At 74.1% G+C, this 112,310-nt stretch carries 96 protein-coding genes and 6 pseudogenes (2 of these 102 cut by a window edge); 54 read left to right on the top strand and 48 right to left on the bottom strand.

What is annotated here, in order from left to right; all coding sequences use genetic code 11:
- From AC2RP6_RS33350 to AC2RP6_RS33315, 8 genes are all read right to left on the bottom strand, one after another.
- Positions 1 to 220: the 5' portion of a 4'-phosphopantetheinyl transferase family protein gene (locus AC2RP6_RS33350; protein ID WP_486449557.1), read on the bottom strand. It extends 425 nt beyond the left edge of the window; the window shows 220 of its 645 coding nt (coding positions 1–220); its start codon is at positions 218 to 220; the stop codon falls past the left edge of the window.
- The gene (locus tag AC2RP6_RS33345; RefSeq protein ID WP_486449556.1) at positions 220 to 4,158 is read right to left on the bottom strand and encodes an amino acid adenylation domain-containing protein; all 3,939 of its coding nucleotides are present in this window, start codon (positions 4,156 to 4,158) and stop codon (positions 220 to 222) included. Before AC2RP6_RS33345 ends, AC2RP6_RS33350 begins: the two co-directional genes overlap by 1 nt.
- A 15-nt stretch (positions 4,159 to 4,173) precedes the next feature.
- A complete protein-coding gene (locus AC2RP6_RS33340) occupies positions 4,174 to 5,388 on the bottom strand; it encodes a cytochrome P450 (RefSeq protein ID WP_486449555.1) in 1,215 nt (404 codons plus the stop codon).
- Between the two features lies 1 nt (position 5,389).
- On the bottom strand, positions 5,390 to 5,593 hold the full coding sequence (locus AC2RP6_RS33335) for an MbtH family protein (RefSeq protein ID WP_076043097.1): 204 nt from the start codon (positions 5,591 to 5,593) through the stop codon (positions 5,390 to 5,392).
- Between the two features lie 16 nt (positions 5,594 to 5,609).
- Positions 5,610 to 6,353, bottom strand: a complete 744-nt coding sequence (locus tag AC2RP6_RS33330; protein WP_486449554.1) for a thioesterase II family protein — start codon at positions 6,351 to 6,353, stop codon at positions 5,610 to 5,612.
- Positions 6,354 to 6,356: 3 nt separating this feature from the next.
- A complete protein-coding gene (locus AC2RP6_RS33325) occupies positions 6,357 to 8,198 on the bottom strand; it encodes a non-ribosomal peptide synthetase (RefSeq protein WP_486449553.1) in 1,842 nt (613 codons plus the stop codon).
- The gene (locus AC2RP6_RS33320) at positions 8,195 to 9,706 is read right to left on the bottom strand and encodes an aldehyde dehydrogenase family protein (protein WP_486450538.1); all 1,512 of its coding nucleotides are present in this window, start codon (positions 9,704 to 9,706) and stop codon (positions 8,195 to 8,197) included. Before AC2RP6_RS33320 ends, AC2RP6_RS33325 begins: the two co-directional genes overlap by 4 nt.
- Before the next feature lie 127 nt (positions 9,707 to 9,833).
- Entirely contained in the window at positions 9,834 to 10,832 is a 999-nt protein-coding gene (locus AC2RP6_RS33315; RefSeq protein ID WP_486449552.1) for an AfsR/SARP family transcriptional regulator, read from the bottom strand.
- A gap of 176 nt (positions 10,833 to 11,008) precedes the next feature.
- Here AC2RP6_RS33315 and AC2RP6_RS33310 point away from each other — a divergent pair, with 176 nt between their 5' ends.
- The 3 genes from AC2RP6_RS33310 (at position 11,009) to AC2RP6_RS33300 (ending at position 14,579) form a co-directional block, all read left to right on the top strand.
- Positions 11,009 to 12,610, top strand: coding sequence for a tryptophan halogenase family protein (locus tag AC2RP6_RS33310; RefSeq protein WP_486449551.1), 1,602 nt, complete (start codon positions 11,009 to 11,011; stop codon positions 12,608 to 12,610).
- 84 nt (positions 12,611 to 12,694) lie between these two features.
- Positions 12,695 to 13,315: a flavin reductase family protein gene (locus AC2RP6_RS33305; RefSeq protein WP_486449550.1), complete on the top strand. Its 621-nt coding sequence runs from the start codon at positions 12,695 to 12,697 to the stop codon at positions 13,313 to 13,315.
- Entirely contained in the window at positions 13,302 to 14,579 is a 1,278-nt protein-coding gene (locus AC2RP6_RS33300) for a cation:proton antiporter (RefSeq protein ID WP_486449549.1), read from the top strand. Before AC2RP6_RS33305 ends, AC2RP6_RS33300 begins: the two co-directional genes overlap by 14 nt.
- A 35-nt stretch (positions 14,580 to 14,614) precedes the next feature.
- On the opposite strand, the gene AC2RP6_RS33295 is transcribed toward AC2RP6_RS33300, so the two are convergent.
- Genes AC2RP6_RS33295 through AC2RP6_RS33280 form a run of 4 tightly spaced genes read right to left on the bottom strand, consistent with a single transcriptional unit; the run spans position 14,615 to position 17,761 of the window.
- Positions 14,615 to 15,124 (bottom strand): GNAT family N-acetyltransferase, encoded by a 510-nt coding sequence (locus AC2RP6_RS33295; protein ID WP_486449548.1) that lies wholly within the window; start codon positions 15,122 to 15,124, stop codon positions 14,615 to 14,617.
- Between the two features lie 41 nt (positions 15,125 to 15,165).
- Complete coding sequence (locus tag AC2RP6_RS33290) at positions 15,166 to 15,591, bottom strand: universal stress protein (RefSeq protein WP_486449547.1); 426 nt, start codon at positions 15,589 to 15,591, stop codon at positions 15,166 to 15,168.
- A gap of 16 nt (positions 15,592 to 15,607) precedes the next feature.
- Entirely contained in the window at positions 15,608 to 17,116 is a 1,509-nt protein-coding gene (locus AC2RP6_RS33285) for an APC family permease (RefSeq protein ID WP_486449546.1), read from the bottom strand.
- A gap of 51 nt (positions 17,117 to 17,167) precedes the next feature.
- Positions 17,168 to 17,761 (bottom strand): histidine phosphatase family protein, encoded by a 594-nt coding sequence (locus tag AC2RP6_RS33280; protein WP_486449545.1) that lies wholly within the window; start codon positions 17,759 to 17,761, stop codon positions 17,168 to 17,170.
- Positions 17,762 to 17,785: 24 nt separating this feature from the next.
- Here AC2RP6_RS33280 and AC2RP6_RS33275 point away from each other — a divergent pair, with 24 nt between their 5' ends.
- The 5 genes from AC2RP6_RS33275 (at position 17,786) to AC2RP6_RS33255 (ending at position 22,402) form a co-directional block, all read left to right on the top strand.
- Complete coding sequence (locus AC2RP6_RS33275; protein WP_486449544.1) at positions 17,786 to 18,589, top strand: YoaK family protein; 804 nt, start codon at positions 17,786 to 17,788, stop codon at positions 18,587 to 18,589.
- Positions 18,590 to 18,614: 25 nt separating this feature from the next.
- A complete protein-coding gene (locus AC2RP6_RS33270; protein ID WP_030027502.1) occupies positions 18,615 to 19,094 on the top strand; it encodes an Lrp/AsnC family transcriptional regulator in 480 nt (159 codons plus the stop codon).
- A gap of 45 nt (positions 19,095 to 19,139) precedes the next feature.
- Complete coding sequence (locus tag AC2RP6_RS33265) at positions 19,140 to 19,826, top strand: HAD family hydrolase (RefSeq protein ID WP_486449543.1); 687 nt, start codon at positions 19,140 to 19,142, stop codon at positions 19,824 to 19,826.
- Positions 19,827 to 19,895: 69 nt separating this feature from the next.
- Positions 19,896 to 21,263 (top strand): cytochrome P450, encoded by a 1,368-nt coding sequence (locus tag AC2RP6_RS33260; protein ID WP_486449542.1) that lies wholly within the window; start codon positions 19,896 to 19,898, stop codon positions 21,261 to 21,263.
- 56 nt (positions 21,264 to 21,319) lie between these two features.
- Positions 21,320 to 22,402: an FAD-dependent oxidoreductase gene (locus tag AC2RP6_RS33255; RefSeq protein WP_486450537.1), complete on the top strand. Its 1,083-nt coding sequence runs from the start codon at positions 21,320 to 21,322 to the stop codon at positions 22,400 to 22,402.
- Between the two features lie 27 nt (positions 22,403 to 22,429).
- On the opposite strand, the gene mltG is transcribed toward AC2RP6_RS33255, so the two are convergent.
- Both mltG and AC2RP6_RS33245 read right to left on the bottom strand, forming a co-directional pair.
- Positions 22,430 to 23,272 (bottom strand): endolytic transglycosylase MltG, encoded by an 843-nt coding sequence (mltG, locus tag AC2RP6_RS33250; RefSeq protein WP_486449541.1) that lies wholly within the window; start codon positions 23,270 to 23,272, stop codon positions 22,430 to 22,432.
- A 63-nt stretch (positions 23,273 to 23,335) separates the two neighbouring features.
- Positions 23,336 to 25,198, bottom strand: coding sequence for an ABC transporter ATP-binding protein (locus AC2RP6_RS33245; protein WP_486449540.1), 1,863 nt, complete (start codon positions 25,196 to 25,198; stop codon positions 23,336 to 23,338).
- A 133-nt stretch (positions 25,199 to 25,331) separates the two neighbouring features.
- On the opposite strand from AC2RP6_RS33245, the gene AC2RP6_RS33240 reads away from it, so the two are divergent.
- The 4 genes from AC2RP6_RS33240 (at position 25,332) to AC2RP6_RS33225 (ending at position 32,602) form a co-directional block, all read left to right on the top strand.
- Entirely contained in the window at positions 25,332 to 25,784 is a 453-nt protein-coding gene (locus tag AC2RP6_RS33240; protein ID WP_486449539.1) for a MarR family winged helix-turn-helix transcriptional regulator, read from the top strand.
- 40 nt (positions 25,785 to 25,824) lie between these two features.
- Positions 25,825 to 28,758, top strand: coding sequence for an FAD-binding and (Fe-S)-binding domain-containing protein (locus tag AC2RP6_RS33235; RefSeq protein WP_486449538.1), 2,934 nt, complete (start codon positions 25,825 to 25,827; stop codon positions 28,756 to 28,758).
- Positions 28,759 to 28,919: 161 nt separating this feature from the next.
- On the top strand, positions 28,920 to 30,824 hold the full coding sequence (locus AC2RP6_RS33230; protein ID WP_486449537.1) for an ABC transporter ATP-binding protein: 1,905 nt from the start codon (positions 28,920 to 28,922) through the stop codon (positions 30,822 to 30,824).
- A complete protein-coding gene (locus tag AC2RP6_RS33225) occupies positions 30,821 to 32,602 on the top strand; it encodes an ABC transporter ATP-binding protein (RefSeq protein WP_486449536.1) in 1,782 nt (593 codons plus the stop codon). The genes AC2RP6_RS33230 and AC2RP6_RS33225 overlap by 4 nt, the downstream gene beginning before the upstream one ends.
- A gap of 101 nt (positions 32,603 to 32,703) precedes the next feature.
- On the opposite strand, the gene AC2RP6_RS33220 is transcribed toward AC2RP6_RS33225, so the two are convergent.
- Entirely contained in the window at positions 32,704 to 33,495 is a 792-nt protein-coding gene (locus AC2RP6_RS33220) for a metal-dependent hydrolase (RefSeq protein ID WP_486449535.1), read from the bottom strand.
- A gap of 82 nt (positions 33,496 to 33,577) precedes the next feature.
- Here AC2RP6_RS33220 and AC2RP6_RS33215 point away from each other — a divergent pair, with 82 nt between their 5' ends.
- From AC2RP6_RS33215 to AC2RP6_RS33205, 3 genes are read left to right on the top strand one after another with little or no spacing between them, the layout of a single operon-like run.
- Positions 33,578 to 36,160 (top strand): DEAD/DEAH box helicase, encoded by a 2,583-nt coding sequence (locus AC2RP6_RS33215; RefSeq protein ID WP_486449534.1) that lies wholly within the window; start codon positions 33,578 to 33,580, stop codon positions 36,158 to 36,160.
- Between the two features lie 52 nt (positions 36,161 to 36,212).
- Positions 36,213 to 37,136 carry an acyl-CoA thioesterase gene (locus AC2RP6_RS33210; RefSeq protein ID WP_486449533.1) on the top strand — a complete coding sequence of 308 codons (924 nt, stop codon included), beginning with the start codon at positions 36,213 to 36,215 and terminating at the stop codon, positions 37,134 to 37,136.
- A gap of 8 nt (positions 37,137 to 37,144) precedes the next feature.
- Complete coding sequence (locus AC2RP6_RS33205) at positions 37,145 to 37,546, top strand: YchJ family protein (RefSeq protein WP_486449532.1); 402 nt, start codon at positions 37,145 to 37,147, stop codon at positions 37,544 to 37,546.
- Here AC2RP6_RS33205 and AC2RP6_RS33200 read toward each other — a convergent pair.
- Positions 37,510 to 38,358, bottom strand: a complete 849-nt coding sequence (locus AC2RP6_RS33200; RefSeq protein ID WP_486449531.1) for a DUF6397 family protein — start codon at positions 38,356 to 38,358, stop codon at positions 37,510 to 37,512. The two genes, AC2RP6_RS33205 and AC2RP6_RS33200, sit on opposite strands and share 37 nt — an antisense overlap.
- Before the next feature lie 115 nt (positions 38,359 to 38,473).
- A complete protein-coding gene (locus AC2RP6_RS33195) occupies positions 38,474 to 38,872 on the bottom strand; it encodes a roadblock/LC7 domain-containing protein (protein WP_030657457.1) in 399 nt (132 codons plus the stop codon).
- A 106-nt stretch (positions 38,873 to 38,978) separates the two neighbouring features.
- Between AC2RP6_RS33195 and AC2RP6_RS33190 the strand changes: the two genes are divergently transcribed.
- Positions 38,979 to 39,416, top strand: a complete 438-nt coding sequence (locus AC2RP6_RS33190; protein ID WP_486449530.1) for a PPOX class F420-dependent oxidoreductase — start codon at positions 38,979 to 38,981, stop codon at positions 39,414 to 39,416.
- A gap of 23 nt (positions 39,417 to 39,439) precedes the next feature.
- Here AC2RP6_RS33190 and AC2RP6_RS33185 read toward each other — a convergent pair whose 3' ends face one another.
- The 5 genes from AC2RP6_RS33185 to AC2RP6_RS33165 all read right to left on the bottom strand — a co-directional run bounded on the left by AC2RP6_RS33185 (position 39,440) and on the right by AC2RP6_RS33165 (position 44,617).
- Positions 39,440 to 40,168 carry a GTP-binding protein gene (locus AC2RP6_RS33185; protein ID WP_486449529.1) on the bottom strand — a complete coding sequence of 243 codons (729 nt, stop codon included), beginning with the start codon at positions 40,166 to 40,168 and terminating at the stop codon, positions 39,440 to 39,442.
- Entirely contained in the window at positions 40,168 to 40,551 is a 384-nt protein-coding gene (locus tag AC2RP6_RS33180) for a DUF742 domain-containing protein (protein WP_486449528.1), read from the bottom strand. The genes AC2RP6_RS33185 and AC2RP6_RS33180 overlap by 1 nt, the downstream gene beginning before the upstream one ends.
- Positions 40,552 to 40,567: 16 nt before the next feature.
- A complete protein-coding gene (locus AC2RP6_RS33175; RefSeq protein WP_486449527.1) occupies positions 40,568 to 41,011 on the bottom strand; it encodes a roadblock/LC7 domain-containing protein in 444 nt (147 codons plus the stop codon).
- A complete protein-coding gene (locus tag AC2RP6_RS33170; protein WP_486449526.1) occupies positions 41,011 to 43,686 on the bottom strand; it encodes a sensor histidine kinase in 2,676 nt (891 codons plus the stop codon). The genes AC2RP6_RS33175 and AC2RP6_RS33170 overlap by 1 nt, the downstream gene beginning before the upstream one ends.
- 151 nt (positions 43,687 to 43,837) lie before the next feature.
- On the bottom strand, positions 43,838 to 44,617 hold the full coding sequence (locus AC2RP6_RS33165; protein ID WP_486450536.1) for an MHYT domain-containing protein: 780 nt from the start codon (positions 44,615 to 44,617) through the stop codon (positions 43,838 to 43,840).
- 177 nt (positions 44,618 to 44,794) lie between these two features.
- Between AC2RP6_RS33165 and AC2RP6_RS33160 the strand changes: the two genes are divergently transcribed.
- The gene (locus tag AC2RP6_RS33160; RefSeq protein ID WP_486449525.1) at positions 44,795 to 45,394 is read left to right on the top strand and encodes a class I SAM-dependent methyltransferase; all 600 of its coding nucleotides are present in this window, start codon (positions 44,795 to 44,797) and stop codon (positions 45,392 to 45,394) included.
- Between the two features lie 15 nt (positions 45,395 to 45,409).
- Here the strand turns inward: AC2RP6_RS33160 and AC2RP6_RS33155 are convergent, their stop codons facing one another.
- A complete protein-coding gene (locus tag AC2RP6_RS33155) occupies positions 45,410 to 46,324 on the bottom strand; it encodes an oxygenase MpaB family protein (RefSeq protein WP_486449524.1) in 915 nt (304 codons plus the stop codon).
- A gap of 136 nt (positions 46,325 to 46,460) precedes the next feature.
- On the opposite strand from AC2RP6_RS33155, the gene AC2RP6_RS33150 reads away from it, so the two are divergent.
- From AC2RP6_RS33150 to AC2RP6_RS33140, 3 genes and pseudogenes are all read left to right on the top strand, one after another.
- Entirely contained in the window at positions 46,461 to 47,240 is a 780-nt protein-coding gene (locus AC2RP6_RS33150; RefSeq protein WP_486449523.1) for a hypothetical protein, read from the top strand.
- Between the two features lie 114 nt (positions 47,241 to 47,354).
- Positions 47,355 to 47,474: pseudogene (locus AC2RP6_RS33145) on the top strand (hypothetical protein); the annotation flags it as partial.
- 426 nt (positions 47,475 to 47,900) lie between these two features.
- On the top strand, positions 47,901 to 48,632 hold the full coding sequence (locus tag AC2RP6_RS33140; RefSeq protein ID WP_486449522.1) for a polyprenyl synthetase family protein: 732 nt from the start codon (positions 47,901 to 47,903) through the stop codon (positions 48,630 to 48,632).
- A gap of 221 nt (positions 48,633 to 48,853) precedes the next feature.
- Here the strand turns inward: AC2RP6_RS33140 and AC2RP6_RS33135 are convergent, their stop codons facing one another.
- Positions 48,854 to 49,036 carry a hypothetical protein gene (locus AC2RP6_RS33135; RefSeq protein WP_030818787.1) on the bottom strand — a complete coding sequence of 61 codons (183 nt, stop codon included), beginning with the start codon at positions 49,034 to 49,036 and terminating at the stop codon, positions 48,854 to 48,856.
- A 182-nt stretch (positions 49,037 to 49,218) separates the two neighbouring features.
- Here AC2RP6_RS33135 and AC2RP6_RS33130 point away from each other — a divergent pair.
- The 4 genes and pseudogenes from AC2RP6_RS33130 (at position 49,219) to exaC (ending at position 56,601) form a co-directional block, all read left to right on the top strand.
- Positions 49,219 to 52,172: pseudogene (locus AC2RP6_RS33130) on the top strand (DEAD/DEAH box helicase).
- Complete coding sequence (locus AC2RP6_RS33125) at positions 52,169 to 53,563, top strand: SWIM zinc finger family protein (RefSeq protein WP_486449521.1); 1,395 nt, start codon at positions 52,169 to 52,171, stop codon at positions 53,561 to 53,563. Before AC2RP6_RS33130 ends, AC2RP6_RS33125 begins: the two are co-directional and overlap by 4 nt.
- A gap of 150 nt (positions 53,564 to 53,713) precedes the next feature.
- Positions 53,714 to 55,024 (top strand): helix-turn-helix domain-containing protein, encoded by a 1,311-nt coding sequence (locus tag AC2RP6_RS33120; RefSeq protein WP_486449520.1) that lies wholly within the window; start codon positions 53,714 to 53,716, stop codon positions 55,022 to 55,024.
- Between the two features lie 53 nt (positions 55,025 to 55,077).
- Complete coding sequence (gene exaC / locus AC2RP6_RS33115) at positions 55,078 to 56,601, top strand: acetaldehyde dehydrogenase ExaC (RefSeq protein WP_486449519.1); 1,524 nt, start codon at positions 55,078 to 55,080, stop codon at positions 56,599 to 56,601.
- 84 nt (positions 56,602 to 56,685) lie between these two features.
- Here exaC and AC2RP6_RS33110 read toward each other — a convergent pair whose 3' ends face one another.
- Positions 56,686 to 57,804 (bottom strand): fatty acid desaturase family protein, encoded by a 1,119-nt coding sequence (locus AC2RP6_RS33110; RefSeq protein WP_486449518.1) that lies wholly within the window; start codon positions 57,802 to 57,804, stop codon positions 56,686 to 56,688.
- 7 nt (positions 57,805 to 57,811) lie between these two features.
- A complete protein-coding gene (locus AC2RP6_RS33105) occupies positions 57,812 to 58,867 on the bottom strand; it encodes a ferredoxin reductase (RefSeq protein WP_486449517.1) in 1,056 nt (351 codons plus the stop codon).
- An 86-nt stretch (positions 58,868 to 58,953) separates the two neighbouring features.
- Here AC2RP6_RS33105 and AC2RP6_RS33100 point away from each other — a divergent pair, with 86 nt between their 5' ends.
- The 4 genes from AC2RP6_RS33100 (at position 58,954) to AC2RP6_RS33085 (ending at position 62,430) form a co-directional block, all read left to right on the top strand.
- Positions 58,954 to 60,126, top strand: a complete 1,173-nt coding sequence (locus AC2RP6_RS33100) for a PucR family transcriptional regulator (RefSeq protein WP_486449516.1) — start codon at positions 58,954 to 58,956, stop codon at positions 60,124 to 60,126.
- Positions 60,127 to 60,162: 36 nt separating this feature from the next.
- Positions 60,163 to 60,570, top strand: coding sequence for an FKBP-type peptidyl-prolyl cis-trans isomerase (locus tag AC2RP6_RS33095; RefSeq protein ID WP_486449515.1), 408 nt, complete (start codon positions 60,163 to 60,165; stop codon positions 60,568 to 60,570).
- A 256-nt stretch (positions 60,571 to 60,826) separates the two neighbouring features.
- Positions 60,827 to 62,026, top strand: a complete 1,200-nt coding sequence (locus tag AC2RP6_RS33090; RefSeq protein WP_486449514.1) for a molybdopterin-dependent oxidoreductase — start codon at positions 60,827 to 60,829, stop codon at positions 62,024 to 62,026.
- The gene (locus AC2RP6_RS33085; protein WP_486449513.1) at positions 62,023 to 62,430 is read left to right on the top strand and encodes a hypothetical protein; all 408 of its coding nucleotides are present in this window, start codon (positions 62,023 to 62,025) and stop codon (positions 62,428 to 62,430) included. The genes AC2RP6_RS33090 and AC2RP6_RS33085 overlap by 4 nt, the downstream gene beginning before the upstream one ends.
- On the opposite strand, the gene AC2RP6_RS33080 is transcribed toward AC2RP6_RS33085, so the two are convergent.
- The 3 genes from AC2RP6_RS33080 to AC2RP6_RS33070 are packed head-to-tail and all read right to left on the bottom strand — an operon-like array spanning position 62,366 to position 64,424.
- Positions 62,366 to 63,082, bottom strand: a complete 717-nt coding sequence (locus AC2RP6_RS33080; protein ID WP_486449512.1) for a class I SAM-dependent methyltransferase — start codon at positions 63,080 to 63,082, stop codon at positions 62,366 to 62,368. The two genes, AC2RP6_RS33085 and AC2RP6_RS33080, sit on opposite strands and share 65 nt — an antisense overlap.
- On the bottom strand, positions 63,079 to 63,708 hold the full coding sequence (locus AC2RP6_RS33075; RefSeq protein WP_486449511.1) for a TIGR04282 family arsenosugar biosynthesis glycosyltransferase: 630 nt from the start codon (positions 63,706 to 63,708) through the stop codon (positions 63,079 to 63,081). The genes AC2RP6_RS33080 and AC2RP6_RS33075 overlap by 4 nt, the downstream gene beginning before the upstream one ends.
- Positions 63,705 to 64,424 carry a glycosyltransferase family 2 protein gene (locus AC2RP6_RS33070; protein ID WP_486449510.1) on the bottom strand — a complete coding sequence of 240 codons (720 nt, stop codon included), beginning with the start codon at positions 64,422 to 64,424 and terminating at the stop codon, positions 63,705 to 63,707. Before AC2RP6_RS33070 ends, AC2RP6_RS33075 begins: the two co-directional genes overlap by 4 nt.
- Before the next feature lie 125 nt (positions 64,425 to 64,549).
- Here AC2RP6_RS33070 and AC2RP6_RS33065 point away from each other — a divergent pair, with 125 nt between their 5' ends.
- Together AC2RP6_RS33065 and AC2RP6_RS33060 are read left to right on the top strand one after the other, a co-directional pair.
- Entirely contained in the window at positions 64,550 to 65,317 is a 768-nt protein-coding gene (locus AC2RP6_RS33065) for a response regulator transcription factor (protein ID WP_486449509.1), read from the top strand.
- Positions 65,314 to 66,421, top strand: a pseudogene (locus tag AC2RP6_RS33060) (sensor histidine kinase). The gene AC2RP6_RS33065 and the pseudogene AC2RP6_RS33060 overlap by 4 nt, the downstream one beginning before the upstream one ends.
- Positions 66,422 to 66,487: 66 nt before the next feature.
- Here the strand turns inward: AC2RP6_RS33060 and AC2RP6_RS33055 are convergent.
- The 5 genes from AC2RP6_RS33055 to AC2RP6_RS33035 form a co-directional block, all read right to left on the bottom strand.
- Positions 66,488 to 67,561, bottom strand: coding sequence for an NAD-dependent epimerase/dehydratase family protein (locus AC2RP6_RS33055; protein WP_486449508.1), 1,074 nt, complete (start codon positions 67,559 to 67,561; stop codon positions 66,488 to 66,490).
- 63 nt (positions 67,562 to 67,624) lie between these two features.
- The gene (locus AC2RP6_RS33050) at positions 67,625 to 69,385 is read right to left on the bottom strand and encodes a methyltransferase (protein ID WP_486449507.1); all 1,761 of its coding nucleotides are present in this window, start codon (positions 69,383 to 69,385) and stop codon (positions 67,625 to 67,627) included.
- 108 nt (positions 69,386 to 69,493) lie between these two features.
- Positions 69,494 to 70,705 carry a 4-hydroxybenzoate 3-monooxygenase gene (locus AC2RP6_RS33045; RefSeq protein WP_486449506.1) on the bottom strand — a complete coding sequence of 404 codons (1,212 nt, stop codon included), beginning with the start codon at positions 70,703 to 70,705 and terminating at the stop codon, positions 69,494 to 69,496.
- Between the two features lie 105 nt (positions 70,706 to 70,810).
- On the bottom strand, positions 70,811 to 72,430 hold the full coding sequence (locus AC2RP6_RS33040; RefSeq protein WP_486449505.1) for an alpha/beta fold hydrolase: 1,620 nt from the start codon (positions 72,428 to 72,430) through the stop codon (positions 70,811 to 70,813).
- Positions 72,427 to 74,025, bottom strand: a complete 1,599-nt coding sequence (locus AC2RP6_RS33035; RefSeq protein ID WP_486449504.1) for an alpha/beta fold hydrolase — start codon at positions 74,023 to 74,025, stop codon at positions 72,427 to 72,429. The genes AC2RP6_RS33040 and AC2RP6_RS33035 overlap by 4 nt, the downstream gene beginning before the upstream one ends.
- A gap of 89 nt (positions 74,026 to 74,114) precedes the next feature.
- Here AC2RP6_RS33035 and AC2RP6_RS33030 point away from each other — a divergent pair, with 89 nt between their 5' ends.
- The 3 genes from AC2RP6_RS33030 (at position 74,115) to AC2RP6_RS33020 (ending at position 77,320) form a co-directional block, all read left to right on the top strand.
- On the top strand, positions 74,115 to 74,444 hold the full coding sequence (locus AC2RP6_RS33030; protein WP_486449503.1) for a hypothetical protein: 330 nt from the start codon (positions 74,115 to 74,117) through the stop codon (positions 74,442 to 74,444).
- 5 nt (positions 74,445 to 74,449) lie between these two features.
- Positions 74,450 to 75,472 (top strand): polyphosphate kinase 2 family protein, encoded by a 1,023-nt coding sequence (locus tag AC2RP6_RS33025; protein ID WP_486449502.1) that lies wholly within the window; start codon positions 74,450 to 74,452, stop codon positions 75,470 to 75,472.
- A gap of 105 nt (positions 75,473 to 75,577) precedes the next feature.
- Entirely contained in the window at positions 75,578 to 77,320 is a 1,743-nt protein-coding gene (locus AC2RP6_RS33020) for a SulP family inorganic anion transporter (RefSeq protein WP_486449501.1), read from the top strand.
- 64 nt (positions 77,321 to 77,384) lie between these two features.
- Here the strand turns inward: AC2RP6_RS33020 and AC2RP6_RS33015 are convergent, their stop codons facing one another.
- From AC2RP6_RS33015 to AC2RP6_RS33005, 3 genes are all read right to left on the bottom strand, one after another.
- Positions 77,385 to 78,584: a S8 family peptidase gene (locus tag AC2RP6_RS33015; RefSeq protein ID WP_486449500.1), complete on the bottom strand. Its 1,200-nt coding sequence runs from the start codon at positions 78,582 to 78,584 to the stop codon at positions 77,385 to 77,387.
- A gap of 277 nt (positions 78,585 to 78,861) precedes the next feature.
- Entirely contained in the window at positions 78,862 to 79,497 is a 636-nt protein-coding gene (locus AC2RP6_RS33010; RefSeq protein WP_486449499.1) for a VOC family protein, read from the bottom strand.
- A 10-nt stretch (positions 79,498 to 79,507) separates the two neighbouring features.
- Positions 79,508 to 80,971 (bottom strand): FAD-dependent monooxygenase, encoded by a 1,464-nt coding sequence (locus AC2RP6_RS33005; protein ID WP_486449498.1) that lies wholly within the window; start codon positions 80,969 to 80,971, stop codon positions 79,508 to 79,510.
- 69 nt (positions 80,972 to 81,040) lie between these two features.
- On the opposite strand from AC2RP6_RS33005, the gene AC2RP6_RS33000 reads away from it, so the two are divergent.
- A complete protein-coding gene (locus AC2RP6_RS33000) occupies positions 81,041 to 81,691 on the top strand; it encodes a TetR/AcrR family transcriptional regulator C-terminal domain-containing protein (RefSeq protein WP_486449497.1) in 651 nt (216 codons plus the stop codon).
- Between the two features lie 171 nt (positions 81,692 to 81,862).
- On the opposite strand, the gene gdhA is transcribed toward AC2RP6_RS33000, so the two are convergent.
- The 3 genes and pseudogenes from gdhA to AC2RP6_RS32985 all read right to left on the bottom strand — a co-directional run.
- Positions 81,863 to 83,218 (bottom strand): NADP-specific glutamate dehydrogenase, encoded by a 1,356-nt coding sequence (gene gdhA / locus AC2RP6_RS32995; RefSeq protein ID WP_486449496.1) that lies wholly within the window; start codon positions 83,216 to 83,218, stop codon positions 81,863 to 81,865.
- Between the two features lie 160 nt (positions 83,219 to 83,378).
- Positions 83,379 to 84,023, bottom strand: coding sequence for a dihydrofolate reductase family protein (locus AC2RP6_RS32990; RefSeq protein WP_486449495.1), 645 nt, complete (start codon positions 84,021 to 84,023; stop codon positions 83,379 to 83,381).
- A gap of 191 nt (positions 84,024 to 84,214) precedes the next feature.
- Positions 84,215 to 84,709 (bottom strand): annotated as a pseudogene (locus AC2RP6_RS32985) (exonuclease/endonuclease/phosphatase family protein); the annotation flags it as partial.
- A gap of 8 nt (positions 84,710 to 84,717) precedes the next feature.
- Between AC2RP6_RS32985 and AC2RP6_RS32980 the strand changes: the two are divergent.
- Both AC2RP6_RS32980 and AC2RP6_RS32975 read left to right on the top strand, forming a co-directional pair.
- Positions 84,718 to 84,990 (top strand): annotated as a pseudogene (locus AC2RP6_RS32980) (UTRA domain-containing protein); the annotation flags it as partial.
- Positions 84,991 to 85,066: 76 nt separating this feature from the next.
- Positions 85,067 to 86,122 (top strand): FUSC family protein, encoded by a 1,056-nt coding sequence (locus AC2RP6_RS32975; RefSeq protein ID WP_486449494.1) that lies wholly within the window; start codon positions 85,067 to 85,069, stop codon positions 86,120 to 86,122.
- On the opposite strand, the gene AC2RP6_RS32970 is transcribed toward AC2RP6_RS32975, so the two are convergent.
- Positions 86,094 to 87,353, bottom strand: a complete 1,260-nt coding sequence (locus AC2RP6_RS32970) for an MFS transporter (protein ID WP_486449493.1) — start codon at positions 87,351 to 87,353, stop codon at positions 86,094 to 86,096. The genes AC2RP6_RS32975 and AC2RP6_RS32970 overlap by 29 nt on opposite strands.
- A gap of 419 nt (positions 87,354 to 87,772) precedes the next feature.
- Positions 87,773 to 88,354, bottom strand: a complete 582-nt coding sequence (locus AC2RP6_RS32965) for a TetR/AcrR family transcriptional regulator (RefSeq protein ID WP_486449492.1) — start codon at positions 88,352 to 88,354, stop codon at positions 87,773 to 87,775.
- 338 nt (positions 88,355 to 88,692) lie between these two features.
- Between AC2RP6_RS32965 and AC2RP6_RS32960 the strand changes: the two genes are divergently transcribed.
- The 11 genes and pseudogenes from AC2RP6_RS32960 to AC2RP6_RS32910 all read left to right on the top strand — a co-directional run bounded on the left by AC2RP6_RS32960 (position 88,693) and on the right by AC2RP6_RS32910 (position 98,561).
- On the top strand, positions 88,693 to 89,850 hold the full coding sequence (locus tag AC2RP6_RS32960; protein ID WP_486449491.1) for an agmatine deiminase family protein: 1,158 nt from the start codon (positions 88,693 to 88,695) through the stop codon (positions 89,848 to 89,850).
- 70 nt (positions 89,851 to 89,920) lie between these two features.
- A complete protein-coding gene (locus AC2RP6_RS32955) occupies positions 89,921 to 90,364 on the top strand; it encodes a VOC family protein (protein ID WP_486449490.1) in 444 nt (147 codons plus the stop codon).
- A 378-nt stretch (positions 90,365 to 90,742) separates the two neighbouring features.
- On the top strand, positions 90,743 to 91,603 hold the full coding sequence (locus AC2RP6_RS32950) for a CAP domain-containing protein (protein ID WP_486449489.1): 861 nt from the start codon (positions 90,743 to 90,745) through the stop codon (positions 91,601 to 91,603).
- A 202-nt stretch (positions 91,604 to 91,805) separates the two neighbouring features.
- Positions 91,806 to 92,363, top strand: a complete 558-nt coding sequence (locus AC2RP6_RS32945) for a hypothetical protein (RefSeq protein WP_486449488.1) — start codon at positions 91,806 to 91,808, stop codon at positions 92,361 to 92,363.
- Positions 92,364 to 92,671: 308 nt separating this feature from the next.
- The gene (locus AC2RP6_RS32940) at positions 92,672 to 93,463 is read left to right on the top strand and encodes a thioredoxin family protein (RefSeq protein WP_486449487.1); all 792 of its coding nucleotides are present in this window, start codon (positions 92,672 to 92,674) and stop codon (positions 93,461 to 93,463) included.
- Positions 93,460 to 94,074 carry a TlpA family protein disulfide reductase gene (locus AC2RP6_RS32935; RefSeq protein ID WP_486450535.1) on the top strand — a complete coding sequence of 205 codons (615 nt, stop codon included), beginning with the start codon at positions 93,460 to 93,462 and terminating at the stop codon, positions 94,072 to 94,074. The genes AC2RP6_RS32940 and AC2RP6_RS32935 overlap by 4 nt, the downstream gene beginning before the upstream one ends.
- On the top strand, positions 94,071 to 94,853 hold the full coding sequence (locus AC2RP6_RS32930; RefSeq protein WP_486449486.1) for a cytochrome c biogenesis CcdA family protein: 783 nt from the start codon (positions 94,071 to 94,073) through the stop codon (positions 94,851 to 94,853). Before AC2RP6_RS32935 ends, AC2RP6_RS32930 begins: the two co-directional genes overlap by 4 nt.
- An 85-nt stretch (positions 94,854 to 94,938) precedes the next feature.
- Positions 94,939 to 95,535, top strand: a complete 597-nt coding sequence (locus AC2RP6_RS32925) for a hypothetical protein (RefSeq protein ID WP_486449485.1) — start codon at positions 94,939 to 94,941, stop codon at positions 95,533 to 95,535.
- 265 nt (positions 95,536 to 95,800) lie between these two features.
- Positions 95,801 to 96,394 carry an HPP family protein gene (locus tag AC2RP6_RS32920; protein ID WP_486449484.1) on the top strand — a complete coding sequence of 198 codons (594 nt, stop codon included), beginning with the start codon at positions 95,801 to 95,803 and terminating at the stop codon, positions 96,392 to 96,394.
- A gap of 31 nt (positions 96,395 to 96,425) precedes the next feature.
- Positions 96,426 to 97,148 carry a response regulator transcription factor gene (locus AC2RP6_RS32915; RefSeq protein WP_486449483.1) on the top strand — a complete coding sequence of 241 codons (723 nt, stop codon included), beginning with the start codon at positions 96,426 to 96,428 and terminating at the stop codon, positions 97,146 to 97,148.
- Positions 97,145 to 98,561: pseudogene (locus AC2RP6_RS32910) on the top strand (HAMP domain-containing sensor histidine kinase). Before AC2RP6_RS32915 ends, AC2RP6_RS32910 begins: the two are co-directional and overlap by 4 nt.
- 4 nt (positions 98,562 to 98,565) lie before the next feature.
- Here the strand turns inward: AC2RP6_RS32910 and AC2RP6_RS32905 are convergent.
- Positions 98,566 to 99,030 carry a MarR family winged helix-turn-helix transcriptional regulator gene (locus tag AC2RP6_RS32905; protein WP_486449482.1) on the bottom strand — a complete coding sequence of 155 codons (465 nt, stop codon included), beginning with the start codon at positions 99,028 to 99,030 and terminating at the stop codon, positions 98,566 to 98,568.
- An 86-nt stretch (positions 99,031 to 99,116) separates the two neighbouring features.
- Between AC2RP6_RS32905 and AC2RP6_RS32900 the strand changes: the two genes are divergently transcribed.
- Complete coding sequence (locus tag AC2RP6_RS32900) at positions 99,117 to 100,004, top strand: SDR family NAD(P)-dependent oxidoreductase (RefSeq protein ID WP_486449481.1); 888 nt, start codon at positions 99,117 to 99,119, stop codon at positions 100,002 to 100,004.
- A gap of 514 nt (positions 100,005 to 100,518) precedes the next feature.
- Complete coding sequence (locus AC2RP6_RS32895) at positions 100,519 to 101,286, top strand: NPP1 family protein (protein ID WP_486449480.1); 768 nt, start codon at positions 100,519 to 100,521, stop codon at positions 101,284 to 101,286.
- 49 nt (positions 101,287 to 101,335) lie between these two features.
- Here the strand turns inward: AC2RP6_RS32895 and AC2RP6_RS32890 are convergent, their stop codons facing one another.
- Both AC2RP6_RS32890 and AC2RP6_RS32885 read right to left on the bottom strand, forming a co-directional pair.
- Positions 101,336 to 103,402 carry a SpoIIE family protein phosphatase gene (locus tag AC2RP6_RS32890; protein WP_486450534.1) on the bottom strand — a complete coding sequence of 689 codons (2,067 nt, stop codon included), beginning with the start codon at positions 103,400 to 103,402 and terminating at the stop codon, positions 101,336 to 101,338.
- Between the two features lie 173 nt (positions 103,403 to 103,575).
- A complete protein-coding gene (locus AC2RP6_RS32885; RefSeq protein WP_486450533.1) occupies positions 103,576 to 104,145 on the bottom strand; it encodes a type 1 glutamine amidotransferase domain-containing protein in 570 nt (189 codons plus the stop codon).
- A 189-nt stretch (positions 104,146 to 104,334) separates the two neighbouring features.
- Between AC2RP6_RS32885 and galT the strand changes: the two genes are divergently transcribed.
- Together galT and galK are read left to right on the top strand one after the other, a co-directional pair.
- A complete protein-coding gene (galT, locus tag AC2RP6_RS32880) occupies positions 104,335 to 105,363 on the top strand; it encodes a galactose-1-phosphate uridylyltransferase (protein WP_486449479.1) in 1,029 nt (342 codons plus the stop codon).
- Positions 105,360 to 106,535, top strand: a complete 1,176-nt coding sequence (gene galK / locus AC2RP6_RS32875) for a galactokinase (RefSeq protein WP_486449478.1) — start codon at positions 105,360 to 105,362, stop codon at positions 106,533 to 106,535. Before galT ends, galK begins: the two co-directional genes overlap by 4 nt.
- A 176-nt stretch (positions 106,536 to 106,711) precedes the next feature.
- On the opposite strand, the gene AC2RP6_RS32870 is transcribed toward galK, so the two are convergent.
- The gene (locus AC2RP6_RS32870) at positions 106,712 to 107,947 is read right to left on the bottom strand and encodes a molybdopterin molybdotransferase MoeA (protein WP_486449477.1); all 1,236 of its coding nucleotides are present in this window, start codon (positions 107,945 to 107,947) and stop codon (positions 106,712 to 106,714) included.
- Between the two features lie 338 nt (positions 107,948 to 108,285).
- On the opposite strand from AC2RP6_RS32870, the gene AC2RP6_RS32865 reads away from it, so the two are divergent.
- Positions 108,286 to 108,471, top strand: coding sequence for a hypothetical protein (locus tag AC2RP6_RS32865; protein ID WP_486449476.1), 186 nt, complete (start codon positions 108,286 to 108,288; stop codon positions 108,469 to 108,471).
- Here the strand turns inward: AC2RP6_RS32865 and AC2RP6_RS32860 are convergent.
- Positions 108,458 to 109,702 (bottom strand): MFS transporter, encoded by a 1,245-nt coding sequence (locus AC2RP6_RS32860; RefSeq protein WP_486449475.1) that lies wholly within the window; start codon positions 109,700 to 109,702, stop codon positions 108,458 to 108,460. The genes AC2RP6_RS32865 and AC2RP6_RS32860 overlap by 14 nt on opposite strands.
- A 99-nt stretch (positions 109,703 to 109,801) precedes the next feature.
- Between AC2RP6_RS32860 and AC2RP6_RS32855 the strand changes: the two genes are divergently transcribed.
- A complete protein-coding gene (locus AC2RP6_RS32855) occupies positions 109,802 to 110,887 on the top strand; it encodes a DUF5937 family protein (RefSeq protein WP_486449474.1) in 1,086 nt (361 codons plus the stop codon).
- Positions 110,888 to 110,929: 42 nt separating this feature from the next.
- Here the strand turns inward: AC2RP6_RS32855 and AC2RP6_RS32850 are convergent, their stop codons facing one another.
- On the bottom strand, positions 110,930 to 111,184 hold the full coding sequence (locus tag AC2RP6_RS32850) for a hypothetical protein (RefSeq protein WP_486449473.1): 255 nt from the start codon (positions 111,182 to 111,184) through the stop codon (positions 110,930 to 110,932).
- 244 nt (positions 111,185 to 111,428) lie between these two features.
- On the opposite strand from AC2RP6_RS32850, the gene AC2RP6_RS32845 reads away from it, so the two are divergent.
- Positions 111,429 to 112,310, top strand: partial view of a SpoIIE family protein phosphatase gene (locus tag AC2RP6_RS32845; RefSeq protein ID WP_486449472.1) — the beginning only. The gene runs 1,560 nt beyond the window's last position; the window shows 882 of its 2,442 coding nt (coding positions 1–882); its start codon is at positions 111,429 to 111,431; its stop codon lies off the right edge, out of view.

Raw genomic sequence — 112,310 nt, 5'->3', positions numbered from 1 at the left:
AACCGCAGCCCTGAACGACGGTGAGGCCCTGCGCCGGGCGGCCCAGGAGCCGCCCGGCGCAGAGCCGGACCAGTGCGTGCGCCGCCAGGAAGTCGTCCCGGTCGGCGGCCGACCGGAGGGCGCCGGCGCGGTCCAGTTCGGTACGGGTCAGCAGTTCCCGTACGTCACCGGCCGCCGCCAGCACCGCTCCGGTCGGCCCGGCCAGTGCGAGACCGGCCATCAGCGCCTGCGGCGCAGCACCGCGTAGTAGCCGGGCAGCCGCAGGGCGTCGGAGTCCGACCGGGGGTCGATGGCGTGCAGTTCCATCGCCTCGTCCTCGACGATCTCCCAGCCCTCGGCGCCGAACGCCTCGGCCAGCTCGGGCCGCGTGAAGCGGTGCGAGTGCCGGACGCCGGCCGCCTCCAGCGGGCCGACCAGGTCCTCGGCGCGGCCGCGCTTGCCGCCGACGAAGCCCAGGTACCCGAAGGAGTTGCTGGAGTAGTCGGGCTCGTGCACGATCAGCGTTCCCTCGTCGCCCAGCAGCCGGTCGGCGACCGCGGCGAGCCGGGCCCGGGCCTCGGTGTCCAGGACGTGGAAGACGCCGCGGACGAAGATGTTGTAGGGCCCCTCCCCCAGGACCGCGGCCTGTTCGGCGTCGGTCATGTCGATCGCCAGGTAGTCGACGTTCGCCACGCCCTCCGCCTCGCGCTTGGCGTGGTCGATGGCGCTGGCCGACACGTCGACGCCGATGACCGACGGGTAGTGCGGGGCGAGTTCGCGGCTGTAGCGGCCGTTGCCGCAGCCGAGGTCGATGAGCGGCAGGTCCGCGTTGAAGTGGCGCTGCGCCTGGTCGAGGAGCCACTGGAACTCCTCGCCGCTGTCGGCGTCCCAGATGACGTCGCCGCCGCGTCCGGTGCGGCTGATGCCCGCCCAGTAGCGCTCCCAGGCGTCGCCCGTGTCGCGCTCCTCGGCCTTGCCCGTCCCGGCGCCCTCCTCGCCGGGCGGCGGGGAGTACCGCTCCCAGACCTCGTCCCCGCCGAGGGCCTCCAGCAGGGCCGTGAACTCCTCGAACATGGAGTCGATGAGACCGTCGGGGTAGACGGCGGGCAGGAAGTCCCAGTTGAAGGTGAGTCCTTCGGGCTTCTCGAAGACCTGGAAGTCCAGGGAGACCTGGGGGGTCTGGGAGATGCCGTAGACCGGGGCGCCCAGTTCGGTCTCCTCGTACTGCGGCGGGTGGCCGGCCAGGCTGGTCATGACCACGGGCATGGCCGGGGCGAGGGATCCGCGCAGCTTGGTGAGCTCGCGCAGGACCTGTACGCCGCTGAAGTAGCGGTGTTCGAGGTCGGCCCAGAGGCGGCGCTGGACGGCCTGGGCGCGTCCGGCGAAGGTGGAGTCCTGCTGTTCGACGGCGAGCAGCAGGGTGGTGGTGGTGTCCGCGAGCAGTGCGTTGACCTGCGGGTGCAGCGGGAGCCGGTTGAAGAGCGGGAAGTTGATGGTGAACCGGGCCTGGCCGGAGGCCTTGCCGAGGATCTCGGCGTAGGCGGCGGCCAGCACCCCGGAGGGCGTGACCTCGCGGGCGTGCGCCCGCTCCTGGATCCGGGTCCACAGCTCCGGGGGGACGACGTGGCTGCGGCGCTCGAAGCGGACCGGCAGTTCGGGGGCGTCGGCCGGCCGCCCGGGCAGTTCGGGGGCGGGCGGGAGGGTGGCGAGGCGGTCGCGCCAGTACCACTCGGAGCGGCGGTAGATCTCGCTGTCGCGCAGCGAGTTGCCGACGGCGAGCACGTAGTCGCGGAAGGTCAGCTCCAGCGGGGCGAGTTCGGCGTCGGGCTCGACGTAGTAGGTGACGAGGTCGGGGACGAGGACCTGGAAGTAGCTCCAGGCGTCGGCGACGAGGAAGTCCAGCGAGAGGTGGATCCGGGCCCGGCCGCCGCCGAGCAGGCTGATCCGTACGTCGAACAGCGGCCAGGCGTCGGCGTCGAGGACCTGGTGGGACAGCGTTTCGCGCAGGGCGGCCAGTTCGGCGGTGCGGGCCTGCTCGTCCAGGCCGCCGAAGTCGGTGACGGGGATCTCGTACGCCGGGATCTCCTCGAGGACCTGCTGGGTGCCGTCGGGCAGCACGCGGGTGCGCAGGGCGTCGTGACGCTCGACGAGCCGGCGCCAGGCCCTCTCGAAGCGGGGGACGTCGAGCTTCTCGCTCTCCCACTCGAAGTAGCCGTGGCAGCCGACGTTGCCGAGCTCGACCAGTCCGCCGCGGCCGATCCACAGCGCCTGCTGGCTCTCGGTCAGCGGGAACGGCTCGAACCGTGCGGCCGGGTCGGGGACGATTGCCGGCAGTCCGCCGAAGGAGCCCCGGCCGCCGGCGCGTTCGGTGGTGACGAGGGTGGCGAGCTCGGCGACGGTGGGGCAGGTGGAGAGGTCGGAGAGGCTGAGCTCGACCCCGTAGCGGCGGCGGATCTCGTCGATGAGCTGGAAGGCGAGCAGCGAATGCCCGCCCAGCTCGAAGAAGTTGTCGTGGATGCCGACGCCGTCGGTGCGGAAGGCCTCGGCCCACAGGCGGCTGAGGGCGTCCTCGACCTCGTTGCGCGGTGCCTCGTAACCGGCGCCGATGCCGTCGCGGCCCTCCGGGGGCTCGGGCAGGCTGCGCCGGTCGACCTTGCCGTTGGGCAGCCGCGGGAGGGAGGGCAGCACCACGACGGAGGCCGGGACCATGTAGTACGGCAGCGTACGGGCGACGTCGGCGCGCACCGCGGCCGGGTCGGGCTCGGCCCCGCCGGCCGGGGAGACGTAGGCGACGAGCCGCTTGTCGCCGGGGCCGCGTTCCTGCGTGACGACGACGGCCTCGGCGATGCCGTCGAGGCGTGCGATGTGCGTCTCGACCTCGCCGAGTTCGACGCGGAAGCCGCGGATCTTGACCTGGGAGTCGGACCGGCCGAGGAGCTCGACGGCGCCGTCCTCGCGGCGGCGGGCGAGGTCGCCCGTGTCGTAGAGCACCGGGTGCGGGTCGTCGGGCAGGAAGTTGGGGAGGAACGTGGCGGCGGTGAGCTCGGGGCGGCCGTGGTAGCCGGCGGCGACCCCGGCTCCGGAGACGTGCAGCCGGCCGACCTCGCCCTCGGGGACCGGGCGGCCGTCCTCGTCGAGGAGGTGGACGCGGAGGTTGGCGATGGGCACGCCGACCGGGACCTGGCGGGTGGCGCGGACCTCCTCGGAGGTGGCCTGGCTGGTGAAGTCGGTGCCGGCGCCGAGGTCGAGGCAGGACAGGACGTTGGTGGTCTCGGTGGTGCCGTAGGTCATCACCACGCGGAAGGGGGTGTCGACGGGCGGCCAGCTGTGGACGCGCTCGGCCGTGGTCACCAGGATCCGCAGCGCCGTGTCCGCGGGCCACTCCAGGCCCCACACGGGCTCGGCGAGCGCGGCCACCAGCATGGTGTGGGTGATGCCCTCGCCGGCCAGCCAGTCGCGGATCTGCTCGGGGGTCTGTGCCCGGCCCGCCTCGGGAATGTGGATCGCGGCGCCGGCCGGCAGGTAGGCGAGCCATTCCATGATCTGGACGGCGAAGCCGGGGGTGGACATCCAGGAGGCGCGGTCGCCGGGGCGGACGCCGTAGGCGCGGGCGGTCCAGTGGACGAGGTTGGTGAGCGCGCCGTGCCGTTCCAGGACGGCCTTGGGGGTGCCGGTGGAGCCGGAGGTGTAGATGAGGTGGCTGACGGTGTCGGGGCCGGTGACGGAAGCGGGCGCGGTGTCCGGCATGCCCTGTCCGGCGGTGGCGACCTCGGCCCGCGGGACGTCCTGCGGTATCCGGCGGCCGAGTTCGTCCGGGGTGAGCACGAGCAGCGGGCCCGCGTCGGCGATCATCGCGGCGAGCCGGTCGTCGGGGTTGACCGGATCCAGGGCGACGATCGCGGCGCCCGTCTTGAGGATCGCCAGGGAGCCGAGGACGTACTCGGCGCTGCGCGGGTAGCAGAGCCCGATCCGGGTTCCGGGCGCGGCTCCGCGGACGATCAGCGCGTGCGCGAGACGGTTGGTGGCGGCCTCCAGTTCGGCGTACGTCCAGGTGCGCCCGCCCTGCGCGAGGGCGGTGGCCGTGGGGGTGCGGGCGGCCTGTGCGGCGAGGAGTTCCGGATACCCGGTCGCGGGGAACGCGGCGTCCGAGCGGTTGAAGTCGACGAGTGCGGTGGTCACAGTACGGGCCCTTTCTTACTTCGCGAAGGCTCGGCTGCGCAGCAGCCGCACGGGGAGACTGTTGATCCCCCAGGTGAAGTTGGACGAGTTGAAGGTGGCGGGGCCGGTCAGTTCGAACCCGTCCAGCACGGCGAGCATCTCGGTGAGCAGGGCGCCGAGTTCGAAGCGGGCGAGGCGGGCGCCGAGGCAGAGGTGGCGGCCGTGGCCGAAGGCGACGTGCCGGTTGGGGCGGCGGTCGACCCGGAAGGAGTGCGGGTCGGCGAAGACGTCCTCGTCCCGGTTGGCCGAGACGTTCCACAGCGTGACGCGGGCGCCCGCGGCGACGGGGATCCCGTTGATCTCGGTGTCGTGGGCGGCGGTGCGCAGGGCGTGCACGCCGGGTGTGGTCCAGCGCAGGATCTCCTCGACCGCGGGGGCGATGCCGTCCGGGCCGAGGCCGCGCAGCAGCCGCCACTGGTCGGGATGTTCGGCGAACATGTGGACGGCGCCGGCCGCCGAGTAGCGGGTGGTCTCGTTGGCGCCGGACAGGACGCCGTTGAGGTTGAAGACGATCTCGTGGTCGCTGAGCGGCCGTTCGCTGCCGTCGCCCTCGTCGACGAGGGTGTCGTGGGCGATCTGGCTGACCAGGTCGTCGCCGGGGCGGGCCCGGCGTTCGGCGAGCAGCTCGATGAAGTAGAGGAAGATCTCCGAGTGGGCGTTGCTGCGGACCGTCTCGTCCGGGGAGTCGAAGGCGTCGGTGGTCAGGGCGCCGATCCACGCCCAGTCGGCGCGCGGGATGCCGAGGATGGCACAGACCACCCGGTTGGGCAGCTGCTTGGCCAGGTCGATGAAGTCCAGTTCGTCGCGTTCGGCGGCCTCGGTGACCAGTTCGCCGACGACCTTCTCGACGAGGGCCTCCAGGCGCGGCATCTGCTGCGGGCCGAAGGCCTGTCCGAGAGCCCGCTTGAGGCGGGTGTGGTGCGGGACGTCGGAGACGATGAGCATGCGCTGGGCGACGGCGGCGACGGCGGCCGGGTCACTGCCCAGCCGCATGCCCCGGCCCGAGGTGAAGGTGTCGCTGTCGGCGTAGACCTTCATGATGTCGCGGTGCCGGGTGAGCGCCCAGAAGCCGCCGTCGTCGCTGCCCGCTTCGGGGTGCCAGTGGACGGGCGAGTTGGCGCGCAGCCAGGTGAACGTCGGCCAGAAGTCGTTGCGGCCGAAGGGGCCCGGGTCGAGCAGGTCGATCTCCATCTCAGGCTCCTCGCAGGCTGAGCGGGCGGATGTCGGGCCAATGGGCGTCGACGAAGGCGGCGCATTCGTCCTCGGTGCCGTCGAAGCCGGCCGGCGTCCAGCCGTCGGGCGTCTCGCGCGTGGCGGGGTACAGCGCGTACTGCCCCTCGTGGTTCACGAGGACCTGGTGGGTGGTGGGCACGGTGTCCTCCGGGCTCGGGCCGATGGGTGCGGGCGGGCTGTCAGGCGGTCGGGGCGAGGGGTGCGCCCTCGCCCCGCAGCAGGGTGCTCAGGTGGTCCAGTACGGGCTGGGGGCGGCGCAGTACGGCGTGGTGGCCGCCGGTGGTGGTGTGCCGGGTGAAGGCGGAGGTGGTGACCGCCGCCCAGCCGTCCAGGTCGGCCGCGCTGACGGTCTCGTCGCCGTCGGCGCCCCAGGCGTGCACGGGCACGGAGAGCGGGGTGCCCGGCTGGTGGACGTAGCTCAGGGACAGCTGGGCGTCCTTGCGGAGCATGCCGACCATCAGGGCGCGGGTGTCCTCGTCGAGCAGCCGCGGATCGAGGTCGGCGGTGTCGAAGAGCTTGTCGAGCTCCTCTCCGTCGTCGACGATGCCGCGGCCGGCTCCGGTCCAGTGGCCGGGTGCCCGGCACCCGCTGACCACGAGGGCGCGCGGGGTGATCCGGCGGGACACCTCGTAGCCGAGGAGGCCGCCGAAGCTGTGCCCGAAGACGATCAGCGGCCGGTTCCCGACGGTGGACACCAGTTCGGCGGCGATGGCCGCCACGGCCTCGTCGAAGGTGTCCGGCATGGGTTCCCGCCAGCGGTTCTCCCGGCCCGGCAGCTGTACGCCGTACACCTGCCCGATGCCCTCCAGCGCGGGCTGCCAGGCACGGAACTGCTGGCAGCCGGCGCCGGCGGGGGGCAGGCACAGCAGTACGGGCAGCGCCGGGTCGGCCGGGGCCGTCCAGGTGGAGATCCAGGTACCCATGGCCTACGCCCCTTCGGCGGCGTCGGCGGCGTCGGCCGCTTCGGCGGCGGCCCCGCCCTGTTCGGCGGCGAGCCGGTCGATCTCGGCGGCGACGTCGGCGACGGTCGGCCGGGCCAGCAGCGCACCGAGGCCGACGCGCAGCCCGGTGGTGCGGCGCAGCTCCGACACCGCGCGGGCGGCGGCCAGCGAGTGGCCGCCCAGGTCGAAGAAGTCCGCCTCGGGACCGGGGACCTCGGTGGCGAGCACCTCGGCCCATACGGTCATCACCGTGCGCTCGCTCGCGCTGACCGCGGCGCCTGCGGCCGTGCCCGGTCCGGTGCCGGGTCCGGGCTCGGCGAGGGCCCGGGCCAGTGCCGTGCGGTCGGCCTTGCCCGTGGTCAGGGTCGGGATCCGGTCCAGTACCCGTACCGTGCCCGGGACCGCCGCCGCGGGCAGCTGCTTGCGGCAGCGCTCCACGACCCGCTCGGCGAGCCCGGCCGGGTCCGCGACGCCGGGTGCGGCGACGACGGCGAGGCCGAGGCTCTGGCCGGTGGTCAGCGGGCAGCAGGCCGCGGCGACGACCTCGGGGAGTTCGGCGGCGACCCGCTCGACCTCGCCCAGCTCGATGCGGTGGCCGCGGATCTTCACCTGGTCGTCCCGGCGGCCCCGGTACTCCAGTTCGCCGCCGTCGCGGCGGATCACCACGTCGCCGGTGCGGTACATGCGGGTGCCGCCGCCCTGGAAGGGGTCGGGCAGGAACCGGCTGGCGGTCAGGCCGGGGCGGCCCCGGTAGCCGCGGGCGACGGCGGGCCCGCCGAGGTAGAGCTCGCCCTCGGTGCCCGCGGCCACCGGCCGCAGCTCCTCGTCCAGGACGTAGGCCCGGTAGCCGGGCAGCGGTCGTCCGATGCTGGTCACGTCGTCCCCTCGTCGGCTGTCGGCCCAGGTGGCGGCGATGGTCACCTCCGTCGGCCCGTACACGTTGAGCAGCCGGCGGCCCTCGGCGAAGCGCTCGGCCAGGGCGGCCGGGCAGGCCTCCCCTGCGACGACGACCACCTCGGCGGTGTCGAGCCCCGCGCCGTGGGCGGCGAGCAGCGACGGGGTGAGGGAGACGGTGCGCAGTCCGGCGGGCAGCGGCTCGCGGCCCTCGGCGGCGGCCTGGCGCAGTCCGTCGAGGGAGAGGTCGGTGAGGGCCACTCCCTGGCCGTGGACGAGGTAGAGCAGGGTGCACCAGAGCCAGCCGTCGAAGGCGGGCGACACGGCGTTGAGGCCGAGTCCGCCGGCGGGCAGGCCGAGTCCGGCGAGGGCGTCGACGAAGGTGTCCAGGCCCCGGTAGGTGACCTCGACGCCCTTGGGGCGGCCGGTGGTTCCGGAGGTGTAGATGAGGTAGGCGCAGCCGTCGGGGGCGGGCGGGGACACCGCGAGCGCCCCGGGGGCGCCCCGGCGGACCTCGCGGGGCGTCAGCAGGCCGGTGCCGCCCGTCTCCAGGCCGGCGGGCACGCCGGTGGCGACGAGGACGGCGGCGCCGGAGTCGCGCAGTATCCCGCCGAGGCGCTCGACGGGGTGCCCGGGGTCCAGGGGTACGGCCGTGCCGCCCAGGCTCCAGACGGCGAGCAGGGCGGGCACGCTCTCGCGGGAGCGGCCCAGCAGGAGCCCGACCGGGGTGTCGGGGCCGACTCCGGCGCGGGCCAGGGCAGCGGCGTACCGGGCGGTGCGGGCGGTCAGCGCGGCGTAGGTGAGGTTGCCGTCCACCGCCTTGACCGCGGTCTCGTTCGGCTGCTCGCGGGTCCACCGTTCCAGGCGGGCGAACAGCGGCGGGAGCGCGCCCGGGGCGTTCGCCCCGGCCGCCCCGGCGTGGGGCTCGGTCATCCGTCGTTCCTCTCGGTGTCCGCGGGGCGGGCGGCCTCGGTGGCCCGCAGTCGCGGACCGACCACCTGGCCTCCCTCACCCTGCGGGAGCTGCATCGACTTGGTCTCCAGGAAGGCCTCCAGTCCGGCCGTGCCGCACTCGCGTCCGATCCCGGACTGCTTGAACCCGCCGAACGGGGCCGCCGGGTTGAACTGGCCGCCGTTCACGTCGACCAGGCCGGAGCGGAAGCGGCGCGCGACCCGCTGGGCGCGGGCGTCGTCGCCGGACCAGACCGCGCCGTGCAGGCCGTAGCGGGTCCCGTTGACGGTCCGGACGGCCTGCTCCTCGTCGTCGTAGGGGATGACGGACAGCACCGGTCCGAAGATCTCCTCCTGGGCGATCGTGGTGAGCGGGTCGACGTCGGCGAAGACCGTCGGCTGGACGAAGTAGCCGGTGTCGAGGCCGTCGGGCCGGTCGGGGCCGCCGCGGACCAGGCGGGCTCCGCCCTCCTCGGCGCCGCGCCGGATGTAGCCGGTGACGCGGGCGTGCGCGGCCGCGGACACCAGCGGGCCGAGGTCGGTCGCCGGATCGCGCGGGTCGCCGGTGACGTATCCGTCCATGGCCCGGCCCGCCAGCTCGACGGCCTCGTCCTGACGGTCGCGGGGCACGAGCAGTCGGCTCCACTGCAGGCAGGTCTGGCCGGTGTTGAAGAGCATCTGGTCGACGGTGGCGGCCACGGCCGCGGCCAGGTCGGCGTCGTCGAGGACGAGGCTGGCGTTCTTGCCGCCGAGTTCGAGGTGGATGCGCTTGATCCGGTCGGCGCCGAGCGCGGAGACCTGGCGGCCGGCCCGGGTGGAACCGGTCAGGGAGACCACGTCGACCAGTGGATGGGTGACGAGGGCCGTTCCGACCGTGTCGCCGGTGCCGACGACCATGTTGAAGACGCCGGGCGGCAGGTCCGCCTCGGCGACGGCCTCGGCGAGCAGCCGGGCGTGCAGCGGGGTGATCTCGCTCGGCTTGTGCACGACGGTGCAGCCGGCGGCCAGCGCCGGGAGGATCTTCTGCACGGTGAGCAGCAGCGGGGTGTTCCACGGGGTGATGCAGGCCGCGACCCCGGCGGCCTCGCGCACGACGAGCGAGTGTCCCACCCGCTCCTCGAAGGCGTAGGAGGCGGCGGTCTCCACGCAGTGCGCCGCCATGCCGAGGGACAGCCCGACATGGGTGTGCCGGGCCATCCGGGCGGGCGCCCCGACCTCGGCGGTGATGGTCTCGGCGAACCGGTCGGCCCGCACCTCCATGGCTTCCACGACCCGGCGCAGCAGGGCGGTCCGCTCCCGCAGCGGGGTCGCGGCCCAGCCTTCGAAGGCGGCCGCGGCGGCGCGCGCCGCGAGGTCGGCGTCCCGGGCGGTGCCGGCGGGGACGGTGGCCAGGGCGCGCTCGGTGGCCGGGTCGGTGACGACGAGTCGGCCGTCGGCCTCGGAGGCGACCCAGGCGCCGCCGATCCACTGGTCGGTGTAACGGGGCGGCAGGGGGGCGGCGTTCGGGGCGTCGCCGGATCGTCTGGTGTCCTGCGGCACGGTCGGCACGGTCAGCACGGTCACGGTGGGGTCCTCACTCGGTCGCGGAATTCACGGGCTCGCTGAACAGCGGTGTCGGTCACGCGGTCGCAGGGTCGGCGGTGCGGGCCAGGACGGCCGCGGCCCGGTTGTCGGGCCTGGCCCTGCGGACCGGGCGGGCCAGGGCGGGAGTGCGGGCCTCCACGCTCCACGGCGGCGTCCCGGGCTGGCGGCCGGCGGGCCGCAGCGCGCGGACCGTGGCGGGGGCGCCGCCGACGGCGGCGGGGGCGGGGCCGGGGGCGGCGCCGCGGGCCGCGGCCGGGATCAGGGTGCGCAGCAGCCGCTGGGTCTCGGGGCCCGGTGCCACGGCCAGTTCGTCACGCATCCGGCGGGCGCACAGCTCGTACCAGCGGCGTACGCAGGCCAGTTCGCCGCGCCGGCCGTGCGCGGCCATCAGCGCGCGGTAGGTCTCCTCGTGGTGGCGGTCGATCTCCAGCGTGCGCTTGCAGAGCTCGATCAGCTCCACGAAGTCCTCGCGGTCCTCGGCGTCGGCGCGCAGCACGCCCAGGGCCCTCAGGGCCATGGCCCTGAGGTATTCGCGCTGTTCGACGACCCAGTCGGCGCTCTCGCCGCGCAGGAACTCGCCGCCGTAGAGGGCGATGGCCGCGCGCAGCCGGGTCCGGGCGAGTGCGGTGTCGCCCGCGGTGGCGGCGCGCAGACCGGCGTGCGTCAGCTCCTGGAAGCGGTCGAGGTCGGACCACAGGCCGGTGACGTGCAGGACGTAGCCGAAGTCGCGGTAGACCAGCTGGATCCCGGAGTCGCCGGGGCGGTCGGGGTGGGCGTCCAGCACCCGGCGCAGCGCGTGGGCGGCGACCTTGAGCGAGCTGCCCGCGCTGCTGTCCGTGCCGGGCCACAGGGAGGCGTAGAGACGGTCCCGGGTGAGCATCTGGCCGCGGTGGACGACGAGGTACTGGAAGAGGCCGCGGGCCTTTCCGGCCCGCCAGCGCCGCACGGGCGCGCCGTTCACGGTCAGCTCGAAATCGCCCAGGAAGCGGATGCGTACCGCCGGCCCCGCTGTTTCGGTCGCTGCGGTGGTCATCGCGTCCTCCCGGTCGTCGTCCGCCTGCCGCTGTGCCTGCGTGACGAGTGTGTTCGGGGGGCCTACAACGGGCCTACAACGGCTGGATCCTTTCGGTGTAGAGCGGTGATAGGGCGGTTTTCGACACTGCTGAGCACGACCACCCGAACCGCCGACTCCGAAATGAGGGCTGTTTCATGACCAGCACCGACACCCGGCTTCAGAAGGTCGTCATCCTGGGAGGCGGCACGGCCGGCTGGATGACGGCCGCGTATCTCGGCAAGGCGCTCCAGGGAACCGTCGACATCACCGTGCTCGAGGCGCCGACGATCCCGCGCATCGGGGTCGGCGAGGCCACCGTCCCCAATCTCCAGCGCTCCTTCTTCGACTACCTGGGGATCGCCGAGGACGAGTGGATGCGGGAGTGCAACGCCAGCTTCAAGATGGCCGTGCGTTTCGTGAACTGGCGGACCGGCGGACAGGGCGAGTCGACGGCCCGGGAGCTGCCGGGTGGCGGTCCGGACCACTTCTACCACCCCTTCGGGCTCCTCCCCGACTACGACCAGACGCCGCTGTCGCACTACTGGTTCAAGCGCAAGTACGAGGGCCGCACCACCGAGCCGTTCGACTACGCCTGCTTCCGCGAGCCTCCCGTGATGGACGCCATGAAGGCCCCACGCTGGCTCGACGGCCGTCCGGCCACCCGGTACGCCTGGCACTTCGACGCCCAGCTGGTGGCCGACTTCCTGCGCCGCTTCGCCACCGAGAAGCAGGGCGTGAACCACGTCCAGGACGAGATGGTCCGGGTCGAGCAGGACTCCCGCGGCTACGTGACCACGCTGCACACCAAGGGCGGACTGGCGCTGGACGCCGACCTGTTCGTGGACTGCTCCGGCTTCCGCGGACTGCTGATCAACCAGGCGATGGAGGAGCCCTTCATCGACATGAGCGACCACCTGCTGTGCGACAGCGCGGTGGCGACGGCCGTCCCGCACGACGACGAGGCGAACGGGGTGGAGCCGTACACCTCGGCGATCGCCATGTCGTCCGGCTGGGCGTGGAAGATCCCCATGCTGGGGCGCTTCGGCACCGGCTACGTGTACTCCAGCAAGTTCACCGACCAGGGCACCGCCACCCGCGAGTTCGCGGACATGTGGGGGCTGGACGTCGAGGAGACGAAGTTCAACCACATTCGCTTCCGGGTCGGCCGCAACCGCCGCGCGTGGGTGAAGAATGTGGTCAGCATCGGCCTGTCGTCGTGCTTCCTGGAGCCGCTGGAGTCGACCGGCATCTACTTCATCACCGCGGCGATCTACCAGCTGGCGAAGCACTTCCCGGACAAGACCTTCAACGAGGGCCTGGTCAACAGCTTCAACCACGAGATCGAGGTGATGTTCGACGACACCCGCGACTTCATCCAGGCGCACTTCTTCTACGCGCCGCGCAACGACACGCCGTTCTGGCAGGCCAACAAGAAGCTGGTCCTCCCCGACAACATCAAGCAGAAGATCTCCGCCTACAAGGCCGGCCTGCCCATCAACTCCCCGATCACCGACGAGTCGACGTACTACGGCAACTTCGAGGCGGAGTTCCGCAACTTCTGGACCAACGGCAGCTACTACTGCATCTTCGCCGGCCTCGGTCTGGAGCCGGACGCCCCGCTGCCCACCCTCGCGCACCGGCCCGAGTCGGTGGCCGGCGCCGAACCGCTCTTCGACACCGTCAAGCGCCAGCAGCAGAACCTGCTGGAGACCCTCCCCAGCGCGTACGACTACCTGCGCCACCTGCACGGCGCGTAAGGCCCCCCGCGACGGCGGCCCGGCAGCACGGCTCTCGGCCGGCTGCCGGGCCGCCGTCGCTTCCAGCCATCTCAGGAGTCAGACATGCCCCACCGCTCCGCGCCCCATCCCACCGCGCCGGACGAGTCGGCCAGAGACCACCGTGCGGACCTCCGGCCCTTCATGGCTGCCTTCCCCACCGGGGTGTCCATCGTCACCACCCTGGGTCCGGACTCCGTGCCCCACGGCCTGACCTGCAGTTCCGTCGCCAGCGTCGCACTCGAACCGCCCACTGTCCTGGTGTGCGTGAGGTCGGCGAGCCCGACCCTCTCGGTGGTGCTCCAGCAGGGGGCCTTCGCCCTCAACCTGCTGCACGAGCGGGCCCGCGGCGCCTCCGACCTCTTCGCCTCGGGCGCGCCCGACCGCTTCGAGCGCGTCGAGTGGCGGCTGCCGCTGGGGGCGGGCGGGCCCCACCTGACGGCGGACGCCCACGCCGTGGCGGACTGCGCCGTGGTGCGGACCGTCGGGTTCGGCGACCACACGGCCGTCTTCGCCGAGGTCCGCCGCGTGACGCTGCGGGAGGACCCGCAGCCCCTGCTGTACGGCCTGCGCCGCTACGCCCAGTGGTCGCAGGCGGCCTCGGTCCCGCCGCCGCCGGCTCACCTCGACCCGTCCGCCGTGCTGCGCCCCGGCGCCCCCGAAGGAGGCACCCGTGTCGTCGGCTGATCCGCTGCCCGCCCTCCTGGTCGCCGTTCCGGCGGTGATCCTCGCCTGCCAGGCGGGAGCCGCGGTCTGCCGCCGGTTCGGCCAGCCCCCGGTGGTGGGCGAGATAGCCACCGGCATCCTGCTGGGCCCGTCCCTGCTGGGCTGGATCTGGCCACAGGCCCAGCACGCGCTGTTCCCCGCGTCCGTCCTGCCGTACACCTCGGTCCTCGGCCAACTCGGCCTGCTCGCGTTCATGTTCCTGGTGGGCCTGGAACTCGACCTGAAGAACCTGCGCGGCCACACCCGCGTCGCGATCGCCGTGAGCCAGGCGGGCATGCTCCTGCCACTGGCCCTGGGCGCGCTCCTCGCGGTCGCGGCGTACGCAGAGTTCGCGCCGGAGGGCGTGGGCCGGACACCTTTCATCCTGTTCATGGCCGTCGCCATGAGCATCACGGCCTTCCCCGTACTGGCCCGGATACTCATCGACCGGGGGCTGTACGGCACCCCGCTCGGGGCGCTCGCCATGGCGTGCGCGGCCGTGGACGACGTCGTCGCCTGGTGCCTGCTGGCGCTGGTGGTCGCGCTCTCCTCGGCCGGGTCCCCGGTGGAGGCGGCCACCACCGCCGCCCTCGCCGTGGCCTTCACCCTGTTCATGCTGTACGCGGTACGGCCGCTGCTGGCCCGCTGCTCGGCCCGCGTCGACCGGGCCGGGGACGCGATGGTCCTGGTGGTGCTCTTCAGCGGGCTGAGCCTGTCCGCGCTGGCCACCGACCGGATCGGTGTGCACGCGCTGTTCGGCGCGTTCCTGTTCGGGGTGATCACCCCGCGCACCGGGGGACGCGTCGAGGTCGCGGCGGCCCGGCTGAGGGCCTTCACGGTACCCGTGCTGCTGCCGCTGTTCTTCGTGCACACCGGCCTGCGGACCGACATCGGGGGGCTCACCGCCTCGCCCGAGCTGTGGCTCTGGACTGCCGCCATCCTGGCCGTCGCGTTCCTCGGGAAGTGGGGCGGCGCTGCGGGCGCGGCCCGCATCTGTGGAAGACCGTGGCGGGAGGCCCTGTCGATCGGCGCCCTGATGAACTGCCGGGGGCTGACCGAGCTGGTGGTGCTCAACGTGGGACTGGAACTGGGCGTGATCGGTCCGCAGCTGTTCACCATGCTCGTGCTGATGGCGCTGGTGACGACGGCCATCACCAGCCCGGCGCTCACCCGGCTGCGCGCCACGGGGGCGACCCCGCCGGACCGGGCGCCGTCCCCACCGGAGACCGCGCTCTCCAGACCCTGACGACCCGACCCGGCCGGCGGATGCCCGACGACTGTTCAGGCGCCCGCCGGCCGCTGCCTTTCCCCCGCCAGGTCGCGTGCGTAGACGACAGCCGGGCGGCCGTCCAGCACGGTCTCGCCCACCGGGACGAACCCGGTGCGCTGCAGCACCGTGCGCGATCCGGTGTTGTCGACGGTCGCGGCGGCGCGCAGGGTCCGCAGCCCGTACGTGTCCGCGGCCAGCACGAGCACCTGCCGGACGGCGCTGGTGGCCAGGCCCCGGCCGGCCGCGTCCTTCGCGACGCGGAAACCCAGTTCGGCGGAGCCGTCCTCGACGTCGATCAGGTTGACCCGGCCCAGCACCTCGCCGTCCCCGCCGATGATCAGGTGCAGGTGGTCGCGCCCGGCGGCCTGCCCGGCCAGGAGTTCACCGTGGCGGGCGTCGAAGTCGGCGAAGTAGGCGTCTCCGCGGTCGGGCACCGACTCGGCGAAGTAGGACCGGTTGGCGCGTTCGAACGCGAGCAGGGCCGGGGCGTGTTCGGCTCGCAGCCGCTGGAGTTCCGTCATCGGCGCATCGTAAGCCGACGGGCTGACGCCGGAGGTGCTTTCTACCGCGCCGCGCTCTCGGTCGGGACGCAGAGCACGGGGATGGGTGAGAGGTGCAGGAGTTTGTGCGGGGTGGAGCCGAGCAGTGCGCCGCGCATCGGGCTGTCGCCCCAGCTGCCGACGATGATGACGCGGGCGCCGTGGCGTTCGGCGGCGTCGAGCAGGGCCTGGGCGGGCTTGTCGTCGACGACCTCGACCGTGGAGGGGACCCCCGCGGCGTCGGCCTCCTCGACGGCGTGGGCGAGGGCGCTGCGGCCCGCCTGGCGGACGGCTTCGCGGTGGGCGCGGTACTCCTCCCCGGTGCTGCCCGGGGCGGCGGCCCCGTAGACGAGCACGAGCGGCTCGCCGAAGGCGGTGGCCACCTCCAGTGCGACGGACAGGGCCCGTTCCGCGCCGGGCGACTCGTCGTATCCAAGGACCACGGACATGGGTTCTCCCGCCTCCTCAGCGTTTCCCGGCGTGCACGAGGGCCGGGTCGACCACGGTGCGGCGCTCCTGCCAGAACCGCCCGTCGCGGACCCGCCAGAAGCACATGACGAGCACGCCGACGAGGGCGATCGCAATGCCGATGACCAGGGGCGGGCCGAGCCCGAACCAGGAGACGCCGCTGGCCGAGTTCTCCGGGTTCGACATGTCCCCGATCGACTCGACGAGCAGCCAGATCAGCAGCCCGGCGCCGACCACCGGGCCGACGCCGATGAGCAGGAGGTTGTGCGGGCCCTCCAGCAGGTGGCGGCGGTAGTAGACGGCGCAGGCCAGGCCGGTGAGCGCGTAGTAGAAGGCGATGAGCAGCGACAGCGCGGTGAGGGAGTCCAGGAGGGCGTTCTCGCTGATCTGGTTGACGATCAGGTACCAGCCGATGGCGATGCCGGCCACCCACCACGTGCTCACGTCCGGGGTCCTGAAGCGCGGGTGGATGTGGGCGAGGTGCGGCGGCAGGGCGTGCCGGCGGGCCATGGACAGGGCCGTGCGGGAGGCGGGGATGATCGTCGTCTGCGTGGAGGCGAGCGCCGAGGTGCAGACGGCGAGGAGCACCATCCAGTCCCAGCCGCCCATGACCTCGTGGGCGAGCACGGCGAAGATCGCCTCCTCCTCCGCGGCGTTCTCGGCGAGGAAGGCGGTGCCCGCGTAACCGACGACCGCGACGCACACGGACAGGTAGGTGACCAGGAGGATGACCGTCGACCAGATGCCGGCCCTGCCGGGCGCCGTCGCGGAGTTCTCGACCTCCTCGGTGAGGTTGACCGCGGATTCCCAGCCCCAGTACATGAACACGCCGAGCAGCAGCCCGCCGGTGAGGGCCGCGCCGCCGGCGCCGAAGGGGTTGAGCCAGCCGAGGGACGGCTCGATCTCCTCCAGGGTGCTGGTGCCGGCGTAGATGCGGTAGATGGCGACCACGGCGAAGGCGAGGAGGAAGAACACCTGGGCGAGGATGAGGATGTCCTGGAGGTGGGCGGACAGCTCGGTGCCGATGACGCAGATCGCGGTCATGGCCAGGATCACCGCGACGGTGAGGCCCTGCCGGATCCAGGCGTTGGCGGCCCAGTCGTCCAGACCGAAGGCGAGCAGCCCGAAGTTGACGGCGACGTCCGCGAGCGAGCCGATGACCAGGACGCCCGTCATGGCGATGGCCCAGCCCCCGAGCCAGCCCGCCCAGGGGCCCATGGCCCGCGTCACCCAGGAGAACGTCGTCCCGCAGTCCTGGTCCACCCTGTTGAGGTAGTAGAAGGCGGCGGCGATCATCAGCATCGGCACGAAGGAGGCCAGGATCACGCCCGGGGCGTAGATCCCGACGAGGGCCACGATCGGTCCGAGGACGGCGGCCAGGGAGTAGGCGGGCGAGGTCGAGTTCAGGCCGATGACGAGCGCGTCGAGGAACCCGATCGCGTTGGCCTTGAGCCCCGCCTCCTGGGTGGGCGTCGCGGGGCCGTCGCCCGCACCGTCATGGCTCATGTACGCATGTTCACGCAGGCGGCCCCGGCGCGCGAGGCGAGCGGGCCCGGGTCAGGGGCGGGTGTTCCAGCCCGCGATCACCGGGAGGCCGTGTTCCGTCGACAGCGTGCTGACGGTGCCCGTGCGCAGCAGGAAGAGCCGGCCGTGCTCGGGCTCCAGGCGCAGGTAGCGGGCGGTCAGGACGCGCAGGAAGTGGCCGTGGGCGACGAGCACCACGTCGCCGTCGTCGGCGCGCAGCACGGGGGCGACGCGGGCCAGGACCCGGTCCGCGCGGGCGCCCACCTGGGCGGCGCTCTCGCCGGGGTGTTCGGCGTCGCCGGGCGGGACGCCGTGGGTCCACAGGGACCAGTCGGGCGTGGTCCGGTGGATCTCCACCGTGGTGACGCCCTCGTAGCCGCCGTAGTCCCATTCGTACAGGTCGGAGTCGATGCCGGCGCCGGGGAGCCCGGCGAGCTCGGCGGTGGCGACGGCCCGGCGCAGCGGACTGGTCAGCACCAGGGCGGGCCGGCGGCCCCGGAAGTAGGGGGCCAGGGAGATGGCCTCCTCCACTCCGCGCGCGGTCAGCGGTACGTCGGTGCGGCCGGTGTGCCGCCCGTTCGCGCTCCAGGCCGTCTCACCGTGTCTCACCAGCAACAGGTCACTCACCCTCCGGACCCTATGCCTTCCGGCATGTCGGCACCTCGGGATCCGGCGGGCGTGTCACTGTCGGGCGTCATGGACGAGGAGCGGAAGGCCGCGCCGGCGGCCGGTTCGCAGCTGCCGCCGCACATGCCGGCGCTGATGGTCGCCCTGACCGCGGTGACCGGGGTGATCGAGGCGGTGAGCCTGCTCGGGCTGGGGCCCGCCTTCACCGCGATGCAGACCGGCAACGTGCTGTTCCTGGCGTTCGGTGCCGCGCAGGCGGGGAACCTGCCGACACTGCCGGCCGCCGTCTCGCTGGCCGCCTTCGTGCTCGGGGTGGCCTGCGGCTCCCGTCTGGAGGCCGTGACGGAGTCGCGCGGGCGGCGCTGGTTCGTCCTGGGGCTGATCGTCGAGGCCGGGCTGGTCCTGGCGGCCTCGGCCGCGGCCTGGGGGCTGGCGCCGCAGTACGGGGCGCCGTCCGCGCGGCACCTGGCGGTGATGGCGGTCCTGGCTCTGGCGATGGGCGTGCGGAACACCACGATCATGCGGGCGAACGTGCCGGGGGTGCCGACGACGCTGGTCACCCGGTCCATGACGGCCTTCCTCGGCGGCTCCGCCATGGGGCGTGACGCCGTCTACGGGTACGGGACGGCGGGCTGGAAGCTGCGCGGTCTGTCCGTTCTCGCCATGTTCGCCGGCGGGGCGCTCGGGGCGCTGGTGATCCGGGCGGGCTGCGCGCTGGGCTGGCTGCTGCTGCCGGCGGCCGTCGCGGTGCTGGTGGTGGGCCTGGCCTACCGGGGGCAGCCGACGCTGCACACCGGGCGGGCCCCTGGCCGGGAACGGTCGCGGTGAACTATGCCGTTGGTAAAGTCCGGGCATGGCGGTGGACGAGCTCGACACCAGAATCCTGCGCCTGCTGATCGAGCAGCCGCGCACCAGCGTCCGTGAGTACGCCCGGATCCTCGGCGTCGCGCGCGGCACCCTCCAGGCCCGGCTGGACCGGCTGGAGCGCACGGGGGTGATCACCGGCAGCGGACCGGTGCTCTCGCCCGCGGCGCTGGGCCACCCGGTGCTGGCCTTCGTGCACATCGAGGTCACCCAGGGCCATCTGGACGACGTGGGCGACGCGCTGGCCGCCGTACCGGAGATCATCGAGGCCTTCTCGATCACCGGCGGCGGGGACCTGCTGACGCGCGTGGCCGCCCGGGACAACGCCCATCTGGAGGACGTGATCCAGCGCCTGATCCAGCTCCCGGGCGTGGTCCGCACCCGGACGGAGGTGGCCCTGCGCGAGCGGGTCCCGCACCGGCTGCTGCCGCTGGTCGAAGCGGTGGGGCGGAATGCCCGCAAAACCTGACAGGATGGCCGGAACAGGATGCGACAGGCAGGACGGGCACATCGAATGATCTCCGTCATATTCGATCTCGACGGCACCCTCGTGGACAGCGAGCCGAACTACTACGAGTCGGGGCGCCGCACTCTGGAGCGGCACGGCGTCCCCGGTTTCACGTGGGAGCAGCACTCCCGCTTCATCGGCATCGGCACGCTGGAGACCTTGGAGATCCTGAAGGACCGGTACGGGATCGAGGCGCCGGTGGAGCGGCTGCTCGCCGAGCAGAACGCCGCCTACCTCGACCTGGCACGGACCCGGACCGAGGTCTTCCCGCAGATGCGGGGGCTCGTCGAGCGGCTGCACGGCGAGGGGGTTCCGATGGCCGTGGCCTCCGGTTCCTCGCGCGAGGCGATCGACGCCGTACTCGCGGGCACCGGGCTGGACGCGCTGCTGACGACGGTGGTGTCCGCCGAGGAGGTCGCGCAGGGCAAGCCCGCGCCGGACGTGTTCCTGGAGGCGGCCCGCAGGCTGGGTGCCGAACCGGCCGACTGCGTGGTCGTCGAGGACGCGGCGCCCGGGGCGCTCGCCGCCCGCGCCGCGGGCATGGAGTGCGTCGTGGTGCCGTACTCGCCGGACATCGCGGACGACCCGGCCTTCGCGTCCGCCGGGCTCCTCTTCCGGGGCGGGCAGCGGGAGTTCAGCGCGGACGCCGCGTACGGGTGGCTGGCCGCCCGCACCGCGCGCGGGGCCGCCTGACGCACCGGCGGGGCCGGGGGGCCGGTCCCGCCTCTGGTGCCCCGGGGGCGCGGCTGTCACCATGCCTGCGTGACCGCGACCCCGCACCCGGGCACCCGCGGCGGCGGCCCGCGCCCTTGGCCCCTGCTCGGGAACCTGCCCGCCTTCGCCCGCGACCCCCTGGCCTTCTTCGAGTCGTTGCGCGACGACCACGGGGACTGGGTGCCGTGGTCCCTCGGCCCCAGGCGCAACGTGCTGGTCTCCCTGCCCGAGCACGCCGGTGAACTGCTGGGCGCCGTCGAGTCCACTTTCGAGCCGAGCGAACTGGGCTGGGCGTTCCGCCAGTTGCTGGGCAACGGGGTGGTCGTCGCCACCGGGGACGACTGGCGGCGCAAGCGCGCGCTGGTCCAGCCGGCCGTCCGGCCGCGGCAGGTGCGCTCGTACGCCGCCACGATGGTGGAGTGCGCGGACGCGCTGGCGGGCGGCTGGCGCGAGGGCGACCGGATCGACGTGCACGCGGAGATGGCCGGTCTGACCCAGCGCATCGCCGTGCGCACGCTGTTCGGCAGCGACGCCGCCGGCCGGGAGGCGCCCATCAGCGCGGCCATGGCCACGGCGCAGCGCGAACTGGGGGCGGAGTTCCGCGGGCTCACGCTGTTCCTGCCGCCGTGGGTGCGCACGCCCGGCCGGCGGCGCATGCGGGAGGCGGTGGCGGTCCTGGACCGGGAGATCGAGCACGTCATCGCGGAGCACGAGGCGGCCTCGGCGGCGGGCACGGAACGCGACGACCTGCTGAGCCGGCTCCTGGCGGCCCGCGACGAGCACGGCCGTCCGCTGTCCCGCAAGGAGCTGCGGGACGAGTCGATCACCCTCTACATCGGCGGGCACGAGACGACCTCGACCACCCTGACCTGGGCCTGGCAGCTGCTCTCGGGGGCGCCGGAGGCCCGGGCCCGGCTGACGCAGGAGCTGGACCGCGTCCTGGGCGGCAGGCTGCCGGCGTACGACGACTACGCGCTGCTGCCGTGGACCCGGCAGGTGGTCAAGGAGACGCTGCGGCTCTATCCGCCGATCTGGCTGATCTCGGCGGTGGCCAGCGAGGGCGCGACCCTCGGCGGGCGGCCGGTGCCGGCGGGGACGTCGGTGTGGACCAGCCCCTGGTCGGTGCACCGCGACCGGCGGTGGTTCCCGGAACCGGAGGCCTTCCGGCCCGAGCGGTGGGACGAGGACGCCCCGCATCCGGTGCCCGAGCACGCCTGGTTCCCCTTCGGCGGCGGCCCGCGGGCCTGCCTGGGCGCCCGGTTCGCGCTGGTGGAGGCCGCGCTCGTACTGGCCGTACTGGGGCAGCGGTTCCACCTGGACGGCGGGAGCGAACGGGCCGGGGTCTTCCCCGGGCTCACGCTCCAGCCGGACCGGCCCGTGCGGGCCGTGGTGCACCGGCCCGCCGGGGCGGCGTAGCCGCTGCCGGGAAGATCCCGCGGACCCCGCGAGTTGGTAGAACCGTGAACGATCTGATGCGGCACTCGGAAGCGGACCCGGACGTGGACGTGTTGGTCATCGGCGCCGGGCAGGCGGGCCTGTCCAGCGCCTACCACCTGACGCGTGCCGGGCTCGACCACGTGGTCCTCGACCACGCGCCCCGCCCGGGCGGCGCCTGGCAGTACCGCTGGCCCTCCCTCACCTACGGCAGGGTCCACGGCATGCACGCCCTGCCCGGCATGGAACTGACCGGCGCCGATCCGCTGCGACCGTCGTCGCAGGTGATCGGGGAGTACTTCGCCGCCTACGAGGACCGCTTCGGCCTGCGCGTACGGCGCCCCGTGGACGTCTCGGCCGTGCGCGAGGGCGACGCCGGCCGGCTGCGCGTGGAGACCTCGGCCGGCGCCTGGTCGGCGCGGGCCCTGATCAATGCCACCGGCACCTGGGACCGGCCGTTCTGGCCGCGCTACCCGGGGCAGGAGACCTTCCGCGGCCGTCAGCTGCACACCGCGGACTACCCGGGACCCCAGGCCTTCGCGGGTGCGCGGGTGATCGTGGTCGGCGGCGGCACGTCGGCGGTCCAGCACCTGCTGGAGATCGCCGAGGTGGCGTCGGAGACCACCTGGGTGACGCGGCGGCCACCGGTCTTCCGCGACGGGGACTTCGGCGAGGCCGAGGGGCGGGCCGCCGTGGCCCTGGTCGAGGAGCGGGTCCGCCGTGGGCTGCCCCCGCAGAGCGTGGTCAGCGTGACGGGCCTCCCGCTGAACGAGGCCGTCCGGGCGGGCCTGGCCTCGGGCGTCCTGGACCGCCGGCCGGTGTTCGACCGGATCACCCCCACGGGCGCCGTCTGGGCCGACGGCGGCCGCGTGGACGCGGACGTCATCCTGTGGGCCACCGGCTTCCGCGCGGCCGTCGACCACCTGGCCCCGCTGCGCCTGCGCGAGCCGGGCGGCGGCATCCGGGTCGAGGGGACCCGGGCCGTCCGCGACGAGCGGATCCACCTGGTGGGCTACGGCCCGTCCGCCTCGACGATCGGCGCGAACCGCGCCGGCGGGGCGGCGGTCCGCGAGATACGCCGCCTGCTGGGCCGCGAGCGGGCCGCCGTGCCCGCGCCGTGATCGGCCCGGGCACGGCGCGGCCCCGGTTCAGCCGGAGCGCGGGCCCGCGTGGGCGCGGTGCTTGTTGAACTCCGCCACGTGCTTCTTGTGCTCCTCGTAGGTCGCCGAGAAGCGGGTGTCACCCGGCTTGACCGTGACGAAGTACAGCCAGTTCCCGGGTGTCGGTGCGACCGCCGCCGCCATCGCCTCCAGGCCCGGGCTGTCGATGGGGGTCGGGGGGAGGCCCTGGCGTTCGTAGGTGTTGAAGGGGCTGTCGATCCGGGTGTCGTCCAGCGTGGTGTCGACGGTGCTGCGGTTCAGCGCGTAGTTGATGGTGGAGTCCATCTGGAGCGGCATCGACTTCGCGAGCCGGTTGTGCACCACCCGGGCGACCTTGCCCATGTCGGCACGGGTCTCGGCCTCGGCCTCGATGATGCTGGCCATCGTCGCCGTCTGGTACGGGGTCATCCCGTGGGCCTTGCCGCCGTCGGCGACCGCCTTGGTGGCGAGCTTCTCGTTGGCCGTGCGCACCATGTACGCCAGGAGATCGGCCGCGGTGGTCTTCGAGGTCACCGGGTACGTCGCCGGGAAGAGGTACCCCTCCGGGTTGCCCTTGGCCTCGGCGGGCAGGGCCAGTGCGGCGGTGGCGACGGCGGACTTGGCGGATCCCGGCGGGAGCTCCAGGACTCGGTCGACGGCGGAGTACACCTGCGTCGCGCGCCAGCCCTCGGGGATCACCAGTCGGCGCGGCTCCTGCGGACCCTCCCCACCCCGCAGGAGCGGGACCAGGACTGCCGCTGCGAGCGCCAGCAGTGCGCCGAGGAAGAGGGCCAGTCGGCCCCGGCGGGTGAGCCGGGATCGGGCCTGGGGCGGCCGGTACTCATGACTCATGCGGGAACGCTAACCCGCAGATCATCATATTTCCGTCATTACGCCCGTGCGCCGGTCGTACGGTCACACGTTCACCGGAGCCAGCTGCGCGTCCTCGGGCGGCTCGGGTGCGAGCGCGGCGTCCCGGTCCCGGCGGACCAGGGCCGCGTACCGGCCGTCCGCCTTCAGGAGCTCCTCGTGGGTGCCGCGCTCGGCTATGCGTCCGCCGTCCAGGACCACGATCTGGTCGGCGTCGCGCACGGTGGACAGGCGGTGCGCGATGGTGATGGTGGTGCGGCCGGCGGACAGGTGGTCGATGGCCTGCTGGACGGCGTGCTCGGTGCGGGTGTCGAGGGCGCTGGTGGCCTCGTCGAGGATGAGCACCGGCGGATCCCTCAGGATGGTCCGGGCGATGGCCAGGCGCTGCTTCTCGCCGCCGGAGAAGCGGTAGCCGCGCTCGCCGACCAGGGTGTCGTAGCCGTCGGGCAGGGACGCGATGTGATCGTGGATCTGGGCGGCGCGGGCCGCCTCGGTGATCTCCTCGTCGGTGGCGTCCGGCTTGGCGAAGCGCAGGTTGTCCGCGACGGAGGCGTGGAAGAGGTAGGTCTCCTGGGAGACCACTCCGACGGAGCGTGCCAGCGAGTCGAAGTCGAGGTCGCGCACGTCCACGCCGTCGATGGCGACGCGGCCGCCGCTGACGTCGTAGAGCCGCGGTACGAGGTAGCTGAGGGTGCTCTTGCCGGAGCCCGTCGGGCCGACCACGGCGAGGGAGCCCCCGGCGGGCACGGTGATGTCGATCCCGGCGAGGGTCGGCCCGTTCTCGGAGTCGTAGGCGAAGTGCACGCCCTCCAGGGCGACCTCGCCCTTGGCCCGGTCCAGCCGGACCGGCTCCGCCCGCTCGGTGATGTCCACCGGCAGGTCGAGGTACTCGAAGATGCGGGCGAACAGCGCGAGCGAGGTCTGTATCTGCACGCCGGTCGACAGCAGGCTCACGGCGGGACGGAAGAGCCCCTGCTGGAGGGTGACGAAGGCGACCAGGGTGCCGACGGAGAGCGAGGGGGCGCCGCTCTGGAGGGCGATGCCGGCGGCCCAGTAGATCAGCGCGGGCATGGCGGCCATGACGATGCCGATGGTGGACATCCGCCAGCGCCCGGCCATGCTGGAGCGCACTTCGAGGTCGACGAGCTTCTCGGACTCCGCGGAGAAGGCGGCGGTGAGCGACTCGGAGCGGCCCATGGTGCGACCGAGCAGGATGCCGCTGACCGAGAGCGACTCGGTGACCGTCGCCGCCATCGCGGCCATCTGCTTCTGCCGCTGCGTGGTGATCTTCTTGCGCTCGTGTCCGACCCGCCGGCTGATCCACACGAAGACGGGCAGCAGGAGCAGCGAGACCAGGGTGAGCCGCCAGTCGAGCGCGAGCATGGCGACGACGGTGGCGATGACGGCCGTCAGGTTCGAGACGAGCGAGGTCGCGGTGGAGGTGACGGTGGCCTGCATGCCGCCGATGTCGTTGGCGATGCGGGACTGCACCTCGCCGGTGCGGGTCCGGGTGAAGAAGGCGAGCGGCATCCGCTGCAGCTGGGCGTAGACGGCGGTCCGCAGGTCGTGCATGACGCGCTGGCCCACGGTGGTGGATATCAGCGTCTGGAGAACGCCGAAGACGCTGGTGACGACGGCGGTGAGGATCATGCCGAGCGCGAGCAGGCTGAGCAGGCCCGTGCGGCCCTGCGGGATCGCGACGTCGAGGATCTCCCTGAGCAGGAACGGCGAGGCGACGCCGACCAGCGAGGAGGCGCAGACCAGGAGGCCGACGACGGCGAGCCGGCCGCGGTAGGGCCGGAAGAGCGCGACGATGCGCCGCAGCTCCCGGGGCTGCTCGGCCGGGACGGGGCGGGTCGGATCGAGGGGATCGTTCGATGGGGTCCACTTCGGTTCGTCGCGAGGCATGGGCGCCCTCTCAGGGTCGGGGGACGGGGGTCGGGGACTGCACGGAGCCGGCTCCGTGCAGGGTCGACGTCATAGGAGCATAGGTCATTGTTACCTATACTCACAATGAACGGGGTCCTGATATCGTTCCCGCATGAGCTCCGCCTCCGACACCGACCGCCTCCTCGCCGAGCAGCTCCTGCGCCTGACCCGCAGGCTCCACCGGATCCAGAAGCGCCACATGGTGCCGCTCGGGATCACTCCCGCCCAGAGTCGGCTGCTGCGCCTCGTCTCGCATTACGAGGGCGAGCAGCCGCCCCGGATGGCGGACCTCGCCGCCCGCCTGGAGGTCGTCCCCCGCGCGGTGACCACCCTCGTCGACGGCCTGGAGGCGGCCGGGTGCGTGCGGCGGGTGCCGGACCCGGCGAACCGCCGCGTCATCCGCATCGAGCTCACCGACAGCGGACGCGCCACGCTGCGCCGTCTGCGCAACGCGCGGACCGACGCGGCGGAGGAGATCCTGGCTCCGTTGACCGCCGACCAGCGCGAGGTGCTCGGCGGCCTGCTGAACGCCCTGTCGGACGCCCCGGCGGAGCGCAGCTGCTGAACAGGCCACCCGAGGGCCGTGACGAGGCGAGGGGTCCCACATGCCGCTGCTGGAACCGGAGCCGGGGGCCCTGCGCCCGCGCGGCACCGGCGCGCCCTCCCCCGACCGGGTGCCCCCGTACCGGGCCGCCGGGACACCGGAGCCCCTGCGCACCGAGCTGACCGAACTGCTCGGCGCCGAGAAGGTGCTGTGGAAGGTCTCCGACCTGGTGCGCTACGCCTCCGACGCCTCCCCCTACCGCTTCGTGCCGCAGGTCGTGGTGCTCGCCGAGGACATCGACGACGTCTCCGCGGTCCTGTCCTACGCCCGCGGCAGGCAGCGCGACGTCGTCTTCCGCGCCGCCGGGACCTCGCTGAACGGCCAGGCCCAGGGCGAGGACATCCTCGTCGACGTACGCCGCCACTGGGCCGGCGTCGAGGTGCTGGAAGGGGGCCGGCGGGCCCGCCTGCGGCCCGGAACCACCGTCCTGCGGGCCAACGCCGCACTGGCCCGCCACGGCCGCGTCCTGGGCCCCGACCCGGCCAGCGCCATCGCCTGCACCGTCGGCGGGGTGGTGGCCAACAACGCGTCCGGGATGACGGCGGGCACCACGCGCAACTCCTACCGCACCCTGTCCTCCCTGACCTTCGTGCTGCCCGGCGGCACCGTCGTGGACACCGCCGACCCGCTGGCCGACGAGGAACTCGCGCGCGCCGAACCGGCCCTGTGTCGCGGGCTGATGGAGATCAAGCGGGAGATCGAGGCCGATCCCGCCCTCACCGCCCGGATCCGCGCCAAGTACGAGATCAAGAACACCACCGGCTACCGGCTCGACGCCTACCTGGACGGCAGCACCCCCGTCGAGATCCTCCGGGGCCTCATGGTCGGGTCGGAGGGCACCCTCGGCTTCATCGCGGAGGTCGTCCTCGACACGCTCCCCCTGGACCGCGAGCGGTGCACCGCCCTGCTCTTCTTCCCCTCGCTGCCCGCCGCGGCCGCCGCCGTGCCCCGCTTCAACGAGGCGGGCGCCCTCGCCGTCGAGCTGATGGACGCGAACACCCTGCGGGCCTCGGTCAGCGTCGAGGGGGTGCCGGCCGACTGGGCGGACCTGCCCGGGACGACGACGGCGCTGCTCGTGGAGTTCCGGGCGCCGGACGCGGCCGGCCGGGACGACTGCGCACGCCGCGCCGCGCAGGCCCTCGAAGGACTCGACCTGGTCGCCCCGGTGCCCTCGATCACCAACCGCTTCACCGCTGACGCGCAGATCATCAACGGCTACTGGAAGGCCCGCAAGGCCTTCGTCACCGCCGTCGGAGGCGCCCGCGCCCGCGGCACCACCCTGATCACCGAGGACTTCGCGGTGCCGCCGGCCCGGCTGGCCGAGGCGTGCGCGGCGCTCCTCGAACTCCAGGCGGAGCACGGCTTCGACGCGGCGGTCGCCGGCCACGCCGCCCACGGCAACCTGCACTTCCTGCTCGCCTTCGACGCCGCGGACCACGCCGACGTCGCGCGGTACGGCGCCTTCATGGACGCCTTCTGCACGCTCACCGTCGAGCGCTTCGACGGCTCCCTGAAGGCCGAGCACTCCACCGGCCGCAACATGGCGCCCTTCCTGGAACTGGAATGGGGCCCCGCGGCCACCGCCCTGATGTGGCGCACCAAACGCCTCGTCGACCCGGACGGGGTGCTCGCCCCGCGCGTCGTCCTCGACCGCGACCCGCGGGCCCATCTGCGCGGCCTGAAGACCATCCCGCGGGTGGAGGCGGAGGCCGACCCCTGCATCGAGTGCGGGTTCTGCGAACCGGCCTGCCCCAGCGGGGACCTGACCACCACTCCGCGCCAGCGCATCGTGCTGCGCCGGGAGATGGTGCGCCAGCAGCCGGGCTCGCCCCTGCTGGACGAACTGCTCGGCGCCTACGGCTACGACGCGGTGGACACCTGCGCGGGCGATTCCACGTGCCGGCTCGCCTGCCCGGTCGGGATCGACACCGGGGCACTGATGAGGGACTTCCGCCACCGCCGGCACGGTCCGCGTGAGGAGGCGGCCGCCGCTCTGGCCGCCCGGCACTTCCGGACCGTCGAGGCCGCCGCCCGCGCGGCCGTCGCCACCGCCGGCCGGATCCCCGACCGGATCGGGGACCGGCTGCTGCGGGCGGTCACCGGGGCCGCGCGCAGGGCCGTACGACCGGACCTGGTCCCGCGGTGGCTGCCGCAGATCCCCGGCGCCGCCGGGCGCCTGCCCGGGACGGCGCGCCCGGGCGCGTCGGCCGTGTACTACCCGGCCTGCGTCAACCGGATCTTCGGCGGCCCCCCGGGCCGGCCCGGTCCGTCGCTGCCGCAGGCCCTGGTGGCCGTGTCGGAGCGGGCGGGCAAGCCGGTCTGGATCCCCCGCGACGTGGCCGGCACGTGCTGCGCGACGATCTGGCACTCCAAGGGCTACGACGGGGGCAACCGGCTGATGGCCAACCGGATCGTCGAGGCCGCCTGGGGCTGGACGGCCGGCGGACGGCTGCCCCTGGTCGTCGACGCCTCCTCCTGCACCCTGGGCATCGCCCGCGAGGTGGTCCCGTACCTGACGCCGGACAACCGGGCGCTGCACGAGGAGTTGAGGATCGTCGACTCGGTCGTGTGGGCCGCCCGGGAGCTGCTGCCGCACCTGGAGGTCCGGCGGACGGTGGGTTCGGCCGTCCTCCACCCCACCTGCTCGATGCGGCACCTGGGCGACGAGCCGCAGTTGCGGGCGGTCGCCGAGGCCTGCGCCGACGAGGTGGTGGTCCCGGACGACGCGGGCTGCTGCGCCTTCGCCGGTGACCGGGGCATGCTGCACCCGGAGCTGACGGCCTCCGCGACGGCCCGGGAGGCCGCGGAGGTGACCGCGCGCGCCTTCGACGCCCACCTGTCGGCGAACCGGATGTGCGAGGTGGGCATGGACCGGGCCACCGGCCGCTCCTATTACTCGGCCCTGCTCGAACTGGAGCGCGCCACCCGCCCGTGAGCGCCGGTGTGCGCGGCCCCCGCCACCAGGCGCGGGCCCGCGGACGCCGTACGAAAACCTCTTGGCGCGGGCCGCCGGAGGGGCGGAAAATCGATTGCCCGGCGCCGGTCCGGAAGGCGAACCTTGCACGGTTTGGACCAGTCGAGCAGTCATGGGGCGTCATGCAGATCAGTGATCTTCCGTATCCGGATCCGGGGGTGCCCGACGCTCGTTCCGGCCCACGTTTCCTCCTGTGGCTGGGTCGAGGGCAGATCGGCGGCCAGCTCAAGAGCCTGGCCTGGGGGATGCTGCACTTCGGCGGCGTCGCCGGGCTGCCGTACGCCGTGGGTCTGGGCGTCGACGCGGTCGTCGACCGCGAACCGGACCGGCTGTTGCTGGTCGGCGGGCTGCTCCTGCTGATCGGCGTCGCCATCTCGGTGGGCGACGCCATGCTCCACCGCACCGCCGTCACCAACTGGATCACCGCCGCCGCACGGGTGCAGCAGCTCCTCGCGCGCAAGACCGCCGAACTGGGCTCCGCCCTGACGCGCCGGGTCGCCGCGGGCGAGGTGGTCGCGGTGTCCACCGGCGACGTCGAGAAGATCGGATGGTTCGTCGAGGCCGTCTCCCGCTTCCTCGCCGCCGTTTTCGCCATCGCCCTGGTCTGCGTCGGCCTGGTGCTCTACGCGCCCGAGCTGGGCGTGGTCGTCGCCGTCGGCGTGCCGCTGATCGCCCTGGCCTCGCTGCCGCTGCTCCCCCGGGCCACCCGGCGCGCCGACGTACAGCGGGAGAAGGCGGGCAGGGCGACCGAGCTGGCCTCGGACACCGTGGCGGGCCTGCGCGTGCTGCGCGGCATCGGCGGTGAGGAGCTGTTCCTCGGCCGGTACCGCGAGGCTTCGCAAGAGGTCCGCAAGGCCGCCGTGCGCAGCGCCCGGATGTGGGCGCTGATCTCCGCGATCCAGGTGGTGCTCCCGGGCCTGCTGATGATCGCGGTCGTCTGGTACGGCGCCTCGCTGGCCCTGGACGGGCGCATCGCGGTGGGTGAACTCGTCGCGGCGTTCAGCGCGGTGGCGACCCTGCTCTACCCGCTCCGGCACTTCGAGGAGATCGCCATGGCGTACTCCTTCTCCCGTCCCTCCGCGAAGCGGGCGGCGCGGGTGCTGTCGCTGACCCGGACGGATCCGGTGGAACGCCCCGCGCCGGCCGAACCGGTGGGGGAACCGGCACCGGGCGGTGACCTGTACGACCCGCGGACCGGACTGCTGGCGCCCGCGGGCCGGTTCACCGCCGTCGTCTGCGGGGACCCGGACCTTGCGGGCCGGCTGGCGGAACGCCTCGGCGGCCACGCCATGGCGGAACGGGGCAACGGGGCCGGGGACGGGAACGGGAACGGGGCCGGGTCGGGCGACCGGGCCGGGGCCGGAGACCGGGAGACGAAGGACGGTCCGTCGGTGCTCCTCGGCGGGATCGCCCTGGACGACCTCGCGCTGGACACCGCCCGCCGGCTGGTCCTCGTACAGGACAAGGATCCGGTACTGCTGTCGGGGACGCTGCGGGAACTGCTCGACGTGCCGGCCTCCGGGGCGGTCGAGCCGGGCCCGGCCCTGGCGGCCGCCCAGTGCGCCGACGTACTGGACGCCCTGCTGCAGTCGGCGCCGGACGGTGTCGACGACCCGATGGACGCCCGGATCACCGAACGCGGCAGGTCGCTGTCCGGCGGCCAGCGCCAGCGCCTCGCACTGGCCCGGTCCCTGGTGACCGACCCGGAGGTGCTCGTGCTCGACGAGCCGACGTCCGCGGTGGACTCGCACACCGAGGCGCGGATCGCGGACGGCATCGCGGCCCTGCGCGGCGGGCGGACCACGGTCGTCCTGGCGTCGTCGCCCTTGCTGCTGGACCGCGCGGACCGGGTCGTGCTCATCGACGGCGGCACGGTGGCGGCGGTCGGGACGCACCGCGAACTGCTGCACCGCGAGCCGCTCTACCGGGCGGTCGTCACCCGCGAGACGGACGAGGAGCAGCGGCTCGCCGGGCTCGGACTGACAGAGCTGGAAGAAGCACTCACAGAGATCGAGGAATCAGCATGATCGGCGTGGCGCCACCGGACTACGATCCGGCGGCCCCCGAGACGGCCGCGACCCTGCCCGTGGGCACGCCGGCGACCGTACGGGGCTATGTGCGCGACCTGTTCCGGCGCCATCGCCGGCCGTTCCTGGTGCTGGTGGGCGTCAACGCGGTCGCGGTGATCGCCTCCATGGTCGGCCCGTACCTGCTGGGCCGGGTCGTGGACGAGCTCGCGGCGGGCGCCCGCGAGCTGCACCTGGAACGGATGGCGCTGCTGTTCGCTCTGGCCCTCGCCGTGCAGACGTTCTTCGTGCGGCAGGTGCGGCTGCGCGGGGCGATGCTGGGCGAGGAGATGCTCGCCGATCTGCGCGAGGACTTCCTGGTGCGGTCCGTGGGGCTGCCGCCGGGCGTGCTGGAACGGGCCGGAACCGGTGACCTGCTGTCGCGGATCACCACCGACATCGACCGGCTGGCCAACGCGATGCGCGAGGCCGTGCCGCAGCTGGCCATCGGCGTGGTGTGGGCGGGGCTTCTGTTCGGTGCCCTCGCCGTGACCGCGCCGCCCCTGGCACTGGCCGCGCTCGTCGCGCTGCCCGTGCTGGTGATCGGCTGCCGCTGGTACTTCCGTCGGGCCCCGTCGGCGTACCGGTCGGAGGCGGCGGGCTACGCCGCGGTCTCGGCCGTGCTCACCGAGACGGTGGACGCGGGCCGCACGGTCGAGGCGCACCGCCTGGGCCCGGAGCGGATCGCCCGGTCGGAGCGGCGCATCAAGGAGTGGACGGCGTGGGAGCGGTACACGCTGTTCCTGCGGACGGTCCTCTTCCCGGTCATCAACGTCACCTTCGTGACGATCCTCGGCTCGGTACTGCTGATCGGCGGCTACTGCGTGCTGCAGGGCTGGATGTCGGTGGGTCAGCTGACCACGGGCGCGCTGCTGGCGCAGATGCTGGTCGATCCGATCGGCCTGATCCTGCGCTGGTACGACGAGCTGCAGGTCGCCCAGGTGTCGCTGGGCCGTCTGGTGGGCGTGCGGGAGATCGAGCCGGACGCGGGGGACGTGAAGGTGGCGCCCGACGGCCGGGACGTACGGGCCGACGAGGTCCGCTTCGGCTACCGGGAGGGCGTGGACGTCCTGCACCAGGTGTCGATGTCGGTGCCGCCCGGCACCCGGATGGCGCTGGTCGGCCCCTCGGGCGCGGGCAAGTCCACCCTGGGGCGGCTGCTGGCGGGCATCTACGAGCCCCGCACCGGTGAGGTCACCCTCGGCGGGGCGCGGCTGTCGCGGATGCCGGCGGAACGGGTGCGTGAGCACGTGGCTCTGGTCAACCAGGAGCACCACGTGTTCGTGGGATCGCTGCGCGACAACCTCCGGCTGGCGCGGGCGGGTGCCGAGGACGCCGAGCTGTGGGCGGCGCTGGGCGCGGTGGACGCGGACGGCTGGGCGCGGGCCCTGGAGGAGGGCCTGGACACCGAGGTCGGCTCCGGCGGCACGGCGCTCACCCCGGCGCAGGCGCAGCAGGTGGCGCTGGCCCGGCTGGTGCTGGCGGATCCGCACACGCTGGTGCTGGACGAGGCCACCTCGCTGCTGGACCCGCGGGCCGCACGGCACCTGGAGCGCTCGCTGGCCCGGGTGCTGGACGGCCGTACGGTCATCGCCATCGCCCACCGGCTGCACACCGCCCATGACGCGGATGTGATCGCCGTGGTCGAGGGCGGCCGGATCAGCGAACTCGGCTCGCACGACGAGCTGGTCGCGGCGGACGGTGCGTACGCGGCCCTGTGGCGCTCCTGGCACGGCTGAGCCGACGGCACCGCCGGGCCGGCCCGGAGAATGCGGCGGCCCCGGTTGTTCCGCCCGGAAGCAGGTTTCCGGGCGGAGCAGCCGGGGCCGCGGGTCCGTCCCTAGATGAAACCGAGGGCCGAGGCGCCTCCGAAGGCGCCCAGGAGGACGAAGACCGGCATCAGGACCTTCAGCTCCACCCAGCTGCCGGCGCGGAACCGCATCGGCTTCGGCGGGCCGATGGGGTACCAGCGCTTGCCGGCGATCGGCAGGGGCCACAGGACGGGGCAGCCGGAGACCGTCAGGGCGTCGCCGATGTCGTGGACCAGGGCTCCGAGCACGATGGGCAGTCCCAGCCAGAGGTACTCCTGGCCCGGCTCGGTGAACAGCCAGTTCGCGCCGTTGCCGGGCTGGTCGAGCACCCCGGCCATGATCCACGCGCTGGTCGCGCCGAGGAGCCAGACCAGGACGTCGCTGGACATCCGGGCGGCCCGCCACAGCAGGCCCTCGACCGCGAGCACCAGGTGCACGAAGAGCAGGGCGAGCACGCCCCAGCGGCCGGCGGTGACGGCGAGCGCCGAGGAGCCGCCGCCGATGAGCACCGCCCACAGCCAGGTGTGCGTCAGGGTGCGGTGGCCGCCGGAGCGGCGGGCGTCCTTGGTGGAGCGGGTGGCCTTGTAGACGGCGTAGGAGATCTTGTCGACCACCTCGCACAGGCCCTTGGACAGCGGGCCGAAGGCGCGGGAGATCGTCGCCGACTTGTGGTCGAGGTCCGGGGCGAGTGCCGCGCCGGCGCAGATCAGCGCGCCGACGACGAGGACGGGCCACGGCATGGGGTGGCCGGCGGCCGCAGTGGCCGCTCCCACCCCCAGCCAGGCCGCCGCCCCGGACAATGAGTGCGCCGGACCCATCATGGTCGTTCCCCGCCCCGCTGGTGTGTGTCGGGCCCGGTTGACCGGTTCGTTCGGGCCGCATCGACGGCACAGCGTACAGTCGGTGATCTTCGTTCCGTCCTCCGGTTCCCGGATCCGGGGGGAAGCCAGGCAAGATGGGGGCGTGACCCTCATTGATCAGCTGCCGCCGACCGCCGACCCCGACGCCCTCTTCGAGGCTTTCTCCTCGTGGGCCGAGGACCAGGGCATCACCCTGTACCCGGCTCAGGAGGAGGCACTGATCGAGGTCGTCTCCGGGGCGAACGTGATCCTGTCCACCCCGACCGGCTCGGGCAAGAGCCTGGTCGCGGCCGGTGCGCACTTCACGGCCCTGGCCCAGGACAAGGTCACCTTCTACACCGCCCCGATCAAGGCGCTGGTGTCGGAGAAGTTCTTCGACCTGTGCAAGCTCTTCGGCACGGAGAACGTCGGCATGCTGACCGGCGACGCCTCGGTGAACGCCGACGCCCCGGTGATCTGCTGCACCGCCGAGGTGCTCGCCTCCATCGCGCTGCGGGACGGCAAGCACGCCGACATCGGCCAGGTCGTCATGGACGAGTTCCACTTCTATGCCGAGCCGGACCGCGGCTGGGCGTGGCAGATCCCGCTGCTGGAGCTGCCGCAGGCGCAATTCGTCCTGATGTCGGCGACGCTCGGCGACGTGAAGCGGTTCGAGGAGGACCTGACCCGGCGCACCGGCCGGCCCACCTCGGTGGTGCGCTCCGCGACCCGGCCCGTGCCGCTGTCGTACGAATACGTGACGACGCCGATCACCGACACGATCACCGAGCTGCTGGAGACCCGGCAGGCCCCCGTCTACATCGTGCACTTCACGCAGGCCCAGGCGGTCGAGCGGGCGCAGTCGCTCATGAGCATCAACATGTGCACCCGCGAGGAGAAGGACAAGATCCAGGAGCTGATCGGCAACTTCCGCTTCACCACCAAGTTCGGCCAGAACCTCTCGCGCTACGTGCGGCACGGCATCGGCGTCCACCACGCCGGCATGCTGCCGAAGTACCGGCGTCTGGTGGAGAAGCTCGCGCAGGCCGGTCTGCTGAAGGTCATCTGCGGTACGGACACGCTCGGGGTCGGCGTCAACGTCCCGATCCGCACGGTGCTGTTCACGGCGCTCACCAAGTACGACGGCAACCGGGTGCGCACGCTGCGCGCCCGCGAGTTCCACCAGATCGCCGGGCGGGCCGGCCGGGCCGGCTTCGACACGGCGGGTTTCGTGGTCGCCCAGGCGCCCGAGCACGTCATCGAGAACGAGAAGGCCCTGGCCAAGGCGGGCGACGACCCGAAGAAGCGCCGCAAGGTGGTCCGCAAGAAGGCACCCGAAGGCTTCGTCGCCTGGTCGGACACGACCTTCGAGAAGCTCATCGCCGCCGACCCGGAGCCACTGACCTCGCGCTTCAAGGTCACCAACATCATGCTGCTGTCGGTGATCGCCCGGCCGGGCGACGCCTTCCAGGCGATGCGCCACCTCCTGGAGGACAACCACGAGCCGCGCAAGGCGCAGCTGCGGCACATCCGGCGGGCCATCGCGATCTACCGCTCGCTGCTGGACGGCGGCGTGGTGGAGAAGCTCGACACCCCGGACGCGGAGGGCCGCACCATCCGGCTCACCGTGGACCTCCAGCAGGACTTCGCACTCAACCAGCCGCTGTCCACCTTCGCGCTGGCCTCCTTCGACCTGCTGGACCCGGAGTCCCCCTCCTACGCGCTGGACATGGTGTCCGTCGTGGAGTCCACGCTGGACGACCCCCGCCAGATCCTGGCCGCCCAGCAGAACAAGGAGCGCGGCATCGCGGTCGGGCAGATGAAGGCCGACGGGATCGAGTACGAGGAGCGGATGGAGCGGCTCCAGGAGGTCACCCATCCCAAACCGCTGGAGGAGCTCCTCTTCCACGCCTACGACGTCTACGCCAAGAGCCACCCGTGGGTGCGCGACCACCCCGTCTCGCCGAAGTCGATCATTCGCGACATGTACGAACGCGCGATGACCTTCACCGAGTTCACCTCCTTCTACGAGCTGGCCCGCACCGAGGGCATCGTGCTGCGCTACCTGGCCGGCGCGTTCAAGGCGCTGGACCACACCATCCCCGACGACCTGAAGTCGGAGGACCTCCAGGACCTGATCGCCTGGCTCGGCGAGCTGGTCCGCCAGGTCGACTCCAGCCTGCTGGACGAGTGGGAGCAGCTGGCGAACCCGGAGGTGGAGACGGCTGAGCAGGCCCAGGAGAAGGCCGACCAGGTCAAGCCGGTCACCGCGAACGCGCGCGCCTTCCGCGTCCTGGTGCGCAACGCCATGTTCCGCCGGGTGGAGCTGGCCGCCCTCGACCACGTGAACGTGCTGGGCGAGCTGGACGCCGAGTCGGGCTGGGACGCCGACGCCTGGGGCGAGGCCATGGACGGGTACTGGGACGAGTACGACGACCTGGGCACCGGCCCGGACGCCCGCGGCCCGAAGCTGCTGCAGATCGAGGAGGACCCGGCGCACGGTCTGTGGCGCGTCCGCCAGACCTTCGCCGACCCGAACGGCGACCATGGCTGGGGCATCAGCGCCGAGGTCGACCTGGCGGCCTCCGACGAGGAGGGCCGGGCGGTCGTCCGGGTCACCTCGGTCGGCGAACTCGGCGCCCTGTGACCTGATCCGGTACGCCGCCGGACCGCCCTGACCCGACAGTGGAGACCCCCTGATGACGAACCCCGCCGAGAGACTGGTCGATCTGCTCGACCTGGAGCAGATCGAGGTCAACATCTTCCGCGGCGCGAGCCCGCAGGAGTCCCTCCAGCGCGTCTTCGGCGGCCAGGTCGCCGGCCAGGCGCTGGTGGCCGCGGGCCGCACCGTCGAGAGCGACCGCCCGGTCCACTCGCTGCACGCGTACTTCCTCCGCCCCGGGATCCCCGGGGTGCCGATCGTGTACCAGGTGGAGCGGGTGCGCGACGGGCGGTCCTTCACCACGCGCCGGGTCACCGCGGTCCAGCAGGGCAAGACGATCTTCAATCTCACCGCCTCCTTCCATCATCCGGAGGAGGGTGGCATCGAGCACCAGCTGCCTCCTCATCACTGCCCCCATCCCGACACGCTCCCCAAGGTCGCGGACGAGATCCGCGAGCACCTCGGGTCACTGCCGGAGGCGCTGGAGCGGATGGCCCGCCGCCAGCCCTTCGACATCCGCTACGTGAACCGGCTCCGCTGGACCCCGGAGGAGCTCAAGGACGCCGATCCGCGCAGCGCGGTGTGGATGCGCGCCGTCGGCCCGCTGGGCGACGACCCGCTCGTCCACACCTGCGCCCTCACCTACGCCAGTGACATGACCCTCCTCGACGCCGTGCGGATCCCCGTGGAACCCCTGTGGGGCATGCGCGGTTTCGACATGGCCTCGCTCGACCACGCCATGTGGTTCCACCGGCCGTTCCGCGCGGACGAGTGGTTCCTCTACGACCAGGAGTCGCCCATCGCGCACGGCGGCCGGGGTCTGGCCCGGGGCCGGATCTACGACGTGGAAGGCCGGCTGCTGGTCTCCGTGGTCCAGGAGGGCCTCTTCCGTCCCTACCCCGCCCGGCCGAGCCACCCGGACCAGCCGGTCCGGCCGTCCGACACCGCACCGGAGAACTGAGCAGCCCCATGCCCACCCCCGCCATGCCCTGCCCCTGCGGGCTGCCCGCCACCTACCCGGAGTGCTGCGGCCGCTTCCACTCCGGTGACGGCCGGGCGCCGACCGCCGAGCTGCTGATGCGCTCCCGCTTCAGTGCCTTCGCCGTCGGTGACACCGCCTACCTGCTGCGCTCCTGGCACCCCTCGACGCGCCCGGCCCGCCTGGACCTGGATCCCGGGCAGCGCTGGGAGCGCCTGGAGATCCTCGCGACCGAGCGCGGCGGGATGTTCGAGACGGAGGGCTCGGTGGAGTTCCGCGCGCACTACCGCGAGGGCCGGCACACCGGCTCGCTGCACGAGCACAGCGCCTTCTCCCGCGAGGCCGGGGCCTGGGTCTACGTCGGTCCCCTCTCCCCCGTCGACTTCGACTGAGCCCGGGCCCCGGTCAGGGCGAACTCCAGGCTGGTGCGGTACCAGTGGACTTCCTCGGGCGGCCCGGCCCGCAGCAGCCCCTCCGCCACCGCCGCGGCGGCGGGGACCTGCGGGTGCCCGTACGGCGGGGGTGGAGCGAGCGCGGCCAGGACGATCCGTTCCGCCGGATCGGGGACGGCCCCGCGCAGTTCCTCCTCGGGGAGCACGCAGGCCAGTACGGCCGCTCGCGCCCAGAGATCGGCGGTCCGTCTCAGCAGGAGCCCCACGTGCCGTCCGCGCCACGAGCGCGGCCGCAGGTCCCCCTTGGCCGCCAGCAGTTCGCGGTCCTCGGCGGGCGCCGTCCCGCGCAGCATCCCCGGCTCCCGGTCGGCGAACTCCCTCAGCTCCGCGGCCAGATAGAGCCATACGACGGCGCGGTAGCGGTTGATCCGGTAGCCGATGGGAGTGAGGTGCCCGCAGCGCGCGAGCCGGGTGAACCGGCTCGGGCCGACTCCCAGCACCTCGGCCGCCGTCTGGGCCCCGGCGACCGTCTCGACCTGTCGGCGCAGCGCGTCCGGCCGGCCGGCGGTCGCGTCCCGCACCCTCGCCAGCTCCGCCCGCGCGAAGCGCGCGGACCCACCGGCCGTCGGCGGCCCGGCCCGTACGATCCCCAGCTGGACGGCCCTGGCCAACTCGCCCCGGGTCAGGCCCAGTTCCCTGGCGGCCGGCGCGCTGCCGACCAGTGCCTGCGCGGCGCCGCCGGCCCGGACGGCCGCCGTCTCCCCCTCGCGCCCGGCCGTCTCCCACGGCGGCGCGGTCACCATCTGCGTCATCCCGGTTCTCCCCCACGAGCAGTGATTACTCTGTGTGAAGACCGTAACCCGGTGCGACGGACCCCCACCAGGCCTGTGGAAAACCCTGCCCGGGCCCTGCGCCGCCGGGTGTCGTTCAGCCGCCGGTGATGCGCCGCTCCGCGACGCCCAGGTGTTCGCCCACCCGGTTGACCAGCAGCGTCATCTCGTAGGCGACCTGACCGATGTCCGCCTCGGCCGCGCTCAGCACGCACAGGGAGCTGCCCGCCCCGGCGGCCATGACGAAGAGGGCCCCGTCGTCGTACTCGACCATCGTCTGCCGGACCTCTCCGGCCCGGAAGTGCCGCCCGGAGCCCTTCGCCAGGCTCTGCAGTCCGGCCGCCACGGCCGCCAGGTGTTCGGCGTCCTCCCTCGGCAGCCCCGCGCTCGCCCCCGTCACCAGACCGTCATTGGACAGCACCACCGCGTGCCGCACCTGCGGGACCCTGCGGGTCAGGTCGTCCAACAGCCAGTCCAGTTGCTTGTCCAGTGCCATTCCCAGCCCCTCCCCGTCGACGCGGCCCGCTCGGCCGCGCCCCACCCCGCGTACTCGTGCCGCAAGCCTTCCCCACCAGCGCCTTTCCGGCAAGGAGGATGTGCCCATGGCGAAGAAGATGACTCAAGAGGAATGGCGGGCCTTCGTGTCCCGTTCCACCCGCACCGGAAAGCTGTCCACCGTCCGTGAGGACGGGAGTCCGCACGTCGCTCCGATCTGGTTCGTACTCGACGGGGACTCCTTCGTCTTCAACACCGGCAAGGACACCGTCAAGGGGCGCAATCTGGCCAGGGACGGCCGCGTGGCGCTCTGCGTGGACGACGACCGTCCGCCGTTCTCCTACGTCGTCCTCCAGGGCCGCGCGGAGATCACCGGGTACGCCGACGGCGCGGAGGAGATGCTCACCTGGGCGACGCGCATCGCCGCCCGCTACATGGGCGAGGATGCGGCCGGGGCCTTCGGCCGCCGCAACGCCGTCCCCGGAGAGCTCCTGGTCCGCGTCCCCATCGACAAGGTGATCGCGGTCGCCGGCGTGTCCGACTGACCCACCCCCGCGGCCGGGCCGGCTCACGCGGAACCGGCCTGCGGCCCCACCGAGTCCAGCAGCCGGGCGGTGTGCACCCGCCCGGCGTACTCGACCAGCCTGATCAGCACTTCCTTGCCGGAGTCCTTGTCCCGCGCGTCGCACAGCACCACCGGTGTCCCCTGCTCCAGGTCCAGGGCGCGCGACACGTCGTGCGCTCCGTAACGCCGGGCCTCGGTGAAGCAGTTGACGGCGACCACGAAGGGGATGCGCCGGTGCTCGAAGTAGTCGACCGCCGGGAAGCAGTCCTCCAGCCGCCGCGTGTCGGCGAGCACCACCGCGCCGAGCGCCCCTCGCGACAGTTCGTCCCACAGGAACCAGAACCGGTCCTGCCCCGGCGTGCCGAACAGGTAGAGGGACAGCCCGGAGCGGATGGTGATCCGCCCGAAGTCCATGGCCACGGTCGTGGTCGTCTTCTGGTCCACTCCGCCCGTGTCGTCGACCAGTTCGCCCGCCTCGCTCAGCTGCTCCTCGGTGCGCAGCGGCCGGATCTCGCTCACCGCACCGACCAGCGTGGTCTTGCCCACCCCGAAGCCGCCCGCCACCAGGATCTTCAGTGCGAGCGCGGCCAGTTCGCCGTCCTCCTCCACCGCTGCCGGATCCGCGTCGGCCCGGGGATCCGGTTCCCGGGCCGGGTCCCGGTCCCGGGCCGGCTCCGGCGCGGCTCCGGCCGGTCCGGTCGTCCCGGAGGCTCGGTTGTCGTGGTGTCCCATCAAAGTGCTCGCAATCCCTCGATGACTTCACGCAGAATCCGCTCGTCGGGCAGTCGGGCGGGCGGTACGGGGCGGCTGACCTTGACGTGTCCGCCCTCCAGCAGGTCCCCGAGGAGCACCCGTACGACTCCCACGGGCAGATCGGCGTCGGCGGCGAGTTCCGCCATCGAATGGGTCACGGACCGGCAGAGCCCCAGCAGTGCCCGGTGCTCGGGGCCGAGCAGGGACTCGGCGCCGTCGTCCGCACCGCCCTGCGGGTCCACCGTGACCAGGGCGATCAGGTCGAAGCGGACCCCGTGCGGTCCCGGCCTGGTCCGCCCCCCGGTCATGGCGTACGGGCGGACGAGCGGGCCCGCTTCGGCGTCGTACCACTGGCCGTCCATGTGCCGACTGCCGCCCTCAGCCGGCGGTCGGCGGGCGCGCCGCGAACCGCGGCGGCGTGTAGAGGTGCTCGCCGACCCGTTTCACCAGCCGGGCCATCTCGTAGGCGATCAGCCCGATGTCGGCGCTCGCGGCGCTGAGCACGGCCAGGCAGGAACCGTCGCCGGCCGCCGCGACGAAGAGGAAACCCTCGTCCATTTCGACCATCGTCTGGCGCACGCCTCCGGCGTGGAAGTGCCGGCCCGCGCCCTTGGCCAGGCTGTGGAAGCCGGAGGCGACCGCCGCCAGGTGCTCGGCGTCCTCCCGGCTGAGCCCGTGGGAGGCGCCGACCGCCAGGCCGTCGTTGGAGAGGACCACGGCGTGCCGGACCTCGACGACCCGGTTCACCAGGTCGTCCAGGAGCCAGTCGAGTTCGCCCGATCTGCGGTTGCCGTCGTGGCCGATCCTCTGGTGCTCGATCATCACACTTCTCCTTCGCTGCCTGCGTGGGGGGAGTTCTCCTCGGCGCCGCGGGCCCATCCGGCCCGGTAGGCCGCCATCCGGTCCCGGGCCTGCTCCGGGCTGCGTCCCGGCGGTTCCTCGGGCAGCCGCAGGCCGTCGGGCCCCTGGGGCGCGGGGGCCTCGCGGAGCTGCGGGACGAGACTGGCCTGGCGCACCCGCCGCGGCAGTTCCGTCACGGAGGCCGGGGCGGGTGCGGCAGGCTCCGTACGGGTGCCCGCGCCGCCGGTGGTACGCGGCCGCAGCGCGGCCACCGGTGCCGGGCGCGGCTCCTCGGCCGCTCGCGCCGCCGGGGCCGGTTGCTGGGCCGGGGCCGGTTGCCGGGCCGGGGCCGGTTGCCGGGCCGGGGCCGGTTGCCGGGCCGGGGCCGGTTGCCGGGCCGGGGCCGGTTGCCGGGCCGGGATGCCGGACGCGTCCTCGCGTACGGCGGTCACCGCGGGCGGCCGCTGCGCCGTCGCCGCCGGCTCCCGAGCGGGCGCCTGCTCCTGCTCGCCGTCCCCGACGGTGAGGGCGCCCTGCAGCATGGAGTTCGGCATCAGCACCACGGCGGTGGTGCCCCCGTACGGGGAGGTCCGCAGGTGCACCTTGACGCCGTGGCGGGCCGCGAGGCGGCTGACCACGAAGAGGCCGAGCCGGTCGCTGTCGAAGAGGTCCAGGTCCTCGGACTGCTCGATGCGCCGGTTGGCGTCGTTCAGGGTTTCACGGCCCATGCCCAGGCCGCGGTCCTCGACCTCCAGGACGTAGCCGGTGCCCACCGGTTCCCCGCTGACCCGGACCTTGGTGTGGGGAGGGGAGAACTGGGCCGCGTTCTCGATGAGTTCGGCCAGCAGGTGGGTGAGGTCGGCGACGGCCCCGCCGACCACCGCGGCCTCGGCGAGCTGGCGGACCTCGACGCGCGGGTAGTCCTCGATCTCCGAAACGGCGGCGCGGACGACATTGGTGAGCGGAACGGGCATCCGCCAGGCCCGGCCGGGGGCGGCGCCCGAGAGGATGATCAGGCTCTCCGCGTGCCGTCGCATCCGGGTGGTGAGGTGGTCGAGGCGGAAGAGGTCACCGAGCTCGTTCGGGTCGTCGGCGCGCCGCTCCATCGAGTCCAGCAGGGTGAGCTGCTTGTGCACGAGGACCTGGCTGCGGCGGGCGAGGTTGACGAAGACGCCGGATACTCCACCGGCTAGCTCGGCGCGCTCGACGGCGGCGGTGAGGGCCGCCCGGTGCACCGTGCCCAGCGCCTCGCCGACCTGGGTGATCTCGTCGTCGGCGGGCGCCCCGGCCGGGGTTTCGGCGGCGACGTCGATCTCCTCTCCCGCACGCAGGCGTTCCATCGCGTCGGGGAGTTTGCGGTGGGCGATCTCCAGGGCGGTGTTGCGCAGCGAGACCAGTTCGACGACGAGGACGCGGCCGATCCGGACGGAGATGACGAGGGAGGCGGCGACGGCCACCAGGCCCAGCAGTACGGCGGCTCCGGCCGGACTGAACGCACCCTCGGCCACGGGGTCGGCGCGGTGCGCGGCCGCGGTGTGCGCGGCGTCCTCGATCTCCCGCATCGCGCTGCTGATGCCGCTGTGGGCGGCCTCCCATCCCGCGGGCGCCCCGCGGCCGTCGCGGGAGGCGCCGGCAGCCAGTGCCCGGTCCTCGGCGCCGGTGAGGTCGGCGTAGGCGGCGCTCTTGGCGACGGACTGCCAGGCGTCCTGCTGGGCGGCGGGCAGGTCGCGGGCCGCGTTCTCGGTGAGTGCGCGGCGGGACTCGACGGCGCCGGTCAGCTGTCGGAGCGTTTCGGCGGTGCGCTGGCCCGGCAGGGCGAGCAGGGCGTCCTCGCGGGAGAGGAGTTCCGCGGCGCGGGCGAAGTCGAGCAGGACCCGCGCGCCGGGGCCCAGTTCGGCGTGTTCGGCCCCGGACAGGGAGCCGTTCACGGCGAACGCGGCGTCGACGACCCGGGTGTAGATCGCGAAGGCGGCCTCGGGCGTGGCCCGGCGGTCGGTGATGTCCTTGCGGGCGGAGGTCAGCGCCTCGGCGGCGACGACGAACGCGTCCAGTCGGACCACGGTGTCGGAGCGGTAGTCGCCGGAGTCGGCGACGGTGTGGCGGTCGCCGAGCCGCAGGCCGCGGACGGCGCCGTCGGTGCGGCGGGCCTGCTGGTCGAGGGCGCCGGGGTCGGCGGCGGGGTCGGCCAGGAGGCGGACGGCCGCGCGCCGTTCGGCCTGGAGCTCGGTGACGGCGGCGGCGACGGGGGCGCGTATCTCGGAGTCGACCTGTTGGACCCGGGCCAGCCCGGCCATGTCCTGGGCGGTGTTGACGGTGGCGAAGGCCCAGAGCGCGAGGAGCGAGACGACCGGCACCATCAGCAGGGAGACGATCTTCGCGCGGACGGTGGCGGGGCGCAGGCGCCGCCGCCGGGGACCGTGCTCGCGCGGCGCGTCCGAGCGCGGTGCGCCGGAGTTCGGTACGTCCGAGCGCGGCGCGTCCGAGCGCGGTGCGCCGGAGTTCGGTGCGCCGGCGCCGTCCGCCTGCTGCGGCCGCTGCCGTGCCCGGTTTCCCGCCGGTTCCTCGGCCGGTGCCCCGGCGTGGGCCCGGCGGCCGCGGGCCGGCGGTGCCGGGAGCCGCGGCGCCGCTGCTTCCGGTCTTCTGCGGGGTGTGCGCATGGGCTCCTCGTTCCGGGCGGTGCGTACGGGTGCGGTCGGTCGGGTGCGGGTCGACCGGCGAAGGGACGTTCGTGCGGGCGAGTCGTTCGTGCCGGCGGGACGGTCCTGCGGGCGGTGGCGCCCGGCGGGGCGATCGTGGCGGTGGGCCCGATCAGTGCGCGGCAGCGGTGTGCTCCCCCAGGTGCCGGGCGTCGGCGGAGGCGGCCCGCTCGTCGGCGGTCGGGGACAGGGCGACGAAGGCGGCCGTGATGAACAGGTAGGAGCCCAGTCCGACGGCCAGCGGGAAGATGAACTGCATCGCGGTGGCCCCGGGCAGGGCCGCGTCCGAGGGGCTGACGCTGACGGCGACCGCCGCCATGCCGGTGTAGTGCATGCTGCTGACGGCGGCGCCCATGACGAGGGAGGCGGCGGCCACGGCCAGGGGCGATTTGATGTTGAGCGCGGCCCAGAGGGCTGCGGTGGCGGCGACCACGGCGATGACGACGGAGAGGCCGACCATGAGCGGGTCGTAGGAGACCCGCCCGTGCAGACGCAGTGCGGCCATGCCCAGGTAGTGCATGCTCGCGACGCCGATCCCGGTGGTGAGGCCGCCCAGTACGAGGGCGCGGCCGCGCGCCCTGCCGTAGCCGACCGCGAAGACTCCGGCGCCGACGACCAGCACGGCGACGAGCAGGCTCAGGAGGGTGAGCGGCACGTTGTAGTGGATCTCCGTCCCCGTGACCTCGAAACCGAGCATCGCGACGAAGTGCATGGTCCAGATGCCCGTGCCGATGGCGGAGGCCGCGGTGAGGAGCCAGTTGCGGCGGACGCTTCCGGTCGCGGCGAGCGCGCGGACGGTGCAGCGCAGCCCGAGGGCGGCGCCGATCGATGCCATCACGTACGACAGCACGGGTGTCAGCCAGCCGTAGGCGGCGTGGTCCAGATGTCCCAGGTGTCCCATGGCCAACGGACGCTAGTCCGGGTGAGGGCGCGAACAGGGGGCGCATTTCGAAAGCAGCTGTAAGTGCTGGAATATGACAGAGCTACGTTCACCTTCGATCACCCCGCGCGCCACCTTGCGCACGGCCCGCGGACACCCGGCCGAGCGGCGGTGGGGGATCATGGGTCCATGAGTGAAGACCGCGCGCACGTGCAGGAGTTCTTCGGGGCTCGGGCCGACGGCTGGGACCGCAAGTTCCCGGGGGACGGGCCCGCTTTCGCCGCCGCCGTGTCGGAGTTCGGGCTGCGGGCCGGGGACCGCGTGCTCGATGCCGGGTGCGGCACGGGCCGGGCCCTCGGTGCGCTGCGGGCGGCCGTCGGACCGGCGGGCACCGTGCTCGGCGTGGACCTCACCCCGCAGATGCTGGCGGCCGCGCAGCGGGCCGGGCGCGCCGCCGAGGGTGCGCTGCTGCTCGCCGACGTGGCCCGGCTGCCGCTGCGCGACGGGGCGCTGGACGCGGTGTTCGCCGCGGGGCTCATCGCCCACCTGCCCGATCCGGCGGCGAGCCTGCGCGAACTGGCGCGGGTGGTCCGCCCCGGCGGCGGGCTGGCGCTCTTCCACCCGATCGGGCGAGCGGCGCTCGCCGCGCGCCACGGCCGTGAGCCGTCCGCCCAGGACCTGCGGGCCGAGCACAACCTCCGCCCGCTCCTGTCCGCGTCGGGCTGGGCCATGACCTCGTACGCCGACGAGGACCACCGGTTCCTGGTGCTGGCCGAGCGCACCCCGTAGGGGTGCCCTGACCGGTCAGGCCGGAGGCTGGGCGTCCGCCCCGGCGGGCCGGCGTGGATGCGGCACGGGGCAGCCGCCCGAGCCGGGGACGGGGAACGTGCCGAGCTCGCCGACGTCGTAGCCGCCGGGATAGCCCTTGATCTCCGGGTTCTGACGGGCGTAGTGCGGGGCCCGGCGCGGGGGCAGCAGCCGGACCGCGCGGCCCCTCAGCCGCAGGGCACCCCGCACCAGCTTCCGGAGGCCGGCGTGCGGGGTGTCGTACCGGAACGCCTCGATCAGCGAGTCGTCGAGGAGGGCGATGCCCCCGCGGCGCACCGCGGGGGCGAGCGGGGCCGGGTACCAGGAGGCCATCAGGTCGAGGGTGGAGTCGGCGACCTCCCGGGCGCCTCGGTCCCAGCCGAAGTGGGCCGCCTCGTAGGCGTCGAGGGTGGTTTCGAACTCCTCGTAGGAGCCCGGGATGTCCGTGATGCCCAGGTGTCGGCCGAGAGCCGCGTAGTAGTTGGCGCTCGCCCGACGCTCGTGGTGGGTCATGGGCCGCCACCCGTAGGCGTCCAGCCAGCGGGACGGAATCACCACGAACGTGCACAGGACGTAGCGCATGTCGTCGTTGGAGATGTCGTAGCTGCGGTGCATCTGGTTGACGCGGCGGATCGCCGTGCGCGCGGTGTCGCTGTCGAAGCCGTGCTCGACGACCGCGTCGAGGAGCAGCGCCGTGTCGTCGTAGCGCTTCTGCGTGCGCCGGGTGAACTCGGCGGTCTCGGCCAGCAGGCCGCCGATGCTGGGAACGGCGTACGTCCGGAACAGTGCGAGCTCCAGGGCGCGGGCGAAGTCCCAGGGGAACTCGTAGGTGGCGGTGAGCCGGTAGATGGCGAGGAAGTCCTGGTCGGGGTCGAGCCGGAGGATCTCCTTCAGCCGGTCGTAACGCTGCACCGGGTGTCCCTTTCTGTGGCGGGTCCCCAACTCTACGTGCAGGTAGCAGCCTTGGAAATCGTGGCCCGCAGGCTCTCGACGCGCGGGTTACCGAGTAGTTAAGGTGCGCCGACCGAGAGAGCAAGCTGGAGGCCAGGTGTCCGACGACGAGGGTGGCGGCTCGCTGTACGTGCTGACCGCCGTACTCCTGACCCCCGCGCAGTTCCCCAGCTTCCTGGGCGACGACTTCCCCGAGGCCTGTGCCCTGCTGGGCGTGGCGCCGAGCAGGGAGGGGTACGGGCTGGTGCTCGGCCAGGACGAGGAGGGCGCCCGCTGGACGGTCGTCGTGGACGACGTCTCGCTCGTGGCCGCCGCCATCGCCTCCTGGGACTGCGGTATGGAATACGACCTGTCGCCGGACGAGCGGACCATCGTGGTCTCGCTGGCGGGCTGGCCGGTGGACCTGTCGGTGGCCGCGCCGGGAATTCCGGAACCGCACGATCCGGAGCAGGGCGCGGACGGTACGGGGCGGGTGCCGCTGGCACCGCCCTCCGCCGAGGCGTGGGGGCCGGTGCAGCGGCGGCTGGGCGCGGACCAGATCGCGCGGGAGTGGGCCGACTGGCGCGAGCGCGTGGCGACGGACGGGGGAGCCGCGGCCGCGGCGCATCCGGGGCTCGCGCGTGCGCTGGAGGAGGCGCTGGAGTACACGCGGACCGCGCCGCCCGCCGGCCGTGTACGGTCCTCCTTCGCCGGCGAGGGGGCCCGGACCCTGCGGGTGGACGGTCCCGGCTGGTCGCTGGTGGCCCGTACGGGGGAGGCGGCGTTCGTCCTGCTGGACGAGGAGCCGGGCGAGGTCCTCACGGTTCCCCGGGAGGGGGAGCCGGATCTGCCGGAGCTGCTGGCGGCGCTCGACCGCGTGGCGGTCCGCCCGGCGTGATCGGGACGGGCGCCCGGCACCACGCGACGACCCGGGCCGGCCGCTGGTCGGCATTTCGCGCAGCGGGGCACGAACCGGCACAACCGGCCGGGGGTCTCGCGATGCCGGGCGGCGGCGGCGAACGGGCCGGAGGCCCATGTCGAGTGGCTCGACGCCGTCGACGGCACACCGGTCCTCGACCTGCGGCCCTCCATGGCCATGGCCTTGGCCGAAAATGCACATTACCGTCGGTAGTTTAATGTGCCAACCAAAAGGATCCGGTCACGGCGACCAGAAATCGCTCTGGATCCCCCTCCTCCGGAATGATCGAATCGGCCAGTCACGCGGCTCGAAGGGTGCGCACCTCACCCCCCACGCTCATTCCACCACGGAGGCCACTCTTGAATTCCATGTCTTACTTGGACCTGCACCTTGCGGTCGCAGGGGACATCGACGCGGAGATCGAAACCGCTCTGGCACGACTCGGTCCGGCCGCGGAGGCCACCAGGAACTCCGTGGCCAAGCTCCTGGAACAGCGCAAACTGAGACACCCCCTCTCCGTACTCCCCCTGCTGGCGCACGCCGTAGAGACGGGGAATCCCGCTCCGGCCGTCCCCCTCTCGGCGGTGCACCTGCTGTGGTGGACCTCGGCCTGCTACTTCGACGACCTGGCCGACGCCCATGGCGCGTCGATCTGCGGCGAGCTTCTCCGAGGACGAAGCACTGCTCGCTTCCGTCATCACCGGGAATACCCTCCCGCTTCAGATCATCCTGGCGCAAGATCTTCCGGAAGCGGCGCACGCCGCCCTGATAAACGAGATCCTGAACGGCGGAATCATCGCCACGGAAGGCCAGATCGACGACATGCGCGGAGAGGTCCGCGGCGCATCGCGGGCATCGGCCGTGGAGACCTACCGCAGGAAATCCGGCGCCCCCTTCGGAATGATCACGGCCATGGCCGCGATATTATCCGGCACGACGCCGGAGAAGATCGAGTTGTGGCGGGAATTCGGCTACGTCTTCGGAATCCTGTGGCAGATCTTCAACGACCAGGAAGACATCCGCACCGGACGCGACGAGGACCTCCTCAACGGCACCGTCACCTATTTGCTCGCGTCCGTCCTGGAAGACGCGTCGCCCCGTTCCCGCGAACACATCCTGGCGCTGTCCGCCGCCGCCGCCGGCCGGTCACATCAGGCCAGAAGGGAACTCGCCGGCATCCTGCGGGCACCCGTCGCCCTCGACCGCTACGGTGCGGAGATCGACGCGTTCCGCGCGGAGGCCCACCGGATCCTGGACGAGCTGGGCGGCGACGAGACCTACCAGCTGGTGCTGCGCAACCTCGTGGACCACGCGTCCCAGATGCTGCTCGAAGCCGCATACCCGCCGGTCATCGTGAGCGGCGCGGCCTGATCCGGCCACGCGGGCGAGCCCGCACCCCCGACCGACCTCCCCCACCCGCGGCCAGGCGGACTCGCACCTCACGGCCACGCACGCCGGGCTCCGCGCACCCTCCGGAGCCCGGCCGATTCCCCGCGCCCGGCCGGTTCCCGACGCCAGGCCGGTTCCCCGCGCCCGGCCGGTTCCCGACACGCGGCCGGACTCCACCCGGACGCCGCACAGGTCGGCCCGCGTCAGCGGCCTATCTGCTTCCGCGACAGGCCCCGCAGCCGGCGCCGCTGAGAGGAATCCAGCAGGAGGTAGGCCGCCGTCGGCACCCCGATGAGGACCAGAAGGCCGGCCCAGAACCCCACCGCCCAGAACAACACGATGGCTGCCACGACTCCGGCAACCGCGACCTTTCCGCTGCTGGACATGTGCGGACACCTCCTTGTGCCGTCGACCATTACCCCCTCAACGCGCCGCCGCGACCGCGCGTTCCCGGCAGGCGCGCGGACCCTGAGGGGGCGCCGGGGGCGCGGCCCGGCGCCCGACGCAAAGGGGGCGGGTTGAGGTACCCTCGGCCACCCCGACTCCGGTAGTCAAATTTGAGGAATGTGTGCTCGCTGAGATCTCCACCCTCATCCGCTGCTCCGCCGTCTTCCTTCCCGGCGACCCGGCCCGCAGGGGCCGCGTCGCCCTCTGGCAGGCGGACGGGTCGGCGCCCGTCGCTCCCGGGGGCGCGGACACCGTCGAGGAGCTGGAGGTCGTCTCCGCCGACCTCCAGCGCACCACCGTACGGGCGCTCGTGCTGACCGTGGACGAGGCCCTGCCCCTGCTCACCCGCGTCCGGACCGGTGCCGGATCAGGTACCGCATCTCCTTCGGGCGCCGTGTTCTGGGGAGCGGCCGCGCTCCTGGCCCTGCACCTCGTCGCCCGGGGCAAACTGCTGCCGGGCCTGAGCCCCGCCGGCCACGACGCCTGGCGGATCGGGCCGCTGGAAGCGGCCGACCTGGACGAGGTGCGCGCCCTGGCCGGCGCCATGCCGCCCGGTGCCCGGTGCCTGCCGACGCGCCCCGACGGACCGCCCGGGCTGCCCGCGGCCGAGCCGCTGCTGCGCGCCTTCCTCGACGCCGTCGCCGACACCCTGCCGCGCTCGCCCGCCGCGCCCGCGGCCGCGGGCGGGCCCGCCTTCGCCGCCCGCCCGCCCCAACGGCGGCCCGAGCTGCGCGACTGGGCCGCCGAGGTGGCCGCGGGACACGACGCGGGAGTGCGCCTCTCCCTCCGGATCGAGCTCACCCCGGAAGCCGGCCGGCCGGTGCCGGACCGGCGGGCGGCGCGGAGCCCGCCGGCGGGTTCCGCGCCGTCCTCCAGGTGCACGGCCCGGCGGACGCCGCGCCGGTGGCCGACGCCGCCGACCTCTGGGCCGGTTCCGGAGCCGGCGCGGCCGCCTTCCCGCCCGGAGCCCGGCTCGACGCCCTGCGCGCCCTGCGCCGAGCCGCTCGGCTGTGGCCCCCGCTCGCCCCGCTGCTGGGTGCTGCCGTTCCCGACGCCGTCGAACTCGCCGACGAGGAGGTCACCGAACTGCTCGGCGGAGCCGCCACCGCGCTCGCCGCCGACGGGGTGCGGGTGCACTGGCCGCGCGGACTCGTCCGCGGCCTGACCGCCCGCGCCGTCGTCGGCTCACCCGGGCGCCTCCCGTCCGGCGGACCGCACACGGGGAGCGGCCTGCCCTCCGGTCTGCTCTCCCCCGGCGCCCTGCTCTCCTTCAGCTGGCGGCACGCCCTCGGCGGCGGGCACGGCGATCTGACCCCCGCCGAGCTGGACCGCCTCGCCGAAGCGAACCGCCCGCTGGTGCGACTGCGCGACCAGTGGGTGCTGATCGACCCCGCCGAAGCCCGCCGGGCCCGCGCGCTCCAGGACCGTACGCTCACCGCCGCGGACGCGCTGGCCGCCGTACTCACCGGGTCCGCGGAGATCGACGGCGCGCGGGTCGACGTGGAGGCCGCCGGTGCGCTGGAACGCCTGCGCGCCCGGCTCGCCGGCGACCCGCGGGAGACCGCCGCGGCCGACGCGGCCGACGCGGCCGCGGCGGCTGACGGGGCCGACGGGGCCGAGGCGGCCGACGCCCCGCCCGGGCTGGCGGCGACCCTGCGCGACTACCAGCTGCACGGCCTGCGCTGGCTGGCCCGGACGACCTCGCTCGGCCTCGGCGCCTGCCTCGCCGACGACATGGGGCTGGGCAAGACCGTCACCCTCATCGCGCTCCACCTCCACCGCAACGGCCCCGGTGCGGCCACCGCCGGCCCCACCCTGGTGGTCTGCCCGGCCTCGCTCCTGGGCAACTGGCAACGGGAGATCGAGAGGTTCGCCCCGGGCACCCCCGTGCGCCGCTTCCACGGACCGGGCCGCAGCCTGGCCGGACTCACGCCCGGCGCCGGGGAGTTCGTGCTCACCACCTACGGCACGATGCGTCTGGACGCACCCGCGCTCGCCGCCGCCGACTGGGGCATGGTCGTCGCCGACGAGGCGCAGCACGTCAAGAACCCGCACTCCTCCACCGCGAAGGCGCTGCGCACGCTGCCGTCGCGGGCCCGTGTGGCCCTGACCGGCACCCCCGTGGAGAACGACCTCACCGAGCTGTGGGCCGTCCTCGACTGGACGACGCCGGGCGTCCTGGGCCGCCTCGGCACCTTCCGCGCCCGCTACGCCGAGCCGGTCGAGAGCGGCCGCGACCCGCAGGCGGCGGCCCGGCTGGCCGCGCTCGTCCGGCCGTTCCTGCTGCGGCGCAGGAAGTCCGACCCGGGCATCGCGCCCGAGCTGCCGCCGAAGACCGAGACCGACCACCCGGTGTCCCTCACCCGGGAGCAGACCGCGCTCTACGAGGCCGTCGTGCGCGAGACCCTCGCGGCGATCTCAAAGGCGGACGGGATGGAACGGCGCGGGCTCGTGGTGAAGCTGCTGACCTCGCTCAAGCAGATCTGCAACCATCCGGCCCACTACCTGGGGGACGGCGGCGCGACCGGCGGCGCGCGTTCCGGCAAGCTGGAGCTCCTCGACGAGCTGCTGGACACCATCGTCGCCGAGGGCGGTTCGGTGCTGGTGTTCACGCAGTACGTCACCATGGCCCGGCTCATCGAGCGGCACCTGTCGGCCCGGGGCATCGCCACGCAACTCCTGCACGGCGGCACCCCCGTGGCCCGCCGCCAGGAACTCGTGGACCGCTTCCAGGCCGGCGAGGTCCCCGTCTTCCTGCTGTCCCTCAAGGCCGCCGGAACCGGCCTGAACCTCACCCGCGCCGGCCACGTCGTCCACTTCGACCGCTGGTGGAACCCGGCCGTCGAGGAACAGGCCACCGACCGCGCCCACCGCATCGGCCAGACCCAGCCCGTACAGGTCCACCGGATCATCGCCGAAGGCACCGTCGAGGACCGCATCGCGCGCCTCCTGGAGCGCAAACGGGCCCTGGCCGACGCCGTCCTCGCGGGCGGCGAGAGCGCCCTGACCGAACTGACCGACGCCGAACTGGCCGAGCTCGTGGCACTGCGCCCGGCCGCGGGGAGCACGCGATGACCACCGGGGACCCCTACGAGAAGACCTTCGCGGCCCTTCCGCCCGCACCGGGCCGCGGCTTCGCCCGGACCTGGTGGGGCCAGGCCTGGCTGCGCGCCCTGGAGGACAGCGCGCTGGACCGGGAGCAGGTGCGGCTGGGCCGCCGCGTCGCGCGCTCGGGCGCGGTGGGGACGGTCTCGGTGCGCCCGGGCGGGCTCACCGCCGTCGTACGCGACCGGGACGGGACGGCGCACCGGACGGACGTGGGGGTGCAGGAGTTCTCGCCGGCCGAATGGGACCGGCTGCTGGGACTCGCGGCGGCGGAGTCGGGGTACATCGCGGCGCTGCTGGACCGGGAGGTCCCGCCGGAGCTGGCCGAGGACGCGGCGGTGGCCGGGGTGGAACTGCTGCCCGGCGTCGGCGACTTCGACCCGCGCTGCGACTGCGGCGAGTGGGACCACTGTCCGCACACGGCCGCGCTCTGCCACCAGGTGGCCCGGTTGCTGGACCAGGACCCCTTCGTCCTGCTGCTCCTGCGCGGCCGCGGTGAACGGCAGGTGCTGGACGGGCTGGAGGAGCGCAGTGCCGCGCACGCCCGGGCGCGGACCGCGCCGGAGGAGGTGGCCGCCGCGGGTGACCCGGCGGACGTGGCGTACGGGGCGGCGCGGGCGGGTCTGCCGCCGCTGCCGCCGGTGCCGGACCCGCCGCGGGCGCCGGGCCGGCCGCCGGCCCTGGACACCGAGGCGGAACCGGACGGGCTCGACGTGGACGCGGTGGGGTTCCTCGCGCGGGCGGCGGCGTCCGAAGCCTTCCGGCTGCTCGCGGAGGCGGTCGCTCCGGGCCACGCCGACCGTGCCGTGCCCGGTGCGCTCACCCAGGCGCAGGACGCCGTACGGCTCACGCGGGAGGCCGATGACGTCCGGGTCCGCTCCCGCCTGGCGGCGGCTACCGGGCGCAGCCGGGCCGACATGGAACGGGCGGTACTCGCCTGGGGCTTCGGCGGGGCCCCCGGCCTGGCCGCGCTGGAGGACGACTGGACGCCGGACCGGAACACGCTGGCCCGTGCCCGGGCGGCGGTGGCCGCGGCCTGGGCGGACGAGGAGGCTCCGGTGCTGCGCAGGGTCCGGGCCCGCTGGACGTGGGCGGGGGCCGGGACGGAAGCGGGGGCCGCAGCGGCGGATGCGAGGCCCGGGACGGGAGCCGGGGCGGCGGCGGATACCGGGCCCGGGGCGGCGGCGGATGCCGGGCCCGGGGCAGCAGCGGGAGCCGGGGCCGGGGCGGGCCGTCAGGTCCGGCTGGGCCGGGAGGGGCGCTGGTGGCCGTACCACCGCGAGGCTGGGCGGTGGATTCCGTCGGGCCCCTCCGCCCCGGACCCGGCATCGGCCCTGGCGGCCGCCGACCCGGAGGACTGAGGCGGGCAACGCCGCCTCGGCACGTCACTCCCGTCGGGCGCGAACCGGCCGGGGCGGGTCCGCGCCCTGGCCGGCGTACCGCTTGCCGGGGCGCGGTCGGCGCGACGACGATGGGGCGCTCCGGGTACCGCGGCACCACGGGAGGATGACATGGGCGACCGGGATCCGTCGGTGGCGCTGCCGGACGGGGCCGATCCGGCGGTGCGCTCGCGGGAACTGCGGCGGGCGCACGCGGCGTTCACCCTGGAGGGGCGGGTGGAGACCCCGGTGCGGGCGGTCATCGCACGGTCCTGGCGGCGGTGCGCCCGGGCCCGGCTGAGCCCGGAGTGCGCTCCGCGGCTGGAGCTCGCGGAGGCGGAGCTGCGCCCCTACCGGGAGGAGCACCCGCTGGCCCGGGTGATGCCGCTGATGCGGGACCTCGTGGGCGCGTTCGCCGCGCGCGGGGAGCACCTGCTCGCGGTGTGCGACGCGCGGGGCAGCCTGCTGTGGGTGGAGGGCGGACCGGCCACCCTGCGGCGTGCCGAGGGGCTCGGCTTCGCCCCGGGTGCGCGGTGGGCGGAGTCCGCGATGGGGACGAACGCCCCCGGGACGGCGGTCGCGGTGGGCGAGCCCGTGCAGGTCTTCGGGGCCGAGCACTTCAGCCGTCGGGTGCACCCGTGGACCTGCGCGGCGGCGCCGGTGCGGGATCCGCGGACGGGCGGGGTGCTGGGCGCGGTGGACATCACCGGCGGCGACGGGCTCGCGCACCCGCACTCGCTGGGGTTCGTCCGGGCCGTGGCCCGGGCGGCGGAGACCCAGCTGGCCCTGCTCGACGCGGGGCCGCCGCCCGACCGGGACGCCCTGACGGCCCTGGGACGGGACGAGGCGCTGCTGGTCACCGGTGGCCGCCGGGTCCGGCTGGGGCGCCGGCACAGCGAGATCATGGCCCTGCTGGCGCAACACCCCGAGGGCATGTCGGGCGAGGAGCTGGCGATCGCCCTGTACGAGGACGAGTCGGTGTCACCGGTGACGCTGCGGGCGGAGATGTCGCGGCTGCGCGCGCTGCTCGGGCCCGCCGCGCCGCTGTCGCGTCCGTACCGCACGGCCGGCCCGCTGGACGCGGACTTCACCGCTCTGGCGCGCCGGTTGGCGGTCGGAGCCGTCTCAGCGGCCCTGCGCCACTATCCCGGTCCGCTGTTGCCGGGGTCGACGGCGCCCGGGGTGGTCCGGCTGCGCCGGCGGCTGGAGGACCAGGCGCGGGCGGCCCTGGTCGCACGGGCCGACGCGGGGCTGCTGGCGGACTGGGTGTGCAGCGCGTGGGGTGCGGACGACCCGGAGGCGTGGCGGGCGCTGGCGGCGGCCCTGCCGCCCGAGGGCAGGCCGGCCGCACTGGCCCGGGTACGCGCCCTGGACCGTGAGCTGGGTGTCGGGCCGGGCGGGCGCGGGCGGCGCGCAACGTATCCGCAACCTGCCCGCTCCTAGCCTCCACCCCAGCGCTGTCCGACGGCGGCCGGCGCCCGGCAGAGGGAGGCACCATGGCCCGTTACGCTGCGCCCGGTACCGAGGGGTCGCTGATGTCGTACGCGTCCCGCTACGACCACTTCATCGGCGGCGCGTACGTCCCGCCCGCCCGCGGCCGGTACTTCGAGAACCCCTCGCCGGTCACCGGCCGGACCTTCACGGAGGTCGCGCGGGGCACCGCCGAGGACGTCGAGCGGGCGCTGGACGCGGCGCACGCGGCGGCGCCCGCCTGGGGCCGGACCTCGGTCGCCGACCGGTCGTCGATCCTGCTGCGCATCGCGGACCGGACGGAGCAGCACCTGGAGGCCCTCGCGGTCGCGGAGACCTGGGAGAACGGCAAGCCGGTGCGCGAGACCCTGGCGGCCGACCTGCCCCTGGCCGTCGACCAGTTCCGCTACTTCGCGGGTGCGCTGCGCGCGCAGGAGGGCGCGCTGAGCCAGATCGACGACGACACGGTCGCCTACCACTTCCACGAACCGCTGGGCGTGGTCGGGCAGATCATCCCGTGGAACTTCCCGATCCTGATGGCCGTGTGGAAGCTGGCGCCGGCACTGGCGGCGGGCAACACCGTGGTGCTGAAGCCGGCCGAGCAGACCCCGGCCTCCGTCCACTACTGGCTGGGCCTGGTGGCGGACCTGCTGCCGCCGGGCGTGCTGAACGTCGTCAACGGCTTCGGCGAGGAGGCCGGCAAGCCGCTCGCGTCCAGTCCGCGGGTGGCGAAGGTCGCCTTCACCGGGGAGACGGCGACGGGCCGCCTGATCATGCGGTACGCGGCCGAACACCTGAAGCCGGTCACGCTGGAACTGGGCGGCAAGAGCCCGAACCTGTTCTTCGACGACATCTGGTCGCAGGACGACGACCTGCGGGACAAGGCCCTGGAGGGCTTCACCATGTTCGCGCTCAACCAGGGCGAGGTGTGCACGAATCCCTCGCGGGCCCTGGTCGAGCGGGGCCGGTACGGGGACTTCCTCGACGCGGCCGTGGCCCGCACCGAACTGATCGTGCCGGGGCATCCGCTGGACACGGACACGATGATCGGGGCCCAGGCCTCGCAGGAGCAGCTGCAGAAGGTCCTGTCGTACGTGGAGATCGGCCTGCGGGAGGGCGCGAAACTCCTGACGGGCGGCGGCCGCCAGGAACTGGAGGGCGACCTCGCGGGCGGCTTCTACGTCCAGCCGACCGTCTTCGAGGGCGACAACCGCATGCGGATCTTCCAGGAGGAGATCTTCGGCCCGGTGGTGTCGGTGACCGCCTTCCAGGACTTCGAGGACGCGGTACGGATCGCCAACGACACCGCCTACGGCCTGGGCGCGGGCGTGTGGACCCGCGACATCAACACGGCCTACCGCGCGGGCCGCGCGATCCAGGCGGGCCGCGTCTGGACCAACTGCTACCACGCCTACCCCGCCCACGCCGCGTTCGGCGGCTACAAGCAGTCGGGCATCGGCCGCGAGACCCACAAGATGATGCTGGAGCACTACCAGCAGACCAAGAACCTGCTGGTGAGTTACTCCCCGAAGAAGCTCGGCTTCTTCTAGGCGCACGCGGGCCGGTGCCTGCCGGGCTTGCGCCCGGCGGGCGGCGGGCGCAAGCCCGTGGGCGAAGGGTTCCCCGTGCGGGGATCAGGCCGCGGCCAGCTCCTTCTCGCGGTCCGGGGCCGCGACCGGGGGCTTCCGGTTCGGCAGCGAGAGCCGGAAGACCTTGCGCCACGCCGAGTACACCTGCTTGGGCAGCGGCCCGGTGACGTACTGCAGCTCGTACTTCTCGAACAGGGCGCGCACCTTCACCGCGACCTCGGCGTACCGGTTGCTGGGCAGGTCCGGGAAGAGGTGGTGCTCGATCTGGTGCGACAGGTTGCCGGTCATGAAGTGCATGGCCTTGCTGCCGCTGATGTTCGCCGAGCCCATCATCTGGCGCAGGTACCACTGGCCGCGCGTCTCGCCCTTGATCGACCGGCGCTCGAAGACCTGTACGCCCTCCGGGAAGTGCCCGCACATGATCACCGAGTGGGACCAGACGTTGCGGACCAGGTTCGCGGTGAACGTGGCGGCGAGCGTGGTGAGGAACGACGGGCCCGAGAGGAGCGGGTGGATCACGTAGTCCTTGAGCACCTGCTTGCGGATCTTGCGGCCCACGGCCCTGGCCCGTGCGCGGAACTCCGGGTTCTTGCGGCGGTGCTTGCTCAGGTTCCTGCCGAGCTCCAGGTCGTAGGCGGCGATGCCGTATTCGAAGAAGCAGGCGTTGATGAAGTTCCACAGCGGCTGGCCGAGGTGGAACGGGTGCCACTTCTGGTCCTCGTCGACGCGCATGATGCCGTAGCCGAGGTCGTTGTCCTTGCCGATCACGTTGGTGTACCGGTGGTGCAGCTCGTTGTGCGAGTGCTTCCACTGCTCGGCCGGCGAGACGTGGTCCCAGTCCCAGGTGGTGGAGTGGATCTTCGGGTCCCGCATCCAGTCCCACTGGCCGTGCAGGACGTTGTGCCCGATCTCCATGTTCTCCATGATCTTCGCCACGGACAGGCCGGCGGTGCCGATCAGCCACGCGGGCGGGAAGAACGAGAACAGCAGGACGCCCCGGCTGACCAGTTCGAGTTTCCGCTGGGCCGAGATGACCCTGCGGATGTAGGCGGCGTCCTTCTCCCCGCGGCCGGCGATCACCTCGTCACGGATGGCGTCCAGCTCCCGGCCGAGCTCCTCGATCTGTTCCGCGGTCAGGTGGGCGGTGGGGTCGATGGCGGTCAAGGTGCTCCTACCGTTCGATGTCGCAGGGGCCCGCCGCGGCGGACACGCAGGTCTGGATGAGGACGCCCGGGCCGGCCTCGGTGATCTCGCCGGTGCGCAGGTCGCGGACGGCGCCCGCCGTGAGCGGGGTGACGCAGCCGAAGCAGATGCCCATGCGGCACCCGGCCGGCATGAGCACGCCCGCCTCCTCGCCGACGTCCAGCAACGGTGTGGCGCCGTCCGCTTCGACGGTCCTGTTGCTGGCGGCGAAGGTGACCTCGCCGCCGTCGCCGGTGACGACGACGGTGGGGCGGAAGCGCTCGGTGTGCAGGCGTTCGCGGACGCCGTGCTCGCTCCAGTGGTCCTCGGCGGCGTCGAGCAGCCCCGCGGGCCCGCACGCCCAGGTCTCGCGCTCGGCCCAGTCGGGGACGAGTTCGCCCAGGCGGGAGACGTCGAGCATGCCGTCCGTGTCGGTGTGCAGCTCGATGAGGCGCAGCTTCTGGTCCGCGACCAGGCCGTGCAGGTCCTCGCGGAAGATCACGTCGTGCGGCTTCGGTGCGGAGTGGACCATGACGACGTCGTCGAACGCCGTGTCGCGCAGCATGCCCATCGCGGGCGTGATGCCGCTGCCCGCCGTCAGGTAGAGCACCTTGGCGGGCCTGGTCTCCGGCAGCACGAAGTCACCGGCCGCCTGGTCGAGCTGGATCAGCGTGCCCGGTCGCGCCCGGTGGACCAGGTGGTTGCTGACCTTTCCGTCCGGGATCGCCTTCACGGTGATCGTGATCCGGCCGTCCCGGCGGTCCGTCGGCGAGGTGACCGAGTAGGCACGCCACAGGCGCACCCCGTCGACGTCGACCCCGATCCGCACGTACTGACCGGCCGTGTGGCCGCGCCAGCCCCGTCCCGGCCTGATCACGATGGTCGCGGCGTCACTCGTCTCGGGATGCACGGCCTCGATGCGCCCCCGCAGGTCGGCGCCCGCACGCAGCGGGCTGACCAGGTCGAGGTAGTCCGACGGCAGCACCGGCGTCGTGACCATCTCCAGCAGTTTCCACGCCCTACTGCGGAGGGCTGCACTCGTCATGACCCCAGCTTGATGTGCTTCGGAGGATAGAGTCCTGTCCGAAAGACGTGAATCTGATCGGTTGAATTGTTCGCAGGGAACAAAAAGTGAGCCATGCAGTCCGGAGGGCCAGCGAACTGGTCCTGGATGAGACGACGGTCACCGCGCTTCGGGCCGCGCTGAGGACCACCGCCGACGAGGTCGTCCAGGCGATCATCGACGAGGTCCCGCCCTACGCCAATGCCCTGTCGGGTCGTATGGGCGCCACCATCCGGCGGGCCGTCCGCAACGCCCTGGGCCTCTACCTCGACCTCGCGAGCGGGAACGCCACGGGCGGCGACGCCGGCGACGCGGCCTACGAGCTGGGCCGCGGCGAGGTCCGCGACGGCCGTTCGATGGACGCCCTGCTGAGCGCCTACCGGGTCGGCGCCCGCGTGGCCTGGCGAGGCCTGGCCGCCGGAGCCGTGCCCGCGGGGCTGCCCGCCGCCCAGGTGGCCAAGTTCGCCGAGCTGACCTTCGCCTACATCGACGAGCTCTCGGCCGCGAGCGCCGCGGGCCACGCCGACGAACTGGCCGCGCGGGGCCGGGCCCACGAGCGCCACCTGGAACAGCTGGCCCGCGACCTCCTCTCCGGCGCGAGCCCGGACGTGCTCCTCGCCGCTGCCGCGCGGGCCGGGTGGCAGCCGCCGGTCTCGCTGACCGCGGTGCTGCTGCCCGCCGCCCAGGCCCGGCCGGCCTACCGCACGCTGGACCCGAACACCCTCGTCCTCGACGACCTGCCGGACGCCTCCGGCGTGCTGCTCGTCCCCGATGCCGACCGGGCCCATCTGCTGAGGCGGCTGCCCGACCGGACCTCCGTGGTCGGCCCGGCCCGGCCGTGGACGCGCGCGTCCGCCTCGTACGCACGAGCCGTACGCGCGCGCTCCCTCTCCTGCGACATCCGCGACACCGAGGACCACCTGGCCGAGCTGGTGCTGAGCGCCGATGCGGAGGCGTTCGCCGACCTGCGCGTCCGGGCCCTCGCACCGCTGCGGACCCTGCCGGGCGCCACCGCGCGGCGGCTGGAGGAGACGCTGCGGGCGTGGCTGCTGCACCAGGGCAGGCGGGACGAGGTGGCGGCGGCGCTGTTCGTCCATCCGCAGACCGTCCGGTACCGGATGGCGCAGCTGCGGGAGCTGTTCCCGGACCTGGGGTCTCCGCACCGGGTTCTCGAACTGACGCTGGCGGTCGGTCTCCCCGGGGCTGACCTGCGTTCATCGCAGGAGCCCGGCACCGCCTAAGGTCTGAAGACCTGCGACGGAGAGCGAGGCGCTGCGATGAGTGGACCGACGAAGCCCGAGGTGGGGGTTCCGGAGGGGGCGGCTCCCACCGAGCTGACCGTCCGGGACCTGGTCGTCGGGGACGGGGCCGAGGTGAGGCCGGGCATGGTGGTCCGGGTGCACTACGTCGGGGTGACCTTCGAGACCGGTAAGGAGTTCGACGCCTCCTGGGACCGCGGCGAGCCCTTCAAGTTCGCCCTGGGCGGCGGCAAGGTCATCAAGGGCTGGGACCGGGGGGTGAGGGGGATGAGGGTCGGCGGCCGGCGCGAGATCGTCGTTCCGCCGCGGCTGGGCTACGGCACGCAGTCTCCTTCGCCCCTGATCCCGGCGGGCTCGACCCTGGTCTTCGTGGTGGACCTGCTCGACGTGTACTCCCGCGCCACCGGCTGGAGCAACCCCCAGTGACCCCGGCACGTCGTGCGGCGGGCGTGGTGGGAGCCGAGCGCGGGGGCGACGAGGACCGCTGAGAGGGCGGCTGCGTACCTGACCGTGCCGGCGCCGGGCAGGGCGCACGAGGTCGGTGGGCCGTGGCGCCGTCACGACGACGCCGAGCCCTTGCCGTGGGTCACGGGACCACCCCGGCACCGGCGGGGCGGGGCGTTCGTGTTCCGTAAGGTGTCGGACCCGCCTGCGGGGGCTCCGGGGGCGGTTGCATGAGGGCATGGACCATCCTCCCGGCCGACGCCGCCCCGCCCTGCCGCGACTGCGCCCCCCGGCCCTGCGGCCGCCCGCTCTCCGCCCGCCGTCGTTCTCCGGGCGGTTGCACGACCCGCGGACGGCGACGGCGATCGGACGGTGGCTCGGTGCGGCCCTCGCCGTGTGCTTCCTGACCGGGCTGATCAGTCATTTCCTCCAGCACCCGCCGCCCTGGCTGTTCGGCCGCCTGCCGTCGCGGCCGGTCTGGGGCTACCGGCTGACGCAGGGAGCGCACATCGCCACCGGGCTGGCGGCGATCGTCCTGCTGTTCGCCAAACTGTGGACGGTCTACCCGCGGTTGTTCGCGTGGCCACCGGTCCGCTCGGTGCGGCACGCGCTGGAGCGGCTGTCGGTGGCGGTGCTGGTGGCGACCGCGGTGTTCCAGGTCCTGACCGGGCTGCTGAACATCGCCGAGTGGTACCCGTGGCCCTTCTCCTTCGTGCCGGTGCACTACGCGGTGGCCTGGGTGGTCGCCGGGTCCGTCCTGCTGCACGTCGCGGTCAAGGCCCCCGGGATCCGCGCCCACTGGAGCCGGCGCTCCGCCGGGACGCTCGCCCTGCCGGACGAGGGGCGCGACGGTCCCGACCGCAGGTCCCTGCTGCTCGGTGTGGGTGCGGCCGTGGGCGCGGTCACGGTGACCACGGTCGGCCAGACGTTCACGCCGCTGGCGTCCCTGGACCTGCTGGCGCCCCGGCATCCCGGCCACGGACCGCAGGGGCTGCCGGTGAACCGGACCGCGGCCGCGGCCGGGGTGACCGCACAGGCCGTGCGGGACTGGCGGCTGCGGGTGCTGGGCCCGCGGCCCTACGGGCTGACGCCGGCGCAGCTGGCCGCGTTGCCGCAGTACCGGGTGCGGCTGCCGATCGCCTGTGTGGAGGGCTGGAGCGCGCAGGCCGACTGGGCGGGGGTGCGCGTCCGCGACCTGCTGGAGCGGGCGGGTGCCCGTCCCGGTTCCGGGCTGCGGGTGGTGTCGCTGGAGGTGGCCGGGGCGTACCGGGTCATGGACATGGGGCGGGAGTACGCCGAGGATCCGCTGACCCTGCTCGCGCTGCGTCTGAACGGAGAGGTGCTGTCCGCCGACCACGGGTACCCGGCGCGGATCATCGCGCCGAACCGGCCCGGTGTGCTGCAGACCAAGTGGGTCACGAGGCTGGAGGTGCTGTGAGGTACGTGCGCGCGGTGCTCGGGGTCTTCGGGCTGTTGCTGATCGGGGTCGGCGGGTGGCACCTGGTGGCGCAGCCCGACCCGTACGGGGTGCTGGTCTGGCTGGGCGGGGCGTTGCTGCTGCACGACGGGCTCGTCGCTCCGCTGGTGCTGGCCACCGGCCTGCTGGTCGCGGCCGTACCCGCCAGGAGTGCGGTCCGTGCCGCGCTGATGACGGCCGGGGCGCTGGTGCTGATCACGCTGCCGCTGCTGCTGCGGCCGGGAGCGCCGCCGAACCCGTCGGCGCTCCCCCTGCCGTACGCCCGCAACCTGCTGCTGCTCCTGGCCGCGGTGGCGGTGGTCACGATCGCTTCGGTGCTGCTCGCCCGGCGGCGGCGCGGGAGGGACCGACGCCGAATTCGGTGAAGGTCCGCCCGGACGAAGTCCAGCGGTGCAAGGGCGTCCAGCCGGCCCGGCCGGCTTCGCGGCCGAGGGCCTCGGGTCCGATCCGGGCCCAGGGGAAGGGGACGCCGAGGGTGCCGCGGCCGTCGTCGAGGCGGACCTCGCACCGCTCGTCCACCTCGACCGGGGCTGCTTCGGCGATGACCCGGCCGCCCGGGGCGAGCAGTTCGGCGGCCCGGTCGAGGAGGGCCGCCGGGTCGCCGCCGATGCCGATGTTGCCGTCGACGAGCAGGACGGTGCTCCAGCGTCCTTCGCCCGGCAGCGGTCCGAAGACCGACCTGCACAGGGCCGTGCCGCCGCGCCGGACGGTGCGCGTCACCGCGGCCGGGCTGACGTCCACGCCCAGGGCACGGTGACCTCGCTCGGCCAGGGCCGCCACCAGCCGGCCGGGGCCGCAGCCGACGTCGAGGACGGCGCCCCGGCAGCGGGCGAGGACGCTCTCGTCGCCGGCGTCGGCGTCCGCCAGCCAGCGCTCCACCTCCAGCGGCATCATCCAGCCGTCGGTGCGGCGCAGGAAGAGCGGTCCCCGCCCGGCGTCCAGGGCCGTGGCGTAGGGGTCGTCCCGCCAGGGCCTGGGGGCCGCGGTCCGGGCGGGGGTCCCGCCGAGCGCGGTCACCGCACCCCCTCGGGCGACGTGGTCAGCCGGGCGTGGAGGGCGGCGAACCGGCCGTGCGGCGGGACCGCCGCGACCTCGCGCGCGTCGGCCGCCGTGTCCACGTCCCTGAGCACCGGCAGCAGCCCGATCCGCAGCCCGGCCGCGCGCAGCCGCTCGTACTGCACCGCCCCGGTCTCGGGCAGGGACATGGGTACGCCCAGCAGCAGGGCGGGGTCGGGACGGGCCAGCCCGAGGGCCCAGAACCCGCCGTCGGCGGCCGGGCCGAACCAGGCGTCGTGGCACTCGAAGTCGAGCGCGGGCCCGAGGAGGTCCGGGGTGAGCTGGGGGGTGTCCATGCCGATCAGCAGGGCCGGGCCGCCGCAGTCGGCGAAGGCCGCGGCGAGGCGTACGTCCAGAGGCCCGGGGCACTGGGTCCTGACCTCGAAGCCGGGCGGGAGCCACGGTCCGGGTGAACCGTCGAGGACCAGGACGTGCCGGGCGGCCGGGGTGGCGGCCGCGGCGAGGAGGGTGTCCGCCAGCGCCGCCCCGGCCAGGGCCGCCGCCTCGTCGGGCGTGAACGGCGGCGTCAGGCGCGTCTTGACCCGGCCCGGTACGGGCTCCTTGGCGATCACGAGCAGGGTGGTCACCGGGCACCTCCGGCGGGAGAGGCCCGGTGGGTGGTGCGGGGCGGCTCGGCGAGCACGGCCCGCATGTCGCGGACGGCCTGCCAGGTGCCGCGCCAGGTGCCGGTCACCTTGGACTTCCCGGCCCGCGGGAGGTAGGGGACGTCCTCCTCGCGGACGCGCCAGCGGGCGTCGGCGGCCCGGACGACCATCTGCAACGGGTACCCCGAGCGCCGGTCGGTGAGGTCCAGGGCGAGCAGTGCCTCCCGCCGGGCGGCCCGGAGCGGACCCAGGTCGTGCAGGCGCAGCCCGGTACGGCGCCGCAGCATCCGGGAGAGGGCCAGGTTTCCGACCCGTGCGTGCGCGGGCCAGGCCCCCCGGCCCTGCGGCCGGCGGCGTCCGAGGACCAGGTCCGCACCGCCGTCGGCGATCGTGCGGACGAATCCTCCGAGCAGCCCGGGATCGAGGGAGGCGTCGCAGTCGCAGAAGCAGACGAACTCGGCCGTGGCGGCCAGGAGTCCGGCGTGGCAGGCCGCACCGAAGCCGCGCCGGGACTCCGTCACGACGGTGGCGCCGAGGGAGCGGGCGATGTCCGCCGATCCGTCGGTGGAGCCGTTGTCCACGACCAGGGCGCGCCAGCCGGCGGGGATGCGGGCGAGGACCCAGGGCAGCGCCTCGGCCTCGTTCAGGCAGGGAAGGACGACGTCCGCTTCGCTGCCCACGGGGGGATGATCGGTCACGCACGCCACCGTAGGAAGGCGAGCGGCGAAACGGGGCCACCGACTCCTTACGAAACACGGACGGCAGAGCGGGACCCGGCGGCCCGGGGGTGTCGGGCCGGGCCCGCCGTACGACACTGGAGCGCATGAGCACGCCTGCACCCCCCGCCCGGATCCTCGTCGTGGACGACGACCCGACCGTCGCGGAGGTCGTCACCGGATACCTCCGCAGGGCCGGCCACACCGTCGGGCACGCCGCCGACGGCCCCGCCGCCCTCGTCCTGGCCGCCCGCGACGAACCCGACCTGGTCGTCCTCGACCTGATGCTGCCGGGCCTCGACGGGCTGGAGGTGTGCCGGCGGCTGCGGGCCGACCGGCCCGTGCCGGTGATCATGCTGACCGCCCGCGGGACGGAGGACGACCGGATCGCCGGCCTCGAACTGGGCGCCGACGACTACGTCACCAAGCCGTTCAGCCCGCGCGAGCTGGTCCTGCGCGTCGAGTCCGTGCTGCGCCGCAGCCGGCACGGGGCGGAAGGCGCAGAGGGGCGGGAGCGGCGGGGCCTGCTGCGGGCGGCGGGGATCGTCGTCGACCCCGGCACCCGGCGGGCGTCCAAGGACGGGCACGAACTGGCGCTCACACTGCGCGAGTTCGACCTCCTCGCGCACTTCATGGCCCGGCCGGGCCGGGCGCACGGCCGGGAGGAGCTGATGCGGGACGTGTGGGGGTGGGAGTTCGGCGACCTCTCCACGGTCACCGTCCACGTGCGCCGGCTCCGCGCCAAGATCGAGGACGATCCGGCCGCACCGCTGCTGATCCAGACCGTCTGGGGGGTCGGGTACCGCTTCGAGGCGGTGACCCGGAACGCTCCGGGCCCGGCGGGTGCCGTCGGGGCGGAAGGGACACGGTCGTGAGGGACGTCCTGCTCATCGCCCTGTTCGCGCTCGGTGGTGCGGTGTGCGCCGGGGCGGCCGGGGCCCTGGCCCTGTGGCTGCTGCGGCGGAGGTCGGTCGCCGTCTCGCTGACCGTGGTGGCGGCCGTGGCCGTCACCACCATGCTGGCGGGCACCCTCGCCGTGGCCCGGGCCATGTTCCTGTCGCCGCACGACCTGACGGTGGTGACCCTGGTCGTGGCGATGGCGGCCGTGGTGTCGCTGGCCACGGCACTGCTGATGGGGCGCTGGGTGGTGGCCCGCAGCCGTGACCTGGCGCTCGCCGCCCGGGACTTCGGGGAGGACGGCGACTTCACGACGCCGTCCGCGCCGGCCACCGCGGAACTGTCCCTTCTGGCCGCCGAGCTCGCGGCCACCAGCGCCAGGCTGGCCGCTTCCCGCGAGCGGGAGCGCGCGCTGGAGACCTCCCGCCGTGAACTGGTCGCCTGGATCTCCCACGACCTGCGCACGCCGCTCGCCGGGCTGCGCGCCATGGCGGAGGCCCTGGAGGACGGTGTCGCCTCCGATCCGGCCCGCTACCACCGGCAGATCCGCACCGAGGTGGAACGGCTCGACAGCATGGTCGGGGACCTCTTCGAGCTTCTCCCGCATCCACGCCGGTGCCATGTCCCTGTCGCCGTCCCGCGTTTCGCTGCGGGACCTGGCGGCGGACGCCCTGCTGGGGGCCGATCCGCTCGCCCGGGAGCACGGTGTGCGGCTGCACGGCGAGGACATCGCGCACGTGCCGGTCGAGGTGGACGGCAAGGAGATGACCCGGGTCCTGGCCAACCTGCTCGTCAACGCCATCCGGCACACACCCGCGGACGGCACCGTGGCCGTCGCGGTCGCCCGACGGGAGGACGCGGCCGTGCTGTCCGTCACCGATGCGTGCGGCGGCATCGCCGAGGACGACCTGCCGCGGGTGTTCGACACCGGCTGGCGGGGCAACCCGGCCCGCACCCCGCCGTCCGGGGCGGGGCTGGGGCTGGCGATCGTCCGGGGCATCGTCGAGGCCCATGCGGGGCGGGCGGACGTCCACAACGTCCCCGGCGGCTGCCGCTTCGAGGTGACGCTGCCGCTCGCCTGACCCGGCCCCGGCGGCTCCGGTGCCGCGGGCCGGCCTGCGGCACCGGAGCCCGTGGCGGCCGCGCCGTCACCCGGCCCCGGAGGATGCCCGCTGCCGCGTCACGGCGAACTCCGCCATCCCCTCGGCGAAGCCGACCTGGGGGCGCCAGCCCAGCTCCCGGCGCAACCGTGCGGAGTCGGCCGTGATGTGCCGGACGTCCCCGAGCCGGTACTCCCCCGTCACCACCGGATCCGGCCCGCCGTGGGCCCGCGCGAGGACCGCCGCCATCTGCCCGACGGTGTGCGGCTCTCCGCTGCCCGTGTTGTAGGCGGTGTGCCGGCCGTCTCCGCCGCCCGGGGAGGGTGCCGCCAGGGCGGCCAGCGCCGCGGCGTTGGCCCGCGCCACGTCCCGTACGTGGACGAAGTCCCGCCGCTGGCCGCCGTCCTCGTAGACCCGTGGCGCCTCGCCGCGCGCGAGCGCGGAGCGGAAGAAGGAGGCCACGCCGGCGTACGGGGTGTCCCGGGGCATGCCCGGGCCGTAGACGTTGTGGTAGCGCAGGGAGACCGCCGAGCCGCCGGTGGCGCGGGCCCAGGCCGCCGCCAGGTGCTCCTGCGCCAGCTTGGTCGTGGCGTAGACGTTGCGCGGGTCCAGCGGGGCGTCCTCCGCCACCAGCCCCGGCGCCAGTGCGGCGCCGCAGTGCGGGCAGGGCGGCTCGAACCGTCCTGCCCGCAGGTCGTCGGCCGCGCGGGGGCCCGGCCGCACCACGCCGTGCCGGGGGCACTCGTAACGGCCCTCCCCGTACACCACCATCGACCCGGCCTGGACGAGCCTGCGTACGCCGGCCTCCGCCATGGCCGCCAGCAGCACGGCCGTCCCCAGGTCGTTGCACGACACGTAGTCCGGGGCGTCCGCGAAGTCCTTGCCGAGCCCCACCATGGCCGCCTGGTGGCACACCGCGTCCACCCCTCTCAGGGCGCGGCGCACCGCGTCGGCGTCCCGGACGTCCCCGCGCAGGAACTCCGCGTCGGGGAGCGCGGGCTCCACCGGATGCGCGGCCGCCGACAAGGCGTCGAGCACCACCGGCTCGTGTCCCTCGTCCCGCAGGACGTCCACCACCTGGGCGCCGATGAATCCGGCGCCTCCCGTCACCAGTACGCGCATGCCCGCACGCTACGCACCCCGGCTCTCCGGCACGCGTTCCCACACCGCCCCGTAAGACTTCCGTCAGGCTCTGCGGGCGTGGAGGGTGTGGGCGCCGAGGGCGAGCGGGGTGTGGCCGACGAGTGCGAGGCCGCAGTCCGCGAGCAGGCGGGCGTAGTGGTCGGCGGTGCGTTCGCGGCCGCCGGTGTTGCACATCATGTGCAGGTCCCAGGCGGTGGCCAGGGAGGCGGTGGTGCAGTCGGCGGGCAGCAGGCGCTCGACGACGAGGAGGTCGGCGTGCCCGGGCATGGCGGCGGCGCAGTGGCGCAGGATGCTCCGGCAGCGGTCGTCGTCCCAGTCGTGCAGGACCCGGGACAGGACGTAGACGTCGCCGCCCGGCGGGACGTCCGCGAAGTCACCCGCGCGGAAGCCGCAGCGCTCGCCCGCGGCGGTGCCGGCCAGCCGGGTGCGGGCGGCCGCGAGCACCTGGGGGCGTTCGAGGAGGACGCCGCGCAGGGTGGGGTGGACGGTCAGGATCCGCCCGAGGAGCTCCCCGGTGCCTCCGGCGATGTCGACAACGGTACGGGGGCGGCCGGGGGCCGTGGCGGCGGCGGTGAGCACCGGGTGCGCGGGGAGCGGTGCGAAGAGGGGCGCGCTCGACACCATGGACTGGTCGAAGAGGGCGGCGAGTTCGGGGTCGCGGGCGAAGTGGTCGAAGTGGTTCTCGCCGTGGAGGTGCTCGAAGCCGGGCTGTCCGCTGCGGACGGTGTGGGTCAGGTGGGCGAAGGACTGGTAGAAGGGGCCGCCGTACATCAGGGCCAGGGGCCGCATCGAGGCGGGCGCCCGCGCCGACAGGAGCGCGCCGACGGCGGTGAGGCGGAACCCGTCCGGCCCGTCGCGGACCACGCCCAGCATGGCGAGGTAGCGCAGCAGGGTCGCCAGGCTCTCCGGGTGGGCGCCGACGGCCCGGGCCAGTTCCGCCGTGCCGGTGCCGGTGTGTCGGTCCATGGCCTCGGGCAGCCGCAGTTGTGCGCACGCCGCGAGGGCCTGGGTGGTCCAGGCGCCGGTCAGCAGCCGCAGGAGCGTTTCCGCCGGCTGGGGCCCGTCGCTCGGCTCCGCGGCCGGGCCCGTCGCCGCGCCCGGTGCGCCGAGGTGCTCGGCCAGGACGTCGCGGTGGTCGCCGCTCGCGTACAGCTCCACGCGCCGGTAGGCCGTCTTGGTGTCGGCGGGCACGGTGAAGTAGAAGACGGTGCCGTCCTCGTGCAGGTTGTAGCCGCCGCCGTCGGCGACGGCGCCCTGCCACGCGAAGCTCGCCAGCAGCCCGCGGAGCACCAGCGGGTCGGGGTGCACGACGTCGAAGGCGAGGTGCGCCTCGTGTTCCCGGCGGCGCTCGTCGGCGGCGATCGGGGACAGGGCGGAGCCGGGCGGCACGGTCAGCGCGAACACCTCGACGGCCCGCTGTTCCCCGCCGGGGCCACGCACCTCGGGACGGAGAATCCTTACGTCAAGATCGGCGAGGTCCCGCCCGTGGCGTGCGGCGAGGCGTTCGCGGACGACGACGCTGGGCTGCGCCGGGGCGTCGGCGGGAAGGCCGCACGCCGCCAGTTCCGTGCGCAGCGCGTCCTCGTCGGGCGGGAACACCAGGACGGCGGCGTGCGCGAAGCGGCACCGGTCCGCCAGGGCCCGCAGTTCGGGGCCGCCGAGGCCGGGCAGCACCCGCGCGAGCAGGTCGGAGGTGTTCTGTTCGCGTACGAAGGCGGCCGTCGCGCGCAACCGCTCCGCGTCGTCGGCGGGGGCCGCCGTCATCGTGGTCGTGGGCATGGTGAAGGGAGGTTCGGAGTGCATGTCCGTGTCCGTGGGTGAGGGAGGGCCCGGGCGGGGGGCGTGGGCGGCCGCCGGCCGGGCCCCCGCAGTGGTGGGGCGGGGAGAGGTGCGGGAGGGGGGAAGGGCCCGTCAGATGCCGACGTAGTTCTCGGCGAACCAGTCCTGCTGGGTGGGCGAGGTGCGCAGCGAGGCGATCCGGGAGTGACGCAGGCGCTCCTGGAAGAGCGAGTCCCCGTCGGGGTCCGTGGCGTCGTGCAGGAGCCGGACCATCCAGTGCGAGAACTCCTGGGCGCGCCAGATGTGGGCCAGGCACCGCTCCGAGTAGTGGGCGAGCGGAGCGGGATCGCCGTGGACGAGCGCGTCGGTCAGGGCGTGGGCCAGGATCTCGGCCTCCAGTACCGCCAGGTTGGCGCCCTTGGCGGCGGAGGGGCTGATCAGTCCGGCGGCGTCGCCGACCAGGAACAGCGAGCCGTGGCGCAGCGGTTCGAGGACGTCGGACTCGAGGTCGACGACGGTGCGCTGGACGAAGGGGCCGCGCCGCAGGGGCCCGTAGCGGGCGGCGCGCATGCGCAGGGCGAGTTCGTCCCAGATCCGCTCCTCGTCCCAGGCGTCGGCGCGGGTGCCGCGTGCGCACTGCAGGTAGTAGCGGGTGATCTCGGCGGAGCGGGCCATGTGCCCGGCGAATCCGTCGGGGTGGATGGCGTAGCCCACGGCGTCCAGGCTCGGCGGTGCCTCGGCGAGCAGGCCCAGCCAGGTCACGCCGTGGTCGCGGTGGTGGCGGCGGACCGCGCCGGGCGGGAGGGAGCGCCGGCCCGCCCCGTGGCGGCCGTCGCAGGCGGCGACGTACCGGGCCCGCCACCGTCCGGGGCGCCCGTCGCCGTCCCGTACGGTGACCGAGGGCGTCGGGCCGTCGGCTTCGGCCACGGCGACCGCCTCGGTGTCGAAGAGGATCGTCCCCCCGGCGTCGAGGAACCGGTCCTGCAGGTCGGCGACGAGTTCGTGCTGGGGGTAGACGGTGTGGGGCTCGCCCCGGCCGAGGTGGCGGTAGTCGAGGCGGAAGCGGCCCTCCTCGGTGCGGAATTCGCACACGCCGTGTTCCTGTCCGCGGCGGCGCAGCCCCTCGTCCAGGCCGTTGCGGGCCAGGATCCGCACGGTGTTCGCGGCGAGGAAGCCGGCCCGTGCCCGTTGACGGGCCCCGTCGCGGGCCGCGCGTTCCAGGACGACGCAGTCGACACCGCGGCGGAGTAAGAGGTTTCCGAGCACCAGGCCGGCGGGGCCGGCCCCGATGACGACCACGTCGGCCGAGTCCTGGGCGACCGCGGCATATTGACTCTCTGTCACAATGGTGGATCTTAGGCACTGAAAAGTTCAAAGATCGTCCAGAATCACCCGTATGGTCCGCACGATGAGAAAAGGATTCTGCCGCCGCGGTCGCGCGCGGCCGGATCAGGGGGCGATCTCGAACTCCGGTGCCTTCAGGCTCTTCAGGCACGCGGTGTCCGGCGCGTTCGGGTCGTCGAAGAACGACACGGTGATCTCCTGTGCGCACTTCGACGTCGCGAAGACGACGTGCGGCTCGTACGGGATCGTGACGGCCTTGGCCCGGTCCAGCGTACGGGCGACGTACTCCCCGTTGTCCGCGCCGGTCTGGGAGTCGAAGCCGCCCGACAGGGCGAGGGTCGGGACGTCCCCGCGCGTGGCGTCACGGATGGAGCGCGGCGCGGCGGGGACGTTCCAGGCGTCGCAGTCCGGGCGGAGGAAGGTGAGTTGCGGTGCCTGTGCCTGCACCGAGGGCGGGAAGGACGGGAACGCCTTCTGGCCGCCCTTGAGCGCCTGCTCCTGGGTTTCGTACGGTGTCCACTCGCTGCAGAAGACGCCGTAGACGAGACCGTGCGCGACCCGCCCCATGGCCTGGGGGCTGAGCTTGCCGCCCGCCCACTGCTGGGCGATGCGCTGCGGCTTGCCGTTCGCCAGCTCGTCGAGGGCGGCGGGCACCTGGGGTGCCACGTGGGTGGCCGAGGTCATCCAGTTCACCAGGGCGGCGCCGTCGAGCACGACCTTGACCGGCTTATCGCTGCCGGGCAGGGTGACGGTGGTGGTGACGGGCTCGGCCTCCAGCCGGCGGACGAGCTGGTCGAAGGTGGCCGAGAGGTTCGGATAGCGCTTGTTGCACGCGGGTTGTGCCGCGCAGGCCTTGAACAGACCGTCGAAGCCCTGCCGGGCGCTGCTCCAGGTCGCCGCCGAACCGGACCTCGACGGCGGGAGGACGCCGTCGATGCCCACCGAGCGGAGCCCTTCGGGGTGCAGGCGCATGTAGGCCAGGGCCAGGTGGGTGCCGTAGGAGATGCCGAAGAGGTTCCACTTCTCGACGCCCAGCGTCTTGCGGAGGTCCTCGTAGTCGGCGGCGCTCTCGGTGTCGTTGTAGGCGCCGAGGTCGATCCCCCGGGCCGCGAGCTCGTCCCGGCAGGTCTTCGTCGCCTCGACGTGCAGGCGTTCGGTGGCCGGGTCGTCCTGGGCGAGGCCGACGGCGCGCGCGTTGAACTCGTCGATGTTGGGGCACAGGAGGTTCGGGTCGGCCGAGTAGGTTCCGCGCTGGGACATGAAGATCACGTCGCGGTCGCGGTTCAGGCCGCCGTCGATCGCCATCTTCGCCTCCCCCACCGCGTCGTCCCCGGGGCCTCCCGCGAGCCAGACGATCGGGTCGGCCTCGGGGGTGTCGGTCGCCGCCGGGACGATCGCGACGCCGAGGCGGATCGAGCGGCTGCCGGGCTTCGCCCGGTTCTCGGGCACGGTGAGCGTGCCGCACCGGGCCCCGTCGAGGGCCTCGATCGGTTCCGGTGTCCTGGGGCAGGGGCCCGGTTCGAAGGCCGCGTCCCCCACGGTCCGGGCGACCGTTCCGGTCGGCCGGCCCGGGGTGGGGTCGGCGGCGGCGGGGGGCTGTGCTCCGGCGGGCGCCGCGAGCAGTCCGGCGACGAGGAGGGCGGCCGTCAGGCCGGCCGACGAGGGGGCCAGGAGCCCTCCGGCGGAGCGGCGGCGGCCAGGGCGGGGCGCGGGAGCGTGGGTCATCTGCCCTCCCGGTCATCAGGGACGATCGTGAACGGTTTGGGTTCCACGCCGGCCACGCAGCTGGTGTCGGGCGCGGTCGGGCGGGCGAAGAACGAGGCCAGCACCTCCTGGGCGCAGGGTGACTGCGGGACCACCCAGTGGCCGATGCCGGGGATCAGCACGGAGGTGGAACGGGACAGGTTGCGGGCCACGTCCTTGGCCCAGCTCGCGCCCGTCTTCACGTCGAACGTGCCGGAGACGACGAGCGCGGGCACCGGGCTGACCGTGGGCAGACGCTGGGCGGCCGCGCGGTCCGCGACGTCCCAGACACCGCACGCCGGGTACTGGAAGGGCAGTTGCGGCACCTGGGCGAGGACCGTGTCCGGCCATTGCGGGTAGACCTTGCGCCCGGCCTTCAGCACGTCGGTCTGCGCGTACCCCGGTGCCCACTCGCCGCACACCACGGACTGGGTCAGGCCGTGGGCGAACTCGCCCGGCTTCTGGACCGATCCCGCCGCGCGGGCCTTGGCGAAGCGCTCCGGGTTCCCGTGGGCGAGCTCGTCGAGCGCTGCCGGCAGGTCCTCGGGGCGCGGGGTGAAGGCCACGATCAGGTTCAGCAGCGCGCCGCCGTCGAGGACGACCGTGACGGGTTCGCCGCCTCCGGGCGGCTCGACCTTCAGCGTCAGGGGGTGGGCTTCGAGCCTGCGCACCTGCTCGGTCAGCGTCCGGCGGAACTCCGGGTAGCGGTTCTTGCAGGCGGGCTGGGCGGCGCAGGCCTCGATGATGTTGTCGATCCCCTCGGCGGTGCTGGCCCAGGTCCACGGCAGGGTCACGTGCTGGGGCGGCGTGATCGAGTCGATGGCGAGGGCGCGGATGCCCTCGGGGTGCAGGCGCAGGTAGGTGAGGGCCAGGTTGCTGCCGTACGAGTACCCGTAGACGTTCCACTGGCGCAGCTTCAGCGCCTTGCGCAGGTCGTCGAAGTCGGCCGCGTTCTCGGTGGTGTTGTAGGCGCCGAGGTCGACGCCCTGGGACGTGAGGCGGCCGCGGCAGTCCCCGACGGCCTTCAGCATGAGCTGTTCCGCCTGGTCCGAGTCGTAGCCGAGGCCGACGGCCTGTTCGTTGAACCGGTCGACCTCCGGGCAGGCCAGGTTCGGCTGGTCGTAGAGGTTGCCGCGCTGGGCCATGACGATCAGGTCGCGGTCCTTGTTCAGGCCGGAGTCGACGAGGAAGGGGATGTCGTCGAAGGTGTCGGCGCCGGGGCCGCCCGCCATGAACACCACGGGGTCCTGCGCGGGCTTCGCCGTGTTCAGCGCCGGGATGACGGCGACGGCGAGTCGGATGGTCCGCCCGTCGGGGCGTGAGCGGTTCTCGGGGACCTCCAGGTGGCCGCAGCGGGCCTCGGTCAGGGCCTCGATGGGCTCGGGCGGCTTCGGGCAGGGCCCGGGCACGAACCGGGACGGGGCCGCCCGGGCCGTGCCGGAGGACCGGGAGTCCGGTGATGCCGTACCGCCGGGTGCGGGGCCGCCGGGCGTCGAGCCTCCCGGTGCGGGGCTGAACGCGGTCAGGCAGACCAGTGCGGCCGCGGCGGTCACCGCGGGGAGGGTGTGCTTGGGCATCGGCTTCGTTCCTCTGCCGGCATCGGCGGCGGACCTGCTGGGCCGGGCCGCAGCGGTTGGGGCGGAACGCTCGTTGTCGACGCTACCGGGTGCGCCGTACGCCCGCACGCGGAGCCGATCAGCGGCCCCGGCCGGGCCCGGCCGGCGGGCAGGGCCTGATCGTGGTGGCGGTGGCCGTGGGGTCGTGGCTGCGGATCACCGAGCGGCAGGCGATCGACAGGGTCCACACCACGGGATCCGCGGCGCCCGACCGGCCGGAGGTGCGGGCGCCGTCCCACCGGGCGGCCCGCCCCGCGGGGGCGGGCCGGGCGATCTTGGCCCGGCGAGCAGACAATGAGCACGAGGCGCCCGGCGCGGTGAAGGTCTGGCGGGCGCTCGACGCCGCCCGCCGCAGCGCCGCGGCTCCAGCGAAGGACTGATGCCGATGCCGGACGAGAGAGCCGAACGCATCGCGGAATTCATCGAGCCGCTGCGGGTGGAGCCAGGGTCACGGGTACGCCTCGACAGGGACTTCGACCCCCGCTTCAAGGCGGGACTGAAGAAGCGGGACGGTGCCGAGCTGCTGCGCACCGGGGTGTCGCTGCTGGCCGAGTACCAGGACCGGCTGGCCGCCCAGGACACGTACGGGGTGCTGATGTGCCTGCAGGCCATCGACGCCGGCGGCAAGGACGGGACGATCCGTCACGTGATGAGCGGGGTCAACCCGCAGGGCGTGCGGGTGAGCAGCTTCAAGGTGCCCTCCGCCGAGGAGCTGGACCACGACTACCTGTGGCGGTACGCCCGGCGGCTGCCGGAGCGCGGCGAGATCGCCATCTTCAACCGCTCGCACTACGAGGAGGTCCTGGTCGTACGGGTGCACCCGGAGAACCTCGTCCGGCAGAAGCTGCCCGAGGAGGCCTGCGGGCCGGACGTGTGGGACCGGCGCTACCGGGAGATCAACCGCTGGGAGCACTACCTCACGGACAACGGGTTCAAGGTGGTGAAGATCTTCCTCAACCTGTCGAAGGAGGAGCAGCGCGCCCGCTTCCTCCAGCGCATCGACCGGCCGGAGAAGAACTGGAAGTTCTCCGCGGCCGACGTCCGGGAGCGGGCCCACTGGGACGACTACCAGGAGGCGTTCTCCGCGATGCTGTCGGCGACCAGCACGGCGTGGGCGCCGTGGTACGTCGTACCGGCGGACCGCAAGTGGTTCGCGCGGATCTGTGCGGCGTCGGTCCTCGCCCACACCCTGATGGGCATCGATCCGCAGTACCCCGACGTGGGGGAAGACGCGCGCAGGGCGCTCCTCGTCACCCGGCGCGAGCTGGAACGGGAGGCTCCCGCCGGGGCCCCGGCCGATCCGTCCGCCGACTCCGCCTCCCCGCGGCACGGGAACAAGGAGCACGGGAAGAAGGGCGGCGGGAAGAAGGGCGGCGGGAAGAAGGGCGGCGGGAAGAAGCACGGCTGAGGCCGGAGGCACGGCGATGACGGTACGGACGCAATCCGCGGGAGGGCGGCTCCCGGCGGGCCCGTCGGCAGCCGGGGGGCGGAGCGGGTGCGGATGAGGCGGTCCGTGCGGGACGGACGCGGGGACCGGACCCTCGCCTCCAGGGTGCGGGCCGTGCCCGGGGTCCGGGCGGCCTCGTCCTACCGGCGGGAGTGGCTGGTCAGGGACCTGGTGGCGGGTGTCGTGCTGACCACGCTGCTGGTTCCGCAGGGCATGGCGTACGCCGAACTGGCCGGGCTGCCGGCCATCACCGGGCTCTACACGACGGTCCTCTGCCTGCTGGGCTACGCGGTGTGCGGGCCCTCCCGGATCCTGGTGCTGGGCCCGGACTCCTCACTGGGGCCGATGATCGCCGCCACCGTCCTCCCCCTCCTGGCCGCCGACGGGGATCCCGACCGGGCGGTGGCGCTGGCCTCCGTGCTCGCGCTGATGGTGGCGGCCCTGATGGTCCTGGCCTCGGTGGCGAAGCTGGGCTTCGTCGCCGACCTCATCTCCAGGCCGACGATGATCGGGTACATGAACGGGCTGGCGCTGACCATCCTGATCGGCCAGCTGCCCAAGCTGCTCGGCTTCTCCGTCGACGCGGACGGCCTGGTCGAAGAGGCCGCCGGTTTCGTGCGGGGCCTCGCCGACGGGGCGGCCGTACCGGCCGCCGCGGCGGTCGGCGTCGGTGGCATCGTCGTCGTGCTGGCGCTGCAGCGCTTCCTGCCGAAGGTCCCGGCGGTGCTCGTGATGGTCGTCCTGGCCATCACCGCGACCGTCGTCCTCGGCCTGGGCGGGCACGGCGTCGCCCTGGTCGGGGAACTGCCCGAAGGCCTGCCCCCGTTGACCCTTCCCTCCGTGCGGTCCGGTGACCTGCCGCTGCTGCTGGGCGGCGCCGTGGGCATCGCCCTGGTGTCCCTGGCCGACACGATCTCCAACGCGACGGCCTTCGCGGCCCGTACGGGGCAGGAGGTCCGCGGCAACCAGGAGATGGCGGGCGTCGGCGTGGCCAACCTGGCGGCCGGTCTCTTCCAGGGTTTCCCCGTGAGCACCAGCGGGTCCCGTACGGCGGTGGCGGAGCGGGCGGGGGCCAGGACCCAGCTCACCGGGGTCGTCGGGGCGGCGCTCATCGTCCTCATGCTCGTACTGGCTCCGGGCCTGTTCCGCGACCTGCCCCAGCCGGCCCTCGCCGCCGTGGTCATCACCGCGTCGCTGTCCCTCGCCGACCTCCCGGGGACCGTACGGCTGTGGCGGCAGAGCCGCACGGAGTTCCTGCTGTGCTGCACGGCCTTCGCGGGCGTGGCCCTGCTCGGTGTGCTGCAGGGGATCGCGATCGCGGTGGGCCTGTCCGTCCTCAACGTCTTCCGGCGCGCGTGGTGGCCCTACCGCACGGTGCTCGGGCGGGTGCCGGACCTGGAGGGCTACCACGACGTGCGCTCCCACCCGCGGGCCCGGCGGCTGCCGGGCCTGGTGATCTACCGGTTCGACGCGCCGCTCTTCTTCGCCAACGCCAAGACCTTCGCCGGGGAGATCCGGCGGCTGGCCGCCGCTGACCCGCCGCCGACCTGGATCGTGATCGCGGCGGAGCCGATGACGGACGTGGACACCACCGCCGCCGACGTCCTGGAGGACCTCGACGAGGCGCTCAACGCGCAGGGGGTGCACCTGGTGTTCGCCGAGCTGAAGGATCCGGTGCGGCGCAAGATCGAGCGGTACGAGCTGACCCGCACCATCGACCCCGCTCACTTCTTCCCCACCGTGGAGGCAGCCGTCGCAGCCTACCGCCGGCTCACGGGGGCCGAGTGGCCGGACGGAGGGGGCCCCTGACGGCAACGCCGAGGAGCGGCCCGCCGCACTGCGGCGGGCCGCTCCCGAACGCTCTGCCGAAACGTTACGGCGTGACCTTCAGCAACGTGTTCGCGGTGCCGGAGGACGGGTTCTTGATGGCTCCCTTCGTCGCGGCCCCGGTCAGCGCCGCGGCCGTGGCGGCCGGCGTCGCGGACGGGTTGGCCGCCAGGTACAGCGCGGCGGCGCCGGCCACGTGCGGGGTGGCCATCGAGGTGCCCGAGATCGTCTTGACCCCGGTGTCGCTGTCGTTCCAGGCCGACGTGATCTCCGAGCCCGGCGCGTAGATGTCCACGACCGAGCCGAAGTTCGAGAAGTCCGACTGCTCGTCACCCTCGGTGCTGGACGCGACCGTGATGGCCTCGGGCACCCGGGAGGGGGAGCCCTGCCCGGCGTCCGAGGACTCGTTGCCGGCCGCGACGGCGAAGGTCACACCGGCGTCGACGGCCCGCTTGACCGCGGCGTCCAGCGCCTCGTCCACGCCGCCGCCGAGGCTCATGTTGGCGACCGAGGGACCGGAGTGGTTCTTGGTCACCCAGTCGATGCCCGCCACGACCTGCTCGGTGGTGCCGGACCCGTTGTCGTCCAGCACCCGCACCGCGACGATCTTGGCCTTCTTGGCGACGCCGTGCGAGGTGCCGGCGATGGTGCCGGCCACGTGCGTGCCGTGGCCGTTGCCGTCGTCGGCGGTCTCGTCGTTGTCGATCGCGTCGAAACCGTGGGTGGCGCGTCCGCCGAAGTCCTTGTGCGAGATGCGGACCCCGGTGTCGATGACGTAGGCCGTGACGCCTTCGCCGCCGCCGTCGGGGTACGTGTACTTCTGGTCGCCGGCCGTGGCGGCCTGGTCGATCCGGTCCAGGCCCCAGGACGGGGGCTTCTCCTGGGTCTCCTTGGTGGTGAAGCGCTTGTTCTGCACGACCGTGCCGACGGCCGGGTCGGCGGCGAGCCGCTTGGCCTCCTTCTCGGTGAGGCCGGACGCGGAGAAGCCGTTGACCTGGGAGCCGTAGGAGCGCTCCAGCTTGCCGCCGTACTTCTTCGCCAGGTCCTCCTTGTTCGCGGATGCGTCGAGGATGACGACGAAGCTGCCGTCCACGGCGCCCTGGACACCGAGCCCGTGCACCACCCCTTCGGCCGGTTCGGCCGCCCCCGCGAGGGGGCTCGCGAACAGGGCCACCGCGACCGCTGACGCGGCTCCCGCGGCTATGGCCGTGTTGCGAAGGGCATTGGATCGCTTGTGAGTTGCCATGTAGAGGGTTCTCCTCGTGTTGACGTGTGGGGCGTCAAACGTTCTGAAGAACCCTGTTCCGATTGACAGGAGCAAATCAAGGGCGAACCGGGGGTAAGGACTTGTTCAACAAGGTTTCTTAAAAGGCTCTCCACACCTCCTCCACCTCGCACACGCGTTCTCACGAACTCCCGCGTGTAATAGCCACGTTCTTTGCAGGCGCATGCGGCCGGGCGCGGGACTCCGGGATCGGCGGCGGCCGACCGGTGCGCTCCCCGCCGGCGGTCGGGGTGGTGGGTCAGATCGTGACCGGGCCGCGGGCGGTGGAGAACTCGACCGAGACCAGGCCCGGTTCCTCGTCCTCGACCCAGGTGACGTCGATCTGGTCGAGGGGGTGGTCGGCCGGCTCGCCGAGGAATTCGGCGATGGAGGCGGCGTCACCGGCGATGGAGACCCCCTGGATGGTGGTGGGGGTGCGCGGGTCGGCGCTCGGGCGCTCCTCCGTGGGAACCAGCCACTGCAGGAAGTAGGGCAGCTGCGGGTCCTCCATCAGTTCCAGCAGCCCGATCTGCCTCCACCTCAGGTCGAAACCGTCGGGGCGGACCCGGTGGCCCTCGGCCGAAGTACGGCCGAGGCGGGCCTCGACCGGGGCGATGTCGTCGACGGAGACCACCCAGCCGAGCCAGCCGCCGCCCTCCGCGGCGCGGCGCGCGACCGCCCGGCCGAAGGGCGCGCGGTCGGCTGCGGGGTGGTCGAGCGTGGTGACGACCTCGACGTAGGTGCCGCCGCTCAGCGGGAGGATGAAGTTGCGGGTACCGAAGCGCGGGTGCACTCCCCCGTCGACGAATCCGGCGCCGAGGGCCGATCCGATCCACTGGACGGTGGAGACGAAGCTGTCGCGGGCCACCGCATAGGACACGTGATCAAGTCGCACTGCGGCATCATCACCCGACAACCGGGACAAATCCCTGCGCCACGCCCGTCACGTAGGAGGCGACCCCCTCCGCGGAGGCACCCGCCCAGCCGACGTAGCCGTCCGGGCGGATCAGGAACACCCCGTCGCCGTAGGCCTCGTACGCGGGGATCCGGACGGTGCGGACCGGCGCCGTACCGGGGACGCCCAGCGGATCGGGCAGGCCGGCGCCGGCTGCGGCGCCGACGGCCAGCAGCGTCCAGTGCGTGCCGCGGAACTCCTCGAACAGCCGGACGCCGCCGCGGATCCCGTCCGGGGCGCGGTCGCCCGCTCGCAGCTGCTCCTCCGCGAGGCCCGTACGGGTCTCCACGGCCAGGGCGGAGCCCCGGTAGCCGAGGCCGAGCTGACGGGTGGCGGCGCCGCGCCGGGCCTGGCCGCGGTGGATGCGGGTGGACAGGCCGAGCATCCCGGCGGCGACGGGCAGCCGCTCCTCCTCGTAGGTGTCGAGCAGTGACGCGCGGGCTCCTCCGCGCAGGACGGCCGCCAGCTTCCAGCCGAGGTTGTACGCGTCCTGGATGCTGGTGTTGAGGCCCTGTCCGCCCGCGGGCGAGTGCACGTGCGCGCTGTCGCCGGCGAGGAAGACGCGGCCCTCGCGGAACCGGTCGGCCATGGCGGCGCGCGGCCGGAAGTCCGAGGCCCAGCGCACCTGCGTCACGTCCGTGGCGGCGAGGTGCGAGCGGGCGGCGACCATCGCGCGGATCCCGTCGGGCGAGAGGTCCGGCTCCGCGCCCTCCGGGAACTGCGCGACCGCCTGGAAGTCCTCCGTTCCGGCCAGCGGGCAGATCGCGAGGAAGCCCGCGCCGCCGGCCGGCGGGAAGACGTGCCAGTGGTCGCGGTCGAGGCCCGCGATGCGCAGGTCCGCGACGAGCATCGGGCTCGGGTCGACGCTCTCGCCGGTCATGCCGATGCCCAGCGCGCGCCGTACGGTGGACCGGCCGCCGTCCGCGGCGACGGCGTACCGCGCGCGCACGGGCGCTCCGGCGGCGAAGGTGACCGTGACGCCCTGCGCGTCCTGCTCCACGCCGGTCACCTCCCGGCCGAACGCGATCCCGCCGCCGAGTTCCGCGAGCCGCGCGGCGAGGATCTCCTGCGTCCGCCACTGCGGCACCATCCAGGGGCCCGCGTACGGGGCGCCCTCGTCCGGGGCGACCTCGTCGAACATCCGGTGCTCGCCCGCGGGGACGCCGTCCTGCCAGACCATCCCGACCGGGTAGGGCGCCCCGGCGGCCCGGACCTGCTCGTACACGCCGAGGTCGTCGAGCACTTCCAGGGTGCGGGGCTGGAGCCCCTTGCCGCGGGATCCGGGGAAGAGGGAGGCGGACCGCTCGACGACGAGGGCGGCGACGCCGTTGCGGGCGAGGTCGACGGCGAGCGCGAGGCCGGTGGGTCCGGCGCCGACGACGACTATCTCCGTGTGCTGGGTCCGCAGGTCCACGACACTCTCCTTAACGTTGTTAAATCAGCTCGCCGTCAGCTTGCATTTAACGGTGTTAAACTGTCAAGCGTGGCAACCCGGAGACCCCCCAAGCTGGATAAGAAGCAGGCCGTCGACACGGCACTGCGGCTGCTGAACGACGCCGGCCTCGACGGTCTGACCCTGCGCGCGATCGCCAGGGAACTGGACGTGCAGGCGCCGGCCCTGTACTGGCACTTCAAGAACAAGCAGGAACTCCTCGACGAGATGGCCACCGAGATGTACCGGCGGATGGTCGCCGGGCAGCGCATCGCGCCGGACGCCACCTGGCAGGAGCGGCTGACCATCGCCAACACGGGGCTGCGGGCCGCCCTGCTCGGCTACCGCGACGGCGCCAAGGTCTACAGCGGCTCGCGCTTCACGGGCATCGAGCACGCGGTCCAGATGGAGGAGCACCTCCGCGCCCTCACCGGGGCCGGCTTCGAGCCCGGCCAGGCCGTGCGCGCGCTCACCACGTCCTACTTCTTCACGCTGGGCTTCGTCACCGAGGAGCAGGGCGTCGAGCCCCTGCCGGGCGACCGCCGCGAGGGATACGACCCGGAGGAACGCGCCGCGCGCATGGCGGATTTCCCCCTCGCGGCAGCCGCGGGGGCCGACCTCTTCCAGGACTTCGAGACGGGCTTCGAGGAGGGCCTGCGCCTGCTCGTCGCGGGCATCGGGGCCCGCTACGGAATCTCCTGAGACCTCGTCACCGGCGGACCGCCCGGCCCCGTACGCGCGCCCCGGGAACGCCGGAGCGGCCCGGGAGGCGAGTCCCGGGCCGCTCGGGCCGCATCACGCGCGGGGCGGCCCGGGAGGCGAGTCCCGGGCCGCTCGGGCCGCATCACGCGCGGGGCGGCCCCGCTCACCCGGTCAGATGACGCCCTGGGCCAGCATCGCGTCCGCCACCCGCTCGAAGCCGGCGATGTTGGCGCCGGTGACGTAGTCGCCCGGGGCGCCGTAGCGCTCGGCGGTCTCGTGGGCGACGGCGTGGATCGACCGCATGATGGCGGCGAGTTCGTCCTCGACCCGCTGCGCGCTCCAGGCCGCGCGGCCGGCGTTCTGGCTCATCTCCAGGGCGCTGACCGCGACCCCGCCCGCGTTGGCGGCCTTGCCGGGCCCGAACGCGACCCCGGCCTCCCGCAGGATCCGTACGGCTTCGGGCGTGGTGGGCATGTTGGCGCCCTCGGAGACCGCCTTGACCCCGGCCGCGACGAGCGTACGGGCGTCCTCCGCCTCCAGTTCGTTCTGCGTGGCGGAGGGGAAGGCGATCTCCGCCGGCACCTCCCAGACCCGGCCGCCGGGCACGAACCGCGCCGAGGAGCCGCGGCGCTCCGCGTACTCGCTCACCCGCCCGCGCTCGACCTCCTTGACCTGCTTGAGCAGCGCGAGGTCGATGCCCTTGTCATCGACGACATAGCCCTGGGAGTCGGAGCAGGTCAGCGGGTTCGCGCCGAGCTGCTGGAGCTTCTCGATCGTGTAGAGCGCGACATTGCCGGAGCCGGAGACCACCGCGGTCAGGCCGTCCAGCGACTCCCCCCGGACCTTCAGCATCTCGGCGGCGAACAGCACGCTGCCGTAGCCGGTCGCCTGCGGCCGGATCGCGGATCCGCCCCAGCCCTGTCCCTTGCCGGTCAGGACACCGGCCTCCCAGCGGTTGGTGATGCGCCGGTACTGGCCGAAGAGGTAGCCGATCTCGCGGCCGCCGACGCCGATGTCCCCGGCGGGGACGTCGGTGTGCTCGCCGATGTGCCGGTGCAGCTCGGTCATGAAGGACTGGCAGAAGCGCATGACCTCGGCGTCCGAGCGGCCGTGCGGGTCGAAGTCGCTGCCACCCTTGCCGCCGCCGATCCCCAGGCCCGTCAGGGCGTTCTTGAAGATCTGCTCGAAGCCGAGGAACTTCACCACGCCGATGTCCACGGACGGGTGGAAGCGCAGGCCTCCCTTGTAGGGGCCCAGCGCGCTGTTGAACTCGACGCGGTAGCCGCGGTTGACGTGGACCCGGCCGCGGTCGTCCTGCCACGGGACACGGAAGACGATCTGCCGCTCGGGCTCGGTGAGGCGCTCCACCAGGGCCAGGGCCGGGTCGGCGTACTCGGGCCGGGCGGTGAAGACGGGGGCCAGGGTGTCGAGGACCTCCCGTACCGCCTGGTGGAACTCGGGCTGCGCGGGGTTGCGGCGCTCGATCTCGGCCCGCAGCGCTTCCAGCCTGTCCTTCGAGTCCTTCACGTGTGTCCTTCCAGGTCGATTCCGGGTACGGCGCGCGACGAACGCGCGCTTTCGGAAGAGTTCTTCCAGAGGGCGGCCCTTTCGCGGAGGCTACCGCGCACGGTGCTGCTCTGGGGAAGGCTTCTGCCCCGCGGACAAAAACCCGCGGACGGCGGGCGCCTCAGCCGTCGCTTCCGGTACCCCGATCGGGTGCGCTCATGTCCCCGGTCGCGGGAACGCCGTCGGCGAGGCCGTAGCGCAGGTACACGGTGCCCTTGGGGGAGGCGGCCGGAGGTTCGAGGAGCGTGAGGTTCGTCGGCACCTCTCCCCCGTCGAACACCTTCTTCCCGACGCCGAGCACGATCGGGTGCACCCAGAGGTCGAGCCGGTCGAAGAGCTTCTCGCGCAGCAGGGTCCGGACGAGGTCCAGGCTGCCGACGACCTTGATGTGCTCGTGCCGGTCGCGGATCTCGCGCACCGCCGCGGCGAGGTCCGGGCCGAGCAGGGTGGACCCGGCCCAGGAGAGGTCCGGCGTGCCGCGCGAGGCCACGTACTTCGGGACGCGGTTGAAGAGCGTGGCGATGTCGTCGTCCTGGCCGCCCTCCTGGTGGGGCCAGTAGGCGGCGAAGATGTCGTAGGTGCGCCGGCCGAGGAGGAGGGCGTCGGTGCCCTCGTACGCGGCGCCGACCTGCGCCCCGGCGGTCTCGTCCAGCAGCGGCGCCTGCCAGCCGCCGAACGGGAACCCGGCCGGGTCCTCGTCGGGGCCGCCCGGCGCCTGGCCGACGAGGTCGAGGGTCGCGAACAGCTCGATGTGGATGAGTCCCATGACGTGCTCCCGGTGAGTCGGTTCTTCCTCCGCCAAGGATGAGACCGGCGAAGGCCCGCGGACTCATCGGCGCGACGGAAAACGGTGCGACGGATCCCCGCGCGACCGGCCGCCGGCGGGGGCGGTGACGACCCGGACGCCGATCCCGGGCCCGGCGTGGCCGGGCGGTCGGGCGACGCCCGGCGTGCGCGTCAGGCGTAGCGGAAGGTGGTGACCACGGCCGCGCGGTCGGAGGGCCAGTCGTTGGCGGCGACGTCCGGCCAGGGGGCGATGCGGCCGGTGGCCAGGGTGGTGGAGTCCAGGACGGTGAGGCGGCCGCCGGCGTGGAGCACGAAGTCGATGCGGTCCTGCGGTTCCGGGCGGCCGCTGCCGTCCTCGTGCCGGGGGTGGACGGGCGACCAGGTGGCTCCCGGGTCGGCCACCGGGTCGGGGTGCGCCTCGCGGTAGGAGTCGCGCAGTCCAGCCCGCTCGACGGCGCGGGAGACGGGCCATTCCACCGGGCCGTGTCCGCCGTGCAGCGGGGCGGCCGCGGCCGTCCGGTCCAGGTACGAGGGGGCGTTGAAGTCGCCGACGAGCACGACCGGGGTGCGGTCGGCCGCGCGGAGGGAGGGCGCGCCATCGCGGCGAGGATCCCGGAGATCTCGCCGACGCGCCCCGACTGCCGCTCGCGGTCGGCCAGTCCGGGGCCGGTGAGCAGCGTCTGCTGGAGGACACGGGGTTGGTCTTCGCGTACGGCGAGCACCTCATCGACGCGGTCGCGGCCGGCGCGCGCGACGCCGCACTCCTCGAAGTACGGCGCACGAGCCCGCTGTTGCGGGTGCGCCGCATGACCACCACGCGCGAGGGGCGGCCGGTCGAGTGGTCCGACGACCGCTACCGCCCGGACGCGGTGGGGTTCAGCCTGCGCAACTCGATCGGCAGCAACGCCCTGGCCCGACGTACGGGTCCGGCCCTCACGGGGTCCTGACCGCGGGCCCCGGCCGTACCGACGGCTCGGGCGCGGTGCGGCGGACCGCGCGACGGCGAAGCCTACGATGTCCGGCATGTCTGGCATGCCCGGTACGGTCGTTCTCGAACCGCAGGCCCCCTCCGCCCGCGCGCGGCTGCGGTCCGGTGCCCGCCTGGTGATCTGCGCCGCGGTGCCCTGGTACCTCTGCCTGTGGTGGGGCACCAGTACGGCGCCCGTCCCCGCCGCGCTGCCGGCCGTCCTGATCCTCCGTGAGGACGTGTACGCGGCACCGCGCCTGGCGTGGGAGCGACTGCTCGGGGTCTTCGTGGGCGTGCTGCTCAGCACGGTCCTGCTGGACCGGCTGCCGCCCTCGTCCCTGACCTTCCCGGCCGTGCTGGTGTGCGGCTGCGCCGGCATGTACCTGCTGGGCCGGCCCGGCTCCCCCAACCAGCAGGTCCTCATCACCGCGCTGATGATCTACGCCACGGCACTGCCGGGGTATCCGCTGGCGTGCCTGGCGGAGACCCTCGTCGGGATCGCCGTGGTCGTCCTGCTCGCACCGCTGCTGTGGCCGCCGGATCCCTACCGGTCGGCCGCCGAGGGCCTGGAGGCGTACCGGGCGGGCGTCGGGCGTCTGCTCGACGGAGTGGCCGGCCGGCTCGCCCGCGGCGGGCCGCCCGCAGCTCCGGATCCGCTGCCCGAGGGGGCCGGGCTGTGGCTCCGGCCGCAGGCCTCCCGCGCGGCCTTCGACCGGGCCGCACGGCGCCGGCGCACCCGGAGGCCGCCCGACGGGCTCGACGGGCGCCTGGGGCTGGCCGCCCGGAGCGCCGTGACCCTCCAGTGCTTCACCCAGGAGCTCCAGGAACGCGCCCGCGGTTCGCGCGCCGCCGACACCACCTCGGCCGCCGACACCACCGCGGCCGCCGCGCCCGACGCCGCCCTGCGTGCCCTCGCTCCGCTGGTCCGGTCGACCGCGCTGGCGCTGGACGCCGCCCTGCGCGGGGACGGGTTCGCCGCCGAGCTCGACCGGGCCCGCCGCCTCGACCTCGCGCACAGGGCGGCCCACCCCACCCGGCACGACGCCGTCCTGCGGGCCGGTCTGCACCTGACGCACGAGGCCCTCAACGACCATCTCGCGGCCCGCCGCTGAGGGCCGGCCGGTCCACGGGGGCAGACCGCGGCAGCAGCAGCGGGGTGGCCATGCCGAGGACACCGGCGAGGGCGATGGCCGCGCGGGGGCCGGTGGCGACGGCCAGCAGGCCCCACAGGGCGGTCAGCGCGGCGACCACGGCCTTGCCCGACACCGACCAGGCGAGCAGGGTGCGGGCGGCCCGGTCCGCGGGGGTCCGGGCGAGCCGGCAGGTCGCCAGCAGCGGGTTGAAGACGCCCATGCAGGTGATGAGCCCCAGCTCGACGGCCATGACGAGGACGAGCCCGCTCGGGCCGGAGCCGACGAGCGCCAGCCACGGCAGCCAGCACGCACGCAGCGTTCCCGAGGTGAGCATGACCCGGCGCTCCCCGAACCGGGCGACGAGCCGCGGCGCCAGCCGCGAACCGAGCAGGCCGCCCAGGCAGGGCACGGCGAAGGCGAGCCCGTACTGCCAGGGCGCGAACGCCAGGGGGCCGAGCATGAGAACGGCGAGCAGCGGCGACGTCGCCATGATCAATCCGCTGACCAGCACCGAGTTGAGGAACAGCGGGCGCAGCACGGCGTCGGCGAGGATGTGCCGCCAGCCCTCGAACAGGTCGCCGGCCCGCAGCCGCGGCCGCTGCCGCCGCGGTCCGGCGGGCTCCGTGCGGGGCTCCGCTCCCCCGATCGCGCGGATCCCGGCGGCCGAGAGCAGGTGGCTCACCGCGTTGGCCATGACGGTCACCACCGGCCCGAACGCGGCGATCGCGGCCCCGCCGAGCGGCGGCCCGAGCATGGTGGCGGTCCACGTCGTCGACTCGAAGCGGCCGTTCGCGACGAGCAGGTCCTGCGGCGGTACGAGTTCCTTCAGGCACGCCCCGCCGGCCGCGGTGAAGGCGATGCCGGCCGCGCCGGCCACGACGGAGACGACGAGGAGCTGGGCGAAGGTGAGCGCCCCGAGCAGGTAGGCCGCGGGCACGCTCGTCAGCGCCGCGAACCGGAGCAGGTCCATCGCGATCATCACCCGCCGCTTGGGGCGGGCCTCCACCCACGGGCCGAGCGGCAGCGCCAGCACCGCGCCGACCGCCGGCCCCGCGGCCGCCAGCAGCGACACCTGGCTCGTCCCGACGTGCAGGACGAGGATCGCGATCAGCGGGAACGCGTCGAAGGCCAGCCAGGTGCCGAGCGTGCTGACGGCGTACGACGTCCAGAGCCACCCGAACCGCCGGCCCAGCGACCGCCCGCCCCTCATGATCCGCCCAGCCCCGCTCTCCGTACGGGCGGCCGTGGTGCCGCCAGGGGGATCAAAGCGAGCGGCGCCCCGCCGGGTCAAACCGAGGCACCCTCAGCGGAGCGGCTGTCCGTCGATCGCGGCGAGCCTCTCCACGATCCGCCCGGCGGACATGACGAAGAGCCGGTCGCTGATGGCGGCGGCGAGGTCGAGGGTGGCGAACAGCAGGCCGGTGCCGAAGCGTTCGCGCGGGTGGCGAGGAGGAGCGTGGAGTGTCCCGCAAGGGACCCTGTGGAGTGTCGGTCGGCGGCTCGGCCTGCGGCTCCCTCCGATACTGACTGAAAATTCAGTCTGAAGAACGCAGCGGCGAAAAGCCCCGCTACCGAGGCGCGGAATTCCGTCGTGCGGGAAGGAAGGGAAGAGAACCGGGGCGGGCGGGATCAGCCCTGGCGGAGACCGGCGAGTTCGGCGTCGACGGCGCCGCTCATGAGTTCCCGGGCATGACCGATCTTGATGCCGCCACTGAGCCAGCGCATGCTGAGCCCCTCCAGGAGCGCGGTGAGCCGCTCCGCGGCGGCGGCGAGCGAGGAGGCGGGCGCCATCGGCTGGACCTGGCCCAGCAGCGCCGCCACCTCCTGGACCCACACCAGGGTGGCCCGGGCCAGGTCTTCGCGCAGCACCTCGTCGAAGACGGCACTCGCCCGCAGTTCACCCCAGGCCGAGCTGTTCTCCCGGACCTCGACGGTGTCCTGGAGTTCGAGCAGCAGCGTCTCCTCCAGCTCCTCCCGGGGAGTGAGCGGCGGGTCGTCCGGGTCGCGGTCCGTGGTGTAGCGCTCGGCGCGGTCGTTGATGAACTCGAGGGTCTGGCGCAGGACCCCGGTGCGGTCTTTGAAGTGGTAGTAGATCAGGGCGGTCGACACGCCCGCCTCGGCCGCGAGTTCCTCCACGCGCAGCCCGCGGACCCCGCGCCGGGCGATCACCCGGGCGGCCGCTTCCAGGATCTGAGTGCTGCGAGACGCCATGGACCGCACCCTACCGGGGCGTTCCGGTGCCGAAGTACGCGGCCCGGCGTCGCACCGGGGGGCCGGGCACGGCGTGCGGCGGACGTCGGTCCGCAGCCGCGGGTCCTCGCTGAAGGGACGGTCGGTCGGACCGCGGACCGCACCCCTGCCATTTGACTGAAATTTCAGTCAGTGTCAGAGTGGCGACACGAGGCCGCAGCACTTCTCCGTGCGGAGCGGCCGTTCGCGGCGCGGGGAGCGCACCCTTGTCCGTAGGGCCGGTTTGTCCGCCTACGTGACATGCGCGCCCGCCCTGGTCGGATGTACCCCCTTCCGCCGGCCCACGATCGGAGTTCCCCGTGTCCTTCCTTACCCCCACCCGCCGGACCGTCCTGCGCACCCTCGCCGGAATCGGCGCGATCGTCGCGGGCGCCTCGGCCTGCGGCCCGTCCGCGGTCGGAGTGCAGCCGGACGCCACGAAGAGGTCCGCCCCCGCGGCCGACGGGCGCCGCCTCGGTGCCGAGTGGGAAAGCCACACCCGGACCTTCATGGCCTGGCCGGCGCTGGCGGCCGGGGTGTGGGAGGAGGACCTGCGCCACGTCCGCGAGGACATCGCCCGGATCGCCCGGGCCGTCGGTAAGTACGAGGCGGTCGTCATGATGGCCCGCCCCGACCAGGTGGCCGCGGCCCAGCGGGCCTGCGGCAACGACGTCGAGATCGTCCCGCTCGCGGTGGACGACCTGTGGGCCCGCGACACCGTCCCCGTGTTCGTTGAGGAGGGCGGCAAGGTCGTCGGGGTCGACTTCAACTTCAACGGGTGGGGCAACAAGCAGGAGCACGGGAACGACGGGGCGGTCGCCCGGGCCGTGCTCCAGAAGTACGGGATCCCGCGGGTCCAGGCCCCGCTGGTCGCCGAGGGCGGTTCCTTCGAGACGGACGGCGAGGGCACCCTGCTGGTCACCGAGAGCTCGATCGTCAACGACAACCGCAACCGGGGCAAGAACCGGGACGTGATCGAGGCGGAGCTCAAGCAGACCCTGGGCGTCCAGAAGGTGGTGTGGCTGGCCGGCGTCCGCGGTGAGGACATCACCGACGCGCACGTGGACAGCCTCGTACGGTTCACCGCCCCCGGTGTCGTCCTGCTGGACCGCGCCCACCCCAGCACCCCGGCGGACTCCTGGTCGCGCTCGGCCGACCAGGCGAAGGCCGCCCTGTCGAAGGCGACGGACGCCCGCGGCCGGCGCTTCGAGGTGATCGACCTGCCGCAGCCCGACCTGAGCCGGATCACGGGCGAGGGCGACGACTTCGTGTCGACCTACGCCAACTTCTACATCGCGAACGACGCCGTGTTCATGCCCGAGTTCGGTGACCGCAAGGCCGACGACCGGGCCCGCGGCATCCTGCAGGAGCACTTCCCCCAGCGGGACGTCGTACCGGTGGCGATCGACACGATCGCGTCGGGTGGTGGCGGCATCCACTGCTCGACGCACGACCAGCCGGGCAAGCCGGCCGCCTGACCGCAGCGGGCCCGTGGGCCTCCCGCCACCGGTCCGGGGCCGCCCGGCCGTGACGCGGTACCGTGGCGGGATGGAGCAGCGGATCAGCCTGGTGACCCTGGGCGTCACGGACCTCGCCCGCGCGAAGCGCTTCTACGCGGCGCTGGGCTGGCGCGGCACCGAGGTCGAGGAGACGGTCTTCCACCAGGCGGGCGGGCTGGCGCTGGTCCTCTGGGACCGTGCGAAACTGGCCGCGGACTGCGGTCTGCCGGACGCTCCGAGCGGTGCGCCGCCGGCCGGCTTCGGCGGGATCGCCCTGGCGCACAACGTGCGCACCGACGCCGAGGTGGACGCCGTCCTCGCCGCGGCCGCGGCGGCGGGAGGCACCGTCACCCGCCCGGCCGCCGTCAACGCGATCGGCTTCTACTCGGGCGTCTTCACCGACCCCGACGGCCATGCCTGGGAGATCGCCCACAACCCCGGCTTCACCCTGACCGAGGACGGCTCCCTGATCCTGCCCGACTTCGGCGCCTGAGGAGTGTCCGCACAGGAGTGCCGGCCGCCCACCGGGCAGGCAGGACGCGCGGACAGGGCCCCAGGAAGTCTCCGCACGTAGCGCCGGGCCGCCCGTCCGCGGCGGCCCGCGGCTCGGCCCCGCCCGTTGCCCTGCAGCGTCCCGCCGGAGCAATGCCCGTGCAGGGGAGCCTTCTTGGGGCCGTGTACAGACCGGGGCGGAGGCAGGAGGCGTCACGCCAGGGGGAGTTGGGGGGATTGCCCGACTCGTCCCTGTGTTGACCCTGCGGGCTTCCTTAAGGGAACTTGAAGAAGCCCTCCAAGGGGCGATTCGGGCTGATCACGGGCCTAGGCTCAGGCGGACTCCCCTCCTCCCCTTCTCTTGCGAGGTGTTACCGGCATGAGCCGCAGCCGAACTCCCGAAACGCAGACCCGCGTCGAGGCCCGGCGGAAGAAGACGGTGCGCACCCGCATCGTGCTGTCCGTCACCGCGGCCGCAGCGGTGGTGGCGGTGGGGGTCGCGGTGGCCGACTCCGGCGATGACGCGCGCACCGACCGGCGGGCCGACGGCGCCGTCGGCGCGTCCTCCGGGACGGGCGCCGGGACGGCGACCCCGACCCCCGACGCCCCCACGCCCACCACCGACGCCACGGTCTCGACGAACGCCAGCGCGTCCGCGTCGCCCGATGCCGGTGCCTCGGCCTCGGCGACCCCCACGGACCCCGCGACGGAGCAGAGCAGCAGCCCTGCCAAGCAGGAGTCCTCCCCCGCCGCCAAGCCCCCGAAGAAGCCCGCCACCACCTCCGGCGGAGGTTCCGGCGGCTCGGGCGGATCCGGCGGGGGCGGCAGCACGGGCGGGGGCGGCGGCACCGTCAACGGGGACGCCGAGTCCGCCGTGCTCGCCCTGGTCAACAAGGAGCGGGCGGCCGCCGGATGCGGCGCGCTGACCACCAACGCCAAGCTGAGCGCCGCCGCGCGCGGCTACAGCGACACCATGGCCCGCGCCGGCGTCATGTCGCACACCGGGCCGGACGGGTCCACCATGACCAGCCGCGTCGAGGCCGCCGGCTACAAGTGGTCCAACCTGGGCGAGAACATAGCCCGCGGGCAGGCCGACGCGGACGCCGTGATGAAGGCGTGGATGAACAGCCCCGGCCACCGGGCCAACATCCTCAACTGCGCCTTCAAGGAGATCGGCATCGGCGTCCACAAGGGCGACGGCGGCCCGTGGTGGACGCAGAACTTCGGCGCCTCCAGGTAACCGGAGCCCGGACACCGGCCCCGAAAGCCGCTCCAGGGCCGCTCCAGCGGGCGAAAGCCCCTGAATCCCCCCGAACCACCCCCCACAGCCACGTCCTCCCACCCGTTCGCGGGCGGGAGGACGTCGGCGTTCGCCCGCCGGCGCGAACCGGTTCGGGGGGAGCCGGTGACAGACCGGCCTGCGCGTCGGAGACTATGGGGCCGTGCCCCGAACTCCGCGCTACCTGCTCATATGGCTGTCGTGCACGGCCGCCAGCGTGACCGCCGTGCTCGCCACGGTCCAGTTCGTGGTCGGCTCGACCCGGCACACGCCCCCGGTCGCACGGTCCGCCCCGACGGTCATCGACACGCCTCCCGCCTGGCAGGCGGGGAGCCCGCCCGCCGACGCGCCGTCCCCGAGCGCGTCCGCCAGCCCCTCGCCGACGGCCTCGCAGCGGCCCACCCCGACGACGGCCGCCCCCACGCCCGTCAAGGCCACGTCGAGCGCCCCTCGCAGCGCCGCGCCGCGGAACGTCGACTGCGAGGAAGGCGGAGCGGGCCTCTACACCGTCCCCTCGCAGGGCGGCAAGGTGACGGTGCGGTACGGGAGCCGGGGCGTGTGCCTGATCTCCGCGATCCCGGGCCGCGGCTTCAAGACCTCCACGTCGCAGACCTCGGACAGCACCCTCACCGTCACGTTCACGAGTTCCGACCACCGTTCGGTCATCACGGCGACGATCGATCCGGGAGCGAAGGCCAGCGTCCGCGAATCGTCCTTCTGACGTCCGGGCCGGCCCGCCAACCCCGCCGGTCGACCTCGGCGTTACGGCCGGTACGACCGATCCGCCCGCTTCCGGCAGAGCCCCGGCGAAGCGGAAGGTGAGCTCTTCCTTAGGGCAAGCTCAAGATCGCGCCGACACGGTTCCGCAGGCCGCGAGCGGTCCTATGCTCGCCTCAGCCGAGCGGCCCCCGGCCCCGGGGCACGACGCCCCGAGCACCGTCGGGCCGCCGGTTTCACCGAGCCGGGGGGCGTTTCGCCCATCCCGCAGTCCGAACCGTGCCTTGGGGTGTCTTCGCCATGAGTTCTCGCATGCTCCGACCCGTCCGCGCCGACCGAGCCGACGGTGCCGGCCCCCGTACGACGTCGCCCCGCTCGGCCCCGGCCCGGGGACGGCGCCTGCCGCTGGTCGCCGCGGCCGTCGTGGCGGCGGGCCTGACCGCGGCCTGCGGACCGTCCTCCGAGCCCGCCGGCTCCGCCGCCGCGGCCACGGCCACGGCCGGCCAGTCGTCCCCGGCGTTCCCGTCGGAGTCGGCGACGGCCTCCGCCGAAGCCTCCCCGACCGCGTCGGCCTCGCCGTCCGCCTCCGCGTCCGCCTCCGCCCCGGCCTCCTCCTCGCCGGCCCCGACGCGGGCCCCGTCCGGTTCCTCCTCGTCCGGCGGCGGCTCCGCCAAGCCCGCCCGTACCTCCGCCGCGCCCGCGCCGGCCAAGGTCCCCGGTCCGGGCTACGACAGCTCGGCCGACGCGCAGAAGCTGATCGACGCCGCGCTGCGCTCGGCCAAGGCCGACGGGCGGATGGTGCTGCTCGACTTCGGCGCGAACTGGTGCGGGAACTGCAAGGCCGCCGACAAGGTGTTCGCCCAGTCGCAGACCGCCGGGATCCTCGGGTCCTCGTACCACCTGGTCAAGGTGGACATCGGCGGCAACAACTCCGCCAACTCCGCGCTGCTGCGCAAGTACAGCCCCTCGGGCGGCACCTACACGATGCCGGTCCTGGTCGTGGTCTCACCGTCCGGCACGGTGCGCACCGACACCCATGTCACGGGCAACCCGTCGCTCACCTCGGAGGGCATCAACTCCTTCCTCCGCAAGTGGGCGTCATGAGAGGACCCGTACGGGCGTCCGTGCTCGTCCCGGCCGGTACCGGGCTGGCGGTGGCGGCCGCGCTGGCCGTCGCCGGGCTCTGCACGGACGACGGCCCGGCCCCCGGGTCCGCGGCGGGCGGGCCGGACACGGTCCGCTCCGCGGCCGGGGCGGCGGTCATGGACCCCGCCTCCCGGCCGGACGCGCCGGCCCTGGCCGGAGCCGACCTGGACGGGGAACGGGTCGCGCTCGGTGACTTCCGCGGCCAGGTCGTCGTCCTGAACGCCTGGGGCTCCTGGTGCGGTCCGTGCCGTACGGAGGCGGACGACCTGGAGCGGCTCAGCCGGCAGACGCGGGCCGACGGGGTCCGCTTCCTCGGGATCAACACCCGGGACCGGGACAGGGCGGCCGCACGGTCCTTCGTACGCGCTCACGACATGACGTTCCCCAGCCTGCACGACCCCGACGGCGAACTCCTGCTCCGCTTACCGCCCTCGCTGGTCAACCCGCAGGCGATCCCCTCGACGCTCGTGATCGACCGGCGCGGGCGCGTCGCCGCCGCCATCGGCGGCGCCGTCACCGACGAGCAGCTGCGGCCCCTGCTCGCGCGCGTCCTGCGGGAGGAGTCGTGACGGCGGGCGGGCAGTGGTCGCTCGCCCTCGCGGACGCGCCCTCCCTCGTCAACGGAACGCTCGCGATCGCGGCCCCCGTGGCGTTCGTCGCCGGACTCGTCTCCTTCCTCTCGCCCTGCGTGCTGCCGCTCGTACCGGGCTACCTCAGCTACGTGACCAGCCTGTCGGTCGCCGACCTGGCGGACGCGCGCGGCGGACGGCGCAGCCGGATGGCGACCGGTGCGCTGCTGTTCGTGCTGGGCTTCACCGCGGTCCTCGTCTCCGGCGGCGCCCTGTTCGGGTACTTCGGCCGGAGCCTGCTGGCCCATCAGGAGACGGTCACGCAGGTGCTGGGTGTCCTCACGGTGCTCATGGGGCTGTCCTTCATGGGGTTCCTGCCGGGTTTCACGCAACGGGAGTTCCGCAGCCACCGGCGGCCCGCGCTGGGACTCGCGGGGGCCCCGGCCCTCGGGGCGGTGTTCGCGGTCGGCTGGACCCCGTGCATCGGGCCGACGCTGGCCGCCGTGCAGGCCCTCGCCTGGACCGAGGCCAGCGCGGTCCGCGGGGCCCTGCTGATGGCCGCGTACTGCCTGGGACTGGGGCTGCCGTTCGTCCTGGCCGCACTGGCCTTCCGCCGGGCGCTGGGCGCCTTCGGCCTGGTCAAGCGGCACTACCCGTGGGTCCTGCGGACCGGCGGCGGCATGCTCGTCCTGGTCGGCGTCCTGCTCGCCACCGGGGTGTGGAACGACATGGTCTACACGCTGCAGTTGTGGAGCGCGAGCTTCAGCACGGCCCTGTAGGGCGTGCCCGCGACAGCCCGCCCCCGCCCCCGCCCCTCTCGCCCGGATCCGCTCCGGGATCCGTTCCCGCACCACAGAGGCAGTGATGAAGATTTCCTCGTCCGTACGTCGTTCCCGGAAGGCCCGCGTCGCGGCCGCCCTCCTCTGCCTGGCCGCGCTCTCGGCATGCGGCGGGCAGCCCGCCGCGGACGCCGCCGCCCCCGGCCCGGCCCCCGGCCCGGCCTCCGGCCCCGCCCCCACGACGCGGTTCTCCGAGAACGGCGTCACCGTCACCCTGTCGGTGACCGACTGGAAGGCCTCCGCGGGCACCCTCACGGCGGTCTTCACGCCCGAGGCCGCGGGCTTCCACCTCTACAGCACCGAGCTGCCCGCCACCGGCATCGAGGGGGTCGGCCGGCCGACCGCCGTGGGGGTCAACGGGGCCCTCGCGGCGCAAGGCCCGCTCAAAGCGGCCGGGGAGGTGCGGTCCATCAGCATTCCCGGTGTCGACGCCCCGGTCCCCGTCTACCCCGACGGCCCCGTCACCACGACGCTGCCCGTCCGCGCCGCGGGCGACGGGGACGCGACGGTCCTGGTCGGCTACGCGAGCTGCAGCACGCGGGACGGCTGCACCATTCCGGTGTCCGACCACCCCGTGCGGCTGCGCGTGACCGGTGACGGCCCGACGTTCGTGGCCCCGTGACGGCCGTCCGGACCGGCGCGCGGCGGACCCGCGGCCGCCCGGACCGGTGCGGCACGGCGTGCGGCGGACCCGGCGGCCGCCCGGTTCGGGCGGCTTCGTATGATCCAGGGGTAAGCGTCCGCCCCGACCCGGGGCCGCCGCGCCCCGGGCCCGCCGGCCGCCCACCCACCGATCGCGCGGGCCTGCCGGGTGATCCCGCCCTCCCCGCCGTTCACCGCCGGACGGACGCACGCCCGCCGGCCCTGCCCCGAAGACGTCATCCCCCTTGAGCACCGACCAGATCGCCCCCGAACGCGAGCGCGAGCACGCGCAGGACCGTCCGGCGCGGTCCGCAGCGCCCGCGGCCGTGGCCGCGCGCACCCGGATCCCGTCACGCCTCGTGGGACGCGCCCCCGCTCCGGCGCCGGGCACCGTCCTGCACAGCGTCAGCGGTGCCACCGCCGTGATGCTGGGCCTGGTGGCCATCGGCGCCGCCCTCCACGAACCCGTCCTGATCCCCCCGCTGGCCGCGTCGGCGGCGATCGTGCACAGCGTGCCCGGTCTGCCGCTGGCCCAGCCGCGCAGTGTGATCGCCGGCCATCTGCTGTGCGCCGCCGTCGGGTACGCGGGGCTCGCCGCCTTCGGCAGCTCGCCCTGGGTGGCGGCCGTGGCGGCCGGGCTCGCGCTCGCGGTGATGACCCTGGCCCGGACCCCGCACTCCCCCGCCTGCGCCACCGCCGTGGTCATCGTGCTGCGGACGCCGGATCCGCGTACCTTCGTACCGCTCCTGGCCGGGGCGGCGCTGCTGATCGTCCTCGCGGGGTGCGCCCTCTCGCGCGCCCGCCGCAGCGGAGCCCGCTATCCGCAGTACTGGTGGTGAGCGCCGGCGCGGCGACCCCTAAGGTGTCCGCATGCCGAGCGTCCTGGTCGTGGAAGACGACCCCAGCATCCGCCAGTCCCTGATCGAGGTCCTGACGGAACACGGGTATGCCGTGCGCAGCGCCGCCGACGGGTTCGGCGCCCTGCGCGAGGTCACGCAGACGCCGGTCGACGCCGTGGTCCTCGACCTGGGGCTGCCCGATCTGGACGGAGGGGACGCGCTGCGCATGATCCGGGGCATATCCTCCGTGCCCGTCCTGGTGGCCACCGCCCGCGACGACGAGGCCGAAATCATCAAGATCCTCAACGCGGGCGCGGACGACTACCTGGTCAAGCCGTTCTCCGGCGGACAGCTCGTCGCCCGCCTCTCCGCCGTCCTGCGGCGCACCAGCCACGTCCCGCCCGCCGGAGCCGCCGCCGGCGCTCCCGTCGCGGCGGCGGCCGAACCGCTGCGGGCCACCGTGGTGGGCGAGCTGGCGGTGGACCCGGGGGCGCGCACCGCGTACCTGGCCGGGCGGGAGCTGCGCCTGACCCGGCGGGAGTTCGACCTGCTGGCGTTCCTGGCCCACCACTCGGGGCAGGTCGTCTCCAAGAGGCGGCTGCTGACGGAGGTCTGGCGGGAGCCGTACGTGGACGACCAGACCGTCGACGTGCACCTGTCGTCGTTGCGGCGCAAGCTCGGTGAACGCGCCGCGGCCCCGCGCTACCTGCTGACGGTGCGGGGCGTCGGCATCAAGCTGGTGGCCCCGCGTTGAGGCGCTCCCTGGCCGGAGTGGCCCTCGCCGTGACCTCCATGGTCGCCCTCTCCTTCCTCATACCGCTGGCCATGCTGGTGATGTCGCTGGTCAAGGAGCAGGGCGTCAACGCCGCCGAGCAGCGGGCCGCGGCCCTGGCACCGGTCCTCACCCTGACGACGGACCCGTACGCGCTGCGGGAGTCCGCGGCGAGCCTGGACGCGGCGGAGCACCTGGTGGTGCACCTGCCCGGTTCGGGGGCCCTCGGGCCGTCCAAGGCCCCGGCGGCGCTGCTCGAACGGGCCCAGCAGGGGCGCGAGTCGATCTCCCAGGAGATCCCGAACGGCTGGATCTGCCTGCAGCCGGTGGTGCTCCCCGGTGACCAGGTCGCCGTCATCGAGAACTTCGTCCCCGAGGCGGAGCTCACCCGCGGGGTCAAGGAGTCGTGGGCGGTGATGCTGTTCCTCGCGGTGGGGCTGGTCGCCGGTTCGGTGCTGGTCGCCGACCGCCTCGGCGCGAAGGTCGTGCGGTCCTCGAAGCGGCTGGCGCAGGCGTCGCAGGCGCTGGGCCAGGGTGATCTGGACACCCGCGTGGACCCCATGGGACCGCGGGAGCTGCGCGACGCGGGCATCGCCTTCAACGCGATGGCCCACCGGATGACCGAGCTGCTCGCCGTCGAACGCGAACTCGTCGCCGACCTGTCCCACCGGCTGCGGACCCCGCTGACCGCTCTGCACCTGGCGTCGGAGCGGATGGCCGGCACGCCGGAGTCGGCGCGGGTGGAGGCGGCGGTCGGCGAGCTGGAGACGGAGCTTCCAGGCGATCATCGCCGCGGCGCGCACCCCGCTGGCCGTGGGCCCCATGGGTCAGGGGCTGCTCGGTACGGAACCGGCCGCGGGCAAGGCGTCCGCCGGTTCGGGGTCCTCCGGTCCGCGCTGCGAGGCGGCCGACGTCGTACGGCGCCGTACGGCCTTCTGGTCGGTGCTGGCGGAGCAGCAGAACCGCTGCTGCACGCTCGACCTCACCCAGGAACCGACGGCGGTCAGCCTCTCCGACGACGACATCGCCGCCGTGGTGGACGCGCTGATCGGCAACATCTTCCGGCACACCGCGCCGGGGACGCCGTTCGGCGTCCAGGTCGTGCGCACGGCGCAGGCCGTGGAGCTGGTCGTGGAGGACGGGGGTCCGGGCATCCCCGAACCGGACCGGGCCCTGTCCCGCGGGAGCAGCACCGGGTCCACCGGGCTGGGCCTCGACATCGCGCAGCGGGCTGCGACGGCCACGGGCGGCTCGATGCGGATCGCCCGCGGCCCCTTGGGGGGCGCGCACATCACGGTGACGTTCGCGCTGGCGCCGTCGGCGCCGTCCGGGCGCAGGCTCCGCAGGCCGCGCACGGCGTCGCGCCGCCGCCCGCCCTGGCCGCGCGGCCGCTGACGACTCAGGCGGCGCCCTTGGCGGCCGCCTTGAGCTTGCGCCACACCGTGCCGAGGGCTTCCACGTCGGCCGCGTCGAGGAGGCCGGTGAAGACCGGGGCCAGGGCCTCGCGGCGGGTGGTGTCGGCCTCGGTGAAGAGGGTGCGGCCGGCCGGGGTGAGCGAGACCTCCACCGAGCGGGCGTCACGCGCCGACGGGGTACGCGTGACCAGGCCCCGGCTCTGGAGGGCGTCGACGACCCGGGAGACCTGGCTGCGGCTGAGCAGGGTGCTGTTGCCCAGGACGGAGGCGGGCACCGGCTCGGGGCTGGAAGCCAGCCACAGCATCACCTCGAACCAGGACACGGGCAGGTCGTGGGCCTTGATCAGGGCCTTGTCCACGCGGTCCGTCATGGTCGTACCGGCCCAGACCAGCCCGTAGAAGGCGTAGTCGGCCGCCGGCATCTCGGCTTCTGTGAGCTTCTTCGGCATGTCGCACAGTCTAGAGGTTGCGTGCACACGCACACGACTTTAAGGTGTGTGTGCACGCACATAAACCCGAGCTTCCGAGGTACCCCATGTCCACGCGCCCCACCGCATCCGCCGCGACCGCCGCCGACGCCCCCGTCCGTACCGTCCTGATCACCGGCACGTCCTCCGGGATCGGTCTGACCGCCGCCGTCGCCGCGGCCCGCGCCGGGTGGCGCACGGTGGCCACCCTCCGCGACACCGGCCGGGCCGACGCCCTGCGCGCAGCGGCCGCGGAGGCGGGCGTCGAGATCGACATCCGCCGGCTGGACGTCGTCGACGAGGAGTCCGTCACCGCCGCCGTGGAGGGCGTGATCGCGGACTACGGCCGCCTGGACGCCGTGGTGAACAACGCCGGAGCAGGACACCTCGGCACCCTGGAGCTGGAGACCGTCGCCGACGTCCGCGAGGTCATGGAGGTCAACTTCTTCGGCGTGCTCAACGTCTCCAAGGCGGCGCTCCCCCACCTCCGGGCCACCGGAGGCCGTCTGATCACCGTCACGAGCGTCGGCGGCGTCGTCGGCCAGCCCTTCAACGAGGCCTACTGCGCGGCGAAGTTCGCCGTCGAGGGGTACATGGAGAGCCTGGCGCCCGTCGCGGGCACGCTCGGCGTGAGCGTGTCCGTCGTCGAGCCGGGTGCGGTGGCGACCGAGTTCGTCAACAACATCGGACTCGACCTCGACGCCCGGATCGCCGCGGCCGGACCGTACGCCGACGCGCTGCGCACCTACATCGACCGCACGGTCGGCCAGTTCACGGCGGACGCCGCCCAGACCCCGGCCGGCGCGGCCGAGGCGGTCATGGAGGCGCTGACCGCCGACCGGCCGGCCTTCCGCATCCAGACCTCCCCGTGGGCCCGCGACTTCACCGGGACCAAGCTGACGGACCTGGACGGCGCGGCGGTCCTCGGCATGACCGGGACCTGGGTCGGCGCCTGACGCGCGGGCGGCAGGACATGTGCTCCGCCCGCGGCGGGGCCATCATGGGAGGAGGCCGGCCGGGCCGCCGTCCGGCCGCCGGACCGCCGCGCGGCGGCGCGTCCCCGTCGGGAGGTGACCCGCGCCCATGGACGAATCGCGCAAGGCCTGGATCTCGATCGGCGTCGTCATCGCCGTCATCCTGCTGAACCTCACGGCCATCATCCTCATGAACACGGTCGGCCTGTGACCGTGTGACGGCGCCCCGCCGCCGTCTCGGGTCCGCCCCCGCTCCCGGGGGCGGACCCGCCGCGCGTCCGGGGCCGGCTCCTACGCCCCTCCGCCCGCGCCTCATGTCTGACATTTCCTCAACTCTTCTCCTCTCACGACGAGTTGCGTCTCCCGCGCAGCAGGCAGCCGCTGCGCGGACCCTTGCCGCGGCGACCCGGTTCGCGAATGATGCTCCGGACGCGTCGGTCGGCGGTGGCCGCCTCCGGCCCGCCACCCCCGAACCCGACCGGCCAGGAGGCCTGTTGTGCGGACCAACCGTCACATCCGGAGATCCCTCACCGTCGTCGGCGCCGCCCTCGCGCTCGTCGTCGGCGTCCCGCAGGTGGCCTTCGCCGCTCCGCCCCCGGCGCTCCCCGGCCAGGCCGAGGCGATCGAGCGGACCTTCCAGCCCGCGTACGACTACGACACCGACGGCTGCTACCCGACGCCCGCCATAGGCCCGACCGGGGTGCTGAACGGCGGACTCAAGCCGACCGGGGCCCTCGACGGCAACTGCCGGGACGCGTCCGACCTCGCCAACACCAACGGATACTCGCGCTGGACCTGCAACAACGGCTGGTGCGCCGTGGTCTACGCCCTCTACTTCGAGAAGGACCAGGCGATCCCCGGCATCAGCCTCGGCGGCCACCGCCACGACTGGGAGCACGTCGTGGTCTGGATCCAGGACGACGAGGCGAAGTACGTCGCCACCTCCGCCCACGGCGACTTCGAGGTCCACGCACGGGACCGGATCCGCTGGGACGGCACCCATCCGAAGATCGTCTACCACAAGGACGGAATCGGCACGCACTGCTTCCGCGCGGCGAACACCAACGACGAACCGCCGGAGAACCACCGCGGCACCTGGCAGTACCCCACGCTCGTCGGCTGGTCGGGATACCCGGCGACGCTCCGGGACAAGCTCAGCCAGGCCGACTTCGGCAGCGCGCACTTCGGTCTGAAGGACGGCTCCTTCGCCTCCCACCTGGCGAAGGCCAAGCCGGCGGGCATCCCCTTCGACCCGTACCTCTAGCCGGGCCCGCCCTCGCACCGCCGGGCCGACGCCGCCGCTCCTCCCGCGGTCACAGCCGCAGGAGGAGCAGCGCGATGTCGTCGGCGTGCACGGCGGCGGCGCCCGTGCCGTGCAGAAGGGCCTCGATCAACTCGTCCAGGTCCGCGCCGTCGTTCGCGGCGAGGACCGCGGCCACGTCCTCGGTGCCGCGCTCGGCGTCCACGCCGGAGGCCGTCGGCTTCTCGACCAGCCCGTCGGTGTAGAGGGTCAGCAGGGTCCCGGGGGCCAGCTCCAGGCGGGTGACGGGGCAGGGGGTGTCGGCGCCGATGCCGAGGAGCGGGCAGGGGTCGAGGTCCACGCGGCGCGGCCGGGTCCCCGGGGCGTGCACCAGCGGCGGCGGATGTCCGGCGCTGGCCAGGGTCGCGCACCGGCTCGCGAGGTCGATGTGGACGTAGAGGCAGGACACGAGGAGTTCGGTGTCCAGCCCCGCCAGGAGGCGGCCGGTGCGGGCCAGGACCGCGCCGGGCGGGGCGCCCGCGGCGGCCCGGATGGCGGTGCGGACCTGGCCCATGAGGGCCGCTGCGGCGACGTTGTGTCCCTGGACGTCGCCGATGACCGCCGCGACGGTGGTGGCGTCCAGCGGGATGACGTCGTAGAAGTCGCCTCCGATGTCCATGCCGTGACCCGCGGGCAGGTAGCGGGCGGCGGCCATCAGCCCCGGCACCACCGGCAGGGTGTGCGGGAGGAGCGCCTGCTGGAGGCCGTGGGCGAGGTCGTGCGCCGCGTCGTGGAGCCGGGCCCGGTCCAGGGCCTGCGCGATCAGCCCGGCCAGGGACGTCAGGACGGCGCGCTCGTCGGCGGTGAAGTCGTGCGGCCGCTCGTAGGACAGGATGCAGCAGCCGACCGGGCGGCCGGAGACGGTCAACGGCAGGAACGCCCACGCCTGTTTGCCGCTGATCCGCGGCGCGCCGGGATGGGCCCGGGCCATCGCGGCGGGATCCCCGAAGAAGGCGGGGACGCCGTCGGCCAGTACCTGCCCCGCGGGGGTCAGCCCGGTGCCGAGGGGCAGGCCGTCGAGCCGTTCGATGGTCGCAGGGTCGTAGCCGTGGTATCCGGTGATCTTGAGGCGGCCCGCGTCGGCGGCGGACAGGACGAGCGCGTCCGCGCCGAACGCGGGCAGCACCTGGTGGGCGACCAGCTCGACGACGTCGCGGACGGTGACGGTCTCGGTCATGGCGGCCGCGAGGTGCAGGAGCTGGTGGATGCGGCCGGTGTGCGCGACGGCCGCGCCCGCGGTAGGACCGGCCGGGGGCGTCTCCACGTGCCGGGCGGGCCGGGTGACGCGGACGCTGATGCCGCTGGAGTCCGGGTAGAGCTGGAAGCGCAGCGGGATGTCCGGCGGGCGCAGGGCGGTGAACTCGACCGGTTCGCGACTGACCACGGCGGACCGGTAGCGGTCCTCGACCAGGGGTGCGTCCAGCCAGGGCAGGGACTGCCAGGGCCAGGTGCCCAGCAGCCGGCCGGACGTACGGCCGAGGAGGTCCGCGGCGGTGCCGTCCACGAAGGTGATCCGGCCCTCCAGGTCCAGGGCCAGGGCACCCTCCGGCAGGCGTTCGGCCCAGTCTGCGGCGGCCTGCGCCGGCCGTGCGCCGTAGGTGCGGGGCGGTGCGACCGGGATGACGCGGGGCCGCTCGGGCACGACCGGCGGATCGTCGGCCTCGTCCAGCATGCGGGCGATACGGCGCGCGGCGGAGATCACGTGGTGCTGTTCGCGCGCGCTCGCGGTACGGGCGTGGCCGGCGGGCCACAGCAGGAAGAGTGCGCCGTGCGCGCCGCGGCGGCCCTTCAGCGGAGCCGCGGCCAGGCAGAACTCGTACGGCAGGCTGACCGCGGCCTGCGGGTAGTCGTGCGCCAGGTCCTCCTGCGAGCCGATCCACACCAGCCGGTCCTCGCGCACGGCGTCGCTCACGGGGGTGGAGGAGCCCACGGGGATGCGGTGCCAGGGCCACGCCACATCGGCCGGCACGCCGCACAGGACGACGAGCGCCAGGAGGCCGCGCTCGGGCCCGTCCCAGAGGTGGAACCCGCCCGCGGACGCCCCGGTCCGACGGATCGTCGCGGTCAGCGCCTCGTCCAGCAGCCACGAGCCGGCCTCCCGGTCCGCCGCCCCGCCGCCGGCCCCGGGGCGCGCGACCGCGCCCGGACCCGGGCCCGCGTCGGCTCCCGCCGGGCCTCCCGCCGGGCCTTCACCGCCGCCGCTCACGGCCCACCTCCCGTCACGGCCGGTCGCGGGTCCGCACCGGCGGCCCGTCAGGGACCGGACGAATCCTGCGCCGACGCCCCGTCCACGGCGCCGAACTCCTTGACGAACGCGGCGCAGAAGGCGTCGAGGTCGTCGGGCCTTCGGCTGGACACCAGCGTGCCGGGCGCCTCGCGGCAGACCCGTACCTCTTCGTCGACCCAGGTGGCGCCGGCGTTGCGCAGGTCGGTGGCGAGGCTCGGCCAGGACGTCAGGGTCCTGTCCCGCACCACGTCCGCCTCGATCAGCGTCCAGGCCGCGTGGCAGATCGCGGCGACCGGGCGGCCGGTCCGGAAGAAGCCGCGTACGAACTCGACGGCGTCCCCGTCCATGCGCAGGGCGTCGGGATTGGCGACACCGCCGGGCAGTACCAGGGCGTCGAAGTCGTCCGGTGCGGCCGCGCCGACCACGTCGTCGACCGGGAAGGTGTCCGCCTTGGCGAGGTGGTGGAAGGCCTGGACCTCGCCGTTCTCGGTCGACACGAGACGTGGTTGCCAGCCCTGATCCGCCACGGCCTGCCAGGGCCGCTCCAGCTCGATCTGCTCGACGCCTTCCGGCGCCACGAGGAACGCCACCCTCATCGTCTCCACGTCCTTCCACGGTGATTGCGTCCGGCCGCCCTCCCGGCCCGCCCGCGCACTGCGCCTGCCCCTTCGGACGGAGGGCAAACGGCCGGGCCGAACGGGACGCCCGTATGATCGGGGACGCGTCGGCCCCGGCCGTCACCCCCTGACGCGACAGGCCCTGACGAGACAGGCGAGGACGTGCACGTGCACAGGACCGTGACCGAACTCGCGGACGGCCGCGAGCTGATCTACTACGACAGCGAGCCCGGCCGGGACCGCGCGGCCGAGGACCGGCGCCCGCTGGACCCGGTCGGGAACACCCCCGAACTGCGCCAGGACCCGGCCACCGGCGACTGGGTGACGATCGCCGCCCACCGGCAGTCCCGCACCTACCACCCGCCGGCCGGCGCCTGCCCGCTGTGCCCCTCCCGGGACGGCCGGCAGAGCGAGATCCCGGCCGACGACTACGAGGTGGCCGTCTTCGAGAACCGCTTCCCGTCCCTCGCCGGTGAGGCCGGGCGCTGCGAGGTCGTCTGCTTCACCCCGGAGCACGACGCCGGCTTCGCCGACCTCACTGTGCAGCGGGCCCGGCTGGTCCTGGACGCCTGGACCGACCGCACCGCCGCCCTGTCCGCCCGCCCCGGCGTCCGGCAGGTGTACTGCTTCGAGAACCGCGGCGCGGAGATCGGCGTGACGCTGGCCCACCCGCACGGCCAGATCTACGCCTTCTCCACCACCACCCCGCGCACCGCCAAGCACCTCGCCGCCGCGGCCGCGCACCGCGCCCGCACCGGGCGCAACCTCTTCGAGGACATCCTCGAAGAGGCCCGCGCGGCCACCGAACGCGTGGTCCTCGCCGGGGAGCACTGGACCGCCTTCGTGCCGTACGCCGCGCGCTGGCCGTACGAGGTCCACCTCCACCCGCACCGCCGGGTACCCGATCTGACCGCGCTCACCGAGGCGGAACGCGCGGAGTTCCCCGGCCTGTACCTGGACCTGCTGCGCCGTTTCGACCGGCTCTTCGACCGGGACGCGCCCACCCCCTACATCGCGGCCTGGCACCAGGCCCCGCTGGTCGGTGGCGGGGAACTCGCCCTGCACCTGGAGCTGTTCACGATCCGGCGCAGCGCCGACAAGCTCAAGTACACCGCCGGGACCGAAGCCGGGATGGACGCCTTCATGAACGACGTGGCACCCGAGGCGGCGGCGCGGCGGCTGCGGGAGGTCCGGTGACCGGGCCCGCGGCCGGAGCGTCGACCGAAGCCGCCGCCGTGCGGCGGGAGTTCGAGCGGATCCACGGCCGCTCCCCGGACGGGGTGTGGGCCGCCCCGGGCCGGGTCAACCTGATCGGCGAGCACACCGACTACAACGACGGCTTCGCCCTGCCGATGGCGCTGCCCCGGACCACCGTGCTGGCCGCCGGCCGCCGCGACGACGGCATGCTGCGTCTGCACAGCGCGCAGGGCGACGGCCGGGTCACCGAGCTGGCCGTGGTGGACCTCGCCCCCGGCGCGGTCCCCGGCTGGGCGCGCTACCCCGCCGGGGTGGTCTGGGCGCTGCGGGAGCGGGGCCTGCCGGCCGGCGGCGCCGACGTGCACCTGGACAGCACCGTGCCGACCGGCGCGGGCCTGTCCTCCTCCGCGGCCCTGGAGTGCGCGGTCGCCGTCGCCTACGACGAGCTGTACGCGCTGCGGCTGTCGCGGCCGGAGCTGGCGCGCGTGGCGCAGTACGCCGAGAACGCCTTCGCCGGCGTGCCCTGCGGGGTGATGGACCAGATGGCCTCGATGTGCTGCGCCGAAGGCAGCGCCCTGCACCTCGACAGCCGCAGTCCGGACGTCCGGCAGGTCCCCTTCGACCTCACCGGCCACGGGCTGCGCCTGCTGGTGCTCGACACCCGGGTGGCGCACGACCTCGCCGACGGGGCGTACGCGGCGCTGCGCGCGGGGTGCGAGCGGGCGGCGGGACTGCTGGGACTGACCGCCCTGCGGGACCTTTCCGAGGCGGAGCTGTCCGGCGCCCTGGCACAGTTGCCCGACGGCCTCGCCCCGCTGGTCCGGCACGTGGTCACCGAGAACGCCCGGGTCGGCCGGGCGGTGGAGCGGCTCGCGGCGGGGGAACCGGGCGCTCTGGGACCGCTGTTGACGGCCGGTCACGCCTCCCTCCGGGACGACTACGGGGTCTCGTGCCCGGAGACGGACCTCGCCGTGGAGGCGGCGGTCGCCGCCGGCGCCCTGGGTGCCCGGATGACCGGCGGGGGCTTCGGAGGTTCGGTGATCGCGCTGGTCCCGGACGCGGCGGCCGCGTCCGTGTCCCGGGCGGTGACGGACGCCTTCGCGGGGGCGGGCTTCGCGGCGCCGGCCGTGCTGGAGGCCGTGCCGTCGGCGGGGGCCCGCCGCATCGGCTGACCGGAGCCCCGTGCGTACCTCCGGGGGAGGAAACGGTCCGCTGAAGGACGCGGACGAGGGCAGTGACGTCCGCGCGGGGCTGAGGGGCGTCGAGATGTGCGCGGGTCCGCCGTGCGAGATCGAGCCGGAGCCCGCCCCGGCCGGGCCGGGCCCGGCCATGATCCGCCGGACACGCGCTACCGGACCCCGCCCGTGAGCAGCAGGGGGGCGGGGCTGCCGTCCGTCCAGTCCGGGGGGATCGCGGCGAACGCGTCGGCGACGGCGGCGGCCCGGAGGAAGGCCGCGCCGTGACCCGCGGCGATCCGGGCGCCGGCGCCCGTCCAGGTGACGGGGACCAGCCGGGTCAGCCCGGGGGCGGGCCGCAGCGATCCCGTCACCGGTACCCGGGGCAGCGGGGCGGGCGCCCGGCCGCAGAGGCCGGCGAGCAGCGGGCCGAGCAGGGTATGGGCGGCGACCAGGGCCGCGTACGGGTTCCCCGGAAGCCCCACCACCCAGCCGCCGGAGGGGAGTTCGGCGAGGAGCATCGGGTGGCCCGGGCGGCAGGCGACCGTGTCGACGACGAGCCGGGCCCCGGCGTCGGCGAGCAGTCGGCGCAACTGGTCGGTGGTGCCGACGGAGGTGGAGCCGGTGACCACCACGACCTCGGCGTCCGGCGTGCCGCGCACGGCGGCGGCCAGTGATCCGGCCGGCCGGTCGTGGACGTGCCGCACCGCACGGCACTCGCCGCCCAGCGCGGCGACCAGGGCGGGCAGGGCCGGTCCGAGGGCGTCACGCACCCGCCCCGGGCCCGCCGGGCCGGCGTGGTCCAGTTCGTCGCCGGTGACCAGGACGCTGACCCGGGGCGCGGGCCGCACCGGCAGGGTGTCGTGCCCGCAGGACGCGGCGAGTCCGAGCAGCGCCGGGCCGACCGGGGTGCCCGCCGGGGCGAGGAGACGGCCGGCCGGGGCGTCCTCACCGGTCCTGCGGATGTGCCGGCCGGGCGGCGGCACGGGTCCGGCGACCAGGCCGTCGCAGCCGGGGCGCGCCGCCTCCACCGGCAGCACCGCGCACGCTCCCGCCGGGACCTGTGCGCCGGTGGAGATCTCCACGCACTCCCCCGCGGCGAGGTCTCCCGGCCACACCGTGCCCGCGCGCACGGCTCCGCGGACCCGCCAGGGGCCGGGGCCCGCCACCGCGTACCCGTCCATGGCGGCCGTGTCGAACGCCGGCAGCGGGTGCGCGGTGCGCAGGGCCCCGGCCAGGGTGAGGCCGGTGGCGTCCGCGAGCGGCACCGTGCGGGCGGCCGACGCAGCCGGCGCGGCGTGGGCCCGGCTGCGGGCGTGGGCCCAGGGCAGTGCCCGAACGGCGGGTGCGGATGCGGATGCGGATGCGGATGTGGGCGCGGTGGTGGCCGTCGCGGTCGCGGGAGGCATGGGACGACTGTCGTCCCGCGGCGTTTCGGGGCGGCGCCCGACGGGTTGCCGTGCCGCACCGAACGGCTCACGGCGTCCGGCCCCCGGGTGTGAGCCCTTCCGCCGCCGGGTCGGGCCCCCAGGAGGGACGGGGCGACGTACGCCCGGGGCGGATGCCGCCGGGGCCCGCGAACACCGCGGACGCCTCGTGCCCGGGTAGCGGCGGAAATGGTGCCGTGCCGAGCGGGCCGGGTCAGGCGCCCAGCGGGCGCCGGGCCGGGCCCGGTCCGTCGGGGCGACGCGGCCGACGCGGCCGACGCGGCCGACGCGGCCGAACCACGTCGGCGAAGCAGCGTCTGATGGAGCGCCACCCGCACCCCCCGGACCGCCGCGCGAAGCTGCTCGTCCTCACGCCCGAGGGCGCGGCGGCGCTCCGCGAGCGGCTCATGTCCCTGCTCGACACGGACTCACCGCCGGCCGGTCTCGCACCGGAGGAACGGCACGTGCCGCACGGCCTGCGGGCGCGGGCCGTCACCCCGGGCTGAGGAGGCGGGCGCGCGGCGACCGTTCCTCGGCGGTCCCGTCCTTCTCCGCGGCGACGGCGCACGCGGAGAGCAGTGTCGCCCCCGCGAGGCCGCCCCAGAGCGCGCCCGGCCCGTGGGGGGCGAGGGCGGTGATGACCGCCGGGGAGACGGCGAGGCCGAAGCCCGTGGAGAGCTCGAAGCGGGCGAGGACGCGCCCGAGGGCGTGGGCCGGGGCCAGGGCGGTGACCAGCGCCGTGGCACTGCCGGCGTAGACGATCTCACCGAGGGTGCAGACCACGGACACCGCGGCGACGGCGGGAGCGGCCAGGCCGGCTCCCAGGGCGGCCGCGGCGAGGAAGCCGAGGTAGGAGGCGGCGAGGACCACCCCGGCCACGGCCAGCACGGTCCGCCGGGGGAAGCGCGACAGCAGGACGGTCACCGGGACCTGGAGGGTCACCACGAGCACCGTGTTGGCCACGAAGACGACCGCCGACCACACCGGGGAGGCGTGCATCTGGGTCACCAGCACCAGGGGGAGCGCGATCTCGGGGACGTTGAGGCAGAAGACGTAGACGACGTTGGCGGCGAGGAGCGCGCGCATCCGGGGTGCGGGCCCCGCCCCGCCCCCGTCCCCTGCCGCAGGGACCACCGGACGCGCCCGCAGCCGGACCGACCCCGACAGGGCCGCCGCCGTGAGGTAGGCGATCCCGGTGGCGACCGCCATCCCCCGCAGTCCGGTGGCGCCGCCCGCCAGGCAGGCGGTGGCGAGGAGCGCGCCGATGCCCAGGCCCGCGTTGCGCAGGGCGCGGCCGGCCGCGAGCGCGGTGTCGCGTGCGCGGCCATGGGCGACGGTGGCCACGAGAGCCGCGTGGGCGGCGGGCCACGCCTGGTTGCCGACGCCGAGGACGAGCGCCGCGACCGCGAACGGCCAGACGTGTCCCGCCGGAGTGGCCAGCAGCAGCGCCACCCCCAGCGCCCGTACCAGCATCGACGCGGCCACGACCGTGCTGCGTGCGCCCCGGTCCAGCCAGCGGCCCACCGCCGGCATGCACACCAGGCCGACGACGATGCCCGCGGTCATGGCGATGCCGGTGGCCGGCGCGGACAGCCGCAGCACCATGACTCCGTAGAGCAGCAGGAAGGGCCGCAGCAGGCCGGTTCCGAGTGCGTCCACGGCGAGGGCGACGGCGTAGCGGGGGCCTCCGGTGGCGCGGACGAGGGCGCGGGGCCGGATCCCGGTGGTGGTTTGCATGGCGTCACCGTGCGGGCGGCGGCCCGGCCGGGCACGCGGGTTGACGGACATCGTCAACCCGGTGTCGGCGGATGCCGTGCGGTCGAGGATGCTGGGCGGGTGACGTTGAGGATCGACATCGGCGGGCCGCCGTCCGGACGGCTGCGCTTCGCCGCCTCCCCGCTCGCCGAACTGACCGCGATGCTGCACGTGCTGGCCGAGCCGGGGCACCATCCGCAGTTCGCCGACTGGGCCGGGGAGGTCTGGGCCGGGATGGCACCGGAGCTGGCCGAGCGCCTGCGGGAGGCGGACTTCCTGTGGCGTTCCTCGCAGGCCGACTTCCTGCTGCCCGCCCGGCCCCGGCCGACCCTCTCGGAGGAACTGGACGAGGTGGACCGGATCGACGACGAGCCGTACGTGACGGCGGCGCTCGTCACCACCTGCGGCAGCAACCGGGTCCGTTTCGCAACGCCGTCGCCGCTGGCCGACGCGGGAGCGCGGGAGCGTGCCCTGGACCTCGCGCAGGCCCGCGGCGTACGGCAGGAGGCCTTCGCCGAACGCCTGCTGGCGGACCCGGCCGCCGTACGGGCGCGCGTGCGCGACACCCTGGAGCGGTGCGCCGGGGCCTTCTTCGACGCCGCATGGGCGGACGTCGCCGTACGCCTCGCCACCGACCTGCGCGTGAAGAACGACCTGCTGAGGCGCGAGGGCCCGGGGAGGGCGCTGGCGTCCGTCTCCGGCGCGGTCTCCCTGGCACCGGGCGGCGACTGCATCGTCGTGGACAAGCTCCTGGACAAGGCGACCTCCGCGCACGGCGCCGGAGTCACCTTCCTGCCCAGCGTCTTCGGCAGCCCGCACCTGGCGGTGGTGCACGCGCCCGGGTGGCAGCCGGTGGTGCAGTACCCGGTGGCCGGGCCGGATCCGTCGGAGCCGGTGTCGCTGGAAACGGTCACCCTGCGGCTGGAGGCGCTGTCGCACCCGGTACGACTGCGGCTGCTGCGCACCCTGGCCCGCGGCCCGCACACCACGCGCGAGCTGGCGCACGCCTGGGAACTGTCACCGCCCGAGGTGTCGCGTCACCTCGCCGTCCTGCGCCGGGCCGGCCTGCTGACGGCCCGGCGGCGCGGCCGGTACGTCCGCTACACCCTCAGCCTGCCCGACGTGACGGCGCTGGGCTCCGACCTGCTGGCCGCCGTGCTGCGCTGAGCGGACCGGCCGACCCCGCTCGGGTCCCGCGGACGGAGCAGATCAGGGGCCGGACCGCGGGCCCGGGCCCGGGTCCTCCGTCAGCCACTCCACGGAAGCCGGCCGCTCCACGGTCACCGTGGAGAATCCCGTGTGGACGGCCCCCGCGCCGTCCGTGGGAAGGAGCAGGACGGCCGGTCGCGGGGCGGTGGCGGGGGCGGCCGCCATCGAGGTCGCCAGCAGGCCGATACCGCTGCCCACCAGGGTCACGGAGACTCCGGCCAGCACCACACCTCGGATCCAGGAAGACTCGAACACGACGTTTCTCCGTCCGTCAGGGGCCGGCCTCCGGGATCTCCGGTGCGGGCGTACGTCGAATACACCGCGTTCCACCGGCCCGCGTCATGCCACGGGAGCCCGTGGCTTGACGCCCGTGGCCGATCCCGGCAGCACTGCGTTGGTGCTCCTTGCCCCGGCGGATGATGCTTGTCAGTGGGGCCCCTGGCCGTGCAGGTCCCGTGGGACAGGCGTGACGGATCTAGCGAGGGCGAGATGAGCGGCGATGGAGCAACTTCCCACCCCTCCCGGTGAGCGGCCGGAGCAGACCGATGCCCCCCACGAGCGCGCGTACACGGCGACCGCCGCCGTCGACGAGCAGGGCATCGTGACCGCGTGGGGCGAAGGCGCCACCCGGCTGCTCGGTTACGCGTCCGCCGAGGTGGTGGGGCGGTCCGCCGCGTTCCTGCTGGCCGATCCCGTCGCCGGCGAAGCCCGCCGGATCCCGCCCGAGCAGCAGCGGTGGAGCGGCGTCGTGGCACTGCGCCACCGGGACGGCAGCCGCTTGGAGCAGGGGCTGCTCGCGCATCGCTGGGCGTCCCCCGGCGGGAGCACCCAGTGGTACGTGGTGTCAGCGGTGGCGGGCGGTCGGGGCGGTGACGGCTCCGCGTGGGGCGATCCGCTGCACGAGTGGTCGTTCTCCCAGTCCCCCTGTTTCCTGGCGGTGTTCGACGCCGATCTGCGGCTGGTCCGGGCGAACGCGGGCATGGAGCGCACGCTGTCGCTCACGGAGTCCGAGATGCTCGGGCTGCGCCTGCCGGAGATCGCCCCGGACCCGGTGAGCGAGGAGACCGAGCGCAGGATGCGCCTGGCGCTGGAGTCCGGCGAGCCGCAGCACATGGAGGCCTTCGTCCGTGCCACGGGCGTCAGCGCGGAGCACGGCTGGTCGACCTCGGTCGCCCCGCTGCGGGACCCGGACGGTGTGGTGCGCGCCGTCTGCCTCGCCGCGCACGACCGGACGGGGGCGGAGGTCGAGACGCAGCAGATGATCCTGCCGGACGCCGCCGGCGCGCGGATCGGGACGACCGAGGACAGCACCCGTACCGCGCAGGAACTCGCGGACGTGGCGGTCCCCCGGCTCGCGGACTTCGCGGTCGTCGACCTGCTG

Source organism: Streptomyces sp. WAC03905, from assembly GCF_057371075.1.
The sequence above is the reverse complement of the archived record's forward strand: the minus strand, read 5'-3'. Positions and strand labels throughout refer to the sequence as shown.

Excerpts from the sequence above, each read along its gene's own strand:
- AC2RP6_RS32925 (WP_486449485.1), top strand. The coding sequence starts at position 94,939 with ATGAAGATTTCCTCGTCCGTACGTCGTTCCCGGAAGGCCCGCGTCGCG.
- AC2RP6_RS33315 (WP_486449552.1), bottom strand. The coding sequence starts at position 10,832 with ATGACCACCGCAGCGACCGAAACAGCGGGGCCGGCGGTACGCATCCGC.
- AC2RP6_RS33310 (WP_486449551.1), top strand. The coding sequence starts at position 11,009 with ATGACCAGCACCGACACCCGGCTTCAGAAGGTCGTCATCCTGGGAGGC.
- AC2RP6_RS33035 (WP_486449504.1), bottom strand. The coding sequence starts at position 74,025 with ATGCCCAAGCACACCCTCCCCGCGGTGACCGCCGCGGCCGCACTGGTC.
- mltG (WP_486449541.1), bottom strand. The coding sequence starts at position 23,272 with ATGAGTCATGAGTACCGGCCGCCCCAGGCCCGATCCCGGCTCACCCGC.
- AC2RP6_RS33135 (WP_030818787.1), bottom strand. The coding sequence starts at position 49,036 with ATGTCCAGCAGCGGAAAGGTCGCGGTTGCCGGAGTCGTGGCAGCCATC.
- exaC (WP_486449519.1), top strand. The coding sequence starts at position 55,078 with ATGGCCCGTTACGCTGCGCCCGGTACCGAGGGGTCGCTGATGTCGTAC.
- AC2RP6_RS32970 (WP_486449493.1), bottom strand. The coding sequence starts at position 87,353 with ATGAGGGGCGGGCGGTCGCTGGGCCGGCGGTTCGGGTGGCTCTGGACG.
- AC2RP6_RS33040 (WP_486449505.1), bottom strand. The coding sequence starts at position 72,430 with ATGACCCACGCTCCCGCGCCCCGCCCTGGCCGCCGCCGCTCCGCCGGA.
- AC2RP6_RS33210 (WP_486449533.1), top strand. The coding sequence starts at position 36,213 with ATGACGAACCCCGCCGAGAGACTGGTCGATCTGCTCGACCTGGAGCAG.
- AC2RP6_RS33175 (WP_486449527.1), bottom strand. The coding sequence starts at position 41,011 with ATGATCGAGCACCAGAGGATCGGCCACGACGGCAACCGCAGATCGGGC.
- AC2RP6_RS33270 (WP_030027502.1), top strand. The coding sequence starts at position 18,615 with ATGGCGGTGGACGAGCTCGACACCAGAATCCTGCGCCTGCTGATCGAG.
- AC2RP6_RS33225 (WP_486449536.1), top strand. The coding sequence starts at position 30,821 with ATGATCGGCGTGGCGCCACCGGACTACGATCCGGCGGCCCCCGAGACG.
- AC2RP6_RS33195 (WP_030657457.1), bottom strand. The coding sequence starts at position 38,872 with ATGGCACTGGACAAGCAACTGGACTGGCTGTTGGACGACCTGACCCGC.
- AC2RP6_RS33105 (WP_486449517.1), bottom strand. The coding sequence starts at position 58,867 with ATGACGAGTGCAGCCCTCCGCAGTAGGGCGTGGAAACTGCTGGAGATG.
- AC2RP6_RS33120 (WP_486449520.1), top strand. The coding sequence starts at position 53,714 with ATGGGCGACCGGGATCCGTCGGTGGCGCTGCCGGACGGGGCCGATCCG.
- AC2RP6_RS33090 (WP_486449514.1), top strand. The coding sequence starts at position 60,827 with ATGGACCATCCTCCCGGCCGACGCCGCCCCGCCCTGCCGCGACTGCGC.
- AC2RP6_RS32915 (WP_486449483.1), top strand. The coding sequence starts at position 96,426 with ATGCCGAGCGTCCTGGTCGTGGAAGACGACCCCAGCATCCGCCAGTCC.
- AC2RP6_RS33015 (WP_486449500.1), bottom strand. The coding sequence starts at position 78,584 with ATGGCAACTCACAAGCGATCCAATGCCCTTCGCAACACGGCCATAGCC.
- AC2RP6_RS32870 (WP_486449477.1), bottom strand. The coding sequence starts at position 107,947 with ATGCCTCCCGCGACCGCGACGGCCACCACCGCGCCCACATCCGCATCC.
- AC2RP6_RS32935 (WP_486450535.1), top strand. The coding sequence starts at position 93,460 with ATGAGAGGACCCGTACGGGCGTCCGTGCTCGTCCCGGCCGGTACCGGG.
- AC2RP6_RS33330 (WP_486449554.1), bottom strand. The coding sequence starts at position 6,353 with ATGGGTACCTGGATCTCCACCTGGACGGCCCCGGCCGACCCGGCGCTG.
- AC2RP6_RS33245 (WP_486449540.1), bottom strand. The coding sequence starts at position 25,198 with ATGCCTCGCGACGAACCGAAGTGGACCCCATCGAACGATCCCCTCGAT.
- AC2RP6_RS32940 (WP_486449487.1), top strand. The coding sequence starts at position 92,672 with ATGCTCCGACCCGTCCGCGCCGACCGAGCCGACGGTGCCGGCCCCCGT.
- AC2RP6_RS33125 (WP_486449521.1), top strand. The coding sequence starts at position 52,169 with ATGACCACCGGGGACCCCTACGAGAAGACCTTCGCGGCCCTTCCGCCC.
- AC2RP6_RS33205 (WP_486449532.1), top strand. The coding sequence starts at position 37,145 with ATGCCCACCCCCGCCATGCCCTGCCCCTGCGGGCTGCCCGCCACCTAC.
- AC2RP6_RS33295 (WP_486449548.1), bottom strand. The coding sequence starts at position 15,124 with ATGACGGAACTCCAGCGGCTGCGAGCCGAACACGCCCCGGCCCTGCTC.
- AC2RP6_RS33095 (WP_486449515.1), top strand. The coding sequence starts at position 60,163 with ATGAGTGGACCGACGAAGCCCGAGGTGGGGGTTCCGGAGGGGGCGGCT.
- AC2RP6_RS32860 (WP_486449475.1), bottom strand. The coding sequence starts at position 109,702 with ATGCAAACCACCACCGGGATCCGGCCCCGCGCCCTCGTCCGCGCCACC.
- AC2RP6_RS32885 (WP_486450533.1), bottom strand. The coding sequence starts at position 104,145 with ATGAGGGTGGCGTTCCTCGTGGCGCCGGAAGGCGTCGAGCAGATCGAG.
- AC2RP6_RS32900 (WP_486449481.1), top strand. The coding sequence starts at position 99,117 with ATGTCCACGCGCCCCACCGCATCCGCCGCGACCGCCGCCGACGCCCCC.
- AC2RP6_RS32955 (WP_486449490.1), top strand. The coding sequence starts at position 89,921 with ATGGAGCAGCGGATCAGCCTGGTGACCCTGGGCGTCACGGACCTCGCC.
- AC2RP6_RS33050 (WP_486449507.1), bottom strand. The coding sequence starts at position 69,385 with ATGCACTCCGAACCTCCCTTCACCATGCCCACGACCACGATGACGGCG.
- AC2RP6_RS33255 (WP_486450537.1), top strand. The coding sequence starts at position 21,320 with ATGCGGCACTCGGAAGCGGACCCGGACGTGGACGTGTTGGTCATCGGC.
- AC2RP6_RS32905 (WP_486449482.1), bottom strand. The coding sequence starts at position 99,030 with ATGCCGAAGAAGCTCACAGAAGCCGAGATGCCGGCGGCCGACTACGCC.
- AC2RP6_RS33340 (WP_486449555.1), bottom strand. The coding sequence starts at position 5,388 with ATGGAGATCGACCTGCTCGACCCGGGCCCCTTCGGCCGCAACGACTTC.
- AC2RP6_RS33325 (WP_486449553.1), bottom strand. The coding sequence starts at position 8,198 with ATGACCGAGCCCCACGCCGGGGCGGCCGGGGCGAACGCCCCGGGCGCG.
- AC2RP6_RS32950 (WP_486449489.1), top strand. The coding sequence starts at position 90,743 with ATGAGCCGCAGCCGAACTCCCGAAACGCAGACCCGCGTCGAGGCCCGG.
- AC2RP6_RS33305 (WP_486449550.1), top strand. The coding sequence starts at position 12,695 with ATGCCCCACCGCTCCGCGCCCCATCCCACCGCGCCGGACGAGTCGGCC.
- AC2RP6_RS33025 (WP_486449502.1), top strand. The coding sequence starts at position 74,450 with ATGCCGGACGAGAGAGCCGAACGCATCGCGGAATTCATCGAGCCGCTG.
- AC2RP6_RS33290 (WP_486449547.1), bottom strand. The coding sequence starts at position 15,591 with ATGTCCGTGGTCCTTGGATACGACGAGTCGCCCGGCGCGGAACGGGCC.
- AC2RP6_RS33235 (WP_486449538.1), top strand. The coding sequence starts at position 25,825 with ATGCCGCTGCTGGAACCGGAGCCGGGGGCCCTGCGCCCGCGCGGCACC.
- AC2RP6_RS32990 (WP_486449495.1), bottom strand. The coding sequence starts at position 84,023 with ATGGGACTCATCCACATCGAGCTGTTCGCGACCCTCGACCTCGTCGGC.
- AC2RP6_RS32865 (WP_486449476.1), top strand. The coding sequence starts at position 108,286 with ATGGAGCGCCACCCGCACCCCCCGGACCGCCGCGCGAAGCTGCTCGTC.
- AC2RP6_RS33160 (WP_486449525.1), top strand. The coding sequence starts at position 44,795 with ATGAGTGAAGACCGCGCGCACGTGCAGGAGTTCTTCGGGGCTCGGGCC.
- AC2RP6_RS33065 (WP_486449509.1), top strand. The coding sequence starts at position 64,550 with ATGAGCACGCCTGCACCCCCCGCCCGGATCCTCGTCGTGGACGACGAC.
- AC2RP6_RS33220 (WP_486449535.1), bottom strand. The coding sequence starts at position 33,495 with ATGATGGGTCCGGCGCACTCATTGTCCGGGGCGGCGGCCTGGCTGGGG.
- AC2RP6_RS33190 (WP_486449530.1), top strand. The coding sequence starts at position 38,979 with ATGGCGAAGAAGATGACTCAAGAGGAATGGCGGGCCTTCGTGTCCCGT.
- AC2RP6_RS33185 (WP_486449529.1), bottom strand. The coding sequence starts at position 40,168 with ATGGGACACCACGACAACCGAGCCTCCGGGACGACCGGACCGGCCGGA.
- AC2RP6_RS33170 (WP_486449526.1), bottom strand. The coding sequence starts at position 43,686 with ATGCGCACACCCCGCAGAAGACCGGAAGCAGCGGCGCCGCGGCTCCCG.
- AC2RP6_RS33285 (WP_486449546.1), bottom strand. The coding sequence starts at position 17,116 with ATGAGCCATGACGGTGCGGGCGACGGCCCCGCGACGCCCACCCAGGAG.
- AC2RP6_RS33230 (WP_486449537.1), top strand. The coding sequence starts at position 28,920 with ATGCAGATCAGTGATCTTCCGTATCCGGATCCGGGGGTGCCCGACGCT.
- AC2RP6_RS33180 (WP_486449528.1), bottom strand. The coding sequence starts at position 40,551 with ATGGACGGCCAGTGGTACGACGCCGAAGCGGGCCCGCTCGTCCGCCCG.
- AC2RP6_RS33240 (WP_486449539.1), top strand. The coding sequence starts at position 25,332 with ATGAGCTCCGCCTCCGACACCGACCGCCTCCTCGCCGAGCAGCTCCTG.
- AC2RP6_RS33055 (WP_486449508.1), bottom strand. The coding sequence starts at position 67,561 with ATGCGCGTACTGGTGACGGGAGGCGCCGGATTCATCGGCGCCCAGGTG.
- AC2RP6_RS33140 (WP_486449522.1), top strand. The coding sequence starts at position 47,901 with ATGGCGCGTCGATCTGCGGCGAGCTTCTCCGAGGACGAAGCACTGCTC.
- AC2RP6_RS33200 (WP_486449531.1), bottom strand. The coding sequence starts at position 38,358 with ATGACGCAGATGGTGACCGCGCCGCCGTGGGAGACGGCCGGGCGCGAG.
- AC2RP6_RS33265 (WP_486449543.1), top strand. The coding sequence starts at position 19,140 with ATGATCTCCGTCATATTCGATCTCGACGGCACCCTCGTGGACAGCGAG.
- AC2RP6_RS33275 (WP_486449544.1), top strand. The coding sequence starts at position 17,786 with ATGTCGGCACCTCGGGATCCGGCGGGCGTGTCACTGTCGGGCGTCATG.
- AC2RP6_RS32965 (WP_486449492.1), bottom strand. The coding sequence starts at position 88,354 with ATGGCGTCTCGCAGCACTCAGATCCTGGAAGCGGCCGCCCGGGTGATC.
- AC2RP6_RS32975 (WP_486449494.1), top strand. The coding sequence starts at position 85,067 with ATGTCTGGCATGCCCGGTACGGTCGTTCTCGAACCGCAGGCCCCCTCC.